The sequence below is a fragment of the Streptomyces sp. NPDC005202 genome (assembly GCF_040608235.1).
Taxonomy (GTDB): Bacteria; Actinomycetota; Actinomycetes; order Streptomycetales; family Streptomycetaceae; genus Streptomyces.
Genome location: NZ_JBEXHW010000002.1, coordinates 312,211 through 394,130, shown reverse-complemented (window position 1 = coordinate 394,130; position 81,920 = coordinate 312,211). Strand labels below are relative to the sequence as shown.

At 72.3% G+C, this 81,920-nt stretch carries 69 protein-coding genes and 13 pseudogenes; 38 read left to right on the top strand and 44 right to left on the bottom strand.

Annotated features, from left to right (window positions below; all coding sequences use genetic code 11):
- From ABZV31_RS05590 to ABZV31_RS05580, 3 genes are all read left to right on the top strand, one after another.
- Positions 1-1,424: protein phosphatase 2C domain-containing protein (locus tag ABZV31_RS05590; protein ID WP_355888487.1), on the top strand; the 1,424-nt coding region annotated here is incomplete at its 5' end.
- Positions 1,425-1,489: 65 nt separating this feature from the next.
- A complete protein-coding gene (locus ABZV31_RS05585) occupies positions 1,490-3,232 on the top strand; it encodes a pyruvate dehydrogenase (protein ID WP_355888484.1) in 1,743 nt (580 codons plus the stop codon).
- Between the two features lie 460 nt (positions 3,233-3,692).
- Entirely contained in the window at positions 3,693-4,112 is a 420-nt protein-coding gene (locus ABZV31_RS05580; protein ID WP_355888481.1) for an ATP-binding protein, read from the top strand.
- A gap of 59 nt (positions 4,113-4,171) precedes the next feature.
- On the opposite strand, the gene ABZV31_RS05575 is transcribed toward ABZV31_RS05580, so the two are convergent.
- Together ABZV31_RS05575 and ABZV31_RS05570 are read right to left on the bottom strand one after the other, a co-directional pair.
- Positions 4,172-5,218, bottom strand: coding sequence for a DUF2637 domain-containing protein (locus tag ABZV31_RS05575; protein WP_355888478.1), 1,047 nt, complete (start codon positions 5,216-5,218; stop codon positions 4,172-4,174).
- Positions 5,219-5,529: 311 nt separating this feature from the next.
- A pseudogene (locus ABZV31_RS05570) lies at positions 5,530-6,354 on the bottom strand ((2Fe-2S)-binding protein); the annotation flags it as partial.
- Between the two features lie 155 nt (positions 6,355-6,509).
- Here ABZV31_RS05570 and ABZV31_RS05565 point away from each other — a divergent pair.
- Positions 6,510-7,310, top strand: a complete 801-nt coding sequence (locus ABZV31_RS05565; protein ID WP_355888475.1) for a GntR family transcriptional regulator — start codon at positions 6,510-6,512, stop codon at positions 7,308-7,310.
- Positions 7,311-7,436: 126 nt separating this feature from the next.
- Here ABZV31_RS05565 and ABZV31_RS05560 read toward each other — a convergent pair whose 3' ends face one another.
- From ABZV31_RS05560 to ABZV31_RS05550, 3 genes are all read right to left on the bottom strand, one after another.
- Positions 7,437-7,772 (bottom strand): hypothetical protein, encoded by a 336-nt coding sequence (locus tag ABZV31_RS05560; protein WP_355888472.1) that lies wholly within the window; start codon positions 7,770-7,772, stop codon positions 7,437-7,439.
- 281 nt (positions 7,773-8,053) lie between these two features.
- Positions 8,054-8,842, bottom strand: coding sequence for a hypothetical protein (locus tag ABZV31_RS05555; protein ID WP_355888469.1), 789 nt, complete (start codon positions 8,840-8,842; stop codon positions 8,054-8,056).
- A 151-nt stretch (positions 8,843-8,993) separates the two neighbouring features.
- Complete coding sequence (locus ABZV31_RS05550; RefSeq protein WP_355888466.1) at positions 8,994-10,724, bottom strand: PucR family transcriptional regulator ligand-binding domain-containing protein; 1,731 nt, start codon at positions 10,722-10,724, stop codon at positions 8,994-8,996.
- 332 nt (positions 10,725-11,056) lie between these two features.
- Here ABZV31_RS05550 and ABZV31_RS05545 point away from each other — a divergent pair, with 332 nt between their 5' ends.
- The 5 genes from ABZV31_RS05545 (at position 11,057) to ABZV31_RS05525 (ending at position 17,808) form a co-directional block, all read left to right on the top strand.
- Positions 11,057-11,956 (top strand): xanthine dehydrogenase family protein subunit M, encoded by a 900-nt coding sequence (locus ABZV31_RS05545; RefSeq protein ID WP_355888463.1) that lies wholly within the window; start codon positions 11,057-11,059, stop codon positions 11,954-11,956.
- On the top strand, positions 11,956-12,537 hold the full coding sequence (locus tag ABZV31_RS05540; RefSeq protein WP_355888460.1) for a (2Fe-2S)-binding protein: 582 nt from the start codon (positions 11,956-11,958) through the stop codon (positions 12,535-12,537). The genes ABZV31_RS05545 and ABZV31_RS05540 overlap by 1 nt, the downstream gene beginning before the upstream one ends.
- Before the next feature lie 2 nt (positions 12,538-12,539).
- Positions 12,540-14,924: a xanthine dehydrogenase subunit D gene (pucD, locus tag ABZV31_RS05535; RefSeq protein ID WP_355888457.1), complete on the top strand. Its 2,385-nt coding sequence runs from the start codon at positions 12,540-12,542 to the stop codon at positions 14,922-14,924.
- A gap of 212 nt (positions 14,925-15,136) precedes the next feature.
- Complete coding sequence (locus ABZV31_RS05530) at positions 15,137-16,591, top strand: NCS2 family permease (protein WP_355888454.1); 1,455 nt, start codon at positions 15,137-15,139, stop codon at positions 16,589-16,591.
- A 65-nt stretch (positions 16,592-16,656) separates the two neighbouring features.
- Positions 16,657-17,808 carry an XdhC/CoxI family protein gene (locus ABZV31_RS05525; protein ID WP_355888452.1) on the top strand — a complete coding sequence of 384 codons (1,152 nt, stop codon included), beginning with the start codon at positions 16,657-16,659 and terminating at the stop codon, positions 17,806-17,808.
- Positions 17,809-17,841: 33 nt separating this feature from the next.
- Here ABZV31_RS05525 and ABZV31_RS05520 read toward each other — a convergent pair whose 3' ends face one another.
- Positions 17,842-18,282 carry an SRPBCC family protein gene (locus ABZV31_RS05520; protein ID WP_355888450.1) on the bottom strand — a complete coding sequence of 147 codons (441 nt, stop codon included), beginning with the start codon at positions 18,280-18,282 and terminating at the stop codon, positions 17,842-17,844.
- A gap of 293 nt (positions 18,283-18,575) precedes the next feature.
- Between ABZV31_RS05520 and ABZV31_RS05515 the strand changes: the two genes are divergently transcribed.
- Positions 18,576-19,847 (top strand): cytochrome P450, encoded by a 1,272-nt coding sequence (locus tag ABZV31_RS05515; RefSeq protein ID WP_355888448.1) that lies wholly within the window; start codon positions 18,576-18,578, stop codon positions 19,845-19,847.
- A 5-nt stretch (positions 19,848-19,852) separates the two neighbouring features.
- Here ABZV31_RS05515 and ABZV31_RS05510 read toward each other — a convergent pair whose 3' ends face one another.
- Positions 19,853-20,614, bottom strand: coding sequence for a polysaccharide deacetylase family protein (locus ABZV31_RS05510; protein ID WP_355889023.1), 762 nt, complete (start codon positions 20,612-20,614; stop codon positions 19,853-19,855).
- Positions 20,615-20,867: 253 nt separating this feature from the next.
- Here ABZV31_RS05510 and ABZV31_RS05505 point away from each other — a divergent pair.
- The 4 genes and pseudogenes from ABZV31_RS05505 to ABZV31_RS05490 form a co-directional block, all read left to right on the top strand.
- Positions 20,868-21,086 (top strand): annotated as a pseudogene (locus tag ABZV31_RS05505) (carbamoyltransferase C-terminal domain-containing protein); the annotation flags it as partial.
- Positions 21,083-22,093: a glycosyltransferase gene (locus tag ABZV31_RS05500; RefSeq protein ID WP_355888445.1), complete on the top strand. Its 1,011-nt coding sequence runs from the start codon at positions 21,083-21,085 to the stop codon at positions 22,091-22,093. The pseudogene ABZV31_RS05505 and the gene ABZV31_RS05500, both read left to right, overlap by 4 nt.
- A complete protein-coding gene (locus ABZV31_RS05495) occupies positions 22,090-22,791 on the top strand; it encodes an HAD family hydrolase (RefSeq protein ID WP_355888442.1) in 702 nt (233 codons plus the stop codon). The genes ABZV31_RS05500 and ABZV31_RS05495 overlap by 4 nt, the downstream gene beginning before the upstream one ends.
- Positions 22,788-23,060, top strand: a pseudogene (locus tag ABZV31_RS05490) (glycosyltransferase family 9 protein); the annotation flags it as partial. The gene ABZV31_RS05495 and the pseudogene ABZV31_RS05490, both read left to right, overlap by 4 nt.
- Positions 23,061-23,288: 228 nt before the next feature.
- On the opposite strand, the pseudogene ABZV31_RS05485 reads toward ABZV31_RS05490, so the two are convergent.
- Positions 23,289-23,354: pseudogene (locus tag ABZV31_RS05485) on the bottom strand (hypothetical protein); the annotation flags it as partial.
- Positions 23,355-23,408: 54 nt separating this feature from the next.
- Here ABZV31_RS05485 and ABZV31_RS05480 point away from each other — a divergent pair.
- From ABZV31_RS05480 to ABZV31_RS05470, 3 genes are all read left to right on the top strand, one after another.
- Complete coding sequence (locus ABZV31_RS05480; protein ID WP_355888440.1) at positions 23,409-24,050, top strand: phosphoribosyltransferase; 642 nt, start codon at positions 23,409-23,411, stop codon at positions 24,048-24,050.
- Positions 24,051-24,168: 118 nt separating this feature from the next.
- Positions 24,169-24,636 (top strand): TIGR03668 family PPOX class F420-dependent oxidoreductase, encoded by a 468-nt coding sequence (locus ABZV31_RS05475; protein WP_355888437.1) that lies wholly within the window; start codon positions 24,169-24,171, stop codon positions 24,634-24,636.
- Positions 24,637-24,723: 87 nt separating this feature from the next.
- Positions 24,724-25,149 (top strand): CBS domain-containing protein, encoded by a 426-nt coding sequence (locus tag ABZV31_RS05470; RefSeq protein WP_355888434.1) that lies wholly within the window; start codon positions 24,724-24,726, stop codon positions 25,147-25,149.
- A 155-nt stretch (positions 25,150-25,304) separates the two neighbouring features.
- Here the strand turns inward: ABZV31_RS05470 and ABZV31_RS05465 are convergent.
- Positions 25,305-25,599: pseudogene (locus ABZV31_RS05465) on the bottom strand (hypothetical protein); the annotation flags it as partial.
- Positions 25,600-25,791: 192 nt separating this feature from the next.
- On the opposite strand from ABZV31_RS05465, the pseudogene ABZV31_RS05460 reads away from it, so the two are divergent.
- Positions 25,792-25,896, top strand: a pseudogene (locus ABZV31_RS05460) (potassium-transporting ATPase subunit C); the annotation flags it as partial.
- Here ABZV31_RS05460 and ABZV31_RS05455 read toward each other — a convergent pair.
- From ABZV31_RS05455 to ABZV31_RS05435, 5 genes are read right to left on the bottom strand one after another with little or no spacing between them, the layout of a single operon-like run.
- Positions 25,889-26,623, bottom strand: a complete 735-nt coding sequence (locus ABZV31_RS05455; protein ID WP_355888431.1) for a response regulator transcription factor — start codon at positions 26,621-26,623, stop codon at positions 25,889-25,891. The pseudogene ABZV31_RS05460 and the gene ABZV31_RS05455 sit on opposite strands and share 8 nt — an antisense overlap.
- 56 nt (positions 26,624-26,679) lie before the next feature.
- On the bottom strand, positions 26,680-29,328 hold the full coding sequence (locus ABZV31_RS05450; protein WP_355888428.1) for an FtsX-like permease family protein: 2,649 nt from the start codon (positions 29,326-29,328) through the stop codon (positions 26,680-26,682).
- Positions 29,325-29,987 carry an ATP-binding cassette domain-containing protein gene (locus ABZV31_RS05445; RefSeq protein ID WP_355888425.1) on the bottom strand — a complete coding sequence of 221 codons (663 nt, stop codon included), beginning with the start codon at positions 29,985-29,987 and terminating at the stop codon, positions 29,325-29,327. The genes ABZV31_RS05450 and ABZV31_RS05445 overlap by 4 nt, the downstream gene beginning before the upstream one ends.
- Positions 29,974-30,726: an ABC transporter ATP-binding protein gene (locus ABZV31_RS05440; RefSeq protein ID WP_355888423.1), complete on the bottom strand. Its 753-nt coding sequence runs from the start codon at positions 30,724-30,726 to the stop codon at positions 29,974-29,976. The genes ABZV31_RS05445 and ABZV31_RS05440 overlap by 14 nt, the downstream gene beginning before the upstream one ends.
- A gap of 5 nt (positions 30,727-30,731) precedes the next feature.
- Positions 30,732-31,388, bottom strand: coding sequence for a hypothetical protein (locus tag ABZV31_RS05435; RefSeq protein WP_355888420.1), 657 nt, complete (start codon positions 31,386-31,388; stop codon positions 30,732-30,734).
- 156 nt (positions 31,389-31,544) lie between these two features.
- On the opposite strand from ABZV31_RS05435, the gene ABZV31_RS05430 reads away from it, so the two are divergent.
- From ABZV31_RS05430 to ABZV31_RS05420, 3 genes are all read left to right on the top strand, one after another.
- A complete protein-coding gene (locus ABZV31_RS05430; protein ID WP_355888417.1) occupies positions 31,545-32,867 on the top strand; it encodes a HAMP domain-containing sensor histidine kinase in 1,323 nt (440 codons plus the stop codon).
- A gap of 153 nt (positions 32,868-33,020) precedes the next feature.
- Positions 33,021-33,860 carry a hypothetical protein gene (locus ABZV31_RS05425; RefSeq protein WP_355888414.1) on the top strand — a complete coding sequence of 280 codons (840 nt, stop codon included), beginning with the start codon at positions 33,021-33,023 and terminating at the stop codon, positions 33,858-33,860.
- Between the two features lie 151 nt (positions 33,861-34,011).
- On the top strand, positions 34,012-34,926 hold the full coding sequence (locus ABZV31_RS05420; protein WP_355888412.1) for a hypothetical protein: 915 nt from the start codon (positions 34,012-34,014) through the stop codon (positions 34,924-34,926).
- Positions 34,927-34,935: 9 nt separating this feature from the next.
- Here the strand turns inward: ABZV31_RS05420 and ABZV31_RS05415 are convergent, their stop codons facing one another.
- The 5 genes from ABZV31_RS05415 to ABZV31_RS05395 form a co-directional block, all read right to left on the bottom strand.
- The gene (locus ABZV31_RS05415; RefSeq protein ID WP_355888409.1) at positions 34,936-36,318 is read right to left on the bottom strand and encodes a HAMP domain-containing sensor histidine kinase; all 1,383 of its coding nucleotides are present in this window, start codon (positions 36,316-36,318) and stop codon (positions 34,936-34,938) included.
- Positions 36,315-36,977, bottom strand: a complete 663-nt coding sequence (locus tag ABZV31_RS05410) for a response regulator transcription factor (protein WP_355888406.1) — start codon at positions 36,975-36,977, stop codon at positions 36,315-36,317. Before ABZV31_RS05410 ends, ABZV31_RS05415 begins: the two co-directional genes overlap by 4 nt.
- A gap of 76 nt (positions 36,978-37,053) precedes the next feature.
- Entirely contained in the window at positions 37,054-37,197 is a 144-nt protein-coding gene (locus ABZV31_RS05405; protein ID WP_355888403.1) for a hypothetical protein, read from the bottom strand.
- A gap of 575 nt (positions 37,198-37,772) precedes the next feature.
- On the bottom strand, positions 37,773-38,588 hold the full coding sequence (locus ABZV31_RS05400) for a polysaccharide deacetylase family protein (protein ID WP_355888401.1): 816 nt from the start codon (positions 38,586-38,588) through the stop codon (positions 37,773-37,775).
- Entirely contained in the window at positions 38,588-39,877 is a 1,290-nt protein-coding gene (locus ABZV31_RS05395) for a UDP-N-acetylglucosamine--N-acetylglucosamine transferase (protein ID WP_355888398.1), read from the bottom strand. Before ABZV31_RS05395 ends, ABZV31_RS05400 begins: the two co-directional genes overlap by 1 nt.
- Before the next feature lie 441 nt (positions 39,878-40,318).
- On the opposite strand from ABZV31_RS05395, the gene ABZV31_RS05390 reads away from it, so the two are divergent.
- A complete protein-coding gene (locus ABZV31_RS05390; protein WP_355888395.1) occupies positions 40,319-40,708 on the top strand; it encodes a BlaI/MecI/CopY family transcriptional regulator in 390 nt (129 codons plus the stop codon).
- A 4-nt stretch (positions 40,709-40,712) separates the two neighbouring features.
- On the top strand, positions 40,713-41,924 hold the full coding sequence (locus ABZV31_RS05385) for a M56 family metallopeptidase (RefSeq protein WP_355888393.1): 1,212 nt from the start codon (positions 40,713-40,715) through the stop codon (positions 41,922-41,924).
- A 119-nt stretch (positions 41,925-42,043) separates the two neighbouring features.
- Here ABZV31_RS05385 and ABZV31_RS05380 read toward each other — a convergent pair whose 3' ends face one another.
- The 4 genes from ABZV31_RS05380 to ABZV31_RS05365 are packed head-to-tail and all read right to left on the bottom strand — an operon-like array spanning position 42,044 to position 45,803.
- The gene (locus tag ABZV31_RS05380) at positions 42,044-42,712 is read right to left on the bottom strand and encodes a response regulator transcription factor (RefSeq protein ID WP_355888390.1); all 669 of its coding nucleotides are present in this window, start codon (positions 42,710-42,712) and stop codon (positions 42,044-42,046) included.
- Positions 42,709-43,989 (bottom strand): sensor histidine kinase, encoded by a 1,281-nt coding sequence (locus ABZV31_RS05375; RefSeq protein WP_355888387.1) that lies wholly within the window; start codon positions 43,987-43,989, stop codon positions 42,709-42,711. The genes ABZV31_RS05380 and ABZV31_RS05375 overlap by 4 nt, the downstream gene beginning before the upstream one ends.
- A gap of 27 nt (positions 43,990-44,016) precedes the next feature.
- Positions 44,017-44,868, bottom strand: coding sequence for an ABC transporter permease (locus tag ABZV31_RS05370; protein WP_355888384.1), 852 nt, complete (start codon positions 44,866-44,868; stop codon positions 44,017-44,019).
- Positions 44,865-45,803 carry an ATP-binding cassette domain-containing protein gene (locus ABZV31_RS05365; protein WP_355888381.1) on the bottom strand — a complete coding sequence of 313 codons (939 nt, stop codon included), beginning with the start codon at positions 45,801-45,803 and terminating at the stop codon, positions 44,865-44,867. Before ABZV31_RS05365 ends, ABZV31_RS05370 begins: the two co-directional genes overlap by 4 nt.
- A 239-nt stretch (positions 45,804-46,042) precedes the next feature.
- On the opposite strand from ABZV31_RS05365, the gene ABZV31_RS05360 reads away from it, so the two are divergent.
- Together ABZV31_RS05360 and ABZV31_RS05355 are read left to right on the top strand one after the other, a co-directional pair.
- Positions 46,043-46,273 carry a hypothetical protein gene (locus ABZV31_RS05360; protein ID WP_355888378.1) on the top strand — a complete coding sequence of 77 codons (231 nt, stop codon included), beginning with the start codon at positions 46,043-46,045 and terminating at the stop codon, positions 46,271-46,273.
- 154 nt (positions 46,274-46,427) lie between these two features.
- Positions 46,428-46,700 (top strand): annotated as a pseudogene (locus tag ABZV31_RS05355) (DUF4118 domain-containing protein); the annotation flags it as partial.
- A gap of 678 nt (positions 46,701-47,378) precedes the next feature.
- Here ABZV31_RS05355 and ABZV31_RS05350 read toward each other — a convergent pair.
- Positions 47,379-47,933 (bottom strand): hypothetical protein, encoded by a 555-nt coding sequence (locus tag ABZV31_RS05350; protein WP_355888375.1) that lies wholly within the window; start codon positions 47,931-47,933, stop codon positions 47,379-47,381.
- A 373-nt stretch (positions 47,934-48,306) separates the two neighbouring features.
- Here ABZV31_RS05350 and ABZV31_RS05345 point away from each other — a divergent pair.
- The 3 pseudogenes from ABZV31_RS05345 to ABZV31_RS05335 form a co-directional block, all read left to right on the top strand.
- Positions 48,307-49,196: pseudogene (locus ABZV31_RS05345) on the top strand (potassium-transporting ATPase subunit KdpA); the annotation flags it as partial.
- Positions 49,193-50,344 (top strand): annotated as a pseudogene (locus ABZV31_RS05340) (HAD-IC family P-type ATPase); the annotation flags it as partial. The pseudogenes ABZV31_RS05345 and ABZV31_RS05340, both read left to right, overlap by 4 nt.
- Positions 50,345-50,468: 124 nt before the next feature.
- Positions 50,469-50,678, top strand: a pseudogene (locus ABZV31_RS05335) (sensor histidine kinase KdpD); the annotation flags it as partial.
- A gap of 286 nt (positions 50,679-50,964) precedes the next feature.
- Here ABZV31_RS05335 and ABZV31_RS05330 read toward each other — a convergent pair.
- From ABZV31_RS05330 to mftA, 10 genes are all read right to left on the bottom strand, one after another.
- Positions 50,965-51,528 carry an adenylate kinase gene (locus tag ABZV31_RS05330; RefSeq protein ID WP_355888372.1) on the bottom strand — a complete coding sequence of 188 codons (564 nt, stop codon included), beginning with the start codon at positions 51,526-51,528 and terminating at the stop codon, positions 50,965-50,967.
- Positions 51,529-51,679: 151 nt separating this feature from the next.
- Positions 51,680-52,357 (bottom strand): SDR family oxidoreductase, encoded by a 678-nt coding sequence (locus tag ABZV31_RS05325; protein WP_355888370.1) that lies wholly within the window; start codon positions 52,355-52,357, stop codon positions 51,680-51,682.
- A 171-nt stretch (positions 52,358-52,528) separates the two neighbouring features.
- The gene (gene acs / locus ABZV31_RS05320) at positions 52,529-54,484 is read right to left on the bottom strand and encodes an acetate--CoA ligase (protein WP_355888367.1); all 1,956 of its coding nucleotides are present in this window, start codon (positions 54,482-54,484) and stop codon (positions 52,529-52,531) included.
- A 142-nt stretch (positions 54,485-54,626) separates the two neighbouring features.
- Positions 54,627-56,114, bottom strand: a complete 1,488-nt coding sequence (mftF, locus tag ABZV31_RS05315) for a mycofactocin biosynthesis glycosyltransferase MftF (protein WP_355888364.1) — start codon at positions 56,112-56,114, stop codon at positions 54,627-54,629.
- Positions 56,111-56,896: a mycofactocin-coupled SDR family oxidoreductase gene (locus ABZV31_RS05310; protein ID WP_355888361.1), complete on the bottom strand. Its 786-nt coding sequence runs from the start codon at positions 56,894-56,896 to the stop codon at positions 56,111-56,113. Before ABZV31_RS05310 ends, mftF begins: the two co-directional genes overlap by 4 nt.
- The gene (gene mftE, locus ABZV31_RS05305; protein WP_355888358.1) at positions 56,893-57,684 is read right to left on the bottom strand and encodes a mycofactocin biosynthesis peptidyl-dipeptidase MftE; all 792 of its coding nucleotides are present in this window, start codon (positions 57,682-57,684) and stop codon (positions 56,893-56,895) included. Before mftE ends, ABZV31_RS05310 begins: the two co-directional genes overlap by 4 nt.
- Before the next feature lie 10 nt (positions 57,685-57,694).
- Complete coding sequence (mftD, locus tag ABZV31_RS05300; protein ID WP_355888355.1) at positions 57,695-58,867, bottom strand: pre-mycofactocin synthase MftD; 1,173 nt, start codon at positions 58,865-58,867, stop codon at positions 57,695-57,697.
- Positions 58,868-59,129: 262 nt separating this feature from the next.
- Positions 59,130-60,353: a mycofactocin radical SAM maturase gene (mftC, locus tag ABZV31_RS05295; protein WP_355888352.1), complete on the bottom strand. Its 1,224-nt coding sequence runs from the start codon at positions 60,351-60,353 to the stop codon at positions 59,130-59,132.
- Complete coding sequence (gene mftB, locus ABZV31_RS05290; protein WP_355888349.1) at positions 60,353-60,664, bottom strand: mycofactocin biosynthesis chaperone MftB; 312 nt, start codon at positions 60,662-60,664, stop codon at positions 60,353-60,355. Before mftB ends, mftC begins: the two co-directional genes overlap by 1 nt.
- An 11-nt stretch (positions 60,665-60,675) precedes the next feature.
- On the bottom strand, positions 60,676-60,783 hold the full coding sequence (mftA, locus tag ABZV31_RS05285; protein WP_355888346.1) for a mycofactocin precursor MftA: 108 nt from the start codon (positions 60,781-60,783) through the stop codon (positions 60,676-60,678).
- Between the two features lie 378 nt (positions 60,784-61,161).
- Between mftA and mdo the strand changes: the two genes are divergently transcribed.
- The 4 genes from mdo (at position 61,162) to mftM (ending at position 66,254) form a co-directional block, all read left to right on the top strand.
- Positions 61,162-62,454 (top strand): NDMA-dependent methanol dehydrogenase, encoded by a 1,293-nt coding sequence (gene mdo, locus ABZV31_RS05280; protein ID WP_355888342.1) that lies wholly within the window; start codon positions 61,162-61,164, stop codon positions 62,452-62,454.
- A gap of 74 nt (positions 62,455-62,528) precedes the next feature.
- On the top strand, positions 62,529-63,743 hold the full coding sequence (locus ABZV31_RS05275) for a MoxR family ATPase (protein WP_355888339.1): 1,215 nt from the start codon (positions 62,529-62,531) through the stop codon (positions 63,741-63,743).
- Positions 63,744-63,769: 26 nt separating this feature from the next.
- Positions 63,770-65,293, top strand: coding sequence for a VWA domain-containing protein (locus ABZV31_RS05270; RefSeq protein WP_355888336.1), 1,524 nt, complete (start codon positions 63,770-63,772; stop codon positions 65,291-65,293).
- A 34-nt stretch (positions 65,294-65,327) separates the two neighbouring features.
- Positions 65,328-66,254 (top strand): mycofactocin oligosaccharide methyltransferase MftM, encoded by a 927-nt coding sequence (gene mftM / locus ABZV31_RS05265; protein ID WP_355888333.1) that lies wholly within the window; start codon positions 65,328-65,330, stop codon positions 66,252-66,254.
- 116 nt (positions 66,255-66,370) lie between these two features.
- On the opposite strand, the gene ABZV31_RS05260 is transcribed toward mftM, so the two are convergent.
- Genes ABZV31_RS05260 through ABZV31_RS05250 form a run of 3 tightly spaced genes read right to left on the bottom strand, consistent with a single transcriptional unit; the run spans position 66,371 to position 69,687 of the window.
- A complete protein-coding gene (locus tag ABZV31_RS05260) occupies positions 66,371-67,036 on the bottom strand; it encodes a response regulator transcription factor (RefSeq protein ID WP_355888330.1) in 666 nt (221 codons plus the stop codon).
- Positions 67,026-68,402 carry a histidine kinase gene (locus ABZV31_RS05255; protein ID WP_355888327.1) on the bottom strand — a complete coding sequence of 459 codons (1,377 nt, stop codon included), beginning with the start codon at positions 68,400-68,402 and terminating at the stop codon, positions 67,026-67,028. The genes ABZV31_RS05260 and ABZV31_RS05255 overlap by 11 nt, the downstream gene beginning before the upstream one ends.
- A 10-nt stretch (positions 68,403-68,412) precedes the next feature.
- Positions 68,413-69,687 (bottom strand): iron-containing alcohol dehydrogenase, encoded by a 1,275-nt coding sequence (locus tag ABZV31_RS05250; protein WP_355888324.1) that lies wholly within the window; start codon positions 69,685-69,687, stop codon positions 68,413-68,415.
- A gap of 224 nt (positions 69,688-69,911) precedes the next feature.
- On the opposite strand from ABZV31_RS05250, the gene ABZV31_RS05245 reads away from it, so the two are divergent.
- From ABZV31_RS05245 to ABZV31_RS05235, 3 genes are all read left to right on the top strand, one after another.
- Positions 69,912-71,147, top strand: coding sequence for a GAF domain-containing protein (locus ABZV31_RS05245; protein WP_355888321.1), 1,236 nt, complete (start codon positions 69,912-69,914; stop codon positions 71,145-71,147).
- A gap of 221 nt (positions 71,148-71,368) precedes the next feature.
- Complete coding sequence (adh, locus tag ABZV31_RS05240) at positions 71,369-72,886, top strand: aldehyde dehydrogenase (RefSeq protein ID WP_355888318.1); 1,518 nt, start codon at positions 71,369-71,371, stop codon at positions 72,884-72,886.
- Complete coding sequence (locus tag ABZV31_RS05235) at positions 72,886-73,290, top strand: DUF779 domain-containing protein (protein WP_355888316.1); 405 nt, start codon at positions 72,886-72,888, stop codon at positions 73,288-73,290. The genes adh and ABZV31_RS05235 overlap by 1 nt, the downstream gene beginning before the upstream one ends.
- 496 nt (positions 73,291-73,786) lie before the next feature.
- Here ABZV31_RS05235 and ABZV31_RS05230 read toward each other — a convergent pair.
- The 4 genes and pseudogenes from ABZV31_RS05230 to ABZV31_RS05215 form a co-directional block, all read right to left on the bottom strand.
- Positions 73,787-74,125, bottom strand: a pseudogene (locus ABZV31_RS05230) (redoxin domain-containing protein); the annotation flags it as partial.
- Positions 74,126-74,132: 7 nt separating this feature from the next.
- Positions 74,133-74,839, bottom strand: a pseudogene (locus ABZV31_RS05225) (phage resistance protein); the annotation flags it as partial.
- A 60-nt stretch (positions 74,840-74,899) separates the two neighbouring features.
- Complete coding sequence (locus ABZV31_RS05220; protein ID WP_355888313.1) at positions 74,900-75,154, bottom strand: hypothetical protein; 255 nt, start codon at positions 75,152-75,154, stop codon at positions 74,900-74,902.
- Positions 75,151-75,468 (bottom strand): hypothetical protein, encoded by a 318-nt coding sequence (locus tag ABZV31_RS05215; RefSeq protein WP_355888311.1) that lies wholly within the window; start codon positions 75,466-75,468, stop codon positions 75,151-75,153. The genes ABZV31_RS05220 and ABZV31_RS05215 overlap by 4 nt, the downstream gene beginning before the upstream one ends.
- A gap of 277 nt (positions 75,469-75,745) precedes the next feature.
- On the opposite strand from ABZV31_RS05215, the gene ABZV31_RS05210 reads away from it, so the two are divergent.
- Both ABZV31_RS05210 and ABZV31_RS05205 read left to right on the top strand, forming a co-directional pair.
- Positions 75,746-76,588: a helix-turn-helix transcriptional regulator gene (locus ABZV31_RS05210; RefSeq protein ID WP_355888309.1), complete on the top strand. Its 843-nt coding sequence runs from the start codon at positions 75,746-75,748 to the stop codon at positions 76,586-76,588.
- The gene (locus ABZV31_RS05205; protein ID WP_355888306.1) at positions 76,570-76,779 is read left to right on the top strand and encodes a DUF397 domain-containing protein; all 210 of its coding nucleotides are present in this window, start codon (positions 76,570-76,572) and stop codon (positions 76,777-76,779) included. The genes ABZV31_RS05210 and ABZV31_RS05205 overlap by 19 nt, the downstream gene beginning before the upstream one ends.
- Before the next feature lie 269 nt (positions 76,780-77,048).
- Here the strand turns inward: ABZV31_RS05205 and ABZV31_RS05200 are convergent.
- Positions 77,049-77,279 (bottom strand): annotated as a pseudogene (locus ABZV31_RS05200) (transporter); the annotation flags it as partial.
- 13 nt (positions 77,280-77,292) lie between these two features.
- Between ABZV31_RS05200 and ABZV31_RS05195 the strand changes: the two are divergent.
- Positions 77,293-77,364: a tautomerase family protein gene (locus ABZV31_RS05195; RefSeq protein ID WP_355889020.1), complete on the top strand. Its 72-nt coding sequence runs from the start codon at positions 77,293-77,295 to the stop codon at positions 77,362-77,364.
- A 137-nt stretch (positions 77,365-77,501) separates the two neighbouring features.
- Here ABZV31_RS05195 and ABZV31_RS05190 read toward each other — a convergent pair whose 3' ends face one another.
- Both ABZV31_RS05190 and ABZV31_RS05185 read right to left on the bottom strand, forming a co-directional pair.
- Entirely contained in the window at positions 77,502-78,293 is a 792-nt protein-coding gene (locus ABZV31_RS05190) for a serine protease (protein WP_355888303.1), read from the bottom strand.
- A gap of 242 nt (positions 78,294-78,535) precedes the next feature.
- A complete protein-coding gene (locus ABZV31_RS05185) occupies positions 78,536-81,334 on the bottom strand; it encodes an AAA family ATPase (protein ID WP_355888300.1) in 2,799 nt (932 codons plus the stop codon).
- Positions 81,335-81,920: the final 586 nt, after the last annotated feature.

The following is an 81,920-nucleotide window of genomic DNA, read 5'->3' as shown; positions in this document are numbered from 1 at the left end:
GGGACCGTGGCGCCACCCAAGCCGTCCCTGTCGGTGGCGCCGCTCAGGTCGGGACGGCGCCGGCCGACTCCCGGTCCGGTCCCGCGCGCAGTGATCGCGCGTCGACGCCGGCGGACCGTGGCGCCACCCAAGCCGTCCCTGTCGGTGGCGCCGCTCAGGTCGGGACGGCGCCGGCCGACTCCCGGTCCGGTCCCGCGCGCAGTGATCCCGCGTCGACGCCGGCGGACCGTGTCCCCGTCCAGCCCGGCCCCGCCCGCAGCGGCTCCGCGCAAGCCGCCCCTGACCGCGGCGGATCCGCACGGACCGGGCTCGACTCGGCCGCGCCCCCCGTCCCCGGCGGCCGCCCGGTCCCGCCCGCGCAGGACCCCACCACCGCCGCGCCGGCCCCCCGCCCCGGCCTCCCCCAGCACCCGCCGACGCCCCCGCCGCCCGGCGTCGACCACGTCGGCTCCCGGCCGCCCACCTACGACGCCGAGCCCACCGCTCTGCCGCTCGCCGATCCCGACGAGCTCGACGACCTGGTTCCGGACACCGTGCTGGACGGGGCCCGTTACGGAGCCTGCACCCTGCGGGCGGTCTCCATCCGGGGGGACTCCGCGCGCTACCGGGGCGAGCCGCGCCGGGACGCGCTGCTCGCGGCGCGCTTCGGCGGCGGCGAGCAGGCGCTGATCCTGGTGGCGATGGCGACCGGCGCCCGGGCCACGCCGGGCGCGCACCGCGCGGCCGCCGAGGTGTGCCAGTGGATCGCGCGGGCCGTGGGCCGCAACCACGCCCGGCTCGCCGAGGACATCCGGGCCGCCCGGCGCGGCGACCTGAAGTCGGGCCTGCACCGCCTCACCGACCGCAGCCTCGGCAAACTCCGCGCCAGCGCCGCCGAGCAGGGCGTCGAACCGGAGGAGTACGCGGCCACCCTGCGCTGCCTGCTCCTGCCCGCCGATCCCGAGTGCCGTACGCGCGTCTTCTTCGGCGTCGGCGCGGGCGGACTGTTCCGGCTGCGCGACGGTGAGTGGCAGGACATCGAACCCCGGGTCTCGGAGACGGCCGGTGATCCCGTCGTCGGCTTCGGCTCGCAGCCGGCCGAGACGCCCGAGGGCGACCGGTTCACCATGGACCTCGGGATTCCGACGCCGCCGAGCCCGTACGAGCCGTCCCCCACGCTCTTCGAGCAGGGAGGTGTCCCCACCGAACCGCCCCGCGCACCCTTCCGCTTCCGCGCTTCCGTAGCCCAGCCGGGTGACACGCTCCTGATGTGCACCGGCGGCCTGGCCGACCCGCTGCGCGGCGAGCCCGAGGTGTGCGCGTACCTCACCAGGCGGTGGTCCGGCCCCACGCCGCCCGGCCTCGCCGCGTTCCTGGCGGACACCCAGGTGCGGGTCAAGGGATACGCGGACGACCGTACCGTCGCGGCTGTTTGGGAGGCGTGAGCGCACAGGCTGTGAATTCATGGACCCAGAGGGATCCGCAGGAGACCGAAGGGCGCACGAGAGCCATGGCCAAGCAGAACGTCGCAGAGCAGTTCGTCGACATCCTCGTCCGCGCCGGAGTCAAGCGCCTGTACGGCGTGGTCGGGGACAGCCTCAACCCGGTCGTCGACGCGGTCCGCCGCAACGCCGCGATCGACTGGATCCACGTCCGCCACGAGGAGACGGCGGCCTTCGCGGCCGGGGCGGAAGCGCAGGTCACCGGCAAGCTGGCGGCCTGCGCGGGCTCCTGCGGCCCCGGCAACCTCCACCTCATCAACGGCCTGTACGACGCCCACCGCTCCATGGCCCCGGTCCTCGCCCTCGCCTCGCACATCCCCTCCAGCGAGATCGGCCTCGGCTACTTCCAGGAGACCCACCCCGACCGTCTGTTCAGCGAGTGCAGCCACTACAGCGAACTGATCTCCAGCCCCAAGCAGATGCCGCGGCTGCTGCAGACCGCCATCCAGCACGCGGTCGGCCGCAGCGGGGTCAGTGTGGTGTCCCTGCCCGGCGACATCGCCGCCGAGCCCGCTCCGGAGAAGGCCGCCGAGACCGCCATCGTCACGTCCCGGCCCACCGTCCGTCCCGGCGACGCCGAGATCGACAGGCTCGTCGAGATGATCGACGAGGCCGACAAGGTCACCCTGTTCTGCGGCAGCGGCACGGCGGGCGCGCACGCCGAGGTCATGGAGTTCGCCGGGAAGATCAAGTCACCGGTCGGGCACGCGCTGCGCGGCAAGGAGTGGATCCAGTACGACAACCCGTACGACGTCGGCATGAGCGGCCTGCTCGGCTACGGCGCCGCCTACGAGGCCACCCACGAGTGCGACCTGCTGATCCTGCTCGGCACCGACTTCCCGTACAACGCGTTCCTGCCGAACGACGTGAAGATCGCCCAGGTCGACGTCCGGCCGGAGAACCTCGGCCGCCGCTCCAAGCTGGACCTCGCGGTGTGGGGCGACGCGAAGGAAACCCTGCGCTGTCTCATCCCGCGCGTGAAGCCCAAGCAGAACCGGCGCTTCCTCGACAAGATGCTCAAGAAGCACGCGGACGCACTGGAGGGGGTCGTCAAGGCGTACACGCGCAAGGTCGACAGGCACGTCCCGATCCACCCGGAGTACGTGGCCGCCGTGCTCGACGAGGTCGCCGACGACGATGCCGTGTTCACGATCGACACGGGGATGTGCAATGTGTGGGGCGCCCGCTACATCTCACCCAACGGGCGCCGCCGCATCATAGGTTCCTTCTCGCACGGCTCGATGGCGAACGCGCTGCCGATGGCGATCGGCGCGCAGTTCACCGACCGCGGCCGCCAGGTGATCTCCATGTCCGGCGACGGCGGATTCTCCATGCTGATGGGCGACTTCCTGACCCTGGTGCAGTACAACCTGCCGGTGAAGGTCGTACTGTTCAACAACTCCTCTCTGAGCATGGTGGAGTTGGAGATGATGGTCGCGGGCCTGCCCGCGTACGGAACGGAGAACAAAAACCCCGACTTCGCCGCCGTCGCCCGCGCCTGCGGCGCCCACGGCGTCCGGGTGGAGAAGCCCAAGCAGCTCGCCGGTGCCCTGAAGGACGCCTTCAGGCACAAGGGACCGGCCCTCGTCGACGTCGTCACCGACCCCAACGCCCTGTCCATCCCGCCGAAGATCAGCGCCGAGATGGTGACCGGGTTCGCCCTGTCCGCGTCGAAGATCGTGCTGGAGGGCGGCGTCGGCCGGATGGTGCAGATGGCCCGGTCCAACCTGCGGAACGTGCCCCGGCCATAGCGCCGTGGGCCTGCCGCAGCGGCTTACGGGGGAGAGCCGGAACCGTCGCACTCCGGCCAACTTCGCCGACGGCGGGGGCGGCCGCCGCGGGCGGTTCCACGGCGCCCGGCCCGCCGTCATGGACCGACGGGCGTGCCCGTCCTCGTGGCGTACGCACGGTTCGGCCGACCGCAGTGGGCAGTTGGGCCCGCCGTCCCTGGTCGGATGTCGCCCGGGGGCCGGCCACGCGTCTCCGACGGCGTGGTCGGGGGTGGCGTCGGCCTGTTCCGGAGCGGTGCGGCCCTGGCCGAACACCTGGTCGTTGACGATTCGACATGACTGGCGCGAGCCCCACGGGGCATGGATCCCGTGAACGTGTTCGAGCTGGAGGGGAACCGACATCGGCACGCGGGCGGGGGTCATGAAGAGGCAGGCACGAGGGGGCGGTCCCATCACGGTCGGGGCCTCCTCGACGAAATCGGTGGAGGATCAGGCAGACGGCATCACGGATCAGTCCCCGGCGCCCCAGCTCAGGCGCCGGCTGGGGCGGGCGGACCTGCGGGCGGTGCCCGAGGCGCGCCGGGCGCTGCGCGAGCTGCTGCGGTCCTGGGGGAAGCCCGGCACATCGGAGATCGCGGAGCTGCTCACCAGCGAACTCGTCACCAACGCGCTCATCCACACCGACGACGAGGCGATCCTGACGGCCACCGTGTCACCGCACGGACTCCGCGTGGAGGTCCGGGACTTCGTGGCCCGCAGGCCGAGGCCCCGCGCTCCGAACGCCGAGCGTACGCACGGCAGAGGCCTGGTCCTGGTCCAGTCCCTCGCGGACGCCTGGGGCGTACGGGCGCACGGGGTCGGCAAGGCGGTGTGGTTCGAGCTCGGTGCGGGAGCCGCGTGAACGGGAAGGGGGGCGCGGCCCGCGAGGCCGCGCCCCCCTTCCCGCAGGCGAGCCCGGTCCTAACCGAACTGCTGCTCCAGGTCCTTGAGCTTGCGCTCGAGGGAGTCGAGGCGTGGCAGGGCCATCGTGTCGTCCTCCGCGGTGAGGTCGACGGTGATCGGGTCAGACCCGCTGCGGACGGGCTGCAGGGAGGGACGGGCGCGCATGGGCAGCTGCTCCGCACCGGATATGGCAGGCTCCGCGGAGACCTGGGCGGATGCGCGCTGCAAGGTGGCCTGCGCCTCCACCTGCCGGCCGCCGCCGCGGCCGACGAAGCCGCGGTGGCCCCGGCTGATCGCCTTGAGCTGCGCCCGCTCGACGCGCTGCTGCTCGCGCCGCCGCTGCCGGGTCTGCTCCTTCTGGCGCTTGTCCTCGCGCACCTCCTCGACCGCCTCGTCCAGGCTGCGCACGCCCTCCAGGAGCATCAGAGACCAGGCCTTGTACGTCTCCCTCGGCGCCCGCAGCCAGCGGACTATGCGGATCTGCGGCAGCGGACGCGGCACCAGGCCCTGCTCGCGCAGGGCGGCCCGGCGGGTCTGCTTCAGCGCCCGGTCGAACAGCACCGCGGCCGACAGGGACATGCCGGCGAAGAACTGCGGCGCGCCCGCGTGGTCGACGCCCCGGGGAGCGTGCACCCAGTTGAACCAGGCCGCGGCGCCCGCGAACGTCCACACGAGTATCCGGGAGCCGAGCGCCGCGTCGCCGTGGCTGGCCTCGCGCACCGCGAGCACGGAGCAGAACATCGCGGCGCCGTCCAGGCCGAACGGCACCAGGTACTCCCAGCCGCCGGTGAGGCCGAGGTTCTGTTGGCCGAAGCCGACCAGGCCGTGGAAGGAGAGCGCGGCGGCGACCGCCGCACAGCAGAACAGAAGTACGTAGGAGGCCGTTCCGTAGATGGCCTCCTTGCGCCTGCGGCGCTCCTCGCTGCGCTCCCACGAGTCGTCCGCGCTCGCGTTCTCCCCGGAGGAGTGCTTGCCGCGCGCGAGCACCGCCACCGCCGCCAGCAAGCCCAGGAGCAGTACGGCGCCCGGAAGCAGCCAGTTCAGCGATATGTCGGTCAGTCTCATCTGGGGTCCCTTGCATTGGGATAGGGCGTAACGCCCGCCATAGTGGCCCAATCCCGCCGGCCCTCAGGGGGTTTCGGGGCAAGAGGCCGCCAAGGAAGTGCAAGGGGATGCCCAGGGCGGCGTTCTGCTCGAACTGCCGCTTGAGGGGCGGGAGTTGAGTTCGAATAAGACTACCCGGACGGGTGGTTCCACGGAAAGTTCCCGCAATGCGTGAGCAAGTTGTGAACCACTTGTAATCCTGCGGGTGTCCCACTCGCGGATGATCTTACTGGACATGTGCCGGTGCGCTGCTCCGAGGACCCCTCAACTCCCGCTGCCGCAGTCAGCTTGGCGACGCGGTCCGCGTCGCAGGTGCGCGGGCAGGTGACGCAGGTGTCCTCGGGCCGCAGTGTGTAGAACAGGCAGCAGCTTGCCCGGTCCCGGGTGGGCAGCGACTCGCCGTTCGGGCCCGTCAGCTCACGGAAGGCCGCCGAGCCGGCGTACGGCCCAGTCGCGCCCGGCAGTAGCAGCTCCAGTTCGCGCACCGCCCGCTCCTCCTCGTCGAGGAGGTGGGCGACATACCACAGGCCCTCGACGACCTCGTCGGTCGCCATGCCCCACAGGGCGCGGCCGCGCCGCCGCATGCGCGGCCCGAAGCCGGCGAGGACCGGTGCCGGGTGCTCGGCGACCGCCGCCCGCACCTCGGCTCGCAGCGCCTCCTCGTCGGGCAGCACGCGGGCGCCGGGCAGCGCCGCCGCCGGGTCACCCGGCAGGCAGGCGAAGGAGGCAGGGCGTACGGCCATGCGGCCGGCGGTGCGGTCGTACGAGACGTGCGTCACGGGGAGGCGGGGCACCCGGCGGTGCAGGAACCACGGCACGGTGAACAGCAGGCAGGCGGGCCAGGCGTACCGGTGCAGCCCGAAGCTCGCCACCACGTCCGGGCGCGCCGTCGTCCCGTAGTCCCGCACCACCTGTGCGGCGTCCCATGCCAGGAACGCCTCGAGCCCTGCCCCGCCCTCCGCGAGCGAGGCGGCGGCGACCCATCCGCCGCCGTGGGGAGCCTCCTCGTCGGGCCCCAGCTCGGTCGCGACGAGCCCGGGGAGGACCTCGGCGAGGCGGGCGTATGCGTCCGCTACGGCCGAAGAAACCACAGGCATGCCAGAACCACCGCTTCAGGTTCGATTAAAGGTAAGCCTTACCTTACTTCATGCGGGTTGAATGGGAACCGGTGGCTCGAGCGCCTAAGGTGCTTGACGGACAAGTAACAACCAGTCGTAATGATCCCAAGCACCGACAAGCCCGGAGGAGGATCGTGAAGCAGGGCGCGCAGGGCTCCGCCGGGACCGGGATTCCGGAGGTCCGTCCGGGCGCGGCGCGGGTGCCGCCGCAGCCGCGGGCGACGGACATGGAGCGGGAGCGGGACGTCCCGGCCGCGGGCGTCCGCGGCGAGCACACGCACAGTGAACGGCCCATCCCGCGTCCCCGGCCCGCCGTGCAGCGGTCCTCCGTGCGCGGCCAGATCCTCGACGCCCTGCGCACCGCGCTGGTGGCGGGGGAGCTGAAGCCCGGCGAGGTCTACTCGGCGCCCGCGCTCGGCGAGCGCTTCGGGGTGTCCGCGACGCCCGTGCGCGAGGCGATGCAGCAGCTGGCGCTGGAAGGCGCCGTCGAGGTCGTGCCCAACCGCGGCTTCCGGGTGGTCGAGCGCGGTGCCCGCGAGCTGGCGGAGCTGGCCGAGGTGCGGGCCCTGATCGAGGTGCCGGTGATGCTGCGGCTGGCCCGTACGGTGCCCGCCGAGCGGTGGGCCGAGCTGCGCCCGCTCGCCGAGGTGACCGTCCGCGCCGCGTCCTCCGGCTGCCGGGCGACGTACGCCGAGTCCGACCGGGCCTTCCACCGCGCGGTGCTCTCCCTCGCCGGCAACGAACAGCTCGTCCAGATCGCCGAGGACCTCCACCGCCGCGCCCAGTGGCCCCTCGTCGGCGGCCCGGTGCGCCCCGCCCACGCCGACCTGGTCGCCGACGCGGCGGAGCACACGGCCCTGCTGGAGGCACTGATCGCGCGGGACCTGGACGTGGTGCAGTTACTGGTACGGGAGCACTTCGCGGGCGCGGCCTGAGCGGCCTCGTCCTCGAAGTCCCCGGACTCTTCGAAGTCCCCGGACTCTTCGAAGTCCCCGGACTCTTCGAAGTCCCCGGACTCCTCGACTCCTCGAAGTCCCCGAACTCCCCGAGCAGGGTTCCCGTCAGTCCCCGCCCCCCGCCCTGGTGGCCGTCTTCGAGAAGCCGTCGTGCCAGGCGGCCTTCGCGCCCGAGTCGCCGATCCGGTAGACGTCGACGACCGCGCCCGCTGCCACCACGACGGACAGGACGGCCGCGGCGATCCGGGCGACCGACGCCAAGCGCGCCCCGGTCTGCGGCGCGGGCGTCCGGCGGGACGTCCACCAGACACCGGCCGCCAGCGCGAACAGGCCGAGCGCCCACGGGAGCAGCCCGTCGCCCAGCTCGGCGTGCCGGCGCACCAGGGGATCGCCGTCCACGTGCCGCTCCAGCCACTCGCCGGCCTGTGTGGTGAGCGGCACGCCCACCAGAGTGACCAGGGGCCAGCAGCGGCAGCACCGGGCCGAGCCGCCGGGCGGCCTGCGGCCACAGCGCGCAGACCACGAGCGCCAACGCGCTGAGGGGGAACAGGACGACGACGACATGGACCAGCAGGATGTGCGCGGGCAGGCCGTTGACCAGACTCATCAGGTGCTCCTCCAGGGGCGACCGTGGGGGGTGCACGCGGACATGACTCGTCCGTCCGCGTGTTCGGGCGCGTCAGCCTGGCACAGCAACCTCTCAGGTTCTTCTGAGCAACATCTCAGGCCGTGGCCGCCCCCGCGGCGGGCGGCGCCGGTGCCAGTTGCCGCGCCAGCCAGGTCGGCACGCCCCCCAGCAGCCGGAACAACCGCCGGGCCTCCTCCCGCAGCCGGGACGCCTCCGGCTCGGTCTCCGTGTCGGCCAGGGACGCCAGCGCGGGCGCCGTGCCGACGAGGTAGCCCAGCTCCTCCCGGAGCCGCAGGGACTCGGCGAAGCCGTGCCGCGCCTCGGCCAACTCGCCGTCGCGCAGAGCGAGTCCGGCCAGGTGCCGCCAGGTGAAGGACAGCAGCAGCAAGTCGGCGTGGGCGGTGGCGCCCGCGTGGGCGCGCCGGTAGGCGGCGCGGGCGGCCTGCGGGGAGCGGGTGAGGTTCTCGGCGAGCAGTCCGCGCCGGAAGTCCAGCAGGGCCCGCCCCGGCGCCCCCGGCGGGATCAGTGCCGCCGCCCGGCCGAGCGCGGCCCGCGCCTCGTCCGCCCGGTCGCGCACGCCGTGCAGCGTGGCCGCGTAGGCAAGTTGCCCGCGTTCACAAGCGGCCGCGCCCCGCTCCTCGTCGCTGTGGGCCAGCGCCTCGGCGGTGCGCAGCGCGTCCTCGGCCTCCTCCCAGCCCTGCTCGGTGTACAGGCACCGCTCGACGAGCAACGCGGCTCTCTGCAGCGCGGCGGTCGCGGTGACCGGTTGGAGCAGTGCTGCCGCGTCGGCCCAGCATGCGCGCGAGCGCAGCCGCCATACCGCGGTCTGGAGTGGATCGTCACCTGCGGTCGTCCCGTTACCAGACATGGCGGTATGCGCCACGTTGCCCTCCCCGAGCACGCCATCGAGCCTTGAGTGGTGGGCGCATCTCAGCACGAATTCCGTGGCCCGGCCAAGGGGGTGGGTGAAGGATTTCACAAAGTCGTGGGTCGGTGACCGCACGCGGTACCGGCCCGCCGTCCGCCCCGTGACCTCAGCTCATGCGCAGGGCCAGGAAGAAATCGAGCTTGTCCTCGAGCCGCGAGAGGTCACGGCCCGTCAGCTGCTCGATCCGCCCCACCCGGTACCGCAGGGTGTTGACGTGCAGATGCAGCCGGGTCGCGCACCGGGTCCAGGAGCCGTCGCAGTCCAGGAAGGTCTCGAGGGTCGGGATCAGTTCGGCGCGGTGCCGGTGGTCGTAGTCCCGCAGCGGGTCGAGCAGCCGGGCGGTGAAGGCGCGGCGCACGTCGTCCGGTACGAAGGGCAGTAGCAGGACGTGCGATGCCAGCTCCTGGTGCCCCGCCGCGCACACCCGGCCGGGGCGGGCGGCGGCCACCCGCCGCGCGTGCCGCGCCTCCTCCAGTGCCCCGCGCAGCCCCTCCGCCGAGTGCACGGCCGCGCTGACGCCGAGCGTGATCCGCCCGTCGTCGTCGAGGCCGGCCGACAGCGGGTCCCGTACGGACTCCAGGAGCGCGTCGGCGAGGATCCCGGACTCGGAGCCGTCGTGCTCGGTCGAGACGGCCGGGAGGGGTACGAGGGCGACGGCCTCGTCGCCCGTGTGGGCCACGGCGATGCGGTCGGAGGGCTCGGGACCCGTGGTGAGCGGGTCGACCAGGATCTCCTCCAGGAGCGACTGGGCGACCGGGCCGCCCTCGACCTCTCCCGCCCGTCGCCCGCCACCACCCTCGGCCGAGGGCCCTGCGAGTCCGCCCTGTACTTCCTCCCACTCGACGCGGGCCACGACGACCTGCCAGTGCGGGGCCGCCCCGAGCCCGGGCAGCAGCACCGGCGCCGCGACCCGCAGGCGTGCGGCGATCTCCGCCGGCGCGGCGCCCGTCTGCAGCAGCTCGAGGACCTCCTGGGCCAGACGGCGCCGCACCGTGCGTGCCGCGTCCCGCCGGTCCCGCTCGACCGCGATCAGCTGGGTGACGCCCTCGAGCAGGTCGAGCCGCTCCTCGGGCCAGTCGCTCGCGTCCGCCTCGACGGCGAGCAGCCAGTCCGACAGCACCGTCTCGCGCACGTCCCGCGAGGCCTGCGGGGAGCGGCCGTTGCTGCTGCGGACGGGGAAGAGCGAGTACGTCCTGGAACCGAGGGTCACCCGGTGCGGTCCGGGCCGGCCCGTGCGGCTCGCCGCCAGGTGTTCGGCGGCGAGCTTGGCGCACACGTCGGCGGGCAGCGCCGGGCCCGCGACCTTCGGGCCGGCGATGAGCCGCCCGGTCGGGGAGAGCACCCAGGCCCGCAGGTCCAGGTCGGAGCCGAGCAGGTCCAGGACCACGTCCGGGCCGCCGCCCGCCGGGCCCGCGGTCATCATCCGGCGGTGCCGGTCCACCACGGCCGCGAGGTCGCCGGCGCGCTCGCCGGACACCTGCCGGACGACGTGCTCGGTGATCGTCGCGAACGCCACCGACTCGTGCACCGCGAACAGCGGCAGCCGGTGCCGCGCGCAGGCGACGATCAGGTCGTCCGGCACGTTCCCGAGCTCGGCCTCACCGGCAGCCAGGGCGGCGACGCCGGCCTGCACCAGGATCCGTACGAACGGCTCGGAGTCGGCGGCGTCCCGGCGCCAGGCCAGACCGGTCAGTACCAGCTCACCGCCGGAGAGGTAGCGGCTGGGGTCCCTCAGGTCGGTGGTCATCACACCGCGTACGGTGCGGTCCAGCTCGTCCTCGCCGCCGAGCAGCCTGAGGCCCAGCGCGTCGGTGTCCAGCAGTGCGCGCAGCCGCATTCTCGTCGCCGCCGTTCTTTGTCTCGAAATCTACGATGGATCTTGTGGCGAGGCCGGCCGTGCGGCCGGTCAGCAGGTTCCGCTGCGTGTGCGGCCGTGTCCTCTGTTTCCATGGGAAAGTGAAGAGGTTACTGAGGGCCTCCGTTCATACGAATCTACAAGATGTCCGCCCTGGCCAGCCAACTCCTTCATGTTTTCGGTGACTGACCCCGTCGGAGCAGCGCGCTGTGTACTGAGCCCACTCCGCGTTAACAGCACCTGAACGAGCCGCGCCGGCCGCACACGGATTGGCTCAATCTGTACGACCCACGAGACGAAGAAGAGAGCCGGTCATGGACTTCCTTCGCCCCGCCAGCTGGGAGGAGGCGCTCGCCGCGAAGGCGGAGCACCCCACCGCTGTGCCGATTGCGGGCGGCACCGACGTGATGGTCGAGATCAACTTCGACCACCGCCGGCCCGAGTACCTCCTCGACCTGAACCGCATCGGTGACCTCTACGAGTGGGAGGTCGGCGAGGACACCGTGCGGCTGGGCGCCTCCGTCCCGTACACGAAGATCATGGAGAACCTGCGGGCCGAGCTGCCGGGCCTGGCGCTCGCCTCGCACACGGTCGCCTCCCCGCAGATCCGCAACCGCGGCGGCGTCGGCGGCAACCTCGGCACCGCCTCCCCGGCCGGCGACGCCCACCCGGCGCTGCTCGCGGCCGGCGCCGAGGTCGAGGTCGAGTCGGTGCGTGGCTCCCGCCGCATCCCGATCGACGAGTTCTACACCGGCGTCAAGCGCAACGCGCTCCAGTCCGACGAGCTCATCCGGGCCGTGCACATCAAGAAGGCCGACGGCCCGCAGCAGTTCTCGAAGGTCGGCACCCGCAACGCGATGGTGATCGCGGTCTGCGCCTTCGGCCTCGCGCTGCACCCCGAGACCCGCACGGTCCGCACCGGCATCGGCTCGGCCGCCCCCACGCCCGTGCGGGCGAAGGCCGCCGAGGAGTTCCTGAACGCGGCGCTCGAAGAGGGCGGCTTCTGGGACAACGGAAAGATCATCACCCCGTCGGTGGCCAAGCAGTTCGCGGAGCTGTGCTCCGCCGCCTGCAACCCGATCGACGACGTCCGGGGCACCGCGAGCTACCGCCGTCACGCGGTCGGTGTCATGGCCCGCCGGACACTCACCTGGACCTGGGAGTCGTACCGCGGCACCGAACGCGCCGCTCATCGCGAGGGAGGCGTCGCGTAATGCGTGTCAATTTCACGGTCAACGGCCGCCCGCAGGAGGCCGACGACGTCTGGGAGGGCGAGTCCCTGCTGTACGTCCTGCGCGAGCGCCTGGGCCTGCCGGGCTCCAAGAATGCCTGCGAGCAGGGCGAGTGCGGCTCCTGCACGGTCCGCCTCGACGGCGTGCCGGTGTGTTCCTGCCTGGTCGCCGCCGGTCAGGTCGAGGGCCGCGAGGTCGTCACCGTCGAGGGCCTGGCGGACTACGCCAAGCAGCGCGCCGAGGGCGGCTGCGGCTCCGGTGCCTGCGGTACCTCCCTCGACGAGGCCAAGCACTGGCAGGCCAAGGGCGCCGACTCGCACACCGGTGAGGGGGGCGAACTCTCCCCGATCCAGCAGGCGTTCATCGACGCCGGCGCCGTCCAGTGCGGCTTCTGCACCCCGGGTCTGCTGGTCGCCGCCGACGAGATGCTCGAGCGCAACCCGAACCCGACCGACGCGGACATCCGCGAGGCCCTGTCGGGCAACCTGTGCCGCTGCACCGGCTACGAGAAGATCATGGACGCGGTCCGCCTTGCGGCCGCCCGGCAGTCCGAGGGGGTCTGAGCATGCCCGCCAACGGCGCTCCCACCAAGATCACGCAGGGTTCCCAGACCAAGGGCGGCATCGGCGAGTCCACGCTCCGCCCGGACGGCACCCTCAAGGTCACCGGCGAGTTCGCGTACTCGTCCGACATGTGGCACGAGGACATGCTCTGGGGCCAGATCCTGCGCTCCACGGTCGCGCACGCCGAGATCCTCTCCATCGACACCTCCGAGGCCCTCGCGATGCCGGGCGTTTACGCCGTGATGACGTACGACGACCTGCCGACGGACGTGAAGAGGTACGGCCTGGAGTACCCGGACACCCCGGTCCTCGCCGACGGCCGGGTACGCCACCACGGCGAGCCCGTCGCGATCGTCGCCGCCGACCACCCGGAGACCGCGCGCCGCGCCGCGGCCAAGATCAAGGTGGAGTACAAGGAGCTGCCGGTCGTCACCGACGAGGCCTCCGCGCTCGCCCCCGACGCGCCGATCCTGCATCCGGACCGCGACGACCACCACGCCGGGCACGTCCCGCACCCGAATATCGTCCACCGCCAGCCGATCGTCCGCGGCAACGTCGAAGAGGCCGCGAAGAAGGCCGACTTCGTGGTCAGGGGCGAGTACTACTTCGGCATGCAGGACCAGGCCTTCCTCGGCCCCGAGTCCGGCCTCGCGGTACCGGAGGAGGACGGCGGCGTCCACCTCTACATCGCCACCCAGTGGCTCCACGCCGACCTGCGCCAGATCGCGCCCGTGCTCGGCCTGCCCGAGGACAAGGTGCGCATGACGCTGGCCGGCGTCGGCGGCGCGTTCGGCGGCCGCGAGGACCTGTCGATGCAGATCCACGCCTGCCTGCTGGCACTGCGCACCGGCAAGCCCGTCAAGATCGTCTACAACCGCTTCGAGTCCTTCTTCGGGCACGTCCACCGCCACCCGGCGAAGCTCTACTACGAGCACGGCGCCACGAAGGACGGCAAGCTCACGCACGTCAAGTGCCGCATCGTGCTCGACGGCGGTGCGTACGCCTCCTCCTCCCCGGCGGTCGTCGGCAACGCCTCCTCGCTCGGCATCGGCCCGTACGAGGTCGACGACGTCGAGATCGAGGCCATCGCCCTCTACACCAACAACCCGCCCTGCGGCGCCATGCGCGGCTTCGGCGCGGTCCAGGCGTGCTTCGCCTACGAGGCGCAGATGGACAAGCTGGCCGACAAGATCGGGATGGACCCGGTCGAGTTCCGGCAGCTGAACGCCATGTCCCAGGGCACGATCATGCCGACCGGGCAGCGGGTCGACTCCCCGGCCCCGGTCGCCGAACTCCTGCGCCGCGTCAAGGCGATGCCGCTGCCGCCGGAGCGCCAGTGGGAGAGCTCCGAGGGCGCGGACGTACGGCAGCTGCCCGGCGGTCTGTCCAACACCACGCACGGAGAAGGCGTCGTACGCGGCATCGGCTACGCGGTCGGCATCAAGAACGTCGGCTTCTCGGAGGGCTTCGACGACTACTCCACCGCCAGGGTCCGCATGGAGGTCGTGGGCGGCGAGCCCGTCGCCACCGTGCACACGGCCATGGCGGAGGTGGGCCAGGGCGGTGTCACCGTCCACGCGCAGATCGCCCGCACCGAGCTGGGCGTCGCGCAGGTGACGATCCACCCGGCGGACACGCAGGTGGGCAGCGCCGGTTCGACGTCGGCCTCCCGGCAGACGTACGTCACCGGCGGCGCCGTGAAGAACGCCTGCGAGAAAGTCCGCGAGAAGGTGCTGGAGATCGGGCGCCGCAAGTTCGGCTCCTACCACCCGGCCTGGGCCACCGCCGAACTGCTCCTGGAGGGCGGCAAGGTCGTCACCGACGGCGGCGAGGTGCTCGCCGACCTGGTGGACGTCCTGGAGGACGAGGCCGTCGAGGTCGAGGAGGAGTGGCGGCACCGGCCGACCGAGCCCTTCGACCTGCGCACCGGCCAGGGCAACGGTCATGTGCAGTACTCCTTCGCCGCGCACCGCGCCGTCGTCGAGGTCGACACCGAGCTCGGCCTGGTGAAGGTGATCGAGCTGGCCTGCGCCCAGGACGTCGGCAAGGCGCTCAACCCGCTGTCCGTCGTCGGCCAGATCCAGGGCGGTACGACCCAGGGTCTCGGCGTGGCGGTGATGGAGGAGATCATCGTCGACCCGAAGACGGCGAAGGTGAAGAACCCCTCCTTCACGGACTACCTCATCCCCACCATCCTCGACACGCCGACCATCCCCGTCGACGTGCTCGAACTCGCCGACGACCACGCCCCGTACGGGCTGCGCGGCATCGGCGAGGCCCCGACCCTGTCGTCGACTCCGGCCGTCCTCGCAGCGATCCGGAACGCGACCGGGCTGGAGCTCAACCGCACGCCCGTACGGCCGGAACACCTCACCGGCACGGCGTGAGCAGACCCTCCGGGCGGCGCAGGGAACGTCACCCACTCCGCGCTGCCCGGAGTACACCCCCCACCCCGCTTCGAGTTCCGTTCCGCTCGCGGTCCTCGAAGCAGCAGCAGTTTCGTGCGTCTCGGGCCGTCCCCCGGGTCGTCCATTCCCAAATCCCGCGCGTCGCCGAAGGCCATGCGCGGGTGCCCCTGTGAACCTTGGGAGATGGCACCATGACCCAGTCACTGGAGCCGAGGACCACCGCCGAAGACGCGGGCGCGGGTACCCGCGTCCCGGCCGGCCGGTCCTGGCTCGACCGGTACTTCCACATATCCCGGCGGGGATCCACGGTCGCGCGTGAAGTGCGCGGCGGCGTCACCACCTTCATGGCGATGGCGTACATCCTGCTGCTCAACCCCCTGATCCTGTCCGGCAAGGACGCGGCGGGGGACACGCTCGGCCAGAAGGCCCTGATCACCGCGACCGCGTTCGCGGCGGCCTTCACCACGCTGCTGATGGGTTTCGGCGGCAAGGTGCCGCTCGCCCTCGCCGCCGGCCTCTCCGTCTCCGGCGTCCTGTCCTCGCAGGTCGCCCCGCAGATGACCTGGCCGCAGGCCATGGGCATGTGCGTGATGTACGGCGTGATCATCATGCTGCTGGTCGTCACCGGCCTGCGCGAGATGATCATGAACGCGATCCCGCTGGCGCTCAAGCACGGGATCACCATGGGCATCGGCCTGTTCATCGCCCTCATCGGCTTCTACAAGTCCGGCTTCGTGCACCAGGGCAAGGTGACTCCGGTCAGCCTCGGCCCGGCGGGCCAGCTCACCGGCTGGCCGGTGCTGCTCTTCGCCGGCACGCTCCTGCTGATCTTCATGCTCCAGGCCCGGAACGTTCCCGGCGCCATCCTCATCGGCATCATCAGCGGCACCGTCGTCGCCGCCGTCCTCAACGCCGCCGGGGTCATCAAGCCCGACGCCTGGGCCAACGGCGCCCCCGAACTGCACGGCAGCGCGGTCTCGATGCCGGACTTCTCGCTCTTCGGGCACGTGGAGTTCGGCGGCTGGGGCAAGGTCGGCGCGATGACAGTCGGCATGATCGTCTTCACTCTGGTCCTCGCCGGTTTCTTCGACGCGATGGCCACCATCATCGGCGTCGGCACCGAGGCCGGGCTCGCCGACGACAAGGGCCGGATGCCGGGTCTGTCCAAGGCGCTGTTCATCGACGGCGCGGGCGGCGCGATCGGCGGTGTGGCGGGCGGCTCCGGCCAGACCGTGTTCATCGAGTCGGCGACCGGCGTCGGCGAGGGCGCCCGCACGGGCCTCGCCTCGGTCGTCACCGGCCTGTTCTTCGCGGCCTGCCTGTTCTTCACTCCGCTGACGGCAATCGTCCCCCAGGAGGTCGCGTCCGCCGCCCTGGTGGTCATCGGCGCGATGATGCTGATGAACGCCCGGCACGTGGACTGGGCCGACCGCGCCACCGCGATCCCGGTCTTCCTGACCGTGGTGCTGATGCCCTTCACCTACACGATCACCTCGGGTGTCGCCGCGGGCGTCGTCTCGTACGTCGCCATCAAGGTCGCCCAGGGCAAGGCCCGGGAGATCGGCGCCTTCATGTGGGGCCTGACAGTGGTCTTCCTCATCTACTTCTCCCTCCATCCGATCGAGAGCTGGCTGGGCGTGCACTAGCACTCCTGTCAAAGCCCTCCGCACAACCGCTGTCAAGGACAACCGCTGTTAAGGAGACCGAACAGATGCTGGACATCGCCGAGGAGCTGAACCGGTGGGTCGAGCAGGGACGCGACTTCGCCGTGGCCACCGTGGTGGCGGTCGGCGGCAGCGCACCCCGCCGGCCGGGCGCCGCCCTCGCGGTGGACGCCGACGGCACGGCGATCGGCTCCGTCTCCGGCGGTTGTGTGGAGGGCGCCGTGTACGAACTGTGCGGGCAGGCGCTCCAGGACGGCGAAACCGTCATGGAGCGCTTCGGGTACAGCGACGAGGACGCCTTCGCCGTCGGCCTGACCTGTGGCGGCATCATCGACATCCTCGTCACGCCGGTGCGCGCCACCGACCCGGCCCGTGAGGTGGTCGCGGCCGCGCTGGCCGCCGCCGCGCGCGGGGAGGCGGCGGCGGTCGCGCGGATCGTGTCCGGCCCGCGGGAGCTGAAGGGCCGCGCCCTCCTGGTCCGGCCCGACGGCTCGTACGAGGGCGGCTTCGGCGCCCACCCCGAGCTGGACCGCACGGTCGCCGGCGAGGCGCGCGCCTTCCTGGACACCGGCCGCACCGGCACCCTGGAGATCAGCGAGCAGGGCTCCCGCTGCGGCGCCCCGCTGACGCTGCTGATCGAGTCGTCGGTCCCGCCGCCCCGGATGATCGTCTTCGGTGCGATCGACTTCGCCTCGGCGCTGGTCCGCATCGGCAAGTTCCTCGGCTACCACGTCACGGTGTGCGACGCGCGTCCCGTGTTCGCGACGAGGACCCGCTTCCCGGAGGCCGACGAGATCGTCGTCGAGTGGCCCCACAGGTATCTGGAGCGCACGGAGACCGACGGCCGCACGGTCCTGTGCGTCCTGACCCACGACGCCAAGTTCGACGTCCCCCTGCTGAAGCTGGCGTTGCGCCTGCCGGTGGCGTACGTCGGCGCGATGGGCTCCCGCCGCACCCACCTCGACCGCAACGAGCGCCTGCGCGCAGTGGGCGTGACCGAAGTGGAGTTGGCCCGCCTCAGGTCGCCCATCGGCCTCGATCTCGGCGCCCGCACACCGGAGGAGACGGCCCTGTCCATCGCCTCGGAGATCGTCGCGGACCGCCGTGGCGGCAGCGGGGTTTCACTGACCGGCGCTCACACCCCCATCCACCACGACACGCCGTCGGCGCCGACGGGGCGCATCGGCTCGGTGGCCTGAGCCGAAGCACTTCCGGCCGGCCCCGTCAAGCCGTCACGGACGTCTCAGCAGCCGGTTCACCGCCCGCCCGAACACCGAGCGCGCCGTCCGCTCCAGGAGGGGATCGAAGAGGGCGGGGAGGCAGCGCACGCGCAGTTCCTCCCGCCACAGCACCCGCGTACGGCCGCCGGGACCCGGCCGTACCTCGATCTCGGCCCAGCCCCGGACCACGCGGCCTTGCTTCTCCAGGCGGCACAGGCCTGCCTCGCCGTCGGTCGGCGGGCGCCAGACGGTGACCTCCATCGGGTCGTCGAAGGCCAGCGGGCCGACTCCCGACCGGGCGACGAAGCGCGTGCCCTCGCGGGTCGGCGCGGGCGTGACCACGGTGATGCGGGTCAGCGGGACCACGTCGGCGTGACGGGGCCACTGCGTGAGCCGGCGCCAGGCCTCGTCGAGGGAGAGCGGCGGCGTGCGCTGCAGAAGGAAGTCGACCACGCAACGATCATAGGAAAAACCGCTCGGTTGAGCAGGGCGTACGGTGCGCCGCTCACACGGTTGGCCCAGCAGGGGATGGGTGCGCAGGCGGGGCTGAACGTTACCGCACCCCTCCTCGACCCGAACGGCGTGAAGGTGGACGGCGTTTCGTACACGGCGGAGCAGGCCGCCCGGGAGGGGGCTGCTCGGTCGTGTTCCGAACGGGTCCGCGCCGCCCCGGCATCCCCTACCGCGTCCGTACAGACGTACGGCAGCATGGGCACGGCACTCCCGACCACCGCCGGAGGATGTCCGTGGACCGTGAACCGCACGGCAGGCTCGACGAGTTGCAGCGTGACCCGTATCCGCTCTACGCACGGGCGCGGCAGGCCGACGGGCTCCTCCACGTGGCCGAGCTGGACGCCTGGCTGGTTGCCCGGGACGGTGACGTGCGCGAAGTCCTGCGCCGCACAGAGGAGTTCTCCTCGGCGAACGCGCTGCGCCCGGACGTGCTGCCGGCGCCCGCCGCGCTCGCCGTGCTCGGCAGCGGGTTCGGCGGGCGGCCGGTCGTGGTCACCAGCGACGGTGCGCAGCACCAGCGGCTGCGTGCTCCGATCGTCCGCGGGCTGACGCCGGCCCGCGTCGCCGCCGTCCTGCCGTACGCCGCCGAGCGGGCCGCTTCCCTCGTCGACGCTTTCGTCAAGGACGGGCACGTCGAGCTGATGGAGGCGTATGCGTGCAAACTCCCCGGCGACGTCATCGGCCGTGTCGTCGGACTCGACCCGGCCGATGTGCCCTCCGTCGTGTACGGCGGACACCGCGCCGAGGAGCTGCTCTTCCGCCCGCTGGACGAGGAGGGGCAGGTGGCCGCCGCCGAGGACGTGGTGGCGATGCAGCGCATCCTCGACCGGTACGTGCGCGAGCGGCACGCCGAGCCGCGGGAGGACCTCTGTACGGAGCTCGTCGCCTCCGTCGCCACCCCCGGCGAGGGCCAGCTGACGCTGGGGCAGCGCCACGAACTCGTCGCCCACCTCCAGAACCTGCTGCTCGCGGGCCACCTGACCACCACCGCGCTCATCGGCACCACCGTCCTGCACCTGCTGCGGCACCGCAGCCAGTGGGAGCTGCTGTGCGCCGAGTCGAGCGGAGCGCATGCGGAGCGCATGGGGGCACCCCCTGCTCGAAGAGCTGGGGGGAGGATGCCTGCGGCGGTGGAGGAGGCCGCCCGCTACGACGCCGCGCTGCAGGGATTCCGCCGGATCACCACCCGGCCGGTCACCCTCGCCGGTACCGGAGTGCCCGCCGGGGCGAGCGTGTTCGTCGCCTTCGGCGCCGCCAACCGCGACGGCGCGCGCCATCCGCGGCCCGACGAGTTCGACATCACCCGCGCGCCGGTCGGCCACCTCGCCTTCGGGCACGGCCCGCATGCCTGCCCCGGCGCACAGCTCGCCCGCGAGCAACTCCGCCTGACACTGAAGGAGTTGACCCGTCGGCTGCCGGGGCTGCGGCTCGCCGAGGACCAGCCGGTCGCCATCCGGCCGACGATGATCCACCGCTCGCCGCAGCGCCTGCACCTCGTCTGGTGACGCCGCTACGGCCGGTACACCTTTCCCGGCGCGGCCTTTCCCGGCGCCAGCAGCTGCGGAACCGTCACGAAGACATATCCCCGTGCCTTGAGCGCGTCGATGATCCCGGGCACGGCGGGCACCGTGCCCGGATAGATGTCGTGCAGCAGGATGATGCCGTCCCGGGACGCCTGCGCGAGGACGCGCTTGGTGATCAGCGCGGAGACGTTCGTCGTGTAGTCCTTGGCGGTCACGCTCCACAGGACCTCGGCCATGCCCAGCTCGCGGCAGATCTTGTGCACGGTGCCGTTGGTACGGCCCTGGGGCGGGCGCATGAGGGTGGGCTTGCGTCCGGTGAGGCGCTCTATCTCCTCGTTCGGGCGCTGGAGTTCGTCGCGTATCTGCGCCGGCGTGGTCCGGGTGAGGATCTTGTGGTCCCAGGTGTGGCTCGCCACCTCGTGGCCCTCGGCCGCCATCCGCTTGACCAGCTCCGGGTACTTCTCGATGTGCCGCGCGCCGAGCAGGAAGAAGGTCGCCGGGACCTTTTTCTCCTTGAGGATGTCCAGCAGCCGCGCGGAGTTCTCGCTCGGTCCGGCGTCGAAGGTCAGTGCGATGCACTTGGTCTCGCGGCAGTCGACCGTCCCGAACCGGATCGGGGCGCCGGCCGCAGCGTGGGCCCGGGCCGAGCTCGGTGCGGTGGCGTCCCCGCGCCCGCAGGCGGTGAGCGTCAGACACGCGGCTGCCGCCAGCGCCGCCGTGGCGCGGAACCCGGTCCCCGTTTTCGTCATCTTCTTGGTCGCAGAAGGCATGCCGGGACTATACACAGCGTGTATAGACGCAGCGTATAGCAGAGGATCGAGAATCTGATCGATAAAAATCCTCTTTGTCCTGCCAGTTGGCTTCACGTGTTTGAGACAGCTGCGGTGCGGCACCCAGACCCCCGAAGTCCCCACCGCCGTACGGGACGGAGCCACCCCCATGCGCATCCTTGGTATCAACGCCCTGTTCCACGACCCGGCCGCCGCCCTCGTCGTCGACGGCAGGAGCGTCGACGAGCGGCAGGAACCCCTGGTCGCCCGCATGCTGCGCGCCTTCGAACGGCGCACCGGGTTGCCCGTCGTGGTCAACACCAGCCTCAACACCGCCGACTGGCCCATGGTCGACGACCCGCGCGACCCGCCGGAGTGCTTCGGTTCCGCCCCCGTCGACCTGCTGGCGATCGGCCCGTATGCGGGGCGCAGGGGGAGGGCGTACGCATGACCCGCACCGCCGGCCCCGCCTACGCCGTGGTGATCCCCACGCTCGCGAGGGACACGCTGGCCGACTGCCTGGCCGCGCTCGCCGCCGCGACCGGGCCCCGGCCGGACGAGATCGTCCTCGTCGACGACCGGCCCGACCCCGAGCCGGGCGCGCTGGACCACCCGCTGAGCGTGCTGGGCGACCTGCGCGCCCGCACCACCGTGCTCACCAGCGGCGGCCGCGGCCCTGCCGCCGCCCGCAACACCGGCCTGCGCGCGGTCACCGCGCCCTGGGTCGCCTTCCTCGACGACGTCCAGGTCGGGCCCCACTGGTGCGACCAGCTGGCGCAGGACCTGGCGGAAGCGAGCCCCGACACCGGAGCCGTCCAGGGCGTGATCGCCGTGCCGCTGCCCGGCGAGCGCCGCCCCACCGACTGGGAACGGGCCACCGCCGCCCTGGCGCAGGCGCGCTGGATCACCGCCGACATGGCCTACCGCACCGAGGCCCTCAAGCAGGTCGGCGGCTTCGACGAACGCTTCCGGCGCGCCTTGCGCGAGGACGCCGACCTCGCGCTGCGCCTCCTCGACGCCGGCTGGCGCATCCCGCAGGGCCGCCGCACCGCCCGCCACCCCGTGCGCCCCGCCGACCGCTGGGTGTCGCTGCGCGCCCAGCGCGGCAACGCCGACGACGCCCTTATGCTGCGCCTGCACGGCCCCGACTGGCGGCAGAAGGCCGCGGCACCGCGCGGCCGCATCCGCAGCCACCTCGCCATCACCGCCGCCGGCGCGGCCGCCTGCGCGCTCGCCGCGGCCGGACGGCACCGGGCCGCCGAGGTCGCCGCGCTCGGCTGGGCCGCGGGCACCGCGGAGTTCGCCTGGGCGCGCATAGCGCCCGGCCCGCGCACACGGTACGAGGTGACCACCATGGTCGCCACCAGCGTGCTCATCCCGCCCGCCGCCACGTGGCACCGGCTGAGCGGGCTGTGGCGCCACCGGGGCGCTCCCGCCTGGCAGGAGGTGGCGCCGTGAGCCCGGTCAAGGCCGTGCTGTTCGACCGTGACGGCACCCTCGTCGAGGACGTTCCCTACAACGGCGAACCCGCGCGGGTCCGCCCGGTCAACGGTGCCCGCGAGGCGGTGCAGATGCTGCGGGCGAGGGGCATCGGCACCGGCGTCGTCACCAACCAGTCGGGCGTCGCGCGCGGGCTGCTCAGCACCGCGGACGTGCGCCGCGTCAACGAACGCATCGACGAACTCCTCGGCCCCTTCGACGTGTGGGCCGTCTGCCCGCACGGGCCCGACGACGGCTGCCACCGCCGCAAGCCGCAGCCGGGAATGGTCCTGTGGGCGGCCGGCCAGATGTGCACCGCACCCGCCGACATCGTCGTGATCGGCGACATCGGCGCCGACATGGAGGCCGCCCGCCGGGCCGGCGCCCACGGCATCCTCGTCCCGACCCCGCAGACCCGCCCAAAGGAGACGGCCGCCGCCGAGCATGTCGCCCGCGACCCGCTGACCGCCGTCCGCGCGGTGCTGACCGGTCCGCCGTGGGGGAGCGTCCTGGCCGACGAAGGGCCCATCGAGGCCGCGTACCGGGAGGGCCGGGTTGAAGCCGCCGACGGACGACGATCCGCCGAGGCGGTCCATCAGCAGTGGTCCGCCGGGGCCACCGACGGACGGGCGGCGGCCGTCGAGGCCTCCCACGCAACCTGCCGGAGGCCCCGATGAAGGCCCTCGTCACCCGTCTCGACAGCTTCGGCGACGTCCTGCTCGCCGGGCCTGCCATCCGCGCCGTCGCCGCGCGCGCCGACACCGTCACCCTGCTGTGCGGGCCGCGCGGCGAGCCCGCCGCCCGTCTGCTGCCCGGCGTGGACGAGGTCCTCGTGCGGGACGCCCCGTGGGCCTGGTTCGAGCCGCCGCCCGTCGACCGCAGGGAGACCGAGGAGCTGCTCGGCGCCATCGACGCCGACACGGCCCTCGTCCTGACCTCCTTTCACCCGCTGCGGGCAGCCGGTCGACCGTGACCTGCAGGATGCGGAAGCCGCTGTGCACGTCTCCATCAGCCGCGGCAGCAGCGCCCGGCCGGGCAGATACGTCAGCCGCACCTCGACCGTGGCGGGCACGGGGCCGGGGGAGAGACGGCCCGGCAGCCGGGGACAGCCCCGCACCAACCCGTGCTGGGACACCTCCATCATCAGCGCGCCGGCGACCCCGACCAGGGTGTGGGGGCGCAGCCCCGCGCTCGTCTGCTGCGCCGCCCGCTCCCGGCCGATCAGGCTCGACAGCAGCATTGTGTGGTCGACCGTGTCCGGGCGGGGTACCCGGCGCGGGAAGGAGGAAGGCCCATGAGGTTCCGTGACCGCGGGCACGCCGGGCGGGAGCTGGGGGGGCGGCTGCGCGTCCTGCGGGACGAGGGCGCGCTGCCGGACCCCGTCGTGCTGGCGCTGCCCCGCGGCGGCATCGCGGTGGCTCGGGAGGTCGCGCGGGCGCTCGGCGCCCCGCTGGACGTGCTCGTCGTACGCAAGATCGGCGCCCCCTTCGAGAAGGAGTACGGTCTGGGCGCGATCGCCGGGGACGACCCCCCGCTCTACGACAAGACGGCCCTGGACCGGCTGGGGCTGACCGAGGAGGACCTCGCCCCGGTGGTGGAGCGGGAACGCGCGGAACTGCACCGCCGCGCACAGCGCTACCGGCAGGGCAGGCCCGCCCCGGACCTGCGCGGACGCACCGCGATCGTCGTCGACGACGGCCTGGCCACCGGCTCCACCGCGCGCGCCGCGCTGCGCCACGTGCGGCGTCAGGGGCCCGCGCGCGTGGTCCTCGCCGTCCCCGTCGGCGCACCCGAGGCGGTCGGGATGCTCAGCAGCGAGGCCGACGAGGTGATCTGCCTCCACCAGCCGGTCTCCTTCACCGCCGTCGGAGTCTGGTACGACAACTTCGAGCAGCTGACGGACGACGATGTGCTGAAGGCCCTGAGAGGCGACTGAGGGCTCCTCCCTCTTCCTCCCGCCGCCCTTGTCCGTGCACCACGCCGGGAGGAGCCGGGAGAGCAGACACCGGAGAGCAGACCGACGCCGGGAAGAGCCGGGGAGAGGAGTCACGAGCGTGCCGGAGATGAACCCCGACGAGGCGCGGCGGCGGTTCGAGGCCGCGCGAGTGGCCCGGCTCGCCACGGTGGACGTGGCGGGGCGCCCCCACCTGGTGCCGGTGGTGTTCGCAGCCCATGACGACGGGATCGTGACGGCGGTCGACCGCAAGCCCAAGCGCACGACCCGGCTGAAGAGGCTGCACAACGTCGCCGTCACCCCGGCCGTGTGCCTGCTGGCGGACGCCTACGACGAGGACTGGGACCGGCTGTGGTGGGTCCGGGCCGACGGCGGCGCCCGGATCGTGCCGCCCGACGCGGAGGACGCCGTGACGCGTCAGGCGTACGAGAACGCGCTCGCGCTGCTGCGGCGCAAGTACCCGCAGTACCGGGACGACCCGCCGCACGGACCGGTCATCGCGGTCACCGTCCACCACTGGACCGGCTGGCACGCGGGGCCGTCGCCCGCCGCCGACCCGGCCGGATGAGGGCCGGGCGCCCCGCGCGCTTGTTTGGGACCGCCGGTTCTGGCTACGCGGCGGGCAGTCGGTGTTCCGCGGATCCGGGAGGTGCCCATGACCCGGCGAGTACGCGACGTGATGTCACACGGCGCGGTGGCCGTCGAGCCGATGACCACGCTGGAGCGGGCGGCGTACGTGATGCGCGAGCAGAACGTCGGCGACGTCCTGGTGGCCTACGACTGCGATCTGTTCGGTGTCCTCACCGACCGCGACATCGTGATCCGGGCCGTGGCCGACGGCCGCGACCCGCACACCACGACCGCCGGGTCGGTGTGCACCCGTCCTCCGGTGGCCACCCTGACCCCCGACGACACCACCGACCGCGCGGTGGAGCTGATGCGCCGGTACGCCGTGCGCAGGCTGCCCGTCGTCGAACACGGCGGCTGCCCCGTCGGCATGGTGAGCCTCGGCGACCTCGCCACCACGGAGGACCCGCACTCCGCGCTGGCGGACATCAGCAAGGCCGAACCGAACGGCTGAAGAAGAACTCACGCCCCCTCCCGGCCGGACGCCCCCCTCCCGGCCGGACGCCCCCCTCCCGGCCGGACGGTGCCCGTCCGGCCGGGACGGGCACCGGGTCGGGGCCGGCCACCACGGTGTCGGAGACCGCGCCGATGCCGTCCACGGCGAGCGTCCGCGAGGAGTCGCGCAGCGAGCGTGTCCACGTCCTCGGGCGCAGCGGCGCCGTACGAGACGAGGTCGCGCCGGCTTCTGGTCCGGCCTGCGCAGCCGGATCACGTACTGCTCGGGGATCCCTCGGCGGCCGGGAAGGGGATGCCCGAGTCCTCGGCGACCTCGGTCAGGCCCCAAGACGTCGGCGTGGAAGCCTAATTGTCTGTCGTAGTCGGGCACGGCGAGGCCGATGTGCCGTCCCGGGCACCGCCTCCCCGCGGGCGCGGACCTTGGTCGAGCCGTCGATCTTTGGCCCAGGGTGACGTGGGCGGCGTCAGAGCCGCGTCAAGGGCGTCAAGGGCGTCAAGGGCGCCGTAAGGGACCGGTGAACGGCGGTCTATTCCGGCCGGACAGGTGCTTTCCTTTACTCGTCTATTCGTCCGTTTCTTTTTCGCACCTCGGGGTCTTCGCGCTGGCGGCCCTGGTCGCCAAGGGGGTGACGAAGCTGTGACCGTCAACCTGCCGTTGAAGAAGGGACAGCAGACCCCGGAGCCCGACCTGAAATGGTTCCAGGGCCGCCCGGCGAACGGCCTCGGCAGCAACAGCGTCAACACCAGCGCTCGAGGCGGTAGCCGTGTCCCCTCAGTGTGGTGATGCGGGGCAGTCGGGTGGGGTGGTCGGACGCTTCGGCGGCTTCGGTGAGATGGCGGCGCAGGCCGGCCATGGTGACGTCGAGGGTCTTGGTGGGTCCGAACCAGTTCTCGTCCCAGACCTCGGCCATCAGGGTCTCGCGGGACAGTGCTTCGCCGGCGTGTCGGGTGAGGAGCGCGAGCAGTTCGAATTCCTTGGGGCGGAGTGGGACTTCCCGGTCGTGGAGGGTGCAGCGGCGGGCCGTGGTGTCGAGGACGAGGTCGCCGAGCCGGATCGGCTCCTGGGGGGCGAAGGCGACGGTGTGGCGGCGCAGGTGGGCGCGGAGGCGGGCGAGCAGGACGGTGAGGCTGAAGGGCTTGACGAGGTAGTCGTCGGCTCCCGCGTCCAGGCCGGCGATGACGTCGATGTCGTCGGTGCGCGCGGTGAGGATCATGATCAGCAGGTCGGGGTAGCGGGCGCGCAGGGTGCGGGCCACGTCGAGGCCGTCCAGATCGGGCAGGCCCAGATCCAGCAGCAGCACGTCGTACGGGGTGCGGGTGGCCTCGGCCAGGGCGCCGGCGCCGGTGCGGCTCCAGGTGGGCGCGTAGTCGTTGCTGCGCAGTCCGGTTTCCAGGTGGCGGCCGATGGTGTCGTCGTCCTCGACGACGAGCACGCGGAAGCGGCTGCGGTCCGGTGCGGTGGGCGTGCGCATGGTCGACAGCGTAGAGGTGGGCGGGGCGCTCGGCGCGGTGGGCGCGTATGGCGTGGTCACAGGTCGCGCAGCTCCTCGACGGCAGGCCGTCCGGCGGTCCGGATCCCGTTCAGGGCGGCGGCCAGTACGGCGGCGACGGCGGCACCCGCGGTGAGCGTGAGGTAGGCGCCGGGTACCGACAGGGCGGCGGGTGGGGGGTCGAAGACGCCCGTGAGCACCTTGACCAGCATTTCGGACAGGGCCCAGCCGATGAGCGCGCCTCCGGCCAGGCCACCGGCGGTCAGGACGAGGGCCTCGGTGAGGACCATGCCGCGCAGCTGACCGCTCCTGGCGCCCAGCACGGTGGCGATGGCGAAGGTGCGGCGGCGTTCGGCGAGCCCGAGGGCCAGGACGAGACCTCCGGCCCCGGCGGCCAGCAGCACCGCGAAGGCGAGTTCGATGCGGGTGAGGCCGGCCAGGTCGACGGAGGTCAGGCTGGTGCCGACGGCGCCGCGGGTCCGGGTGAGGTCGGTGACGGTGGCGCTGGTGCCGAGCTGCCGGTGCAGGTGTGCGGCGATCTGTTTCTGGTGGGTTCCGCCGGTGTCGAGGAGGAACGCGCCGACCGCGTCGCTGCCGGTCGCCTTGGCCACGTACGAGGCATTGGCGACGAAGAAGCTGTCCTTCGGCGCGGTCGGGAACTCCTTGACGATTCCGGCGTAGTGGAAGGGCACCGTGCGCAGGGCCTTGGTATGGGCGTCCTGGATGCGCAGGTTGACGGTGTCGCCTGGGTTGAGCTGGAAGTCGTGCACCGTCTCCACGCTGACCAGCAGGTTGTCGGGGCGCTGGGCGAGCCGCTGCATGAGGGCGTGAGCGCTGCCGCCGGCGAAGTACGCGTCCTGCAGGGAGGTGGCCTGCGCGATCGTGTCCGGGTGGACGCCGTAGAGGTCCTGCAGGTCGGAGCCGACGTATGCGAATCGGTGCTGCAGCGGCTCGACATGGCGTACGCCCGAGACCTTCAGCGCGTCGGCCGCGCCCGGCGGTGTGCGGGCGCCGGGAGGTTCGGTGACGGTGACGTCGGCGCCGTTGGTCAGCCGCGCGTCCACCTCGGCCTGTTGCCGGTAGGTGGCGTTGAACACCGCGGTGGACACGGCGAACGACACCGCGAGGGCCAGCAGCACCACCGAGCGGGCCAGCGGGCGTCGGCGCCGGGAGAGGATGGCGGCCGTGGTTCCGGAGAGGGTCCCCGTCAGCGGGCGGGCCAGGCGTGCCAGGGCGGGGCGGCCGTGCGTGAGGGCCAGCAGAGTCAGGCGCCACAGCAGCAGGGCAGCGCCGGCCCACAGGAGCGCGGGGCCGAGAAAGGCCCAGTAGGAGACCGAGAGGCTGGGTACGCCTTCCGGGGCGAGGACGAGGGCGTACTGGTTGCCGGACGAGGCGCGGAACACCAGCCACGAGCCGATCAGCAGCAGGACGTCCAGACCGGACCGCATCCACCAGGGCGAACCGCTGCCGCGTACGCCCGCATCCTTGCGCGTGTCGGCGACGGTCACCGTACGCAGGTCGCGCAGGGCGGGCACGAGGACGGCGCCCGCGGCGACGGCGGCGCCGAGGACGAAGGCCACCGCGTACCAGATGGTCCAGGTGCCCGCGCCCGCCCCGAAGGAGGTGGCGCCGAAGGCGAGGCGTCCGGTCAGCGCGGCGATCCCCAGCCCGGCGAGGCCGCCGGCGACTGCGATCAGGGCCGCCTCCAGGCCGGCCAGAGCGGTGATCTGGCGGGGGCGCAGGCCGCGCAGCCGCAGCAGCCCCTGCTCCTGGCGGCGCCGCTCGCCGCCGGCCGAGGCGACCGCGGCGGTCAGGGCGGCGGCCAGGACCGCGCCGGGCACACCGAGGAAGAGGAAGAGGATCTGTGCGTACAGGGCGTCCTGGCGGGCCGAGTCGAGGGCGGCGCCGACGTTGTTGCCGACGAGCGCGGCGCCCGAGGAGCGGGCCTCCAGGTTGCGGGCGGCGCCGGTGACGGAGGTGAAGGCGGCGGCCGGGTCTGTGGGGAGCGTCGCGTCGCGGGCGACGTGGATCTGGGTGGTGACGCCGGTGGCACCCCGGGTGAGTGAGGCGAATTGCGCGGCCGGCAGCAGGACGACGTTGTCCGGGGGCGCGGTCGGCTGGGACTGACTGGGCGCGCCGACTGTCTGGAACAGGGAGTCTGCCTGGGGCAGTTCGACGACGCCGTCCACCCGCATCTGGCGCAGGCCGGCGCCGGGGAGCTGGACGCCGATGGTGTCGCCGGGGGCCGCGTGCAGGTTCGAGGCGGTCTGCTGGGCCAGCAGGACGCCGGTGGAGGAGCCGGAGAGCGTACGGATCTCGTCGGGGAACTGCCTGCGGTAGCTGTCCGGGACACCGAGCGCCATGCCGGGGCCGGTGGTCTGTGTGCTGCCCTGGACCCGGGCGGTGAAGCCGGTGGTGTGCGCGTAGCCGACCGGCAGGGCGGCCCGGATGCCGGGTGTCTTGTGCAGCAGCGACAGGACGGCGTTCGGGTCGGCCCCGGGCTGTACCTGGACCTGCCAGTCCACGGCGACCGAGCGCAGGGCGCGCTGGGTCATGGTCGCCTTCGACGCGGTGAGGAAGGAGCCGAGCGCGGCGACGAGGGCGACCGCGAGGGCGATCCCGGCCAGGGCGGCCAGCAGCCGTCCGGTGCGGTGGCGGGCCAGGCCGCCCGCCCACGAGGTGATCATGGCACGTCCTCGGGTGTGAGAAGCCGCCCGTCGCGCATCGTGCGCCGGGTGGTGAGCCGCGCGGCGACGGCAGGGTCGTGGGTGGTGACGACGAGGGCTGCGCCCGTCCGGTCGGCCGCCGTCAGCAGCGCGTCCAGGACCCGGCCGCCGGTGGCGTGGTCGAGTCGGCCGGTGGGCTCGTCGGCGAGGATCAGTCGCGGCGCCTGGGCCAGGACGCGGGCCGCGGCCACGCGCTGGGCCTGGCCACCGGAGATCTCATCGGGCAGCCGGTCGGCCAAGCCGGTGGCGTCCACGCACGCGAGCGCCTCGCCGGCCGCGTCCCGCGCCTCGGCCTCCGGCCGGCCGGCGAGGACGAGGGGCAGGGCGGTGTTCTCGAGCACGTTCAGGGCGGGGATCAGGCTGTCGCCCTGGAACACCAGGCCGATGTCGTACGGCCCGGTCGCCGCGGGCCGGGTCACGGTGCCGCTGGTGGGCTGTTCGAGCCCGGCCAGCAGGTGCAGCAGCGAGGTCTTCCCCGATCCCGAGGGGCCGACGACCGCGAGCCGCTCCCCGGCTCGTACCTCCAGGTCAGCCCCGTGCACGGCCACCACCGCACGCGTGCCGCGGCCGAAGGTCAGCGCTGCGTCCCGGCAGGCGACCAGCACCTCATCCGGAGACATCCCGTGCCCCCCATTCCTCGTGTGCCAGGTCGCCGGGTGCGTCCTGCGCGGTTGTTTCGCGAGCCGTCCCGTCGTCCAGCGCGATCACCCGGTCCGCGATCCGCACGGCCTGCGCGCTGTGCGTCACGAGCAGCACCGCGCAGCCGTCCGCGGCCCGGTCCCGCAGCATCTGGAGGACCAACTGCTCGGTTCCGCCGTCGAGTTCGCCGGTCGGCTCGTCGGCCAGCAGCACGCCGGGCGAGTTCGCCAACGCGACGGCCAGCCCGGCCCGCGCCAGCTCGCCGCCGGACAGCTGCCGAGGCAGCGCGTGTCCCCGTTCGGCGAGTCCCACGCCACCCAGCAGCTGTGTCGCCGGGACGGCCGGCCTGCGTCCCGCGGCTCGCTGGGCCAGACGGATGTTGTCGCGCACACTCAGGTGCGGCAGCAGGTTGCGGGTCTGCAGCAGGATGCCGATGTGCCGGGCGCGCAGCCGGGCGCGTTCGGTCTCGGGCCGGTGGCTGATGCGGACGCCGTTGACGCGGACCTCGCCGCCCGAGGGCTCGTCGAGTCCGGCCAGGCAGGACAGCAGGGTCGACTTGCCCGCCCCGGACGGCCCGACGACCGCGACCGTCTCGCCCCGCCGCACCCGCAGCGAGACCCCGCGCAGTGCGAGCGTCTCCTCCTCGCCGGCCCGGTAGAAGCGGTACAGCTCGCGGGCGGTGAGCGCGTCGTCGGACACGGTGGCGGACTTCGCGGACATGGCACTCACCGCCATGCGAAGGAGTCGCTGACGATGCGCCACGGGTCGACGTTGTCGGCGTTGACCGGACCGGACAGCGTCAGGTCCACCTCGTGGCCCTGCCGGTAGAAGGCGTACCGCTCGAAGGCGTCCCGCACCACCTTGCCGGTGACCGGGTCCTTCGCAGAGTCGCCCTGGTAGGTCAGCAGGACGACGCGTCCGGCGCGCCGGGTCACCTCGGACACCTTGGGAGCGGCGAACTTGGCTACCTGGGAGCGGAGTTGAGGGACTACCGTGTGGGTGACCGAGCCGACCGTGGGGGCCCCGGAGGCGGAGGCCGCCGTGATCCGGACGGTGTTCAACTTGTCGGTGAACACCGTCGTGTTCCCCTGGTCGGTGCGGGCCCAGCCCTCGGGCACCTTCACCGTGAAACCCGTGAAGCCGCCGCCGGAAGGCCGGTAGCCGACGTACACCTGGTTGTCGGGGATGTCGCCGGGCGGATTCGACTCGGTGGGTGCCGCGTTGTTCTGTACGCTGCTGCCGCTCTGCGCGCCACCGGGTGCGGAGGACGCGGCAGGCGACGTCGAGCCCGAGCCGGAATGCGACCCGGAGCCGGAGCACCCCGCGGTCACTGCCGCGACGAGCACCAGCCCGACGACGGCGGACGTCCGTGCGTGTGCCATGGTCACTGCCCTCCCAGGGGAGTCCTCGGACCGGACGGTCATGGCAACGACACTAGGAAGCGGCCGGTTAACTCCTCCCACGTCGGCGGTTAGACGACGGCAAAAGAGTGTGGCGTATCCCGTACGACCGGGTGGAGTGCCCGCATGATGAGGGGCATGAGACAGCGCGTGGTGCGAGTCGCCCTCACCGCCGCCCTGGTCGCCGTCGTCCTCCTCGCCGTCCCCCTGGCTCTGGCCATCAGGTCGTCCCTCTACGCCGGCCAGCGCGACACCCTCGAACGGGCGGCCCTGTCCGGTGCCGTGCGGGTGAGCCCGGACTACGTGACCGGCGACCCGGTGGAGCTGCCCGCGCCGCCGGTCGGCGGGCGCCTCGGCCTGTACGACCAGCAGGCGCGGCTGCGGGCGGGCAGCGGTCCCCGGGCGGGCGACGCGGTGGTGCGCCGCGCCCTCGGAGCACAGGTGGTCCGGGCCCGGTCGGGTGGTGACCTGGTCGTCGCCGTGCCCGTCTCTCATGAAGAGCGGGTGATCGGCGTCGTTCGGGCTTCCACCCCCGCCGACGCCGTACGCTACCGCGTCGTCGCCGTGTGGGCGGTGCTGCTGGGCGTGGCCGCGCTCGCCCTGGCCGTCGCCGTCGTCGTCGCCCGCCGTCAGGCGCGGTCGCTGGCCGCACCGCTGGAGGACCTCTCGCGCCACTGCCGTGCCGTGACCGAGGGCGACCTGAGCGCGCGGGCCGCCCCCAGCAGCATCACCGAGATCGACCAGGTCGCCCGCACCTACAACGAGATGCTCCACAGCCTGTCCGAACTCCTCCGCCAGGAAAGGGACTTCACCGCCAACGCCTCCCATCAGCTGCGCACACCACTGACCGGGCTGCAACTCATTCTGGAGGCGGGACTCGACCAGGGCGACGACGCCCGGCTGCGGCCGGTCCTGGAGGAGGCGCTGGCCACCACCCGCCGCCTGCACCACACGGTGGAGGAGGTGCTGCGCCTGTCCCGCTCCCGGGAGCTGCTCCGTCCCACGACCCCGGATCTCCCCGTGCCACCGCTCCTGCGGGAGATCGAGGAGCGGTGGCACGGTCTCCTCGCCCGCGACGGCAGACGCCTGGAGTGCGACACGAGTGACGCACCGGACGACGCTCGGGTTCCCGGCGGGCCGGTTGCCGAGATCCTCGGCATCCTGCTGGACAACGCGCGGGTGCACGGGCGTGGCACCGTCCGCATCGCGGTGCGGGACCTGGCCGACGCCCTCGCTTTCGATGTGAGCGACGAGGGCGCGGTGCACGGCGAGCCGACGCGGCTGTTCGACCGGGGGCGCACCGGCGGCGGGGCGGGGACGGGCATCGGTCTTGCCCTCGCCCGCGACCTGGCCGCCTCTGTCGGGGGCAGACTCTCCCTCACCAGCGTCCGCCCGACCACCTTCACGCTGCTCGTACCGCTCCGTCAGGACGGGCAGGACGGGCAGGACGAGGGCGAGTAGGACGAGTAGGGCGGGTAGGACGAGTAGGGCGGGTAGGAGGACGGGGCCGGCCGGAGGCTGCGCCGTGAGCCGCCGCAGCGACGCGGTTGACGGCGGGTGATGCCGCGCGGCAGTCAGGATGCGTTCAGGTATCCGGTGGCATGGTCCGGCTTCATGACATACGAAACGTCCGATACCTCTGTGCCCACCGCGTCCGGCAGCCCCGCGGCGTCGCGCGGTCATCGTCTGCGCTGGAACAAGGTGCCCGAAGTCACCGTGTACTTCTGGGTGATCAAGGTGCTGTGCACGACGGTCGGCGAGACCGCGGCCGACCTGCTGAACGACAAGGCGGGCCTCGGCCTGACGGGTGTGTCGGTGCTGATGAGCGCGCTGCTCGCGGTGGTGCTGGTCGTGCAGTTCCGGACCACCGCCTACCGCGCGGGCGTGTACTGGCTCGCGGTTGCCCTGATCAGCGTGGTCGGCACGCTGATAAGTGACAACCTCACCGACAACATGGGCGTACCGCTGGAGACGAGCACCACGGTGTTCGCGATCGTGCTCGCGGTCGTGTTCGCCGTCTGGTACCGGCGGGAGCGCACGCTGTCCATCCACAGCATCGACACCCCGAGCCGCGAGTCCTTCTACTGGCTGGCGGTCCTGTTCACCTTCGCCCTCGGCACGGCGGCCGGCGACCTGGTGTCCGAGCGCATGGACCTCGGGTACTGGCTCTCCGCGGTGCTGTTCGCCCTGGCCATCGCGGCGGTGGCGATCGCGCACTTCGCGCTGGGTCTGGACGCCGTGTGGAGCTTCTGGATCGCCTACATCCTCACCCGCCCGCTCGGTGCCTCGGTGGGCGACTACCTTTCCCAGCCGACCGGCGACGGCGGCCTCGGCCTGGGCACCGTCGTGACCAGCGCGCTGTTCCTTGCGGTCATCCTCGGCCTGGTCGTGTACCTGTCCGTGACACGGAAGGACGTCATCGAGCCGGAGCGAGCCGCCCGGCAGGAGGCCTGAGCCTGCCGAGCTCCCTCCGGCAGGCGTTCAGGATGCGTTCAGGCTGCGGCTGCCAGTGTGGGATCCTCGGCCGCCGTCTGCGGTCGTCCTCTCGCACAGGGCGCTCGTCCCCTCGGGGCGAGCGCCCTGCCGCACGACCGGACAGGAGTGGTTGACGTTGGAGAAACCGGAGGTCCTCAACGACCTGGACGTCGCGAGCACGGCGGCGGCGACGTCTACGACCAAGTCGGTGATGACGAAGCTGCCCGAGGTCACCCTGGCCTTCTGGATCATGAAGATCGCCGCGACGACCCTGGGCGAGACGGCCGGAGACCTCTTCGCGCAGACCCTGAAGCTCGGCTACTTCCTCACCACGGTCGCCCTGTTCCTGATCTTCGTGGTGACTCTCGTCGTGCAGCTGCGCTCCCGCCGCTACAACCCGTTCTTCTACTGGACCGTGATCTTGTCGACCAGCATGGCCGGCACCACGACGTCCGACTTCATGAACCGTGACGCCAGCGCCAAGTACCTCTCGGGCGGCGCCACGTCACTCGGCTGGGGCCCCCAGGGCCTCGGCCTCGGCTACCCCATCGGCGCGGCGATCCTGATCTCGATCCTGCTGATCATCTTCGCGATCTGGAAGCTGAGCGGGATGACCTTCCAGATCCGCGACATCGTCACCTTCCGGGGCGAGGCCCTGTTCTGGTCGGCGATCCTCGTCTCCAACACGCTCGGCACCTCGATGGGCGACTTCCTCTCCGACAGCTCCGGCCTCGGCTACGCGGGCGGCGCCCTCCTGATCACCGGGGCACTCGCCGTCCTCGTCGCGCTGATGAAGGTGCCCGTCGTGCCGAACGTGCTTCTGTTCTGGATCGCCTTCGTCCTCACCCGTCCGCTCGGTGCCACCGCGGGCGACTTCCTCACCAAGCCGGTCGCCAAGGGCGGCCTCGACCTCGGCACGGCGGGCTCGTCGGCCGTCCTGCTGGCCGTCCTGTTCGGCCTGATGGCCTACGCCCAGGCTCGGGAGCGCGGGACCTCCGACCCGCGGAACGCCGAGCGGGAGCGGGCCGACCGGCAGGCCCGCTGACCGGGCCGGTCATCCCGTCGGCAGGGTGACCGTGAACCGGGCTCCGGGCGTGTGCTCCGGGTCGTAGGACACCTCGCCGCCGACGGCGCGGGCCAGGCGTCGCGCGAGCGGCAGACCAAGGCCCGCGCCGTCGTGTCCGTCGCCGCAGTCGGCGCGCCGGCCGGGCTGGAAGAGCTCGCCGACGAACGCCTCCGGCACGCCGGGACCGTCGTCGGTGACGTCGATGCGTACGGCGCCGGGCATGCGCCGTGCGGACACGGTCACGCTGGAGCGGGCGTACCGGACGGCGTTGGCGAGCAGCGGGCTGACGATGCGTTCGAGGAGGGCGGGCGCGACTCCCGCCTCCAGGTCCGGATCCGCATCCGCGTTCTCCACCGTGGTCTTCACCCGAGCCGGTGTCCCGAGCTGCTGGGTCAGGCGGCGCAGGACGGGTACGACGTCGGCCGTACCGGGGGCTGTCGACGGATTCAGCGCGTTCTCGCGGGCGTCGTTCAGCAGTGTGTCGCAGATGGTGCGCATGGACTGGGCGGCCTCGGCGATCGCTTCATGGGTGGCGCGGGTCTCGGCGGCCGAGCGCGGGCGGGCCCGCCACCAGTCGAGTTCCATGATGATCCGGGTGAGCGGGGTGCGCAGCTCGTGGGACAGCTCACCGGTCAGCTGCCGCTCGTGGCGCAGCACGGCGCGTATCCGATCCAGCAGGGCGTCCAGCGATGCGCCCAGGCGGTCCAGTTCGGCCGGTCGCTCCACTGCGCCGAAGCGTTCGTCGGAGGCCACGGCACTCCACTGGGTGGCCTGGTCGGTCATCGTCCGCACGGGACGCAGCGCTCGGCCGACGGCCAGCCGCGTCAGCGCGTAGGTGCACACCAGCATCACGGTGTCCAGGACCAGGGACCCCAGCAGCAGGGCGTCGGCCGAACTCCGGTACGGGGCGAGGTCGAGGGCGGTGACGACGGTGGCGGCACCCTGGTGGCCGGGCACGGGCTGGGAGCACAGGCGGACGGATCGGGGACCGTCGGCGTGGACGGTCGCGCAGGTGTGCCTGCCGTGTGCGGCAAGCCGGTCGGCAGCCTTGGCCAGGGGACTGTCGGCCGTGGTGGACGGCGGCTGTTCGAGCGGCCGCGGGCCGGCGTAGATCCACACATTCGAGTCGAAGAGCCGGTCGTTGGCGGTCTCCAGGACGCGCACCCGTGGGCCGCTGGTGTCGATGGTCGTGGCGACCGCGGCCGCCCGGGTCCGCAGTTCGTCGTCCGCCTGACGCTGCAGATGCCGGTCCACGACGGCGTTGAACACCACGGTCAGGACGGTCATCAGCAGCGCGGCGGTGGTCAGGGCCACGAGCGAGAGCCGGCCGCGCAGGGTGCGGGGCGCCAGGCGGCGCAGGACAGCGTTCATGACAGGCGGTGTCCGATCCCGCGCGCGGTACCGATCGTCGCCCCGCTGCCCGCCTCGCGGAGCTTGCGGCGCAGCCGCGTCAGGTACTGGTCCAGGGTGTTGTCACTGACCTGCGCACCTTCGGGCCAGCCCGCCCTGACCAGATCGCGACGGCGCACGATGCCCCCGCCCGCTGCCACGAGCGTGGCCAGCAGCCGGAACTCCGTCGGGGACAGGGGGACGTGGGTACCGTGGCAGGTCACGCCGTGCCGGACCGCGTCCAGGACCAGGTCCCCCGCCGTGGCCGCAGGCGGTGGCGCCGCCCGCTTGAGCGCCGCCCGCAGCCGGGCGGCGAGCTCGGCCAGGTGGAACGGTTTGGGCAGGTAGTCGTCGCCCCCGGCGGAGAACCCGGCCAGCCGGTCGGTGAGCTGATGCCGGGCGGTCAGGAAGATGACCGGGGCGAGGAACCCGTTCGCCCGCATCGCCTGGCACACGTCCCGTCCGTCCGCGTCGGGCAGCCCGACATCGAGGACGGCCGCGGCGACGTCGCTTCCGGCCAGCCGTAGGGCGGTGGCGCCGTCGGCGGCGGGGACGGGTTCGAAGTCCTCGTCGTACAGGCCGCGGCGCAGCACGTCACGCAGGGCGTGGTCGTCTTCCACGACCAGGATCTTGTGGCGCATGGTCCTCCGTCGGCTCTTCGGCCGTGTGGGTCGTGCCTGTGGTGAACGCCGGCCGGGTCGGCGACTTCCCGCGGTTTCACGAGGGCAGCAGCAGGCGCAGCGGCGTGGGCGTGATCCACCGGACCAGCACCCCCGGCCGGCGCCGCGGCGTGAGCATCGAGAGCGGCGCGTCGAGGCCGCCGACGGCCACTCCGGCCACGACGTCATGCGGGTAGTGCACGCCGACCCACGAAACCCGGCACGCCGAAGGCAGCCGGCAGCGACTGGGCATCCAGCACATTGACGGCGAGCTGCGACGCGAGGTGCAGCGGTGTGGTCATCGGCGCGCGCCTTTCCTTGCGGGTGGTCCGGTACCCGGCCGGCCCCGAATGTCTACAGTCGAGTAGACGGTCTAAACGGTCTACTCGACTGTAGACGATCGCGGGGCCGAGGCCGTCGGCCTCACCCTTCGGGCCGTCGCCCCGTTCCGCAGCCCGAACCGGGCCGGGTGCTGGTGAGCGACCTGTACATGTCGCTCGACCACGTGCATGCATCATCCCGATGGCGCGGTGAGTCGCAGCCGCCGATGCAATGCCTGGCCATGCGATCGGCGAAGCGATGCCCGCCGATGCCATCGGTGAAGTGATCTCCTCTGCGGATCCGCCCCTGCAGGAAGGCGACCTGGTGGTGCACCGGCTGGGCCGGCGGGAGCACGCCGGGGCCCCCGTGTTCCGCGGCGTGGCCAGGGAAGCAGGAAGAGCTCAGCCCGGTCGCTGTGCCCTGAACGGACAGCAGGCTGGGATCAGCGGCGGCCTGCTATGCCTCCGGGACGTGGCGTGGCGGGCCGTCGCCGGCACCATTGGCGGTGTACGGCGCCGCAGGATGCCTCTCCGAGACCGCCATGCGCATGCCGTGGTCACGCAGCGGGCCGATGCGCAGGCCGTGTTCCTCGCAGGTGTCCAGGAGGCGGGGCAACGCGCCGAGGGTGTTGCGCCAGGAGCCGGGGGCGGAAGTGCAGTCGGAGTCGTGGAGCAGGATCGTGCCGCCGCCCTCCAGGTCGGCGGTGACGGTGCGGTGGACCGTGTCGGGGGTGGCCGAGGCCCGCCAGTCCTCGCCCCAGCAGGTCCACAGCACGGGGGTGAGGCCGAGGCGGCGGGCGGTCAGGTGGGCGGCGGTGGTCATCACTCCGTAGGGCGGGCGGAAGAGGCGGGGTCGCGTCCCGATGATGTCGGCGACGGTGTCGCGGGCCCGGGCGAGGTCGTCGTGGGTGGCGCGGGGGCCGCGCAGCAGCAGGGGCCGGTGCGCCCAGCCGTGGACGGCGATCTCGTGTCCGGCGGCACTCATCTCCTGGACCAGGCTCGGGGCGCGGTGGGCGGCGGATCCGAGGAGGAAGAAGGTGGCGCGGATGCCGCGCTCGTCCAGGAGGCGGAGGAAGAACGGGGTGGACAGCGGGTCGGGGCCGTCGTCGAAGGTCAGGGCGACGTGATCGGTCCGGCCACGTCCGGCGAGTCGGGGCATGAGGCGGTTGCGCAGTGGCCCGAAGGTGGAGACGACCGGGGCGGCGTACGCGACGGCGAGGGCGGGCAGGGCGACGCAGGCGAGGCCGCGGGCCAGACGGGTGGTGGCGGTCATCAGTGGTGTCCCTCCACCGCGAAGCCGGGCTCGTGATGGTGGTCCAGACCGTGGTCGATGGCCCGCAGAACGCTGCCGCCGCTGTGGGTGGTGGCGATGCCGGCGCCCACGGCAGCGGCCCACAGGGCAGTGGCCAGGGCGCCGGTGGCGGCGAGTCTGCGCGGGGCCTGGCGCCCTCGTCGGCCGGGCGGGCGCACCGGCGCCGGAGCGGTTCCCGCGCCGCATGCGCGGAGGATGGCCGCCACGGGCCCGGTGTCGGCACGGGTGGCGAACAGGGCCAGCCCTGCGGCCCGTTGCCGCCTGCCGAGCGGACCGTCAAGCAGATCGGTGAGGACCGGTTTGAGGTCGGCCGGGTCGCGTATCCAGGTGGCGAGGCCGGCGTCGTGCAGGGCGGCGGCGTTGGTCTGGCCGTGGCCGGGTATGCAGCCGTAGCTGGCCACCGGCAGACCGGTGGCGAAGGCTTCGAGCGAGGTGAGGCCGCCGGCGTTCTGGACGAGGACGTCGGCGGCGTGCATCAGGCCGGGCATGTCCTCCACCCAGCCGTACGCGTGCTCGATGCCGGCGGCGCGCAGCCGCCCGGCGAGGACCTCGTTGCGGCCGCAGACCACTACCGGCACCGCGGCGCCGCTTTCGCGGATCTCGGCGGCCGCCTGCTGGACCGGGCCGACGCCCCAGGATCCGGCGACCAGCAGCGCCAGGGGTGCAGTGGGCGGCAGCCCGAAACGGACGCGGGCCAATTCTCGTTCCCGCTCGGTGGCGGGCGAGAAGCGCGGGTCCACGACAGGACCGGACGCCACGACCCGGGCGGCGCCCCGGGCGCGGGCCTGCGCGGCGGGTATCGCGTGGGCGGCGAGGTGGAGGTCGATGCCATCCGCGACCCACAGGGGGTGCACGGAGAAGTCGGTGAGGTAGGTGATCGCCGGGACGGTGAGGCGACCGCTGCGCCGGAGTGCTCCGAGGACCTGGCTGGCGCCGGGGTAGGTGGAGACCACCGCCCGGGTGTCCGGCGGCAGCGCCTGAAGAGTCCGCTTCTCGGCGCTGCGCAAGAGCGCCCGAACTCCGGGACCGCTGCCTCCCGCGCGCTCGGTGGCGGCGTAGATCCGCTGGTAGCACCCCGGTACGTGGGTCAGCATCCGGTGGTAGCCGTCGCTGATCAGCCTGCCGAGGCGGGCGGGGAGCAGGTCGAGGAAGTCCAGCCGGTCGACCGTGCAGCCGTACGCGCTCAGGCGGCGTGCGAGTTCGGCGGCGGCGCCGTCGTGGCCGGCGCCGACGCTTGCGGAGATGATCACGATCCGCCCTGCCGGGCTCGATCGCCGGTAGCCCGGTAGGGCGGTACCGGCCGCCACGGGGCCGGTCGGACCGCCGGCGTACGACGACAGGTCTACCCGCGTGCTGGGAGACGGTAGATCCACGGGACCGGAGGCTGACGCGTCCACCGGACCGCTGGGGCGCGACAGGTTCACCGGACCGTTGGGGGAGAGCACGGGGGATCAGCCTCCATTGACGTCGACGAGCGCACCGCGGGCACTCGGACGGCGCGGGGCGTGGGCCGTGACTCTACAACATGTAGTAGTTCGGCGGGACGGTCACACGTCCACAGTTCTACAAGGCGTAGTAACGGTCACATGTCCACAGTTCTACAAGGCGTAGTAAATTTGGTGGCCCGCGGATGGCCGCCGCCGGAACCACCGGGGGCGTAACGGGGTTCGGGCGAGGAAGGCGTGGGACGTATGAGGGGCGAAGGCCGCGGCGGAACCGATGGCCGCAGGCGGGCACCCGGGGAGCTGGAGAGCGATGTGCTGGCGGCGCTGTGGGCGGCGGACGGCCCGCTGACGGCGGCGCAGGTCAATGAGCGGCTGCCCGGTGATCTCGCGTACACCACCGTGCTCACGATCCTATCCCGCCTGGTGGACAAGGGCATGGTGACCCGGCACAAGGCGGGCCGTAGTTACGCGTTCGCACCGGCCCGGGACGAGGCCACCCACACCGCTGGGCAGATGCGCTCCCTGCTGGAGCACGGCTCGGACCGCGAGGCGGTGCTCTCCCGGTTCGTCGACGAGCTGTCGGCGGACGACGAGCGGCTGCTGCAGCGGCTGTTGGGCGAGCTCAAGGAGCGGTGATCCGGTGCGGGTCAGCGTCTACATTCCCTTCGCGGTCAGCGCGCTGCTCGCGGTGCTCGTCCCATGGGCGGCGCCCCGGCTCCCGCCTCGCCGGGCGGCCTGGGCTCTGATCTGCACTGCGCTGGTGACGGCCGGGGCGTGGGCGGGGGCTCTGGCGCTGCTGGCGTTTACCGCTGTCGGGCAGATACCCGAGGTCGCCGAGCAGGGTCCCTGGTCGGTCAGCCTGCTCCGGGCCGAGAACCCCGTACGCCTCGTCGTGGCCGTGATCTGCAGTCTTGCCCTGGCCGTGAGCGTCCTTGCGTTCGGTGTCACCGCGCGCAGGCAGGCGCGGGCGCTGCTGCGGGCGCGGCGCGACTGCGCGCGGCTGCCCGGCGGCGAGCTCGCCGTCATCGACGACCCGCGGCCGGAGGCGTACGCGCTGCCCGGAGCCCCCGGCCGGATCGTCGTCTCCCGAGGCATGCTCTGTGCGCTCGACGACGCGGAACGGCAGGCCCTGCTGGCGCACGAACGAGCCCACCTCAGCCACCGCCACCACGTCTTCCAGCTCACCTGGCGGCTCGCGGCCGCCGTGAACCCGCTGCTGCGCCCGCTGCTGAGATCCGGCGCCTTCGTCCTGGAGCGTTGGGCGGACGAGGAGGCCGCGGCCACGACGGGCGACCGTACGACAGTCGCCCGCGCGGTCGCCCGGGCGGCGCTGGCCACCTCCGGTGCCCGCCGCCACCCAGGAGCCCTGGCCGCCGACGGCGGCCCGGTGCCGCGGCGGGTTCGCGCCCTGCTCAACCCGCCGCGGCGGCCCTGGCGGTTGCCGCTGATCGTGGGCGCTCTGCTGTTGGTGCTGTGCTGCGAAAGCCTTGCCGAAGCCGCCGCCGACATGGACGCCATGTTCGCGGGCGCGATGTACCCACGCTGCACGTTCGCCGAGCACGCCGCGCCGGGCGCCGGGCGCCGGGCAGGTGGAGTGGTCGTCCGAGAGGCGCGGCAGCGGGCGCGGGCTGAGCAGCAGGAGTCAGGCGTGCCACTTCCTGGCCGGGCAGACCATCGCCGCGACGCTGACGAGTCCGGGATCGAGCGTGCCGGTGGGGCAGGGGAAGGCCATCGGGGCCACCTCTGCGAGGCCCGCGAAGCCGACCGGGCGCTGCCGGCGGGTGTCCCGGGCGTCCCGGGCGTCCCGGGCGTCCCGGGCGTCCCGGGCAAGGAAGTGGGCGACGACCGCTGAGACGGTGACGGCGACGTGGCCGCCGGGAACGCTGTTCCGCCCATGTCGGGCGGGCCCACGCCTCCCCACGGCCTGCGAACAGGGCTTCTCCTACGACAGCGCCGGCCGCGTCACCCGACTCAGCCGGTATGGGGGCGTGCAAGCCCCAGGTCGTAGGCGAAGATCACGGCTTGGACGCGGTCGCGGGCGCCTATCTTGGCCAGGACGCGGCCGACGTGGGTCTTGACGGTGGACTCGGACAGGACGAAGCGCGCGGCGATCTCACTGTTGCTCCATCCCTGGCCGATGGCGACGAGGATCTCCCGTTCGCGGTCGGTGAGCGAGCTCAGCCTCGGGTCCTCGGCGGAAGCGTCGGTGGGGTGCCGCAGGTGGTGGGCGAATTCGTCCAGGAGGCGGCGGGTGAGGGCGGGGGCGATGACGGCGTCGCCGGCGGCGACGGCGCGGATACCGGCGAGGAGTTCCTCGGGGCGGGCGTCCTTGAGGAGGAAACCGCTGGCGCCGGCGCGCAGGGCGGCGTGGGCGTATTCGTCCAGGTCGAACGTGGTCAGGACGAGGACGCGGGAGCGGCCGCCGGAGGCGATGATGCGGCTGGTGGCCTCGATACCGTCCATGCCGGGCATGCGTACGTCCATGAGAACGACGTCGGGGCGCAGTTGCGCGGTCATGCGGACGGCCTCGGTCCCGTGAGCGGCCTCGCCGACGACGTCGGTGTCGGGGACGGACTCCAGCAGCATGCGGAAGCCGAAGCGCTGCAGCGGCTGGTCATCCACGATGAGCACGGTGGTCACGCTGCGCCGCCTTGGGGTTTGAGGTCGAGGGCAGCCTCCACGGCCCATCCTCCGCCGGGTGCGGGGCCCGCGCTGACGCTTCCGCCGTAGAGAGCCGCGCGTTCGCGCATGCCCACCAGACCGTGTCCTTCCTCGTTCGGCGGCCCCGCCCGCCCGGCCGGGCCGCTGTCCTTGACGCGGATGTTCAACCGCGCGCCCTGCACGCCGATCGTGAGGTGGACCTTGGTGTCGGTGCCGACGTGCTTGAGGGTGTTGGTGAGGGCTTCCTGGACGATGCGATACACCGTCAGCTGTACGCCGCTCTCCAGGGTGTCCACGTCTCCGCCCGTACGGTAGACCACCTCGGGTCCGGCGGCGCGCACGCGGGCGCACAGCGCGTCGATGTCCGCGATGCCCGGCTGCGGGCTCAGTTCGAGCGCGCTCGAGGAGTCGTCGGTCGCCGCGCGCAGGATGCCGAGGGTGCGCTGCAACTCGCCCAGTGCCTGGCGGCCGGTGTCGGCGATGAGCCGCAGTGCCTCCTTGCCCCGTTCGGGGGCGACGTCGGCGGCGTAGGTGCCCGCGTCGGCAAGGGTGATCATGACGGACAGGTTGTGGCCGACGATGTCGTGCATGTCGCGCGCCACTCGCGTGCGCTCGGTGGCGGCGGCCAGCTTGCTGCGCTGGTCGCGCTCGACCTCCAGGCGGGCCGCCCGCTCCCGCAGCCCCGCGAGCTGGGCCCGGCGGATCCGTACCGCCAGGCCGACCGCGACGGCCGCGGTCGCCGTACCGAGCAGGAAGAACAGCGCGTCCCAGACGGAGATGGCCGGCGATACGCGCACCGCCACCAGCGCCATGCCGCCCGCCATAACCCCGCAGGCCCACGGCAACTGCCGCAGCCGCCCGTGCAACGCCAGGCTGTACAGGGCGACGAACAGCGCGATGTCTGCGCGCAGCGCAACCCCCAGAGACCACTGGCACAGGAACACGCCCGCAATGACGCCGAAGGCCGTCAAGGGCTTCCTGCGCCGCCACAACAACGGCAGCACCAGCCCGGCCTGCAGGACGAGCATCCCCGCGAGGGGCGGATGGGTGAACGCAACGCGGAACCTGCGCGGGCCGTCGTCGTCTCCGATGACCGCATGCACCAGATCCGGCAGGCAGAACATCAGGAAGACCAGCGCCACCACCGCGGTGTCCAGTACCCACGGGTGCGCCCGGTCCGCCTGCCGCAGCCGCTGGCCGGCCCGGCCGAGGCGGGCGACCAGCGGGCTCATCCCGGTGATGTCGTCGGTGGTCACGGATGTCACCTGTCCATGGTGGGACCGTCACGCGTCGCTGCGTACCAGCCGGTACGCCGCTCCCGCCAGCGCGAACGCCGTCCAGCCCAGGAAGACCAGCAGGCCGGCCCCCGGTGACAGGGCGGTGGCGTCATGGGTCAGGGCGAACATCGACTCACCCGCGTTGCTCGGCAGATACGGGCCGACGCTGTCCTGCCACGAGCTGGGCAGCAGCGAGATCAGCCCCGGCACCAGCAGCAACGCGCCCACCAGGACGGAGATCCCGCCCGCCACCGACCGCAGCAGCGCGCCCAGAGCTGTGCCGATCACCCCGACCAGGCCGAGGTAGAGTCCCGCGCCCAGCAGGCTGCGTACGACCCCCGCGTGCGAGAAGCCCATGGCCGCGCCGGTGCCGGAGACGATCCCACGCGCGAACAGGAAGGCGACGAACGCGCCGACCGTGCCGAGCATCAGCGCGACCAGCCCGAACACTGCCGACTTGGACCACAGCACGGGCAGTCGGCGCGGCACCGCCGCCAGCGTCGAGCGGATCATGCCGGTCGAGTACTCACCCGCCGTGCACAGCACGCCGACCACGCCCAGCGCCAGTTGCGCGAAGTTCGTACCGAACAGGGACAGGCTCACGGCGGTCGAGTTGGCGAAGTCCCCGCGCATGGGCTGGCCCGAGCTGATCCTCGACTTGTACTGCGCGGCGGCGATCAGCCCGAACGCCACCAGAAACAGCAACCCCAGGCCCAGGGTGATCCAGGTCGAACGCAGTGACCACAGCTTGGCCCACTCCGCACGCAGCACGCGCGGCCCGGTCACCCGGTAGGCGGGACGCGCCGTGCGCGCCGGGGGAGTCGCGGGGATCTCGGTGGTCTTCGTGATGGTGCTCATGCCGCCCTCCCGGAGGTCTGCGTGCCGGTCGTGGAACCGTGGTACTCCACGGCATCCCTCGTCAGGTCCATGAACGCCTCCTCCAGCGACACCGTCCTCGCACTCAGTTCGAACAGCGCTATGCCGTGCTCCGCCGCCTTCAGTCCGATCGCGCGGGCGGTCAGGCCCGTCACCTGGAGCTCCTCGGAGCCGGCCCGGCCGACGATCTCCACGCCCGGCCCCGCCAGCGCCTCCCGAAGCCGCGCTGGGTCCTGTGTCGCCACCTTCACCGTGTCGCCGCCGACCTCGCGGATGAGGTCCCGCACGGTCGTGTCCGCCAGCAGTCGCCCGCGCCCCACGACGATCAGATGGTCCGCCACCAGCGCCATCTCGGTCATCAGGTGGGAGGAGACGAAGACCGTCCGTCCCCCCGCCGCGAGCTGCGTGAGGAGATTGCGGATCCACAGCACGCCCTCCGGGTCCAGCCCGTTGACCGGCTCGTCCAGCATCACCGTCTGCGGATCGCCCAGCAGCGCCGCCGCGATTCCCAGCCGCTGGCCCATGCCGAGCGAGAAGGCCCCCGCACGCTTCTTCGCCACGCTGCCCAGTCCCGCGAGGTCGATGACCTCGTCCACCCGGCGGCGCGGAATCCCATGGGTGAGCGCCAGCGCGTTGAGGTGGTGGTAGGCCGAGCGCCCCGGGTGGACCGACTTCGCCTCCAGCAGCGCGCCCACCTCCTGCAGTGGCGCCCGGTGCTGGGCGTAGCGGCGCCCTCCGACCGTCACCGAGCCACTCGTGGGGGTGTCCAGGCCGATGATCATGCGCATGGTCGTGGACTTCCCCGCGCCATTGGGTCCCAGAAAACCGGTCACGGTGCCCGGCCGTACGACGAAGTCCAGCCCGTCGACGGCCGTCTTCTCCCCGTACCTCTTCGTGAGCTGCTGCGCTTCGATCATCGGGCCTTCTCTCCGGTACCGGCCCAGCAGGTCCTGGGCGCCTCACCTGCAACGCTAGGATCCGGACGGCACCGATTCGTGGTACCGAGGACCGAACTGCGGCGAAGGCGTGGTACCGCGGTACCACGCGGGCGGCGCAATCACCTGCACCGGCGCGCCGAGAGTCGCGTCGTTGAACAGGCTCTCCGCCTGCACGAGGACCTGCCTTCGGCGGCAGCGCGAGGCGTCTGCCGAGCGCGGTGACCGCGACCGGGTCGGTGCTGGCCAGGACCGCGCCCCGCACGAACGCCATCTGCCAGGACAGGGGCGTCACCAGCGACGCCACCCACCCGACCGCCGCGGCCGAGGCCAGAACCAGGCCGATCGCGAGGATCCCGACCGGCTTCCGTGCCATGCGCAGCTCGCGCCAGGACAGCTCTTCGGCGCTGGTGTACAGCAGCGGCGGCGGCACGACCAGCCCGATGATCTAGGGGCTGATCTCGATGGGGGTACCCGGCAGCAGGGCCACGGCGAGGCCGGCGACGACCAGGAGGGAGGGCGCGGGAACCACCGGCGGGCGAACGTCGCCAGCGCGGAGCAGGCGGCCAGCTCCCGCGCCGCGCAGAGCGTAGGAGGTGCAGACGTATGACCGCTCTTCCCCTGCGGGACCGGATCGCCTGGACGTCCGGTCTCGCGGGACCGTTCCTGGTGGCGCTCGCGCTCGTCCCCTTCCGTACGGACCTGTCGAACACGAACGCCGCACTGATCCTCGTCGTGGTGGTCGTCGCGGTCGCGGCGGCCGGCAGCCGTGTCGCCGGTGCCCTCGCGGTGCTCTCCGCGGCGGCCTGGTTCGACTTCTTCCTCACCCGCCCGTACCAGACCTTCGACATCACTGCCTCCGCCGACATCGAGACGGCCCTGCTGCTCCTGGTCGTAGGCGTCATCGTGTCGCAGCTCGCGGCTCGGGCCCGCCGCCTGGAAGTCATCAGAGTGACCGACGCCGACTACCTCGCCCGCATCCATGAGACGGCCGGTCTGGCCCAGTCCAGCACGTCGCCGGACGCCGTGGTCGACCATGTCCGCGGCCATCTGAACCGAACTCCTCGGGCTGCGCGCCTGCCGCTTCGAGTACGGCATCCTGACCGGACGTCCGCCGCGGCTCGACCAGGACGGCCACCTGACCGTCGGCCGTCGACACTGGGACCTCGACGCGCGCGGCTGGCCCGTCGGCGAGATCGAACTCCGCGCGTACGGCAACGGCCACTACCTCGGCCGCTACATGCTCACCCCGGGACCGGGCCCCGTGCCGCCGGTCCAGGCCCGTCTGGTCGCGGTGACCCTTGCCGACCAGACGGGCGCCGCCCTCGACACGGCGGGCCCGGTGCGGGACGGCTGAAACCCAGGCAGGGCGGCGGCATGCCCCCCGGCACGTCACATACGCTCGCTCGCCACCAGCACCGTCGCCCGGCCATGCGCCGTCATGCTGGACACGCAGAACCGCCCGCCGGGAGCGTTCTCCACGTTGCGGTCCATGGCATCGGCGTCTCGACCCCAGGACCGGGAGTCAAAGGCACAGCCGGTGGACGAACCAGCTTCTTACTCCAGTCCGGAGACCTTGAACACGGTCAGAGCGTTCTCACGGTCGATGCGCTGCGCGAGGCGGCGCAGCGCGGTCGCCCCGCACAGCAGGGAACCGAGGGCCGCGGATTTCTGCGTGTCCTCCTCGAGGCGGTACCAGAGGTCGGGGTTGTTCACCAGGACCTGGGGGTCGATCTCGACCCGGCCGCCGAACGCGTCCCGCAGCACGAGCCGCTGGGAGACGCCGTCCAGGCAGCGCACCGACACCAGCAGGTCGGTGCGGACCCGCCGTTCCCGCAGCAGACTGCGCGACTCCAGCCAGCCCTCGCCGACCCGGACGCGCTGCGGGAAGAGCACCAGGAAGAGCAGCACGGCGGGCACGAACCACAGCGCACCACGCCACGGGGTGAAGCTGCCGGAGCCCCAGTCGATCAGGAGCAGCAGCGCGAGCAGCACGGCCGAGTAGCGGATCGAGCTGTACACGTCCCCTGCCCAGCGGCGGTCGCACGCGACTGTCACTGACGCCTGCGCGAGAGCGCCGGCCGCGGTCTCCGGGCCGTTGCGGTGTCCCATGAAGTCGACGGTAGACAGCCGGCCGACAGTCCACCACACGGCTTGACGCCTCTCTGACACGCCTCCTTTCCCGTCTTGACGCCCGACGGGGCGGCGGCCGCCCGATCAGGATTGCTCGGGGCGAGTGTCGCGTGGGTCACACCGGCGTCAACGTCCTGCCACATTCGAGCGGTTGGGTGCGAAGAAGCCGTAAGGAGTGGGCGGACACGGCTGGAAACGGACAGAACCTGGGCGTACCCGCGCACTGCCTTTCCGTGTGCGCGGGCCTCTGTGAAGGAGCACGTATTCCATGTCCGTCCTGACCACCGAACCCGGCGCCGCCCCCGGTGACGAGGAGCCGCCGGATACCGGCGACCGCCACCGACTGACCGCCGTCATGGTGATCCCGTTCGCGCTGACCCGCACGTTCGGCCTCATGGTCGGCTCGGTCAGGCAGGGCTACGCGATCCTCGCGACCATGGCCACCATCTGGCTCGGTTTCGTCGCCCTGATGATGTGGACCGAGTTCGTCCACCACGGCCCGGCCCTCCAGGCCGCCGGCGGCGCGATGGAGGGCAAGGAGGTCCGCTTCGGCGTCGGGTCCTCGTCGATCTTCGCGGTGTCGACCACCCTGACCTCGACCGGTGCGGTGGACTCCTTCCACTCCTCGTTCACCGGCCCCGGAGGCGGCATCACGCTGCTCGGGATGATGCTGGGCGAGATCGCGCCCGGCGGCACCGGCTCCGGCCTGTACGGCATTCTGATCATGGCGGTCGTCGCGGTGTTCATCGCCGGTCTGATGGTCGGCCGTACGCCCGAGTACCTGGGCAAGAAGATCGGCTCCCGTGAGATCAAGCTCGCGGCCTGCTACATCCTGATCATGCGCTGGTGCTCGTGTTCACCGCGCTCGCGATGGCGCTGCCCACCCCTCCGCACTCGATGACCAACAGCGGCGCGCACGGATTCTCGGAGATCCTCTACGCCTACACCTCCGGCGCCAACAACAACGGCTCGGCCTTCGCCGGTCTGAACGCGGACACGCAGTGGTTCAACACCACGATCGGTCTCGCGATGCTGCTCGGCCGCTTCCTGCCGATGGTGTTCGTTCTGGCGCTCGCAGGCTCGCTCGCCGGGCAGCAGCCGGTGCCGGCCACGGCAGGCACCCTGCGCACCGAGAAGCCGCTGTTCACCGGCCTGCTGGTGGGCGCGATCCTGATCATCACCGGTCTGACCTACTTCCCGGCGCTGGCGCTGGGCCCGCTGGCCGAGGGGCTGGCGTCATGACCACCAACACGCAGAAAACGGACGTAGAGAAGCAGGACGCCATGTCCACTGGCACTCCCACCCTTGCGCCCCACCAGGACGCACCGACCGGCCACAAGCCCGGCGGGCGGGTCGGCGGGGGGTTGTTCGACCCGAAGCAGCTGGTGAAGTCGCTGCCGGACGCCTTCCGCAAGCTCGACCCGCGGGTGATGGTCAAGTCGCCCGTGATGTTCGTGGTGTGGATCGGCTCGGTACTGACCACGGTCTTCTCCTTCAAGGACCCGGGCGACTGGTTCGGCTGGGCGATCAGCGCCTGGCTGTGGCTGACCGTCGTCTTCGCCAACCTGGCGGAGGCGGTCGCTGAGGGCCGAGGCAAGGCGCAGGCCGACACCCTGCGCAAGGCCAAGACCGGCACAGTGGCACGGCGGCTGTCCCAGGACGGCACGACCGAGGAGCGCGTGCCGGGCACCGAGCTGACCATCGGCGACCTGGTCGTCTGCGAGGCCGGCGACATCATCCCCGGAGACGGTGACGTCGTCGAGGGCGTCGCCTCCGTGGACGAGTCGGCCATCACGGGTGAGTCGGCCCCGGTCATCCGTGAGTCGGGCGGTGACCGGTCCGCGGTCACCGGGGGAACGAAGGTGCTCTCCGACCGCATCGTCATCAAGATCACGACGAAGCCGGGCGAGATCTTCATCGACCGGATGATCAACCTTGTCGAGGGTGCCGCGCGGCAGAAGACGCCGAACGAGATCGCGCTGAAGATCCTGCTCGCCTCGCTGACGATCGTCTTCGTGCTCGCGGTGGCGACCCTGCCGCCGTTCGCGGACTACGCGGGCACGCACCTGACGACGGTCGTGCTGGTGGCCCTGCTGGTCTGCCTCATCCCGACCACGATCGGCGCGCTGCTGTCGGCGATCGGCATCGCCGGCATGGACCGGCTGGTGCAGCGCAACGTCCTGGCCATGTCCGGCCGTGCGGTCGAGGCGGCCGGTGACGTGTCGACGCTGCTGCTCGACAAGACCGGCACCATCACCCTCGGCAACCGTCAGGCCGCCGAGTTCGTGCCGGTTCAGGGCGTGACCGAGGCCGAGGTCGCCGACGCCGCCCAGCTCTCCTCGCTGGCCGACGAGACGCCCGAGGGCCGCTCGATCGTCGTCCTGGCGAAGACGGACCCCGCCCACCCCCGCTCCTGATCACCGAGCCGGGCCTGGGATACCGGTTCGAGGGGTGACTCCGCGAGGTGAGACTCGCCCGACTGTCCTGACCGCACACGACTGCAGAGACGAGACGATGGCACGCGGCAAGCTCCGGATCTACCTCGGCGCGGCACCGGGCGTCGGCAAGACCTACGCCATGCTGTCCGAGGCCCACCGCCGCATCTAGCGCGGCACCGACTGCGTGGTCGCATTCGTGGAGCATCACGACCGGCCGCGCACCGAGGTGATGCTGCACGGCCTGGAGCAGATTGCGCGCAAGGAACTGGAATACCGGGGCTCCGTCTCCCCCGCGCAGTCCGACCATTCGGCGTCCGTCACCTCCCGGACAGCAACGGTCTCTTGACCATCACAGCCTTGTCGGCGAGGGCCCGCGGTCATCAGGCGTCCGGCGGCACGGTCTCCGGACTACTCAGAGCCGATCCCGCCGCGCCGGGCATTACGGACCGGAAGCCTGGACCGGCGGCCGGTGTGAACCCGTAGCGGACGAACAGAGGTTGAAGTGCGGCGGTGCGCGGGCACCCCTGGCGGCGCTGAGGCACGCAGCCAGGGCGTCCGGCAACCACGGTCGACTACCCGGCTCGTCTCTCCGCGTCGGGCAGGACCGCCAACGCCCGGGCCGCGACCTCCTCGACCGGCCCCACGGCCTGCACCGTCACCAGGATGCTCCCGTAATACTCGAGGAGTGGCGCGGTCTGGCGTTGGTAGACCTGCTGCCGGTGCCGGATGACGTCCTCGGTGTCGTCCGGCCGGCCACGGTTCAACAGCCGTGCCACGACGACCTCTTCGGGCGCCGTGAACTCGAGCACCGCATCCAGCGCGGAGCCGGCGGTGCCCAGCATGGCGGCCAGTTCTCGCGCCTGCGCCACGGTGCGGGGAAAGCCGTCGAGGAGGAAGCCGTGCCGGGCGTCCGGTTGCGCCAGCCGTTCCCGGACCATGCCGCTGGTGACGTGGTCGGGTACGAGGTCGCCCGCGTCGAGGTATCGCTGAGCGTCCCTCCCGAGCGGGGTCCGGCGGGTCACGTGCTCCCGGAACAGGTCTCCTGTGGAGATGTGGGGGATGTCGAGCTTCTCGCTGAGTATGGCCGCTTGGGTGCCCTTGCCTGCTCCGGGAGGGCCGATGAGGACGAGTCGCATCAGCGGATGCATTCCCTTCAGTCGTATCAGTGGTACGTGTTCTGTCTCCCGCCGATGCGCTGCGAAGCCGGCGACGCGCTGGGGGACGGGCGTGTGGTGCCGCTCCGCTCTCTCCTGGGCCACCAGGCGGGTTCCGCCCGGCCGTCTTGCGTCAGGCGGCACGCGACGGACAGGTGAGTTCCTCGCTCAGCACCAGCACCGGTCCTTGCGCGGGGTTCATCCGGCGTGTCAGCAGGTCGCACAACACGTCGGTGACGCCGGCCCGGTAGGCGCCGGGCGTGAGCGACGGGCTGGGCACGATGGCGTGGACGTCGACCCGGGGTGCCAGTTCAGCAGCCAGCCACTCGGTGAGCTCGGTCAGTCCGGCCAGGGCCGTGTCCTGCGGTCCGTCGCGCCGTGCCGTGTGCACGAGCACGTGGACCACCGAGCCGCCGTGCGCGGCCATCCAGCGCCAGTAGGCGCGCTGGACACAGGCCAACGGTGTCACGAGTGCCCTGTCCAGTACGTCGCGCAGCGCCAGTGGATCCAGTTCCATCAGCAGACCCGCCTGAGGGCGGGACCCGACCAGATGTACCAGGTGGTCGAGTCGACCGAAACTCTCGATGACCGTGTCGACGGCCCGGCCGAGCTCGGCGAGGTCGCCGTGACCGCACGGCAGAGCGAGGTCCGGGGCTCCCGGCGCTGCCGCGAGGGGAGCGCTCGCGGCAGCGGGGCCTGCCAGCGCCACCCGGGCGCCGTGTGACCGCAGACGTCCCGTCACCGCCGCGGCGACATCGCCCTCCCCGGTGAGGAGCACGACACGGCCCGACAACGAGCTTTCGCGTTCCATCCCGTGTCCCCTTTCCCTTGGGCTTTTCCCTCGGGCTTCCTCGGGCTTCCCTCGTGCTTCCTCGGGCTTCCCTCGGGCTTCCTCGGGCTTCCCTCGTGCTTCCTCGGGCTTCCCTCGGGCTTCCCTCGTGCTTCCTCGGGCTTCCTCGGGCTTCCCTCGTGCTTCACCCGGTCAGCCGACCCGGTGGGATCCGTCGGTGAGCCCGGCGTTGATCAGGTCCATCACGGAGGCGTCGGCGAGTGTGGTGACGTCGCCGACCTCGCGGTTCTCCGCGACGTCCCGCAGCAACCGGCGCATGATCTTCCCGGAGCGGGTCTTGGGCAGTTCGGGGACCACCATGACGTGACGGGGCTTGGCGATGGGGCCGATCTCCTGTGCCACGTGCTCGCGCAGCGTCGCGACGACGTCCTCCGCGTCCGTCCCGGCCCCGGCGGGATCGGCACGGAGGATGACGAAGGCGACGATGGCCTGCCCCGTCGTCGCGTCCGACGCGCCCACCACGGCGGCCTCGGCCACCGCGGGGTGCGAGACGAGCGCCGACTCGACCTCTGCGGTGGAGATGCGGTGCCCGGAGACGTTCATGACGTCGTCGACCCGGCCCAGCAGCCAGATGTCGCCGTCGTCGTCGTAGCGTGCGCCGTCGCCGGCGAAGTAGTAGCCGCGGTCCGCGAAACGGGCCCAGTACGTCTCCCGGTAGCGTTCGTCGTCGCCCCAGACGCCGCGCAGCATGGACGGCCAGGGCCGGTCGAGCACCAGGTAGCCGCTCTCGCCCTTGCCGACCTCCTCGCCCCGGTCGTCGACCACCTTGGCGGAGATGCCGGGCAGCGGTGTCTGCGCGCAACCGGGCTTGCCGGGTGATCCGTCGGGCAACGGGGCGATCATGACCGCGCCGGTCTCGGTCTGCCACCAGGTGTCCACGACCGGCGCCCGGTCGCCGCCGATGTGTTTCCGGTACCACCGCCACGCCTCCGGGTTGATCGGCTCGCCGACACTGCCGAGCACACCGATCGACGAAAGGTCGTAGCGGGCCGGGATCTGCTCGCCCCACTTCATGAACGTGCGGATGAGAGTGGGAGCGGTGTAGTAGACGGAGACCCCGTACCTCTCGATGATCTCGAAGTGCCGTCCCTCGTGGGGGGTGTTGGGCGTCCCCTCGTACATGACCGACGTCGTGCGGTTGGCGAGCGGCCCGTACACGATGTACGAGTGTCCGGTGATCCAGCCGATGTCGGCGGTGCACCAGTAGACGTCGGTGTCGGGGTCGAGGCCGAAGACGGTGCGATGGGTGTACGCGGCCTGGGTGAGGTAGCCGCCGGAGGTGTGCAGGATGCCCTTCGGCTTCCCGGTCGTACCCGAGGTGTACAGGATGAACAGCGGGTGCTCGGCGTCGAAGGCCTCGGGCCGGTGCTGGTCGGGCTGGGCGTCCACCAGCTCGTGCCACCACAGGTCGCGGCCCTCGGTCCACGGCACGTCGGAGCCGGTGCGCCGGACCACCAGGACGTGCTCGATGCCGGGCGTGTTCCGGGTCGCCTCGTCGGTGCTCGCCTTCATCGGCTCCGCCCTGCCCCGGCGGTACTGGCCGTCCGAGGTGATCAGCAGCCGGGCCCCGGCGTCCTCGATGCGTGACTGGAGAGCGGCCGGGGAGAAGCCGCCGAACACCACGCTGTGCGGCAGGCCGAGCCGGGCGCACGCCAGCATCGCGAAGACCGCCTCGGGGATCATCGGCAGCTGGATCGCGACCCGGTCGCCGGCGGTCAGTCCGAGCGAGGCCAGCGCGTTGGCCGTCCTGCACACCTCGCGCCGGAGGTCGGCGTAGGTGATGGTCCGGGTGTCGCCCGGCTCGCCCTCCCAGTGGAAGGCGACCTTGCCGCCGTACCCGGCCTCGACGTGGCGGTCCACGCAGTTGTACGCGACGTTCAGTTTTCCGCCGGTGAACCAGCGGGCGAACGGTGCGTCCGACCAGTCGAGCACCTGGCTCCACCCGGTCTCCCAGTGCAGTCGGCGTGCCTGGTCCGCCCAGAACGCCAAGTGGTCGGCCGCGGCCCGCTCCGGCAGTCCGGACACCGCGTCGCCCCGTGCGTTGGGCGCGCGGCCGGGCTCGAAGTCGTGGTCAGAACGCGGGGACATGCGTGATCCTCCAATGGGGTGCGGGCGCCCGGGACAGAGGTGCCGGTCCGAGCGCGAGGACGGGCGGCGGGACTGTCGCCGGGCGGACAGGGTGGCCGGCAAGGGTTGGCGGGAGGTTGGTGGACGGGAGCGGGGCGCGGGGTCACGGGCGCGGTCCGGCCCGGCGGCTCACCGCGCGCAGGGCGAGACGCGGCTTCAGCGGCGCGGCGGTCCTGCGGCGTACGGCGCCCTGCCAGACGCCCCAGCCGTAGGCGAGGTCGTCCAGGCGACGGATCGCCACATGTGCGAGAGACGGGAGCGAGGTGCCGGAACGGCGGTGGTCCGCCAGCCCCTCGGCGAGAGCCGCGGCGATCAGTGCGTACCGGGCACGGCGGCTCACGGCGGCGGCGGTGACCGCGACGGGCCAGTGGTGCCGGGTGGCGCAGCGCAGCAGCTGCTCGGCGGTGCCGCGCAGCGCGGCGAGCGAGAGCAGCACCCCCGCACGGGGCGGGTTGTCGGCGTCGGGCATACGGCGTGCCACCCGTGCGGCGGTCACCCCGGTCAGGACCGCGGCCAGTGCCGCCGGGCCCGGCCTGCCCCGCAGCAGCAGTGCGCAGGCGGCCAGCGACCACGGGGCAGCGTAGAGCGGCGCTACCTGCCCGGGGTGCCGCAGCGCCAGATCGGCGGCGCCCGTGCCGTAAGCAGTTCGCTGGGCGAGCCAGCTGCGCAGGTCCGTGCGATGCCGGTGGCCCACGCGTGCGGCGGGCACGTACCGCAGCCGCCAGCCGGCCCCGTGCAGCCGCATGCACAGGTCGACGTCCTCCCCGACGCGCATGCCCTCGTCGAAACCCGCGCCGACGGCGGACCGGCGGACCACGATGGTCGCGCTGGGCACGTAGGAGAGCGCCGACACCGGCACCACCGGTCCTTCCCGCGCCCCCATGTCCAGGGGAGAGCGGACCTCCTCGTACCGGTCCAGGAGCCCCGGCTCGGGTACGGGCAGCGCGACCACACGGGGTGCGGCGAGCGCCACCGCGGGGTCGGCGAACTGTGCCAGCAGGGGCGCCAGCCAGCCGGGTTCGGGCACCACGTCGGAGTCGCAGAACGCCACGTAGGAGGTGCGGGCGTGGCGCAGTCCGGTGTTGCGGGCCGCCGCAGGGCCGCGGTTGTACGGGTGGACCAGCAGCCGGACACCGTGGCGGCCGGTCACTTCGGCCAGGGCCGCAGGGTCCCGGGAGCCGTCGTCCACGACGAGTACCGGCAGGTTCGAGGTCGGTGGGTCGGTGCGAAGGGCGCTCAGCAGCCGGTCGAGTTGATCGGCGCGGTCGCGGACGGGTATCACGACCGTGGTGTCGCGGACCGGCGCAAGGGCGGGGCGCGGGTGCACGACGCCGGCGTCCAGGAGCCGCCGGGCGAGCGCGGCGCCCGCCGCGTCCGACACCGTGAACCGGCCGGCGTCCAGCCGGCGGGCCGCCGTGGCGGTCAGCCTGAGCAGCCGGGGCGGCGAACCGCCGAGCATCAGCTGTCCGTCCCTCGACCGGTGCGTGTCGGGGGCGAGTTCGACCGTGAACCCGTCGGGCAGGGTGACGTCCGGCGGGGAGGGCAGGCGGATGCCGGACGGGGACGGCGGATTCGACCGTATGAATGTCATGCCGTGAACCCCCCGTCCGCGTGGAGTACGGAGCCGGTGACGGCGAAGGACTCGGCCGAGCAGGCCCAGGACACCACCGAGGCCACCTCCTCGGGTTCCAGGGGGCGCCCGGTGAGCTGCTGATCGGCGAGTTTCTCCACGCCGGGCAGCCCGTACAGGTCCGCCGTGGCCCGCAGCATGTCCGTGCGCGTGGAGCCGGGTGACACGGCGACCGCGTTCACGCCGGTGTCCCGCAGGTCGCAGGCGAGGCCGCGGACCAGGCCGACCACGGCGTGCTTGGCGGCGCAGTAGGCGCCCAGGCCCCACAGCCCGCGGTGCGCGGCGGCCGAGGCCAGGGCGACGAACCGGCCGCCGCGGGGCTGCGGCCTGCGCAGCAGGGCGGGTACGGCGGCACGGGCGAGGTTGGCCACGCCCATCACGTCCACGTCGAGCAGCGTCCGCCACTGCGCGTCGGTCTGCTCCCACACCGGCTCGCCGCCGAGCATGACGGCCGCCGCGGCCACGGCGGCGTCCAGCCCGCCGAACTCGCTCTCGGCCAGCTCCACGGCGGCCCGCAGCGCGGCCGCGTCCCTGACGTCCGCCCGGACCGTACGGACCAGGGGGAACCCCCGTGCCAGGACGTCCAGTTGGCCCGGCTCGGCCAGCGGATAGGGCACCTCGGGGTCGTCGGCGCAGCGGTCCACGGCGACCACCGCCCAACCGGCGCGGGCCAGACGTCGTACGGTCGCGGCCCCGATGCCCCGGGCGGCACCGGTGACCACGGCGACCCGCCGCCCGGTCATCGCCCGGCTCCCGCTCGCGCGACGACCGGCCGCTGCTCGGGCAGGCCGAGCCGCCCCTGCCCGGAGACCCGCCAGGCGCGGATGTCGGCGGCGAGACGGTCCGCCATGCGGTCGAGGAGCCGTTCGCCCTCGCTCGCGCAGGCCCCGGCGGGATCGCCCAGGACACCGGACGGACTGACCCCGCGGACGGATTCGGAAACCAGCCGGTCCATCAGCAGGTGGACGGGGTCGGTCGGTCCGGCCACGGCCTGCTCGCTGCGTACGGCCGCGTGCCGCAGCCGCAGCATCATGGAGGTCTCGGCCCGGCCGGCGTGGGCGTCGGAGTCCTCGGGGACGCACGGCCACCACGCCACGTTCCGGCTCTCGCCGCGCAGGCCGGTGACTGCCTCGGTGAGGCTGGTCAGGTTCCCGCCGTGCCCGTTCACCACCAGCAGGCGTCCGGCCCAGCGGAGCATCGAGCGGCCGATCTCCGTGACGAGCAGGTGCAGCGCGGCGTGGCCGACGGACACGGTGCCGGGGAACCCCTCGTGCTCACCGCTGGCCGCGTACGGCTGTGCGGGCGCGACCAGCACCTCCACGTCGCCGCGCAGCCGCGCGGCGGCCCGCTCGGCGACCGCCGAGGCCACCGCCGTGTCGGTGTCCAGCGGGAGATGCGGGCCGTGCTGTTCACAGGAGCCGAGCGGCAGCAGCACCAGGGGGGCGCGGTCGGTCAGGTCCGGCCAGGTCAGGTCCGCGAGCCGGGTCGCCGTCGTGCGCCGCGACTGCGCCCTCGCGGCCGGGGCAGGCACGGTGGCCATCTCAGACCGCGCCCAGGGTCCGGGTGAATCCGGGCGGGACCACCACGTCGTCGGGGGTCAGTTCGTGGACGGACGAGCGCCCGAGGCCCAGCAGCGCGGAGTCGATACCGCCGCGCAGGATGTCGAGCACGTTCTCCACGCCGGTCTGCCCGCCCGCGGCCAGGCCCCACAGATAGGCGCGGCCGATCATCACGGCCTTCGCGCCGAGCGCCAGCGCCTTGACCACGTCGCTGCCCCGGCGGATGCCGCTGTCCAGCAGGATCTCGACCTGGCCGCCCACCGCGTCCGCGACCGCCGGCAGCGCACGGATCGGCGCCGGGGTGCCGTCGAGGTTGTTCCCGCCGTGGTTGGACACCGAGATCGCGGTGACTCCCGCGTCCACCGCACGCCGTGCGTCGTCCACCCGGCAGATGCCCTTGAGCAGGAACGGCCCGTCCCACTGCTCGCGCAGCCAGCGCACGTCCTCCCACGACGGGGGCGGGGTCTGCATCCACTCGCCGTACGCTCCGAAGAACGTGGGCGCGTCCCCGCCCGGGTCGGCGAGGTTCGGCGTCGTCAGGTCCGGGAGGCTGCGGGACTTGAGGAAGTCCAGCAGCCAGCGCGGACGCGCGAGCGCCTCCGGTGCGAACCGCGCCATCGCCTTGAGGTTCAGCCGTTCGGGGATCTTCGGGCTGCCCCAGTCGCGGCCGTGCGAGAAGGACCAGTCGAGGGTGACGATCAGTGCCTTCGCCCCGGCCGCGCGCGCATGCTCGATGCGCCGCAGCATCGCGTCCTTCGAGCCCATCCAGTACATCTGGAAGAACGTCTGCGGATTGGCCGCCACGACCTCCTCAAGCGGCTTGCTCGCGAACGAGCTGAGCCCCATCGCCGTACCCCGAGCCGCGGCCGCGCGGGCGACGGCCACCTCGCCGTCGGGGTGCACCGCCTGCACCCCCGTCGGGGAGATGATCACCGGCAGCGAGATCTGCTCGCCCAGGACCGTCGTCGACAGGTCCCGCTTGGCTGACAGTCCGGCCACATGCGGTGCGAAGCCCAGTTCAGCGAAAGCCCTGGTGTTGTCGTCGTAGGACGTGCCCTTCTCGGAACCGGCGAGCAGCGCACTGTAGACCGACTTCGGCAGCCGCTTGCCGGCCCTGCGCTGGGCCTCGGCCACCGTCTCGAACCACCCGCTCATCACCCTTCTCCTTCTCTTCGGTCCTTGTTCGTCGTCATACGGGCGCCGTCATGCGGGCGCCGTCATGCGGGCGCCGTCATGCGGGCGTCGTCATACGGGCGCCCCGTCGTACGGGCGCCGTCATGCGGGCGCGGTCGTACGGGCGCCGTCATGCGGGCGCCGTCATGCGGGCGCCCCGTCGTACGGGCGCGGTCGTACGGGCGCCGTCATGCGGGCGTCGTCGTACGGGCGTCGTCGTGCGGGCGTCGTCGTACGGGCGCGGTCATGCGGGCGGGTCCGCGGGCATTCCGGCCAGCGGGCTCTCGTCGCAGAAGCGGTCCGGGCGGCTGGTCCGTACGGCGGGCATGCCCAGCGGCACCGTGCGGTGCGAGTGGTCGTTGCCCTGACGCGGGAGCGCGTCCCGGTCCACCGCCGAGAGCGCGGCGGCACCGTGGCCCTTGACGCACTCGGGGTCGGGGCCGTCCAGCGGGAGCCCCGTGAAGAACTTCGCGGCCATGCAGCCGCCCTGGCATGTGTCGTACGCCGGGCATCCGGAGCAGGCGCCTCCCGTGGCGGGCCTGCGCAGCTCGGCGAAGAGTTCCGACTCCCGCCACACCCGCTCGAAGCCGCCGGCGGAGCGGACGTTGCCCGCCTTGAACGCGTCGTGGATGGCGAACGGGCAGGCGTACACGTCGCCCACCGGGTCGATCAGGCACACCACACGCCCGGCTCCGCACAGGTTCAGCCCCGGGATCGGCTCCGAGCCGAGCGCGTTGAGGTGGAAGAACGAGTCCCCGGTGAGCACCCGCTCGCCGTGGCCGACCAGCCAGGTGTAGAGCTCGCGCTGCTGCTCGGCGGTGGGGTGCAGCTCGTCCCACACGTCGGCGCCCCGGCCGGACGGCCGCAGCCGGGTGATCCGCAGCTGGGCGCCGTAGCGGTCGGCGATCGCGGCGAAGTCGTCCAGCTGGGAAACGTTCTGACGGGTCATCACCACCGAGATCTTGAAGTCCCGGAAGCCGGCCGCGGCGAGATTCTCCATGGCCCGTACGGCCATGTCGTACGAACCGGGGCCCCGCACCGCGTCGTTGACCTCGCGCGTCGCGCCGTCCAGGGAGATCTGGATGTCGACGTAGTCGGTGGCCGCGAGCTGCCGGGCGCGGTCGGGGGTCAGCCGCAGCCCGTTGGTCGAGAACTTCACCCCGACCTGGTGGGCGATCGCGTAGTCCAGCAGCTCCCAGAAGTCGGGGCGAACCGTCGGCTCGCCGCCGCCGACGTTGACGTAGAACACCTGCATCCGCTGGAGCTCGTCGATCACGGACTTGATCTCGTCCGTGGACAGCTCCAGGGGGTCGCGCCGCCCGGACGACGACAGGCAGTGTGCGCAGGACAGGTTGCACGCGTACGTCCACTCCCAGGTCAGGCAGATCGGGGCGTGCAGGCCTCCCTTGAACTGCTCGACGAGGGCGGGCACGCGTTCGGCGGGCGGGGGATCGTGAAGGGTGGTCATCACCGCACTCCGGTTCCACTGCGCTGGGGAATGATCATGTCGGCGGCGGCCAGTGCGGCCAGCGCGCGCAGGAAGGCGCCCCGCCGGGCGTCGGGTACGCCGGCGAGGGCGTCCCCGACGCTGGGGTGCCGGTCGAGCCCCCGGACCAGTTCGACGAGCTCCGGCGCCTTGAGGAACGACAGCCGGCGGTTGCCGAAGTGGTATGCGAGCGCCCCGAACGGCTCGGGACGCAGCGCAACAGCGGGGTTCAGCCGGTAGGGGCGCGCCGCGTCGAACGTCGTGTCGGCCGGGGCGGCCGTGGGGGAGGTCATGGCGGCGGGCCTCAGTAGACGCCGCACATGCCGTCGATCGACACCTCTTCGACGAGGAGTTCCTCGGTCACCTCGTCGACGGGGGTGTCCTGCTCGGCACGGATCTGGTCCTCGTTCACGACAAACCTCCTGGTGGAAGGGGAGTTGGGGATGAGCGCCGGTGCCGCCGCGCGGTCCGGCCGGTACTCGACGCTACGGCGGGCCGCCCGGCGTCTCGCCCTGCTTCCGGCCGCGCTCGCCCTGTCCGGTCGGACAGGTGTGCCCCCGCCGGCGCCGGTGCCCGCCGCACACCCTGTCCGATCGGGCAGGTCGCGTCCCGTCCGTCCGCGTCCCGCAGCCGTCCGAGCGGCCGGTATCGCCGCGCGGCGCGTTCCCGGAGGGTGAATCACGCCACGAACTCCGGCACGTCCGTGCTCCATCCGGACATCTGCGCCGCCGGCAACGGAGCAGTCGACGCAGTACGCGCGGCCCACCGCGCGGAGAGGACAGTCGCGATCATGCAGGTCGAAGAACTTCTCAAGCCGTTCCCGATCAAGGAATTCCACCCCTTCCCGCGGGCGCTGATGGGCCCGGGCGCCCATGAGCTGATCGGTCCGGAGGCCAAGAAGCTGGGTTTCCGCCGCACGCTGGTGATGACCACGGGTCTGCGCGGCAGTGACACCGTGCACAAGATCGTCGAGTCGATGAAGTACCACGGCCTGGAGGTCGTGGTGTACGACAAGGTCGAGTCGAACCCCAAGGACTACAACGTCATGGACGCCGTGGCGCTGTACCAGGAGAACAAGTGCGACTCGTTCGTGTCGATCGGCGGCGGTTCGTCGCACGACGCGTGCAAGGGCGCCCGTATCTCGGTGGCGCACGACGGCCGCAACGTCAACGACTTCGAGGGCTTCAACAAGTCCGAGAACCCCAAGAACCCGCCGCACATCGCGGTGTCCACCACGGCCGGCACGGGCTCGGAGACGTCGTGGGCGTATGTCATCACCGACACCACGACCGACCCGGACAACCCCCACAAGTACGTCGCCTTCGACGACGCGTCCGTCGCCACGCTCGCCATCGACGACCCGACGCTCTACTACGACTGCCCGCTGGACTACACCGCGCAGTGCGGCTTCGACGTGCTCGCGCACGCCTCCGAGCCCTACGTCTCCCGGCTCGACTTCCAGCCGTCGCTCGGCAACGCGCTGCACGCGATCCGGCTGACCGCACGCCATCTGCGGCAGGCGGTGTGGAACGGCCAGGACCTGGCCGGGCGTGAGGGCATGATGTACGCCCAGTACATCGCGGCGCAGGCGTTCAACTCCGGCGGCCTGGGCATCATCCACTCCATCTCGCACGCGGTCAGCGCGTTCTACGACACCCACCACGGGCTCAACAACGCCATCGCGCTGCCCCGGGTGTGGGCGTTCAACATGCCCGCCCACTACGAACGGTTCGCGGACATCGCCGAGGCGATGGGCGTGGACACGCACGGCATGACGAAGGTCCAGGCCGCCGAGGCGGCGCTCGCCGCGGGCATCCGGCTGCTGCGCGACGTCGGCATTCCGGAGAAGTTCACCGACGTCCAGCAGGACACCTACTCCAAGAACCGGCTCGGCCAGGGACCGACGAAGTTCTACGAGCAGGCCAAGGAGATCAAGGGCGACGCCGCCGACGTCGACCGCATCACCCACCACGTCCTCGGTGACGCCTGCACCCCGGGCAACGCCAAGGAGTGCACGTTCGACACCGTGCGGCCCGTCGTCGAGCACTGCCTGACCGGCGACCTGGACGACCTGCTCAGCTGAGCCCTTCCCGCCCGGGGGCGGGGGACGGACGTGGGTCGCCGTCCCCCGCCCCCGTCTCCCCGGACGGAGGAACCGTGCCCGCCACACCCCCAAATCCCGAGTTCGGCTCGGTCGACGACGTCGTCGAGCGGTTCGCCGCCCACGGCTACATCGCCGACCGGCGGCTCGCCACCACCGTGTTCCTGCAGACCAGACTCGACAAGCCGGTCCTTCTGGAGGGCCCGGCCGGCGTCGGCAAGACCGAACTGGCCAAGACGCTCGCCGCCGCCACCGGGCGCCGGCTGCTGCGCCTGCAGTGCTACGAGGGCCAGGACGAGAGCAGGGCGCTGTACGAGTGGGACTACGGCAAACAGCTCCTGTACACGCAGATGCTCCGGAACAAGATCGGCGACCTCACGGCCGACGCGCCCGACCTGGCCTCCGCGGTGCGGCGGATCGAGGAGCAGGACAGCGTGTTCTTCTCCGACCGGTTCCTCGCGCCCCGCCCCCTGCTGGACGCCGTACGAGGCGAGCAGCCCGCGGTCCTACTGATTGACGAGGTCGACCGGGCGGACGAGGCACTGGAGGCGGTGCTCCTCGAGTGCCTGGCCGAGTACCAGGTGTCGGTGCCGGAGATCGGCACGTACACCGCGAAGATCCCGCCGTACGTGGTGCTGACTTCCAACAACACCCGCGATCTGTCGGCCGCGCTGAAGCGCCGCTGCCTGCATCTCTTCCTCGACTACCCGGACGCCGAACGGGAGTTGGAGATCGTGCGCACCAAGGACACCGGACTGCCCGAGGCGGCCGCCCGCCGTCTGGTGGAGGTGGTGCGGGGCCTGCGCGAGCTGCAGCTGCGCAAGAACCCCAGCATCTCCGAGACCGTCGACTGGGCCCGCACCCTCGCCGTACTGGGCGTCGACGAGCTCGACCCTGCGGTGCTCGCCGACACCGCCAACGTCGTCCTCAAGTACGAGCGCGACCTGCACCGGGCCCTGGACGTCCTGCCGCGGCTCGTCGACCCCAACCGCACGGTGCCCGAACCCGGCCACCACCACGACCTGCACGGCCACCACCACGGGCACCACCACGACGGTCACGGCCCCCACGACGGGCACCCCCACGGTCCCGGGCACGGGCAGCCGGACGAGATCGACGGCCGCGAGGTACGGGCGGCCAAGGACCGGCAGGGCCGGCACGACGAGGGCTACTACGGCGCTCCCGGACCCGGCCCGACGCACCGGCCCACGCCCGGCGCCGGCCAGGGCGCCCGCTCCTTCGCCGCCTTCGGGCGGCGCCGCACCGACTGACACGGGAGGCGTGCATGGAAGCCGGCGTGCACCGATTCGTCCGCGTGCTGCGGCTGTTCGGCCTCCGCGTCTCCGTGTCGGAGGCCATGGACGCCATGCGCGGGGCGGCCCAGCCCGGCGTGCTCGACCGACGCGAGACGCTGCGCGAGGCCCTGCGCATGACGCTGGTGAAGGACCGGCGCGACCACGCGCTGTTCGACGAGCTGTTCACCGCGTTCTTCTCGCTGCGCCCGGTGGACGGGGCGTCCGACGGCCACGGCCACAGCCATGAGCACGACGACCTGTCCGACACCGGCGAACTGGAGTCGTTCACCGTCTCCGACGAGCCCTCCGAGACCCCCCAGCAGGGGCACAGCCACGGCAAACCGTCCGACATCCGCGACTTCTTCGACCAGCAGGACCTCGCCCAGCGGTACAACCTGCACCAGGAGGCCAACAAGATCGACCTGGCCTCGATGACCGACGAGATCGTCCTGTCCAAGGACGGCGCCGCCGGCGGACGGGACGGCGGCCCGTCCGTCCAGCTGGAGACCGAGCGGCTGCACGGCGCCGGAGTCCCCGGACAGCTCGCGGCGACGGCCGGGAAGCCCATCGACACGGCCCTGACCGTCGCCCAGCAGGACGCCCTGCTCGGCTGGCTCGCGGACGAGTCCGACGACCTGGTGGATCCGGAACTCGACGTGCTGCGGCGGCAGTTGGCGGGCGTCATCGAGAACCTGCCGGAGCTGCTGAAGCGGCATCTGGACCGGCTGGCCGAACTGACGTCGGCTGCCGTGGAGTCCGCCGGGATCGCCGAACGCGCCCGCCTCGAGACGGTCGACGAGGACGAACGCGCCCAGCTGGAGGAGGCGCTGCGCCGGGTGGGCCGCTCCCTGCACGGCGCGCTGACCAGCCGTAAACGCGACACGCCCCGGGGCCGCGTCCATCCGGGCCGCACCATGCGCCGCAACATGCGCTACGAGGGCGTACCGTTCCGGCCCGTCACCGTCACCCGCGCCGAGGACAAGCCCCGTCTGGTGATCCTGACGGACGTCTCGCTGTCCGTGCGGGCCACCGCACGGTTCACCCTGCACCTGGTGCATGGTCTGCAGTCCCTGTTCGGACAGGTCCGCTCGTACGCCTTCGTCGACGAACCCACGGAGATCACCGAGCTGTTCGCCGAGCACCCGCTGGAGCGAGCGCTCGGGCTGGTCTTCGACGGCCTGCCGGCCGGCGGACTGCTCGACGTGGACGCGAACTCCGACTACGGCCGGACCTTCGAGCTGCTGCTGTCCGAGCACGCCGCCGCTCTGGGCCGGCGTACCACCCTCCTGGTGCTGGGCGACGGCCGCGGGAACGGCAACGACCCCGGGACCGCGGCGTTCGAGGAGATCACGCGCAGGGTGCGGCAGACCATCTGGCTGACCCCCGAACCCCGCTACTCCTGGGGACTTGGGGCATGCGACCTGCCGCGCTACGCGGAGTACTGCGACCGGGTCCAGGTGGTCGCCGACCTCGCCGGGCTGGAGCGCACCGCCCACCGGATGGCGGCGGAGGCGACCGGGGTATGAGCACCACCGCACACCGTGACGGGGAGCTGTCGTCATGAGCGTCCCCAGCCTCCGGGCCGCGATCGCCGCGCGCCGTATCGACCCTCTGGCACCCAGTCCGCCCGGCCTGTACACCGACCACCTGGTCCGGGTGATCCGTGACGGCCCCCCGGCCGACGGCGCCGCACTCCAACCGATCGTCCGCACCGAGCACTTCACCCTGCGCCGCCGGGGCCGCCACGTCGAGCTCGGCCACTCGCTGCGCCCCGAGCAGCTGGACAACGACCTGGCCGGACTGCTCGCCGAGGAGCTGTTCGCCCCCGGCTGGCTGTCCGGCAGCGACATCTTCGAGCGCGTCTTCACCGGGGTCGTGCGCTCCTGCGTGGACGGAGCGCTGCCGGCCTGGACCACGTTCTACGACAACACGCTGGCCCGCATCCGGCAGCACTGGCGGACCCCGGAACCGGCCGAGCACTCGTCGATCGCCGGGTTCGCCCCCGTGTACGGCCGCACCCTGGACCTGGTGTCCCGGGGCTCGGTGCTGGACCTGGGCTCCTGCTTCGGCTTCCTGCCCCTGCTGTTGGCCGAGCGGAAGCGGCAGAGGGTGATCGCTTCGGACCTCTCGCGCGGCACCATGCGTCTGCTGGCCGCCGTGGCCCGGGCGCGCGGCGTCGGGCTGGACACGCTGGCCTGTGACGCGGCACGCGTTCCCTTGCCGGGCCGCTCGGTGGACACCGTCACCGTCATCCACGTACTGGAGCACCTCGATCCCGGGCACGGCGAAGCCGTCGTACAGGAGGCGCTGCGCCTGGCCCGGCGGCGGGTGGTGGTGGCCGTGCCGTACGAGGACGAGCCGACGGCCGCGTACGGGCACGTGCGGTGCTTCGACCCGGAACAGCTCGCCGAACTGGGCCGCCGCACCGGCCACCCGTTCTCCGTCGCCTCGTACCACGGTGGCTGGCTGGTCCTCGATCCCGGCTGACAACGCGTCGGCCACCAAAGGACGCGGACTGCCGCTCGGCCGTCCGGCCGTGGGCGGCTGACGTGACGGAGGGCCGGGACCGGTCCCAACCCTCCGTCACCCGGACCACGAAGGCGTCAGATCACGCCCATCTTGCTGGCCTCGTACACGACTTCCGCACGGCTGCCCGCGTCCATCTTGCGCATGATGTTGCGGACGTGGAACTTCACGGTGGTCTCCGAGATGTACAGCTGGGCCCCGATCTCCCGGTTGCTCAGCCCGTGGGCGAGCAGCTGGAGCACCTTGAGCTCCCGTTCGGTGAACTTCGGCCGGTCCGGCTGCACGCGCATCGACCGCACCATCGCCGCGGCCGCATGGGAGTCGAAGGCGCTCTCGTTGCGGGCCACCGCGCGGATCGAGCGCAGCAGCTCGGTGGTGTCCACGTCCTTGACGACGTAACCGCGCGCACCGTGCCGGATCGCGTCCACCACCAGGGAGTCGTCGAGGAACGTGGTGAGCACCAGCACCGCCAGGTCGGGGTGCCGCTGGGTCAGCCGGGCGCACAGGTCCAGGCCCTCGGTGTCGGCCGCCGTGGACAGCTTCAGGTCGAGGAGCACGATCGACGGGTTGGTCCGCTCGACGACGGCGGCCGCTTCGGCGGCCGTACTCGCCTCCCCGACCACCTCCAGGTCGCTCTCGCGTTCCAGGATCGACCGCAGCCCGTGCCGGACGATCGCGTGGTCGTCGACCAGCACGATCCGGAGGGCGTCCGTGGGCGCCGTCGCCCGCTGTTCAGTGGTCATCCGCTGCCTCCCGAGCGCGCTTCACCGGCAGTGGGACGTCGACCCGCAGCAGGACGCCTCCCATTCCCGACCGGCGGATGGACAGTCTGCCGCCGAGTTCCTCCGCCCGGGCGACCATGTTCGCCAGACCGCGGTGACGGCCGGCCAGATCGGTGGCCCTGGACAGCCGCAGCGCGCGGCGCAGTTGGGCCGGATCGCCGCCGCCGTTGTCGGACACGGTCAGCACGACGGCCTCGGGCAGATACCGCAGCCGGACCAGCGCCCGGCCCGCCTTGCCGTGGGTGGCGGCGTTGAACAGGGCCTCGCCGGTCAGCCGGAGGATCGACTGCTCGGCCTCGGGCGGCAACGGCACGGGACTGCCCACCACCTGCACCCGAACGTCGAGATCCGTGGTCAGGTGCACCGTGGACAGCCGCTCCAGCATCACCGGGAGCGGCCCGGCCGGCTCCTGCGACGTCTGGTGGAGCGCGTAGATCGCGGCACGCAGCCGCTCCACGGCCTGCCGGTTGAGATCCTTGGCGGCGGCCAGCCGTTCGGCGATGTCCGCGGCCCGCCCGCCCATGCCCTCCAGCTCCGCCCGGCACACCTCGACGGTCATCCCCGCGCTGAGCACGTACTGCGAGACGCTGTCGTGCAGTTCGCGCGCGATGCGCCGCCGCTCGTCGTCGAGCGTCTGCCGCTGCATCGCGTCGAGCAGCCGTGCCTGCGTCTCGGCCAGCTCGGCGCTGCGCGCGGCCAGGTCCCGGGCTTGCCGCTCGGCCGCCTCGGAAAGTTCCTCGGCCCGCCCGCGCAAAGTGGTCGCCGCGTGGAACAGAAACGTGTGGTGCAGCGCCACGGCGGCCTGGTTGGCCAGGACCCGCAGGATGGCCAGGTCGGTGTCCGCCACCTCGACACCGGCACCGGGCTCCGCCGCGATCCCGCCGACCGGTTCGTCGTCGAGGGTCATCGGCACCCGCACCCAGCCCCGGCCGCGTTCCGGAGTACCGGCCTCCCAAGGGCGGGTGCGCAGCACTTGCAGATGTCGTCGCACCTCGGCGGGCACCCGGGTCTCGTTGTCGATCAGCACGTCGTCGGCGTACAGCAGGAACCGCGGCCGGGCCGCGCGCAACGCGCCGTCCGCCACGGCCAGCAGCAGCCAACGCGCGTGCAGGTGCTCGGCCGCCGTCCGCACAACCGCCTCGACCAGGGCCCGTGGGCCCTCCGCTGTGCGCACCAGGGCACGGGAGATGCCGTCGAGTGCCTCCACCGTCCGCTCGAGCCGTTCGGTGGACCGCACGTACGCCGGATAGAACGACCGCTTGCCGGACCGCAGTCCGGTGAGCACCCCCAGGTCGGCCGGCTGGGGTGACCGTTCGGGGACGCTCACTCGTATCGCCTCACAGGGCTTCGCGGAACAGCTTCTCGATGTCCCGCACGTCGACATCCCTGGGGTTGGTGGCCATGCAGGCGTCCTTCAGCGTCGTGCGGGCCAGCACCGGCACGTCGCGCTCCGCGACCCCCAGGCTCGCCAGTCCCTTCGGAACGCCGACGTCGTCCGCCAGCGCGCGCACCAGGTCCGCGAGCTGCTCGGCCACCTCGTGCGGTGGCACCCCGGCGGTGGTGAGGCCGGCCGCCGCGCCCAGCGCGACGAACCGCTCCGGCCATGCCTCGGCGTTGAACCGGATGACGTGCGGCAGCAGGACGCCGTTGACCACCCCGTGCGGGGCGTCCAGCAGCCCGCCGACCTGGTGGCTCATGGCGTGGGTCGCGCCGAGGATCGCGTTCGTGAAGGCCATGCCGGCCTCCAGCGACGCCTGGGCCATCGCCAGCCGGGCGCCGAAGTCCTTCGGCTGCACCTGGGTGCGCACCAGGTTGCCGATGATCAGCTCGACCGCGTGGAGTGCGTGGTTGTCCGTCAGCGGGTTGTGCGCCCGGGACACGAACGCCTCGACGGCGTGGGTCAGGGCGTCCAGACCGGTCGCCGCGTTCAGCCAGTCCGGCATGGTGGTCAGCAGCCGCGGGTCGATCACCGAGATCTCCGGCACCAGCGTGCGGCTCACGATGGTGATCTTGGTGTGTTCGGCCGTGTCGGTGATCACGGCGAACTGGGACACATCCGCCCCGGTGCCGGACGTGGAGGGCACCATCACCGTGGGCGGGATGGGCTGGACGACTTGGTCCACACCCTCGTAGTCGAGGATGCGCCCACCGTTTCCGGACAGGATCGCCACGCCCTTGGCCGCGTCGATGACCGAGCCGCCGCCCACCCCGACGATCACGTCGCAGCCCCTCTCCGCGTACCGCTCGTACGCGGCCTGGACCTCGTGGTCCTTGGGGTTGGGCGTCACGTCGTACCACACGACGGGGCGCAGGCCGACACGCCTGAGATGCCCGACCGCCTCGTCCGTCCAGCCCGCCTCCATCAGTCCGGGGTCGGTGACGAGGAACGGCCGGCGGCCGCCCAGGCGCAGCGCGCAGTGACCGAGCTCGGACAGTGAACCGGGCCCGAACACGATCTCGGGGACATGGAACTTGGCCAGCCGGGCCGATCGGCGGAGGGCGTCCGTGCTCGTCTGCTGCGGCCCCAGCAGCTCGCACTGGCACTCGTCGCGACTCCAGTCGGCGCTCGGGTCATTACCGGCGGTCACCACGGCGCCGGGCGTGAGCGACATGCGACCTCCAAACGGCGCGAACGCCCATAACGCATGCGTAACCTTGATTTTACTGCGTGATTGGCCGATAACACTGTCGTCAAACCGAAGACCAAGCTAGGCGCGCGACCGAGGCCGCCGCACCTGTCCGATCGGACAGGGCGGACTGGCCCGACCGGTCAGGTGCGCCGGCAAAGTCATTGCGGACAATAGTCGATTGTCCCCGTTCGACGGCAGGGGAGTACATGTCACAGCGCAGTGACCTCAAGCGGCGCCGGGCCACGCTGGAGAGCGAATGGTCCCGTTGGGTGCCGCGGCTGAGGTCCGCGGGGTCGAAACCGAGCGGTGTCGAGGCGTTGCGCGATGAAGTGGCCGAGTCCTGGGCGCGCTCGCTGAGCAGCGTGGACCCCGGTCGGGACAGCGCCCCGGTCACGGACGGCGGCATGGTGCACCACCGCTGGACCGCATCGCCGCTGCGTCGGCCGGTCAACGACCTCGCCGACGAATTGCACAGCATTGCCGTCGACGCCGGGTTCGTCACCGCGGTCACCGACGAGTCGGGCACCATCCTGTGGACGTGCGGCGGCCCGACCATGCGCCGACGGGCCGAGCGCGTCAACTTCGCGCCCGGCGGGCGGTGGGACGAGCAGGCCATGGGCACCAACGCCCTCTCCCTCGCGCTGCGCACCGGCCGCCCCAGCTCCGTCTTCTCCGCCGAACACCTGGTGACGGCCCTGCACGGCTGGGTCTGTTACTGCGCACCCATCCACGCCCCGGACGGACGCGTCCTCGGCGTCCTGGACATGTCCACCACCTGGGACCGCTCGCACCCCCTGGCCATGTCCACCGTGCGCTCACTGGTGTCGACCATCGAGGCCCGCCTCGGGACGGGGCTGCCTCGTCAGACCCGCGGAACCGAGAGTCAGGTGCGGCTGAACTGCCTGGGCGCGGAACAGGCCGTACGTGAGGGCCGGCCCCTTCCCCTGCGCCCCCGGCAGCTGGAGATCCTCACCCTGCTCGCGCTGGAACCGGACGGATTCTCACCGGAACGCCTCCGTGAAGCCCTGTACGGCGGCCGGGTGGTCACCACGTCCACGTTCAAGGCGGAGATCTCCCATCTCCGCCGGGCCCTCGGGGGCGGCATCGCCACCCGCCGCTACGCGCTGACCACACCCGTGTCCTGCGACGCCACCGACGTGCTGCGGGCGCTTGAGAGGGGTGACGGGGAGACCGCGCTGCGCCTGTACCGCGGCCCGCTGCTTCCCCGATCCGAGGCGCCGGGCATCGAGGAGTGGCGTACGCACCTGGAGGTGGCCGTGCGCGAGGCGGTGCTGGCGAGCACCCACCCGGAGCACGCCCTGCGCTACGGCGAACGGGCCCCGTACGACGCGGAGGTGCACGAGCACGCGCTGCGCCTGCTCGGCCAGGGCGACACCCGCCGCGCGATCGCGGCCGGCCGGCTCACCACGGCCCTGCGCTGACGTCCGGCGGCGGACGGGCCAGGACAGCCGCAGAGGCCCGGCATCCGAAGGGCGGACGAAAGAGCCGAGGCGGAGAGAGCGGGCGGACACCTCAGCGCGCGAGCGAAGCCGAACGCGGTGGGCGCCAACCTCGCGCCAACCTTCCGGGGCCAGGGTGAACGGCATCACGACGGCGTGGACCGTCGGACCACCGCATTCGCCATCCACCGAGGAGAGCCGCCATGGTGTACGCGCAGCCAGGAACAGACGGCAGCATCGTCAGCTTCGCCCGCCGCTACGACAACTTCATCGGTGGCGACTGGGTCGCCCCCGTGGAGGGCCGGTACTTCGAGAACACGACGCCGGTGACGGGCAAGACCTTCTGCGAGGTCGCCCGCTCGTCCGCGGCGGACGTCGACCTGGCCCTCGACGCCGCCCACGCCGCGGCGCCCGCGTGGGGCCGGACCTCCACCACGGAGCGGGCCAACATCCTCAACAGGATCGCGGACCGGATCGAGCAGAACCTCGAGAAGATCGCCGTCGCCGAGACCTGGGAGAACGGCAAGCCGGTACGCGAGACGCTGGCCGCCGACATCCCGCTCGCCGTGGACCACTTCCGCTACTTCGCCGGGGTCGTGCGGGCCCAGGAGGGCAGCATCGCCGAGATCGACGCCGACACGGTCGCGTACCACTTCCACGAGCCGCTGGGCGTGGTCGGCCAGATCATCCCGTGGAACTTCCCCATCCTGATGGCCGCCTGGAAGCTGGCGCCCGCGCTGGCCGCCGGCAACTGCGTGGTCATCAAGCCCGCCGAGCAGACGCCGGTCAGCCTGCTGTACGTGATCGAGCTGATCGCGGACCTGCTTCCGCCCGGGGTGGTCAACGTCGTCAACGGCTTCGGCGTCGAGGCGGGCAAGCCACTGGCCTCCAGCCCGCGCGTGGCCAAGGTGGCGTTCACCGGTGAGACCACCACGGGCCGCCTGATCATGCAGTACGCGAGCGAGAACATCATCCCCGTCACGCTGGAACTCGGCGGCAAGAGCCCGAACATCTTCCTGCCCGACGTGATGGCGGCCGACGACGACTTCCTGGACAAGGCCGTCGAGGGCTTCGTGATGTTCGCCCTCAACCAGGGCGAGGTGTGCACCTGCCCGTCCCGCGCCCTGATCCACTCGTCGATCTACGACGAGTTCATGGCCCGCTGCGTCGAGCGCACCAAGGCCATCGTCAGCGGCGACCCGCTGGACCCGGAGACCATGATCGGCGCCCAGGCCAGCAACGACCAGTACGAGAAGATCCTGTCCTACATCGACATCGGCAAGCAGGAGGGCGCCGAACTCCTCACCGGCGGCAACCCCCGAGCCGTCGCCGGCCTCGAGGGCGGCTACTACATCGAGCCGACGATCTTCCGCGGCACCAATGACATGCGGATCTTCCAGGAGGAGATCTTCGGCCCGGTTGTCTCCGTCACCACCTACGACTCGGTCGACGAGGCCCTGAAGATCGCCAACGACACGCTGTACGGCCTGGGGGCCGGCGTGTGGACCCGGGACGGCAACACCGCCTACCGCCTCGGCCGGGAGATCAAGGCCGGACGGGTGTGGACCAACTGCTACCACGCCTACCCGGCACACGCGGCCTTCGGCGGCTACAAGAAGTCCGGCATCGGCCGTGAGACCCACAAGATGATGCTCGACCACTACCAGCAGACGAAGAACCTGCTGGTCAGCTACGCGCCGCAGAAGCTCGGGTTCTTCTGATGGGTGCCCGCACCAGGCGCGTCGAGCTGACGCCGGCCGCCGAGGACCTGGTGCGGCGGCTGGCCGCCCGGCACGGACCGGTGATGTTCCACCAGTCCGGCGGCTGCTGCGACGGCAGCGCCCCCATGTGCTACCCGCGCGGCGAGTTCCGGGTCGGCGCCTCGGACGTCCTGCTCGGCCACGTGGCCGGTGACATCCCGTTCTGGATGAGCGCCGACCAGCACGCCTACTGGTCGCACACCCACCTCACCGTCGACGTGGTCCCGGGCCGGGGCAGTGGCTTCTCCCTCGAAGCCCCCGAGGGCCTGCGGTTCCTGATCCGCTCCCGGGTGTTCACGGACGAGGAGTGGCAGCGCATGGAGGCGGAGCCCCCACTGCCCACGGGGGCCGATGTGACGGGATGACCGAGTGACCCGGCGCTTCGGGTCACCGAGGACCACCGCGCCGGCGCAGGCGGTGGCGACGGCGGGGCCGGACGCCCGAAGTGTCCGGCCCCGCACGCGCGTCCGCGGGGCGCTGACGCCTCCGTCCCCGGCTCCGACGATTGACTCACCACCTGGGCGGCAGGAAGCCGCACTTCAGGTACTCGCGTCATGGACGGCTGGAAGAACCGCGAAGGCCACATCCCTTCCAGGCCCGCTTCGGGACCGACCTTCCAGGCCCGCTCGGGACCGACCCTGAGCTCCGCGACTCTCCGCAGGACGACGCGGCCGACCACCGGGCCCCGCACGGCCACACCTCGCCCACGCGCGGCGCCGACACGTCGATCGTCATTGTGCTGCCGGCTCGTCCTCGTCGTGCCGGGGTGTGGTTCGACCGGTGCTGTGTCCGAGATCCCAGCGGGCGGACGGCGAGCGCGTGGTGCACTGTGGCACCCGGCTGGTCCCTCGGCGGGCTGCGTCAGTCGAGGGCGGCGAGGATGTCGGCTGGTTCGGCCCGCTTGGTGTAGTCGGTGTTGACGAAGGCCCAGCGGATCGTACCGTCGCGGTCGATGACGTACGTGGCGGGGAGCGGCAGGGTGCGGGAGTGGCCGTCATCGACGCGCTGGAGGTCGAAGCCGAGCTTGTCGTAGACGGCGGCGAGGTCGTCGGGGAGGTCGAAGGCGAGGCCGTACTGCTTGGCGGTGTCGGAGCCGATGTCGCTGAGGACGTCGAAGGCGAGGGCGTGCTTCTCTGTGAGGGACAGGGACTCGTCCGGGATCTGTGGGGAGATGGCCACCAGGCGGGCGCCGCGTGCGGTGCGACTCCTTCTTGTCGGCGAGGCCGTACGCCTGCTTGAAGGCGGCCTTGATGTTGCGGAGCAGCGACTCGCGCTGGGTCTCAAAGGAGTCCCTTGGCGCGGGCCCTGTTGTCGGCGTTGAGGTGGCCGGCGTAGTGGCCGTTGAACCGCTGCTCGTCGGCGAGCGCCTTGTCGATGACGACGAGCCGCCGGAAGTCCGCGTACCGCTGCGGGGACAGGTGCGCGGGGAGCCAGGCGACGGTCCGCGACCGCTCGCCCTGCTACCGCTCCCGCAGCCGCTGCATACGCATGGCGTCCTCGCGGGGCCCGTACTCGCCCTCGTCGTACGGCAGGTCGATGACGATCCGCCACTGCCCCTCCTCCTGGGGCGCCAGGTCGTGGTCGGGCAGCTCGTCCTCGTCGGCGACGTTCCCGAACACGACCTCGGCACTGCGCTGCGTGCCCCGCCACACGAAGTCGAGTCGGGCCGTCAACTGCCCCTGCTCCTCCACCCCCAGTTCCTCGGCGAGCAGTCGCTTGGCGAGCGCCTGCCGGTTGGCCGGGTTGTCGTTGACCTGGGCGTGGGCGATGACGGAGTCGACGTCCACGCCGGACAGTTCGAGCCGCACGCCCGGGTTGGCGTCGGTGCCGGTCTCCTTGATCTCCGGGAACCGGCCGGCCCATCTTGTTCTTCAGGATGCCGTACTCCCGCCCCGGGATCGGGGCGACGACGGAACGGGGCCTTCCCGGCCGGTGGTTGAGGGGTGCCCGCTGGTGGGAGGCGGTCGGTCACGGTCACGGGATGTCCCTGCGGCTGCGGGCATTCGTCTCGGCGAGGCGGGCGTGCAGTAACTCCGCCGGGGTGAGCGGCAGGACGTGGTCGGGCTCGGCGTCCCATTCCCGGCCACCGGAAAGGGGGCGGAGCTGGAGGTACGGGCCCTCGTGCCCCATGACGATCCCGATGCGGTCGCGGGCGGTGTCGCGGACCGCCGTGCCGGGCGGGGGAGGCGCGCCGGGCTCGGGAGTGGAAGGGGCGTGCGGGGCGATCATCGAGCGGCGCCCCTTGCGATGACGGCGGCGAGGGCGAGGGCGACGGGGGCCGAGCAGACGCCGAGGTGGACGAGGGCGTAGCGGGCGCTGGCCGGGGTGTTGTAGTCGTCCGGCGCGGTCTCCCGCGTCTGCTCCGGGTCGCCGGGGAGGGGGTCGCCCCAGGGGGTGCGGACGTCCATCGCGGGGAGCTGGATGCCGGCGCGGGTGAGGGCGGCGGCGAGAGCGTCGCGGGCGGCGGTCGCTTCCTGGAGCTTGGGGGCGAGCTTCCGGTTCTTGCCGCGGTTCGCCTGCGGGGCGGGGTTCGGGTTCGGCATCGGTCGTCGTCCTTCCGGCAGGGGAGAGGTCGGATTCGTGATTCGGCCGTCGTGTCCGCGTCCGGTGAATTACCGTGCGTAGTCGGCGCTTTACGAGAATGCCGCCGGGGTGGGCCGGGAAGTGCCGTCGAGGCGGTCTCGTTCCCCGCTGGGTGGCGCACGTTCCACAACTTCCACAGGGGTCGCGGTGGGCGTGTGGGCACGTGTGATGTGTGAGTACGGGTACGAAGGGTTTCCGGGACGGTCGGCGACCGGGAGGCCCTGGAGGGGAGTCACCTTGCCGCAGCGACGCCTTGTCACGGGCCGCAGCCAGGAACCGCGTCAGCGGTTCGCCGAGGAGTTACGGCAGTTGCGGGCGGGGAAGGGCGACAGTCTGCGGCAGCTCGGGGAGCGGCTGGGGTGGGACTGGTCGCTGTTCGGGAAGATGGAGAAGGGGGAGACGCTGGGCGGTCCCGAGGTCGTCCAGGCGCTGGACCAGTACTTCGGGACGCCGGGGATGCTGCTCGCGCTGTGGGAGCTGGCGCGGGGGGACCATACGCAGTTTCGGGAGCAGTATCGGCAGTACATGGCGCTTGAGGCGGAGGCGGTCAGCCTGTGGCACTTCGCCGTGAGCGTTCTGCCGGGGTTGTTGCAGACGCCGGGGTATGCGCGGGAGGTTCTGGCTGCCGGTGGGCTCAAGGGGGCGGAGCTGGAACAGCAGGTCGAGGCGCGAATGGGGCGGCGGGAGTTGCTGGAGGGGGAGGATGCGCCGCCGTTCCGGACGATCCTCTCGGAGGCCGTCCTTCTCACGCCGTTGCGGGACGCGGGAGAGTGGCGGGCGCAGTTGGAGCACCTGTTGGAGATGTCGGAGCGCGAAGACGTGACCGTCCATGTGCTGCCGAACAGTGCTGGACTGCATGCGTTGATGGGCTTCGACCTGTGGTACTTGCTTCTGCCGGACGGCCGCACTGTGGCGTACACCGAGAACGGGTACAGGGGCGAACTCATCGAGGAAACCGCGCCGGTTGTGCGCTTGCAGAAGGCGTACGATTCTGTGCGCGACCTGGCGCTGTCCCCAGCCGAGTCGCGGAAGTACATCCTGCGCAAGTTGGAGGAAGTGCCGTGCGGATCGTCGACCTGAGCGCTGCTTCGTGGCGCAAGAGCAGCTACAGCAATCAGGACGGTGGCGCGTGCATTGAGGTCTCCGACGACTTCGACGCCGTCGTGCCTGTGCGCGACAGCAAGCACGCGTACGGCCCTGTGATCACGTTTGCAGCTGAGGGTTGGGCTTCGTTCGTAACCGCTGTGAAGTGTGGCGAGTTGGGAGTCTGACCCACGCGTCCAGGGAGTCGAAACGTCACAACGGCCCCACGCCCACCGACTCGGTAGGCGTGGGGCCGTTGCCGTACTGGGCCGACTCGGTGTCGGCGTTACTTCTTGGTGCTACGGCGTCCACGGGTCGCGGCAGCCGGGCGCCAGGCCTTCAGGTCTTCGTCCGTGAGGCCGTGCTCGCCCTGGGCCATCTGCCGGTCACCCTTGATGAACGCGGCCGGGGAGACACCGAAAAGTCCGGCCCGGCCGAGGAGGGGCGGGCTGCCTGGCCGTTGGTGCGCCTCCATCGCGTCCTCGACCGCGAGTGGATGCAGGTCGAACTCCGCGGCCAGGGAGAGGAGTTCGCGTTCGGTGGGGCGGGCCAGCCCGATCCATGCCATGCCGTCGGGCTGCTCGCGCAGCTCGCGGAAGGTCTCGGCGAGGCTGGCGGGGGAGGAGACCCTGACGCCGTCGCGGTACAGGGCCGCCTGGACCACGCTCGCCACCTCGGCCGGCCACATCCCGGCCGAGGCCGTGCAGGTGTGGATCCACGAGGTCCCGGCGGACAGCTGGGGCGCCGCCGGAAAGCTCACCGCCGACCGGTGAGCGCGGAGACCATCGACCAGTGAGCGCGGAGACCATCGACCGGTGAGCGTGGAAAGGGGGCGTTGCGGGCTGCTCGTGGTGGCTCGCAACGCCCCCTGGCATTCACCTGAGGGGTTTCTCAGGAGTCCTTCACCGGGTCACGAGTTGACCTGCGCGGTCACGAGGCTGGAGAAGGTGGTCAGCCGGGTGTAGACACCCGGGTAACCGGCCTCGGCGCAGCCGTTGCCCCAGGAAGTGATCCCTGCCAGGACGCCCCCGATGAGCAGGGGACCGCCGCTGTCGCCCTGGCAGGTGTCGACGCCGCCGGTGGAGTATCCGGCGCAAACCATGTCGCTCGCGACGAAGTCGGAGCCGTAGGAGCTCCTGCAGCTGGAGTCGGACACGATCGGCACGGTCGCGGTCCGCAGCTGGTTGGAGGAGCTGCCGTTCTCGGAGGTGGTGCCCCAGCCGAGGATGCGGGCGGTGGTGCCGGCCGCGTACACGCCCGTGTCGGAGGAGGAGACGTACTTCGCCGTCGTGTACGGCATCGAGGTCGACAGGGTCAGCACCGCCACGTCGTCGCCGTTGGTGGCATCCGTGTAGCCCGGGTTGATCCAGATCTTGCTGACCTTGCTGACCGTGCCGTTCGTACCGTTCAGGTACGTGCGGCCGCCGACCACCCGGACGCTGCTGGTGGACTCGCCGACCATGCAGTGCGCGGCGGTGACCACCTTCTTGGCCGCGACCAGGGTGCCGCCGCAGAACTGGTTGCCGGACGCGTCCGTGATCTGCGTGACGAACGGATACGCGGTCGTCGTGGTCGTCGTGCCACCGACGATGGGCTGGGGAGCGGCGACCGCGGAGGGGGCGGTGAGCAGCGCGGTCGCGGCGGCGGCAGCGGAGGCCGCGACGACGGCGGCGGTCTGTCTGGCGCGGGTGAGCCCGAACATGAGTCTCCTCAAGGGGGTTGCCGGTGGGGGTCGCGCGGGTGGGGGGTGATGCACGGGGGTCTCGGGACAGACCCCCGTGTGCCCGGGCGAGCGGCACGCCCCTACGCTAGGACTCGGCCCACCCTCCTCCAATGAGGGAACCCCCTAAGGGAGTTGGGCAGGGAAAACCCTCGGTCGTCCCTCGCTGCACCCGCGGTGGCGTCCCGCACTGAACCCACCCGGGGAGTTGACCCGGGCCGCCCTCACTTCGCGCGCCGGCCTGCCGCCAATCGGACGATGTCGACCCGCGAACGGATCCCCAGCTTGCGGTAGACCCGGGTCAGGGTCGCCTCGACCGTCTTGACGCTGACGAACAGCCGCGCGGCGATCTCCCGGTTGGTCGCGCCCTCCATGACGAGCGCGGCGACCTGACGCTCCATCGCGGCGAGCCCGTCCAGCGCCGCCGGTACGACCTCCGGTTCCGCCGGACGGGCGGCGGCGGCCGCGTCCACCTGACGCAGCCACGGCAGCGCGCGACAGCGCCGGAACAGGCGTGCCGCCTCGTCGTACGAGGTCGGCCCGGGCCGCCGGGTGCGCAGCCGGGCCAGCGCGAAGGCGGCCCGCGCCTCCTCCAGCCCGTGCCCCAGCTTCGCCAGCCGGTCCTGCACGGACGTCAACCGGGCGACGGCGGCCTCCTGTTCGCCGCGCGCCGCCCGCACCAGCGCCTCGGACCGGTCCAGCACGGCCAGCACGCTCTCCCGGCCGAGCCGCAGCGCGTGCTCGCGCGCACCGTCGATGACGTCCTGCGCCTCGGCCGGCTCCCCGATCCGTACGAGGGCCTCGGCCAGGTCGCCCGCCCAGCGGCCGCGTGCCGGGTCGGTGATGCCGAGCCCGTGCTCCAGCTCCCGCACCCGGCGCAGCGCCCCGACCGCGGCCTGCGCGTCCCCGGCCACCAACTGGGCGTACCCCAGGGCGGCCAGGGCCCGGGACAGGTACATCTGGTCGCCGTCCTCCTCGGCGTGCCCCACCGCCTCCCGGGCAAGCGCCAGCGCCCGCTCCGTGTCGCCCCCGGAAGCCTCGGCCAGGGAGGTGAGCATGGCGGAGGCGCCCTCGCCGATGCCGGTGTCCCGGGCCAGCCGCAGGCTCTCCCGGGCGAGGTCCAGCGCCCGGCCGCAGTGCCCGGAGCGCAGCTCGGTCTCGGCGAGGAAGCGCAGGAAGTGCACCTCGCTCTCGACCATGCCGCGCCGCCGCACCTCGCGCAGCAGCGCGGTGATGGTGGTCCGCGCCTCGGCCAGCTGGTCGCTCATCAGCAGCCAGCGGAAGCGCGCCGAACCGACACCGTTGTGGTGACAGGCCACGTACGGATCCTGAGGCTCCTTCAGCGCCCGCTTGATGGTCGCGGGGGCGTCGGGGTGCCCCATCAGGGTCTCGGTCGAGGCCTGGAAGGCGAGCGCCATGAGCTCGGTGCGCCGGTCCTCGCCCCGCGCCGCCAGCTCCGCCGCGTGCGCGGCCTCCTGCCGGGCCTCGGCGAAGTCGCCCTCCACGACCAGCCCGCGCCAGGCCAGTTGATAGTGGACCAGGGCCAGCAGCCGCGGGTCGTCGCCCGCGTCCGCCAGCGCCTGCGGGAAGACGGCGTCGACGTCCCCGAGGGCCTGACCGGCCGCCTCGATCACCACCATCCACGCGCGCACCCGGTCCGCGGGCACGGTGGCCCGGGTCAGCACCTCACGGGCGATGTCCCGGGCCAGGTCGACCTCGCCGGCAGTGATGGCGTCCTCGGCGGCCTGCAACCGCCGCTCGTCCGGACCGGGCGTGCTGTCCGCCGGGGTGTGCCGGGCCGCGAGCAGCCCGAGGGATGCGGCCACCGACGGCGCCCCGCGGTCCCGGGCCAGCGCGGCGGCCCCGGCGAGCCGGGCGGCCACCTCCGGGTCGGTGCCCGTGGTGGCCAGGGCCAGGTGCCGGGCCCGCTCGATGGGGTCTGAGGCCGCCGTGGACAGCGCGGCGTGTGCGGCGCGCCGCTCCTGCGCGGGCGCCTCCGCGTACAGCGCGGCCGAGATCAGCGGGTGCGCGAACCGTACGGCCGGGCCCTCCGGCTCCGTCGCCAGCAGCCCCAGCGCGGCGGCCTGGGCACACTCGGCCTCGACGTTCTCCCGGCCGGCCGCATGCAGCAGGGCCGGCGTGGGGCGGGCGCCGGCGCTGGCGACGAGGAGGGTGCGGCGGGCCTCGTCCGACAGCATCTCCAGCCGGCTCAGCACCAGGGCGCGCAAGGAGGTCGGCACCGGCAGCGGCTCGCCCGGCCGTGGCGGGGTCGGGCTCTCGGCCAGGGCACGGCCCAGCTCCAGGGCGAACAGGGGGTTGCCGCCGCTGGTGCGGTGGATGTCGCGGACCGTGGAGCGGGACAGGCCGGTGTAGCCGCGGTGGTCGAGCAGCGCGGAGACCTGGGCCCGGGAGAGCGGGCCCAGCCGGACGGCAAGGGTGTCGGGCGGGCAGGCGCGCAGGTGGCGGTCGTACTCCTGGCCCTCGGTACGCACCGCGCACACCATCTGCACCGGGGTCTCGCCCAGGCGGCGGGCGGCGAAGCCGAGCAGCTCCGCGCTCGCGGAGTCCAGCCACTGCAGGTCGTCGGCGACGACCAGGACGGGTCCCTCGGCGGCGAGCGCGCGCAGCGCGGACAGCACGGCGAGGCGCAGGGCGAGGCCGTCCCGCTGGAGGGTGGACTCGCCGCGGCCGGTGAGCGCCGACTCCAGGGCGGTGCGCTGGGCGGCGGGCAGTTTGCCGGACACCTCGTCCAGGACCAGGCCGAGCAGGTCGGCCAGGGCGAGGAAGGGCAGGTGGGATTCGGACTCGGTGGCGGAGCAGCGCAACACGGTGCGGGCCGCAGGGGCGTATTCCGCGGCCAAAGACCGAAGGACGGTCGACTTTCCTATTCCGGCCGGGCCGTGGAGCAGCACACTGCCGCCGCGGGCGAGCTGCGCACGCGCCGCCGCGGACGGCTCCTCGCGGCCGATGACCAGGTCGGAGCGGCAGCTCGCAGGGTCCTTGAAGTCCCGTCGCACGGTCACCGCTCCCCTCGAGTGTCGTGTTCGGGCCAAATTCTAGGCAACGAGCCCTTGAATTTCGGACCGCCGGGGTGGTGAGGGAAATAACAGCGGCAGGGGCATGGGTGAATTCAAAGCGGGCCCGGGTGAATAGAACCCCCACGTGAGGCCCCCTTCGCCGGCCCTCCCGACCGCCCCTGGGCCCTCCGACCGCGCTGCAGACACCACTTCGGACCGCGCCCGACATCCCGGGACGGCGCAGTTCCCGCCGCATCCGACGACGGTATCCGGAACCGGACCGGCTCCGCGACGGGGTCGCGGGCCGCGCCGGACGCGGTGTCGCGCTGCGTCCTGCGACGGTGTTCGGACGGCTCTGACGACGGGGTTGCGGGCCGGGCCGGACGGGGGTGTACCCACGGCTCCCGACCGACATCCGACGACAGGAGCGTGCCGCTCGACGGCGCTGCTCCCGCCCGCGTCCCACCGCCGCGGACCATGCGGCCCGCCGGCGCCTGCCTGCGCCCCGACGGCAATGCTCCGGAGTGCACGGCCGGCGGCGCTTCTCCGCCCTGTGCTCCGAGGGCGGCGCTCCGGATCGCGCCGTCCATGG

What these genes read in the sequence shown, in the direction of transcription:
- ABZV31_RS05585 (WP_355888484.1), top strand. Translation starts at nt 1,490, where the DNA reads ATGGCCAAGCAGAACGTCGCAGAGCAGTTCGTCGACATCCTCGTCCGC.
- ABZV31_RS05575 (WP_355888478.1), bottom strand. Translation starts at nt 5,218, where the DNA reads ATGAGACTGACCGACATATCGCTGAACTGGCTGCTTCCGGGCGCCGTA.
- ABZV31_RS05550 (WP_355888466.1), bottom strand. Translation starts at nt 10,724, where the DNA reads ATGCGGCTGCGCGCACTGCTGGACACCGACGCGCTGGGCCTCAGGCTG.
- ABZV31_RS05545 (WP_355888463.1), top strand. Translation starts at nt 11,057, where the DNA reads ATGGACTTCCTTCGCCCCGCCAGCTGGGAGGAGGCGCTCGCCGCGAAG.
- ABZV31_RS05540 (WP_355888460.1), top strand. Translation starts at nt 11,956, where the DNA reads ATGCGTGTCAATTTCACGGTCAACGGCCGCCCGCAGGAGGCCGACGAC.
- pucD (WP_355888457.1), top strand. Translation starts at nt 12,540, where the DNA reads ATGCCCGCCAACGGCGCTCCCACCAAGATCACGCAGGGTTCCCAGACC.
- ABZV31_RS05530 (WP_355888454.1), top strand. Translation starts at nt 15,137, where the DNA reads ATGACCCAGTCACTGGAGCCGAGGACCACCGCCGAAGACGCGGGCGCG.
- ABZV31_RS05525 (WP_355888452.1), top strand. Translation starts at nt 16,657, where the DNA reads ATGCTGGACATCGCCGAGGAGCTGAACCGGTGGGTCGAGCAGGGACGC.
- ABZV31_RS05510 (WP_355889023.1), bottom strand. Translation starts at nt 20,614, where the DNA reads ATGACGAAAACGGGGACCGGGTTCCGCGCCACGGCGGCGCTGGCGGCA.
- ABZV31_RS05500 (WP_355888445.1), top strand. Translation starts at nt 21,083, where the DNA reads ATGACCCGCACCGCCGGCCCCGCCTACGCCGTGGTGATCCCCACGCTC.
- ABZV31_RS05480 (WP_355888440.1), top strand. Translation starts at nt 23,409, where the DNA reads ATGAGGTTCCGTGACCGCGGGCACGCCGGGCGGGAGCTGGGGGGGCGG.
- ABZV31_RS05470 (WP_355888434.1), top strand. Translation starts at nt 24,724, where the DNA reads ATGACCCGGCGAGTACGCGACGTGATGTCACACGGCGCGGTGGCCGTC.
- ABZV31_RS05455 (WP_355888431.1), bottom strand. Translation starts at nt 26,623, where the DNA reads ATGCGCACGCCCACCGCACCGGACCGCAGCCGCTTCCGCGTGCTCGTC.
- ABZV31_RS05450 (WP_355888428.1), bottom strand. Translation starts at nt 29,328, where the DNA reads ATGATCACCTCGTGGGCGGGCGGCCTGGCCCGCCACCGCACCGGACGG.
- ABZV31_RS05445 (WP_355888425.1), bottom strand. Translation starts at nt 29,987, where the DNA reads ATGTCTCCGGATGAGGTGCTGGTCGCCTGCCGGGACGCAGCGCTGACC.
- ABZV31_RS05440 (WP_355888423.1), bottom strand. Translation starts at nt 30,726, where the DNA reads ATGTCCGCGAAGTCCGCCACCGTGTCCGACGACGCGCTCACCGCCCGC.
- ABZV31_RS05435 (WP_355888420.1), bottom strand. Translation starts at nt 31,388, where the DNA reads ATGGCACACGCACGGACGTCCGCCGTCGTCGGGCTGGTGCTCGTCGCG.
- ABZV31_RS05430 (WP_355888417.1), top strand. Translation starts at nt 31,545, where the DNA reads ATGAGACAGCGCGTGGTGCGAGTCGCCCTCACCGCCGCCCTGGTCGCC.
- ABZV31_RS05425 (WP_355888414.1), top strand. Translation starts at nt 33,021, where the DNA reads ATGACATACGAAACGTCCGATACCTCTGTGCCCACCGCGTCCGGCAGC.
- ABZV31_RS05415 (WP_355888409.1), bottom strand. Translation starts at nt 36,318, where the DNA reads ATGAACGCTGTCCTGCGCCGCCTGGCGCCCCGCACCCTGCGCGGCCGG.
- ABZV31_RS05410 (WP_355888406.1), bottom strand. Translation starts at nt 36,977, where the DNA reads ATGCGCCACAAGATCCTGGTCGTGGAAGACGACCACGCCCTGCGTGAC.
- ABZV31_RS05400 (WP_355888401.1), bottom strand. Translation starts at nt 38,588, where the DNA reads ATGACCGCCACCACCCGTCTGGCCCGCGGCCTCGCCTGCGTCGCCCTG.
- ABZV31_RS05390 (WP_355888395.1), top strand. Translation starts at nt 40,319, where the DNA reads ATGAGGGGCGAAGGCCGCGGCGGAACCGATGGCCGCAGGCGGGCACCC.
- ABZV31_RS05370 (WP_355888384.1), bottom strand. Translation starts at nt 44,868, where the DNA reads ATGAGCACCATCACGAAGACCACCGAGATCCCCGCGACTCCCCCGGCG.
- ABZV31_RS05365 (WP_355888381.1), bottom strand. Translation starts at nt 45,803, where the DNA reads ATGATCGAAGCGCAGCAGCTCACGAAGAGGTACGGGGAGAAGACGGCC.
- ABZV31_RS05350 (WP_355888375.1), bottom strand. Translation starts at nt 47,933, where the DNA reads ATGGGACACCGCAACGGCCCGGAGACCGCGGCCGGCGCTCTCGCGCAG.
- ABZV31_RS05330 (WP_355888372.1), bottom strand. Translation starts at nt 51,528, where the DNA reads ATGCGACTCGTCCTCATCGGCCCTCCCGGAGCAGGCAAGGGCACCCAA.
- ABZV31_RS05325 (WP_355888370.1), bottom strand. Translation starts at nt 52,357, where the DNA reads ATGGAACGCGAAAGCTCGTTGTCGGGCCGTGTCGTGCTCCTCACCGGG.
- acs (WP_355888367.1), bottom strand. Translation starts at nt 54,484, where the DNA reads ATGTCCCCGCGTTCTGACCACGACTTCGAGCCCGGCCGCGCGCCCAAC.
- mftF (WP_355888364.1), bottom strand. Translation starts at nt 56,114, where the DNA reads ATGACATTCATACGGTCGAATCCGCCGTCCCCGTCCGGCATCCGCCTG.
- ABZV31_RS05310 (WP_355888361.1), bottom strand. Translation starts at nt 56,896, where the DNA reads ATGACCGGGCGGCGGGTCGCCGTGGTCACCGGTGCCGCCCGGGGCATC.
- mftD (WP_355888355.1), bottom strand. Translation starts at nt 58,867, where the DNA reads ATGAGCGGGTGGTTCGAGACGGTGGCCGAGGCCCAGCGCAGGGCCGGC.
- mftC (WP_355888352.1), bottom strand. Translation starts at nt 60,353, where the DNA reads ATGACCACCCTTCACGATCCCCCGCCCGCCGAACGCGTGCCCGCCCTC.
- mftB (WP_355888349.1), bottom strand. Translation starts at nt 60,664, where the DNA reads ATGACCTCCCCCACGGCCGCCCCGGCCGACACGACGTTCGACGCGGCG.
- mdo (WP_355888342.1), top strand. Translation starts at nt 61,162, where the DNA reads ATGCAGGTCGAAGAACTTCTCAAGCCGTTCCCGATCAAGGAATTCCAC.
- mftM (WP_355888333.1), top strand. Translation starts at nt 65,328, where the DNA reads ATGAGCGTCCCCAGCCTCCGGGCCGCGATCGCCGCGCGCCGTATCGAC.
- ABZV31_RS05260 (WP_355888330.1), bottom strand. Translation starts at nt 67,036, where the DNA reads ATGACCACTGAACAGCGGGCGACGGCGCCCACGGACGCCCTCCGGATC.
- ABZV31_RS05250 (WP_355888324.1), bottom strand. Translation starts at nt 69,687, where the DNA reads ATGTCGCTCACGCCCGGCGCCGTGGTGACCGCCGGTAATGACCCGAGC.
- ABZV31_RS05245 (WP_355888321.1), top strand. Translation starts at nt 69,912, where the DNA reads ATGTCACAGCGCAGTGACCTCAAGCGGCGCCGGGCCACGCTGGAGAGC.
- adh (WP_355888318.1), top strand. Translation starts at nt 71,369, where the DNA reads ATGGTGTACGCGCAGCCAGGAACAGACGGCAGCATCGTCAGCTTCGCC.
- ABZV31_RS05235 (WP_355888316.1), top strand. Translation starts at nt 72,886, where the DNA reads ATGGGTGCCCGCACCAGGCGCGTCGAGCTGACGCCGGCCGCCGAGGAC.
- ABZV31_RS05220 (WP_355888313.1), bottom strand. Translation starts at nt 75,154, where the DNA reads ATGATCGCCCCGCACGCCCCTTCCACTCCCGAGCCCGGCGCGCCTCCC.
- ABZV31_RS05215 (WP_355888311.1), bottom strand. Translation starts at nt 75,468, where the DNA reads ATGCCGAACCCGAACCCCGCCCCGCAGGCGAACCGCGGCAAGAACCGG.
- ABZV31_RS05190 (WP_355888303.1), bottom strand. Translation starts at nt 78,293, where the DNA reads ATGTTCGGGCTCACCCGCGCCAGACAGACCGCCGCCGTCGTCGCGGCC.